Source organism: Paenibacillus marchantiophytorum, from assembly GCF_014640555.1.
GTDB classification, from domain to species: Bacteria; Bacillota; Bacilli; order Paenibacillales; family NBRC-103111; genus Paenibacillus_E; species Paenibacillus_E marchantiophytorum.
Genome location: NZ_BMHE01000001.1, coordinates 411,680 through 527,022, shown reverse-complemented (window position 1 = coordinate 527,022; position 115,343 = coordinate 411,680). Strand labels below are relative to the sequence as shown.

The window sequence follows — 115,343 nt, the reverse complement described above, 5'->3', positions numbered from 1 at the left end:
AACAAATATAATTACAGTATAAAGTTACTTACAAATAAGAAGTGGCGGTGATGATGATGAGCGTTAAAATCAGTGATTGGGTTATGGCAACGACCAATGAGGATGAATTGATTCACGGTTTTGTTCAATCGATGGATAGTCGGCATGGGGTGGCTCGCATCTATGTCATCGCATCCGATCATGATTCTGCGATTGGCAAAGTGATGGAAGTCGCTCAGCAGGATATGAAGAAATTGCCTGTAGCGACATTTGATATAGAAGATCAAGTAAAGAGCTTAATTGATATTGCTTTGACAACACGGGATGAACTGTGGTTTATGGAGCTTACAGACACGTTGTTCACCCTTCAACAGAACGGTTCGAATCGTAGTGAACGTGAATTTATGCCAACGGGTTACACGAACCGTTTGGGTGTTGACCAGTTTTGATCTTTATGAGAAAAAGCCAATTCCGTTGACTTGTCCGCAAGGAGGTCATCTGGATTGGCTTTTTTAATGCTAGCCGCAGGCTAGGTTTGACTTATTATTGTGTAGGCGTTTGAATAGGGATGGTCTTCGCCTTAGCCATCTCGGCGGCAAAAAGCGTCTGCAGCTCATCAATTTTCCTTGGATCGGTAAGGGTCATTTTATCTGTAAAATAATGCTCCATCAATAGCTCCCAGGTAGGTACTACCTTCTGCGAGGTGATAGCTTTGATCGCCGTCTTCACAAGCCGGCGCTCTTTGGCATTGGCATACACGTCAATGTACTGCTGCTTGCGGTCGAAGTCTAGGTGGCCATAAATCGCCCGAAATACTTCCGCGGTCATCCGCGCATCGTCCAAGGCTCGGTGTGCCGAACCTTCGGCTTCAATATTCAGGTCAAGCAATGCGCCTTCAACGCTCACATCATTGTTCACATTCTTGTAGCGGATGTATCCCTTCAGAAGATCAAAATAATTCGCTGCCATCCAGTAAGCATCATCCAGCTTATGCATGCGTGTATCGAATACAATGCGTTTCAAATCCTCGCCGCCCCAAGTGATAAGGAGCAGTTGTTCACTGCGGTTTAACCAAGCAATAAAATCCCCGATGACTTTGCGGAAACCGTCCGCTTGATCGATTTCTTCTTGCGGGATGCCGGTTTTTTTCTTAATAAAGCTGTTTAGTTTGGAGAAATATACCGGTTTGATCAAGAAAGAAAACTCATCCACTGCTTCTAAGGAAGCATTCAGCCTTACGGCACCAATCTCGATTACTTCCATCGGTAAGTCACTTGCAAATTTGCGGCCGTTAAATTCGATATCCAGAATAATGTAGTCCATGTTGTTTGCCCCCGTTCGATCTCTGTGCTTTCCATTTTAACAGAAAAAACTTAGGATACCATCTTCCTTTTTCCATAAATGGCGCTGAGAATAAGGCTAAACAGCAGGCCGATAAAGGACATCCCTGAAATCCATAGGTATAAAGGCTTTCCGCCAAAGCTTTCATAGAACCATCCGCCGATATACGAGGCGACGATTCCGGATACGCCGAAGAAGAGCAAAGCCAGGACGGTCTGTCCTGTGGCACGCCATTCCTCAGGCACAATTCGGTACAGATATTGAATTGCTGCCGAATAGAAGATGGGGAAAGTGAAGGTTTGAAATAGCTGCAAATAAACGAGCACATGCGGGTCTGTTACCCAGGCGGACAAGAAGAAGCGGATAAAGTAAAAGACAGCCGAGAAGGCGATGATCGCCAATTCTTTGCCTTTGCGAAGCCACCAGAAGCTTAGGGCAAATACGAGAATTTCGCTGCCCGCGGCAAGAAACCAGGCTAAGCCGACTAAATCCGGGCTGCCGCCTAATTTGCGAATATAGACACCCAGAAACGTATCGTTGATACGCTGAGGGACTGCAATAATGAAGATCAACACTAAGAACCAAATGGTCTCTTTATTGCTTAGGAATTTTTTCAAGCTGCTTAGAGTGATCGGTTTGCCAGTTACAGGCGCATCAGGCAGGGAAAAACAGATGAGGACGCTGATGATACCAAATGCAGCGAATAAAAGAGCCAAGCTATTGAGGCCTAGATATTGGATCGTGTAGCCCACAGCCAGCGACATGACGGCATAGCCGACAGCGCCAAAAGTCCGGATGGAGCCATAGCTAACACCGTTGGCTTCAGCCGTTTGGAAATTAAGACTCTCCGTCAAAGGATCAAGCGGCATGAGGAAGAAGTACATCAACATCGTAAAAATAAGCAGAACTAGAAAGCTATTGGAAGCATACAGCAGATAACCAATGATCGTGGAGCAGCCTAAGAGGAGCAGCATAATTTTCTTAATGGTTTTGGTTCGATCGCTGATCATGCCCCATAGAGGCTGTGAGAATATCGTGATGATACCGCCTGTTCCGATAATCAAGCCAATCTTCGTTGCAGGCAGACCCTGCGCATCCAGATAAACAGGAAGAAATGAAATGAACATGGCGAGTAAGGCAAAATACAAAAAGTTGAAAGTACGCAATCGATTTGAAAAATTCATGAATGACCTTTACCTTCCTAGTGAATTAGCATAAAGCTGTTGAAAACTCCATTCTATCACGCGGCGTGTAAGATGCCAAAGAAAAAGTAGGAAAAGATGGCTGGTAGACAATGAGAACCATTATCACTTAGAATGAGGAGAATCGATTTATTTGATCAGGTGGTGAGAAGATGGCAGCGGAACAATCAAGCTTGTTTAAAACGGGCTATGAAACGCTCGATGAGATATGGATCAAACTGCGCGCAGTGGAATGCGTAGAGCACAAAGGCTGGCATCTGAGCCTTGAATTCAGGCAGTCGCATACGTTGTTCGTGGCGATTAACAGTCAAGTCAAAATCGTTGTTGATGGACTCATCTCGTTCTTGAATCCAGGGAGTGCCCATATTAGCTTGCCAGGTCAGCTTGTTCAAGCCACGGTAGTGGGTGGGAATGGAAAAGGGCTATTCGTTTTCCAATTTGATGTGATACAGGAAGCGGAGGTTGCTGAGCGCGGACTTGAAATAAGCAGAGCCAACAGCAGCTTTCCCAAACAGGGAGCCGTTCTGCTGAGAGATCAGGCAGGCATCGCTGTTCTTTGCACATCCATTATCGGCTATTGGCTTATGGTCAGTGCGCTGAATCGGATGCGAGGACAGGCAGCGTTTCAGGATTTGCTTTGTCGACTGCTGCAAGATGCGCTGTCCGACGTTATTGATCTAGATAGTGAAGCGCCGATCACCCGTACCAAAATCTACATGGAGCAGCATTTTGCTAAAAATATTACGATCGATGAGCTGGCCAATATGGCCGGTGTCAGCCGGTATTATTATATGCGCACATTCAAACAGATGAATGGCCGAAGCGTGATGGATTATTTATCTGAACTTAGAATCAATCAAGCGAAGATCTTGATGGAGAAGACCAAGATCCGCATGCGCGATATTGCCAGGCAGGTAGGCTACAATGATGAGTATTATTTCATTCGAAAATTCAAACAGCAGGTAGGCATTCCACCAGCCACTTACATCAAAAACCGGCAGCGGAAGGTAGCGGCCTACAGCTTTCCTAACATTGGGCAGCTGCTTGCGCTGAAAATTGTGCCCTATGCTGCCCCGATGGATCATGCATGGACCGATATGTATCGCAGAAAGTATCAATCTGACGTCGTTACTAAACTAAGCCATGATTATGCGTTTAATCATGAGGCGCTGCGAACGGCCAAGCCGGACTATATTATCGGTATTGATCATTTCGTCCCCAAGGAGGAACAGGAGAAATTGCAGCAGCTTGCGCCTGCTTACTTCGTGCCTTGGCTAGGCCACGATTGGCGTGAACATTTGCGCATGACATCCGATTTCTTGGGGGTTGGCGCAGATGCTGAACATTGGCTTGAAGAGTACGATCGCAAGGCTAAGCTGCTCAGAGGTCAGGTGCAGCGTGTCCTGAACGATGATACGGTGATGATTGTCCAAGTCGCTGATGAAGCTTGCTATGTGTATGGTGAAAGATCAATAGGAAGCGTCCTGTATCAGGATTTGGGTCTCAATTGCCCGGACCCGGTAAGAGCCATTGGTTCTCATGCGCCAGTAACATGCAAGATGATGTCCGAGTATGATGCTGATCGCATTTTCGTCATGTTCACGAATGGTCGAAACGTTCAGGAGAATTGGGACATGCTTCAGCATAATGAAGACTGGAGGGGGCTGCGGGCAGTAAGGAATCAAGCGGTGTCTTTAATTTCACCTTGGTTGTGGTTTGAGTACTCCGCCTTTACGCAAGATCGCTTCCTGAGCGAAGTATCCTCGCTGTTTAAAGCATAATTGTGCATGAAAAATAAGCACCATTGTCTATTTTCGGATGCAGATCAGATCGGTTATACTCCAATAAGTGATAATGAGAATCATTATTATACAAAAGCGAACTCAAGGAATCGCGACAATAGGAGGCTTTACCGATGCTATATAAGAAAATCAGTTTGACCGTTTTAGGGGTTATCTTACTGCTTACCGTTGTTCTCACGGCTTGCGGTACGAAATCCAAGGAAGAAGCAGGAAAGGCTGCTACGCCGACGACTGCCAGTACAAGCACTGCCGCGCCAACAGCAGCAGTACCTGCAACACGTGTATACAAAGATTTATTGGGGCACGAAGTAACCATACCTACCAGTCCTAAACGTGTTATTGTAGACCAGTTCATGGGACATTTACTAGCCTTGGGTGTCAAACCAGTAGGGGCTGCTTCGTATCAGTTTGATGCGGCTTTCTTGAAAGAGGCTGCGGTGGGCGTTGAAAATTTAGGAAGCCCGATCTCCAAAGAAAAAATGCTGGCGCTGAATCCAGATCTCATCATCTTGCAGGATGGCGGCGTTGCAGCGAAGAGCTATGATGATTTGGCCAAAATCGCGCCAACTATCGTCTTATCGTACGGTGGAACGGATTCTAAAAATGTGCTCGACCAGCTTCGCGATATTGGCGATATCTTAGGTAAAAAACAGGAAGCCGAACAATGGATTACAAAGTATGAAGCGAAAGCGAAGCAGTATCGCGAGCAGCTCGCTAAGGTCATCGGACCGGAGAAGACATTCTCGATCGTCGAGCTATGGGCGAAACAGACGGTTGTTTATGGTAAAAACTTCGGAAGAGGCGGTTACAATTTGTACGAAGGGCTTAAATTATCTCCGCCAAAAGCCGTTAAAACCGAAATGTTTGACCAGAATAAGAACTGGCTGGAAGTCTCCATGGAAACACTGCCTAATTATACAGGTGATTACATATTCTTGACCTCGAATGCGGGTGATAACAGCGCGGCAAGACTGCAAGAACTGATGGATAATCCGGTATGGAAAAGCTTGCCTGCCGTTAAAAATAAACATGTCTATCAAATGAATACGAGTGAAATCTTCCCAGGGGATCCGATCTCCGTAGACAAGCAATTGGATATTCAGGCCAAATTATTGCTGACTCTCGATACGAAGTAACACCCGATATTCGGATTTGTGAGGAAGTGATTCTAATGCTGCGGAAGTTTTTCGCTTACTATAAACCTTATCGGACTTTATTTATGGTCGATTTCTGCTGCGCCGTCTTCTCGGCGCTGCTGGAACTCGGCTTTCCTTTGATCGTCAACCGCTTTGTCGATGATCTGCTCCCCAGCGGCAAATGGGAGATTATCATGTCGCTTCTTTGACAACAATAAGACCGGCCATCTCATGGCTCGTATGACCAGCAATCTGATGGAGATTGGCGAAATGGCGCATCATGGGCCAGAGGATTTGTTTATTGCCGTGATGACCTTAATCGGCGCATTTGTTCTGATGCTGTTCATCAATTGGAAGCTCGCTTTGCTGACGGTCATCGTAATTCCGGGGCTCATCTATTTGGCACTTCATTTTAACCGTAAAATGATGCAGGCCTTCCGCCGGATGTTCAAAGATATCGCAGAGTTTAATGCGCGGGTGGAAGACAGCATCGGAGGTGTACGTGTCGTTCAGGCGTTTACCAATGAGGAGCACGAAGCGGGGCAGTTTGCCCAAAACAACGAGCAGTATCGTCAAACGAAGTTCCACTCCTACAAAATTCAAGCGCAAAACGCCTCGATAAGCTATTTGCTGATGCGCCTGATTATCTTGTTCGTTCTGGTTTGCGGCACTTGGTTCGTCGTCACTGGTGAGATGACTTCCGGGGAATTCGTTGGGTTCCTGCTGTTGTCCAATGTTTTCCTGGGTCCTATTAATAAGATTAATTCTGTGATTGAAAGCTATCCCAAAGGCATTGCCGGATTCAAAAGCTATCTGGAGCTGCTGGAAACGGCCCCCGATATCGCAGATGCGCCGGGAGCCCTGGACATTCCTAACCTGCGCGGCGATATCCGGTATCAAGGGGTTACATTCGGCTATGAGAATGAAGCGAAGGTGCTGCAAGGTATTGATCTGAGCATACGTGCCGGAGAAACAATCGCTTTCGTCGGTCCTTCGGGAGCGGGCAAAACAACGCTATGCAGCTTGCTGCCGCGTTTCTACGAAGTAGATGAAGGCAGCATCACGCTGGATGGGATCGATATTCGCAATCTCAAGCTGAGGTCTTTGCGCAGCCAGATCGGCATTGTTCAACAGGATGTCTTCCTCTTCTCAGGCACGATTCGTGAGAACATTGCCTACGGAGATTTGCGTGCAAGTGATGCGGCTATCTGGGAGGCCGCACGGCGAGCTCGTCTGGAGGATTTCATCCTTGCCCAGAAGGAGGGGCTGCAAGCGATTATCGGCGAGCGAGGTGTGAAGCTGTCGGGCGGACAGAAGCAGCGGCTGGCCATCGCGCGGATGTTTCTCAAGAATCCGCCCATTCTGATCTTGGATGAAGCGACATCGGCGCTGGATACGGAAACAGAGCGAGCGATTCAACAATCGCTTGCCGAATTGTCGCAAGGGCGAACCACGCTGATCATCGCTCACCGACTAGCCACGATCAAGAATGCTGATCGGATCGTAGTCGTGACGCAAGATGGCATTAGCGAGCAGGGCAGTCACCAGCACCTAATTGCGGCGGGCGGCATCTACAGCCAGCTGCATGAAGCCCAATTTGGCAGTTGATCGTTGTAAATAATCCATGTTCAAACAAATCGTTCTTTCGCAGGTGGGGGAGTACCTCCGTTTAGCGAAGAACGATTTTTTTGTTGTGAAAGTTAGAGTGGAATAAACGGCGGGGAAGCAGAAGTATTCTTTTATTTATATATAAGAGTTTATATGTTTTGGAGTGAACACGGAATTACTCCAGCTGCCTCGAGCGGACGTAAGGGAACTATGGTGCGCTATTCTAGCCAAAAGTGTCATTTTCGGTAAGGTGAGGGAACTACAGTACGCTATTTTGCCGTTTCATGGGAATTTTCTTGTGTTTTCGAGGATATAAGACCCTGTAGTTCCGCTATTACGCACGCATCCCTACTTTTTGCCTAATTAGCGTCCTCTAGTTCCCTTACAAGGTTTTGCCGCTAAGAAGAGACTTATCTATCAGGGCGGCGAAGCCGTTTTTCTTAGGCAGAAGTTGGAAGTTGTATGCGTTTTCTTAGAGGAATTTGCCTCATTCGCTGCGAATGTATCTTGTATACAGATGGGAAAAGAGGGGTTGCTCATGTTCGAATGGCTATGGACGTTTATTGATATTATGACCAAAGTAGTGATATTAGCGCTGCCAGTAGGTATTGCGGGTGTGTATGTATGGGATCGATACATTCAGAAGCAGCATTCCATTCTCAAAACACATCCGGTCATCGGTCGACTGCGTTATGTATTCGAGATGCTTGGGCCCGAGCTGCGGCAATATTTTATTTGGGGAGATAAGGAGGGCAAGCCGATTGATCGCGATACGCAAGGCTATATTGCCAAAGCAGGCAAATATGGCTCAACGGTTATTGGCTTTGGTTCGCGCAAAGACTTTTCCCAAGAAGGCTTTTTCTTGAATAATTCGATGTTTCCCAAAAATATGAATGAGCTTGCCGTCGATCAATCCAAGCCAATTACAACTACCTACAAATATCAAATCATGAGTGAGGGAATGATCTCCAGAAAGGAGAAAAGGTTCCAAACCTCCTCGAATCCATGGCTGCTGCAGGATCAGCACGCGGTCGTTATCGGCGAATACAATCAAGTGCCGGAGCCTTACATAACCAAAGGGTTCATTGGTATTTCGGCCATGAGTTTCGGGTCGTTATCTGATCATGCGGTCATGGCGCTGGCGCAAGGTGCTGCTATTGCAACAGGAACGTGGATGAACACGGGCGAAGGGGGATTAGCGCCCTATCATTTATCTAAAGTGTATGAAATGCTTGAACATTCGCACCAAATGCCTGTGCAACCGGATGAACTTATTGTTTATGACTTCATTAAGAAGCGCAAGCTCGTCTCCAATTTTGAAATTCTTAAGGAATTAGCGCATATCGAATACGATTCCATGGATGTTTTTGCAATGGAGGATCATCCTTACATTCTGGCTGTAAACCGGCTGGCAGCCAGCGGCTATTTGCTTAAAAAAGAAACGGATCTCATCTATCAAATTGGATCGGCGAAGAATGGTTCGCGCTCCGATGCCATCGGTACCTTCGATGAAGCTGAATTTCTGCGCACTGCTGGGAGAGCGGAAGTAAAGCTTATCGAGCTGAAACTGGCGCAAGGCGCCAAAGTGCGGGGCGGCAAGCTGCCGAAGAGCAAGCTGACCCCGATGATCCGCAAAATCCGCGGCATACCGATGGATTGGAACTATGATGTGGAATCGCCGAATCGCTTTACCGATTTCAACGATATCCCCAGCTTGTTTGACTTTATTGCCAAATTGCGGCGGATTTCGGGCAAGCCGGTTGGGATTAAAGTCGTAGCAGGCAGTGAACATGCCATTGAAGAGATGGCCGCATACATGCAGGAAACCGGCCAGGCGCCGGATTTCATCACTGTTGACGGCGGGGAAGGGGGCACGGGCGCCACTTACATGGAGATGGCGGACTCGCTAGGGCTGCCGCTTTACTCGGCGATCCTCATCATTGATAATACACTGCGTCAATATGGCGTTAGGGATCGCGTCAAAGTATTCGCCAGTGGTATGCTGGCAACAGCAGATAAAATGGCGATTGCCTTCTCGTTCGGCGCTGATCTCGTGAATGTAGCGAGAGCAGCGATGAATACAATCGGCTGTATCAACGCGCTCAAATGCAATACCAATGAATGCCCGACAGGCGTCACAAGTCACAAGCCGGAACTCAAGCAAGGGCTTGTCGTGGAAGAGAAGCGTTTTCGCACAGCGAACTATTTGGCTACTTTGCGTGAAGGTGTCTTCATGTTAGGCGCATCGTGCGGGCTTGAGTCTCCCGTGCTTTTCGAGCGAAGCCATGTTACTTTCAAGGATAAAAATGCGCTGGCTACACGGATGGATAAATTATCTCCACTTCCGGTTGAGATTTCGTTTCCTCCTATTCATGCCGTGAAATCATCCTAATCATCCTAAGCGTTAACAAAGAGAGGAGTTTGGAAAATGAGTATTCAGAACGTGGAGCTAGTCCTGGATGCCAAGGCAACCCTGGCTGAAGGGCCAAGTTGGTATGCCAAGGAAGAAAAGCTGTATTGGGTTGATATTATAGGGCAAAAGTTCGGGCGGTTCGATCCAGCTACAGGGGAAAATGAAGATTATTCAATCGGCGAACATGTTGGAGCCGTTGTGCCAGCAGGGGATAACAAGGTGATGCTAGCTACCCAATCGGGTTTTCAATGGTATGATCTATTGGATCGTAAGCTAACTGCCTTGATAGATCCCGAAGCGCATATCCCTGGCAATCGCTTTAATGATGGGAAGTGCGATGCCCAAGGAAGATTCTGGGCGGGTACCATGGACAACGCAGAACAATCCGAAAGCGGCGCATTGTATGTGCTGGACACGGATTGCAGCTATCGCAAAGTGTTTGATGGGGTCGGCGTGTCCAACGGCATTGCCTGGAGCCTGGATGAGAAAGAAATGTACTACGTAGATTCGATGAAGAAGTTGGTGTACAGCTTTGATTTTGATGCGGAGCGAGGGCAGATTAGCAATCCGCAGGTCTTGATCGATTTTCGGGATGAGCAAGGATTTCCTGACGGCATGACCATCGATGAAGAGGGGATGCTCTGGATTGCGCATTGGGATGGTTGGCAGGTGTCCCGCTGGAATCCTCGCACCAAGCAAAAGCTATCGTCCATTGCAGTTCCCGCAGCCAAAGCCTCATCTTGTATGTTTGGCGGCAAGGATTTAGATGTTTTGTATATTACGACGGCGCGCAAGGGGCTTCAGCCGGAACAGGCAGCGGATCAACCGCATGCCGGTGGCCTATTCGCTGTCAAGCCCGGTGTGAAGGGGACGAAAACATATTCGTTCGGTCAAGCCTAGATGGAGGAGTAATTGGGCAAGGGGTGTCGGCACGCACAAACCAGCCGGCATCTACCCCAAATACGTCAAAACCTCACCAGCCGCAGCCCCAAGCAGCACGATGATCCAAGGGGGCAATTTCCAAACGACTAGTAAACCAAAAAGGAGAAGGGCAAGGGCGAAATCAGTGGAATGGACAATAGCTGTTGTCCAAAGCGGATTGTACAAGGCTGCCAGCAGGATGCCAACAACGGCGGCATTAATGGCGATGAGTGCGCCCTGGACTTTGAGATTAGCGCGTAAGGATTTCCAAAAGGGCAAAGCCCCAACAATGAGTAAATAGGCAGGCAGAAAAATCGCCAGAGTGCTGACAACAGCCCCTTTGAAACCAAGGAACATAGCACCCAAATAAGTGGCAAATGTAAAAAGTGGACCTGGGACAGCTTGGGCAGCGCCATATCCAGCCAGAAACACTTCTTTGCTGATCCAGCCTGGCGGTACGACCTCACGTTCCAAGAGTGGAAGAATGACATGCCCGCCTCCAAAAACTAAGGAACCGACACGATAAAAAGAATCGAAAAGAGCAAGTGATTGAGAGTGTCCCAGACTACTTATCGTTGGGAGAACTACCAATAGCAATACGTACAGAATTAGACAAAGAATCGCTGCTGAGCGAGGAACTCTGATCTCTATGAGACTGTTGTTCTCCTGTTGGGACACCGTTTTGAAGGCAAACATGCCAATAAGTCCGGCTAGGAAGATAATCAGGAGTTGGCTGTAAACTTCTTGCCACAGCAATGTGATAGAAGCGGCAACAAATGCAATGGAGGCGGTGCTCTTCGTTGCAGCGAGTTTTTTGCCCATGCTGAGGACAGCTTGTGCGACAATCGCGACAGCTACGATTTTGAGTCCGTGAATCCATCCGGCACTGCTGATGTCCATCGTTTGCATGAGGAGTGCGAAGAACAGAAGGATGAGAATGGAAGGCAGCGTGAAACCAAGCCAAGCTAAAGCTCCTCCGAGCAGTCCAGCACGAATCGTTCCGATTCCAATTCCGACCTGACTGCTCGCAGGACCAGGGAGAAATTGACAGAGAGCTACGAGATCAGCATAGCTTTTCTCGTCCATCCATTTTCTTTTTTGAATATATTCATGATGAAAATAGCCCAAATGCGCGATCGGTCCTCCGAAGGAGGTCAGTCCCAATTTGGTTGATACCCATAATACTTCGAGATAAGGACTTCGTTTAACTGATTGCAGGATTGAAGCAGGCTTCAATGCGATTCCTCCCCATGTGCCCCCTGAGCGAGCTCATCTGTTACTCCAATCCAAACTCTCTCATTTTATTGTACAAAGTGCCGCGGGATATGCCGAGCAGCTTAGCGGCAGCGCTTTTGTTTCTTCCTGTTTTGACCAGCGCTTCTTCAATGAAAATCATTTCTTCATCCTCGGAAATTTTCGCCCTTATGCTGGTCTGGTTGTCAGACTCCGCGAGAGCAAGACTTGGCTGCAGCTGCTGCAAAGCTGTGGGCAGGTGCTCAAGCTGGATCGTATCTTCGTCGCTGAGAATGAGGCAGCGTTCGATTACGTTTTTTAATTCCTGGATATTGCCCGGCCAATCGTGGTTGGTGAAGGCCAGAAGAACTTCCGGTGAGAGCGTCGGAACCGGCTTCTGGTACTGTAAGGAAAACTGCTTGAGATACATTTGCACCATGGCAGGGATATCTTCGGTTCGATCTCGCAGGGGCGGAATCCGAATGGATATCACGTTGAGCGCATAGTACAAATCAGGACGGAATTCCTGCTTCGCTAGTTTGCCGGCCAAGTCCGCCGTTGTTGCAATGATAATTCGTGTCCGCACGCCGATTGGCAGCGTGCCGCCGGAACGGATGATCGTTTGCTGTGTCAGGGAATGATAAAGCTTGGCCTGTAGATCCAGAGGCAGCTTCTCGATTTCATTGATAAACAAGGTGCCGTCTTTGGCTTGCTCTAATTTCCCGGCTTGCCCGCTTTCGCTTCCGCTGAAGGCACCTCCTTGGTAACCGAAAAGTTCAGCTTCAAGCAATCCCGAAGGTACAATCCCGCAATTCAAGGTCAAGAATGGTTCTTGGGCTCTTGAACTGGATTGGTGAATGATATGAGCCAACTGTTCTTTGCCGACACCCGATTCTCCGATGAGGAGGACGGGTGTTTCTGTCGCGGCGACCTTCTTGGCCCATTGGATGACTTTACCGATGGCGGGGCCTTTGCCGGAAATCAAGCTGAATAAATCATTCGCTTGCTCGACTTGGGCAATACCATATGAATCAGCGGTTGTTAGTTGTTCATTCAGTCGCACCAACTGTGTAATATCTTGTTCCGTTGCGATACCGCCAATAATCTGACCATGTCCGTCGCGGATCGGCGAAGCATTAATCAGGACATGCGTGTCAGGTCTTGGGCGATGGTACGTATTGCGAATTACGCGGCCTTCGTCCAAAATTTTCAGGACCATCAGCGTTTCCACATCAAAATGTTCACCGATACGTTTCCCCAGCACATCGGCACTTGGCAGATGATACAGTTCTTCGGCGACATGATTCCAACAGATAACGGCTCCATCTCGATCGACGACGGTCACAGCATCTGTGACGGTATCGGCAAGCACAGCGAAATAGGAGGCCCATTTGTGTTGTTCAAGAACAGAAGCCTGATAAAGGTCTAATAACGCGGCGTATCCCCGAACAGTGCCTTTTTTATCCTTGATAAGCAGCGGTCGATTCGTTGTCTGAATGAGCTCGGGAAGGAGTGAACTGGTAGGTAATGAGATGGCTTGCGTTGTAAAATAACTGGTTTCTTCTACTAGTTCATGAAGCGTGCTGGCTTTAAAACAAGACAGCAGAGAGGCTTCTTCTGGTGTGAATAAGCTTATGACATCGTTCAATTCGGTGAAGACCGCTTTTCCTTGCTGCAAATAGGCAGCAATCTCTAGAAGGGAAATGTCTAATGGGAGTTGGACAATGGTAGTGTTCAACGGGATGTGTTCATTTTTGAACATAATGACCTCATTTTGTGTAGCTGCATTTGCTATAAATTTACCATGAAAAGGGGGGCGATTCAACACGTTAGGTGGTTGCTCTGAGTATGATGAAGAAATGAGAGATAAAAGTTTTTGGTAAACACTTATGATTATATTGAACAAATTGTGTTCAAATATAAAGTTATGTTGTACAATAAAATTAACAATTAAACAATATTGTACAATTCCCTTTGGGAGGGATCACACAGATGGAACTTATGATGCGTAATATGTTTCAATCGTTGGGCAAAAGTCGCGCGGCAAACCGCTTAGCCAAAAAATACGGATTGCGCTTTGGAGCGGCTCGCTTTGTGGCCGGAGAAACGATCGCCCAATCCATCGCAGCTGTACATGCGCTGAATCAGGATGGGCGCGTAGCGACTTTGGATCATTTGGGCGAGTTCGTTTTTAGCGAAGAGGAAGCGTTGGAATCTGCCGCTATGTGCATGCAGACTTTGGATGCGATTGCGGAGTCAGGGGTTACCTCCAATCTTTCTTTAAAAATGACATCGCTGGGTCTGGACATCAGCAGGGACCTATGCATCAGCAATATGAAACGAATTCTGGATCGCGCGCGGTTGTATGATAACTTCGTACGCATTGATATGGAGGATTTCGCGCATTGCCAAATCTCCTTAGATATTTACAGAGAACTTCGCCAAGACTATGACAATGTAGGGATCGTCATCCAAGCTTATTTGTTCCGCACCATGCAGGATATAGATGATTTAGATGGGCTAGCAGCTAATCTGCGACTTGTGAAGGGGGCCTATAAGGAATCCCCGCAAGTAGCATTTCCAGAAAAAAGCGATGTTGATGAGAATTATAAAAAAATCATTCAGAAACATCTGCTAAATGGTCACTATACGGCGATTGCCAGTCATGATGAAGCGATTATTCAGTTCACCAAACAATTCGTCCATGACCAGCAAATTCCTAATCAGCAATTTGAATTTCAAATGCTCTATGGCATTTGCGAAGAGTTGCAAAAACAGCTAGTCAAAGAAGGCTATCGAGTCCGCGTTTATGTGCCTTATGGTGTGGATTGGTTCGGCTATTTCATGAGAAGGCTGGCTGAACGTCCAGCGAATGTCTGGTTTGTGCTTAAAAATATGTTCAAATAGAGAGGAGATTTATCATGCCCACTTATAAAACGGTTAGTACTTACGCGAATGAGCCTTTTACAGATTTTAATCTTGAGGTGAATCAGAAGTCGCTGCAAGCAGCTATCTCCAAAGTGAAAAGCGAGCTGGGTCGCGAATATCCGCTTCATATCGGTGCTGAAAAAGTAGTGACTGAGGCAAAAATTACGTCGATTAACCCTGGAAATGTCGATGAAATCATTGGTTATGTGAGCAAAGCAGATCAAGTGCTTGCTGAGAAAGCGATGAACGTGGCTTTGGAGACGTTTGAACTTTGGAAAAAAGTTCCGGCCCGCGAACGCGCGGAGTATTTGCTGAAAGCTGCTGCGCTGATGCGTGAGCGCAAGCATGAATTTTCCGCATTAATGATTCTTGAATCCGGTAAAAACTATGTGGAAGCCGATGTAGATACGGCAGAAGCCATTGACTTTATAGAGTTCTATGCGCGTGAAATGATCCGTCTTAGCGAGATTAATGAAACCCAGCCGCTTGTGCGAATTCCAGGTGAGAACAACCGCATTTCCTATATCCCACTTGGGGTAGGTGTTGTTATTCCTCCTTGGAATTTCCCGCTTGCCATCTGTGTAGGGATGACGACAGCTGCGGTTGTTTCCGGAAATACGGTGCTGCTGAAGCCAGCTTCTACGACACCGGTAATTGCTCACAAATTTATTGCCTTGATGGAGGAAGTCGGGCTTCCAGCTGGCGTTATTAACTTCATTCCCGGCAGTGGAGCGGAAGTGGGCGATTATTTGACGACGCATCCTAAGACACGTTTTATTAGCTTCACTGGGTCCAAGGAAGTCGGCTTGCGTATTAACAGACTTGCTGCGGACACGGCGCCAGGCCAAATCTGGATCAAACGAGTAGTCGCTGAAATGGGCGGAAAAGACGGGATCGTCGTCGACGAAACAGCCGATCTTGATGCCGCAGCCGCAGCGATTGTGGCTTCCGCTTTTGGTTTCCAAGGCCAGAAATGTTCAGCTGGCTCCCGTGCCATCATCGTGGAATCCGTCTACGAGGAAGTGGTAGCCAAGGTGGTTGCATTGACAGGCAAGCTGCAAAGCGGTTTGCCAGAGCTTAACTTCGCGGCAGGTCCTGTCATCGATAAAGCTTCGTATGAGCGTATCCTGGATTACATCGAGATTGGCAAACAAGAAGGAACACTGCTTGCAGGCGGCAGCAAAGCAGAAGGCAACGGCTATTACCTTCAGCCAACGGTCTTCGGTGATGTTAGCGGCAAAGCACGTTTGATGCAGGAGGAGATTTTCGGACCTGTGCTTGCGATTGCCAAAGCCAAAGACTGGCAGGAAGCTATCGCGATGTACAACGATACGGAGTTCGGTTTGACCGGTTCGTATTTCTCGGCGGATGAGCAGCGCATTGCAGAGGCACTGGACACGGTACGTTGCGGCAACTTGTATATTAACCGCAAATGCACAGGCGCCTTGGTTGGGGTGCATCCGTTCGGCGGTTTCAACATGTCGGGAACCGACTCCAAAGCAGGCGGCTACGACTACCTGCTGCTGTTCACACAAGCGAAGCTGACTTCGCGCAAGGTTTAAATGGTTGAATTAGAGAAGGCGGACGCGAGTCCAGCCTTCTTATTTTTTGATTGCTGCCGCGGCGGGGCTGATTCAGTTGGGTGTAAGTGTGGGAACTGAGAGTGACAAGTAGCAGAGAGTAACGATGATAGCTGCAAGTAACGATGATAGCTGCAAGTAACTAATAGTAGCTAAAAGTAACTAATAGTAAGGTGAGTGGCAAGGAGTAGCTGGTGTATCAGTGAATAGTTAAGAGACTGGAAGTAGCAGAGAGTAACTAGAAGCGGTAAAGAGTAAGTAAGAGTAGCCGGAAGCATCAGAGAGTAACTAGGAGTGGTAAAGAGTAGGTAAGAGTAGCTGGAAGCAGCAGAGAGTAACTAGGAGCGGTAAAGAGTAGGTAAGAGTAGCTGGAAGTAGCAGAGAGTAACTAGAAGCGGTAAAGAGTAAGTAAGAGTAGCCGGAAGCATCAGAGAGTAACTAGGAGCGGTAAAGAGTAAGTAAGAGTAGCTGGAACGTAACTGAGTCAACTGGCCAAGTTGGATATAGCTGATACCAAGCCTTGTCCTTTGCCAGGCCTCGTCCTTTCGCCAAGCCCTACCCTACCGCCCACTCAGCCCTTTCGCCTCGCCGCTCTTCCCTTCCTGAGGGAACTATGTTCCCTTATTTATCAACAAAGCAGCCATTCAGCTAGTCAGAGGGAACTATGATACGCTATTTTATCTAATTGGCTGGAAGTTCACCCCTTAGAAGTGGAATAAGTGATCATAGTTCCCTTTCAACTGCAATTTGCTGTTTTTGAGCTATTTAGCGGATCATAGTTCCGTTTCGAAAGGATTGTTGCTTACTTCCTGCTTAAATGGCTAGATTCAACTGGTACATACGGGCTCGTTCCTGCCCTTTCGTAACAACTAGTAGTTGCATGTCGCATAAACGATGCAGAATTATCCTTGCGTATTTTGTACTGACTTTGAGATGTGCTGAAAGTTCAGATGGTGGGAAGGGGCGGAGCAAGCCTCGTGCGAATCTGATGGTTTCGTTTTCAACCCAAGACAGAGATACGGGCACGTGCGTTGAAATAAATTTTCCGATAAAAGAAAGCATAAGCTGCTGGCATTGCTTGGGTGACTCTGTAATCGAAGGAAAGGCAAGCGGCATGACGACCCATCCGTCCAAAGCCAGGTAACAGTGCCGAATACACAGGTCTTTGAATCTCCAGATTTCCATATCTCTGGCGTGGGAGCTATAACCTTGAATCTCGATCGCGCCTTTTACTTGACCTGGCATATAGGCAAAGTCTAAATAACGATAGTTGTTGGAGAAATCTTTTACCTCCCATTCAGGGTATAAGTGATTGAAATTTCCTGCTGCTGGATACCAAACGCTTCGTAGAAATTCTATTTCTGCATAGCCAAGCCCACGCTCTAACCGTTCTCGCCTGCGATTGTTCGTCTCCGCAATAATTTGTGAAGACATGAATGCCTCGAACGCTTGTTCAAATTTCATTCCTCTCATCCCACCTTCATTAAGATTTGCCGGATAATAAAACAAAACGCCGCTTTCCACTATGCTCGACCAGAAATGAATCCGGACTAACATCATGGAAAGCGGCGTGTGCTTCACGACCAGCTTGATTTAGATACCTAAAGTATACCGGATTATGAAACGGGGTGCCAGCTCAACTCGAAAAAGATGCCAAGCTAGCTAGCTGCAGTTTAGGCGGGCATAACCGCCGGCGCACGCCAGCGCCAAACCGCCGGAGCATGCCGGCGCCAAACCGTCGCGCAGCCCAGCGGCTGAGCCCACCGGTCCAATCCCGCAGATCTCCTGCCGAACGCTTGCTCCTTTCATGCGGATTTGAGATAATGCATCTAGAAAATGAGAGATGAATAGGAGTGGCATGGGGAAATGACGAAAAAGACATTTGCTTTCATAGGATCTTACGCTGACGCGGCTAATCCAGGTGTATACACCTGTCAATACGATACGGAGGATGGCAGCTTGGAGCTCACGCATCAAGTAGATGGTTTGCAGAATCCAACCTTTCTAACTGTCGATGCGACAAATTGGAGACTGTATGCTTTAACGGAAGGCTTGGATGCCAATCAGCAGCGCTGCGGAGCGGCTAGCGCGTACGCGGTTAATCCTGCCAATGGGGATTTAACATTCCTGAATAATGAGGTAACCTTGCCAGCAACGACATGTCATATTCAGCTAGATCATGACAACCAAGTCGTGATGGTCTCCAGCTATCATGGCGGAATGGTTGGTTTATCTCCAATATTAGACGATGGCCGCATAGGGACTACAGCGGATATTCAGCAGCATCATGGAGCAAGCGTCCTCACCGTGCAGGATAGACCTCGTGCACATTCTGTTTTCTTGGATCGCACCAGCCGATACGTAGGGGTTTGCGACTTAGGCTTGGACAAGATAAAGCTGTATAAACTTGACCTAGCGGAGAAGAAACTGTTTCCTCATAGCGAAGTACAAGTCAATCCGGGATCAGGTCCACGGCATTTTGTTTTCCACCCGTCCTATGCGTTCGGGTACGTGATCAATGAACTAGGTTCGACGGTTACGGCGTTCCGTTACGACGAAGAGCGCGGCGAATTAACGGAAATTCAAACGATTTCTACCTTGCCTGATACGTTCGAAGGTGAGAATGCTTGCGCGGATGTTCATGTATCTCCAGATGGTCGCTTTCTATATGGCTCAAATCGCGGACATGAAAGCATTGTGGTGTATGCGATTGATGCCGCGACAGGGTTATTATCCATCGTGGAATATGCGCCTGCACTTGGCAAACATCCGCGTAATTTCGCCATTTCGCCTGATGGGAAGCATGTGCTCGTAGCCAATAAGGATACGGACAATATCGTTTCCTTCTCCAGAGATGCGGTAACCGGCAAACTAAAGCCAACTGGAAGCGAGCTTAAGCTGTCTAAACCAGTTTGCATTAAATTCGCCGGTACACAATGACACCGTTCACGGAGCGTGTTATTCAGATCATCCGATCCATCCCTGAGGGCAAAGTCATGACGTATGGACAGATTGCGCGACTTGCCGGTAGTCCGAGGGGAGCTAGGCAGGTTGTGCGTATTTTACATGCGATGAGCACCAAACATCGCCTACCTTGGCATAGAGTGATTAATGCCAAAGGTGAAATTGCGATACAGGGTGATGATGGATCTCATATGCAGAGCTTTCTTCTGCAAGCGGAAGGGGTAACCGTCACAGACCAACGATTCGTTTCGTTGGCTCATTTTCAGCATCAAGACGAAGAATTCATATAGCAAGAGCAATGCTGTCAAGCAGAGAAATCGACTTGACGGCATTTTTTTAGCCCAAAAATCATTGAAAATAGTTACAAAGTCTAGGAGACAGGAATAGACTGTCTGTATCAGTAGGCCATACGGACAGGAGGCATGTTATGAGTGACAGAACCTTGTATCTTTTCGATGGCATAAATAAAAGCTCTGTGAAAGCAATCATCGAGCAAATCATGAAAGTAAATCAATTTGATGATGACAAAGATAAGAAAGAAAAGGATTTCAAGCGCGTTCCTATTGACCTGATCATCAATAGCAACGGGGGCAGCGTGTACGATGGCTTGGCGCTAATCAATGTAATTGATAATAGCAAGACGCCAGTGCATACCTACGTGTATGGACTTGCTGCAAGCATGAGCTTACTGATAGCTGTTAGTGGACATAAGCGGCACGCGGGCAGACTGAGCACGTTTATGTATCATTCCGTATCCACCCATATAGATGGACATTTGGAGCATCTGAAAAATCGTGTGGATGAAACACAGCGCCTGCAAAACATTTATGATCAATATATTTTATCGAAAACGACGCTGAGCATAGAAGAGCTGCTTCGCGTTCAGGAGAACCAGCGTAATTGGTATATGAGCCCTGATGAAGCCTTGTCGCTAGGGATCATTGATGAAATTGTATAGCAAGCCGTGGAGAGAAGCCGAGTGGATTCTCTTTTTCTTTGTTTTTTATTGCTTTTTGGTGTTTAATGAGAGAAAGAGAGTTGGCTGGCAACGCTCGTTGCTGCCTAGGGAGAGGAAGAATCACACCGTGTATAAAATTGTCTTTTTTGATATCGATGGCACCTTAGTCAATGAAGAAAAACAAGTCCCAGCTAGTACTGTACAAGCCATACATCAGCTCAAAGAGCAAGGAATTGAACCCGTAATTGCTACGGGGAGAGCGCCGTATTTTATTAAACCGCTAGCTGAACAGCTCGGCATTGATTCCTATGTTTGCTTGAATGGCGGCTATGCCGTATATCGCGGAGAACCGCTCTACAAACGCATTATTGCCAAAAGCAGCATTGAAGCTCTGGTTGAGCTAGCTGCCAAACATAAGCATTCCCTAGTCTTTGAAGGGGAGCATTCCTACTTCACAGATACCGAGGATCATCCCTTTGTTATTGGATCTGTGTCCTCATTGAAGGTTGATTTGCCTGGCTACGACCCTCACTTTTGGAAAACGAATGATATTTATCAAATTTTTCTGCACTGTGAAGACGGAGACGAACATTTGTATGAAGAATTGCAAAAGGAATTTAAGCTTATTCGCTGGCATCAACATGCGATTGATGTGCTGCCTGCAGGCGGTTCCAAAGCGCAAGGCATTGCCGCGCTGCTGGAGCTTGTTGGTTTGAAGCCGGAAGAAGCCGTTGCATTCGGCGATGGATTGAATGATATGGAGATGCTGTCCTATGTCGGATTCGGCATTGCGATGGGCAATTCTCACAAAGATTTGCTGCCTTATGCGGACCATGTCACCACACATGTGGATGAAGAGGGGATTCGCAACGGTCTGGTTACCGCAGGACTGCTATAAGTAAGCGAGAATACATACAGGGTGAATACGATGAGAATAGCTTTTTTTGATTCAGGAATAGGCGGAATATCGGTCTTGCACGAAGCCATGAAGCAGTTGCCTCAGGAAGATTTTTTATATTTTGCTGATACGCTGCACGTCCCCTACGGGACGAAATCCAAGGATGAGGTTCTTGCTTTTGTCAAAGCTTGCGTGGAAACCATTCATCATGAAGAGGTCAAAGCGCTCGTCATTGCTTGCAATACGGCAACCAGCATTGCGATTGCAGAGCTTAGAAAGCTTTATGATATGCCTATCATTGGGATGGAGCCGGCGGTGAAACCTGCGCTTGAGATGAACCGTTCATCGGGTAAAAGGGTGCTAGTATTCGCGACGCCGCTAACGCTGAAGGAATCCAAATATCGCGAACTGGTTTCTCGCATTGATGATACAGGCATGGTAGATTCGCTGCCTTTGCCTGAGTTGGTTGAATTCTGCGAGCAGCTTCAAGTGGAAGGTCCGCGGATCAACGATTATTTTCATGCTCAGCTGGCGCCTTACGATCTAGACTCATTCGGCACCGTCGTTCTGGGCTGCACACATTATCCTTTCTACAGACGGGCCTTGCGCAACCTGCTGCCGTCACATATCCAGATTGTGGATGGCAGCTCAGGAACCGTGAAACGACTGATCCAGCTTCTGGAGCATCGCGGCCAATTGCAAGGAGAAGGACATGGGGATCTTAAATTCATGTGCTCAAGCAACGATGCTGTACACATTCTTAAGATGGAAAAGGCGCTGAATGTATTCCGCGACGTTGGGGTCTAAGGATACATATGATCTTATTCCCGCCGGCCTCGCGAAAGGGAACTGCAGTACGCTATTCTAGCAAAAAGTGGCATGATAGCGAGGGTGAGGGAACTACAGTGCGCTATTAGGCTGATTGCTGCGAAGTTCAGCGCTTTTCGTTGAAATAAGACCCTGTAGTTCCGCTATTGACCCAGCATCGCTGCTATTTGCCTAAATAACGTACCAGAGTTCCTTTTGCAGGTTGCCCCTAACTTGAGTAGATATATTAAAAGGCTGTCCCTTGACGGACAGCCTTTTTCACCGCATATTTTTGCCTATTAGGCACAAAGAGATCAGCTATTTAAAGTTTAATTTCCAACAGTTCGTACGTGATGACGCCCATCGGCGCATTAACTGAAATCGTGTCGCCAACTTTTTTATTCATTAAGGAGATCCCGAGTGGACTCTCGTAGGAAATTTTGTTTTCATTGACATCGGCTTCCGATGTGCCTACAATTTTGTATTCGATTTTCTCAGCAAATTCGACATCATTCAAGACAACGATAGAGCCGACTTGAACTTTGGACGAATCGGTGTTCTTCACGACGCGAGCTTTTTTCAACATTCGTTCAATGGTCAGAATTCTGGTTTCCATAAACGATTGATCATTTTTGGCGGAATGATACTCGCTGTTCTCCTTCAAATCTCCGTAGCTAATCGCCAATTTGATCCGGGCAGCCAACTCTTTGCGTTTAACAGTTTTTAAATCTTCAAGCTCCAGTTCTAAACTACGTAACCCGTCCGGGGTTAAAATGATCTCGTCATTGGACATTTTTACAGCTCCTCATGTGTGCGATACTAGTTATACTACTAAAGTAACCGAGGCAAGTAAAGCAAGTTGATCAACTAAACCTACTTTGTATTTCCGCTTTTGTTGAATCGTCATCTATTGACGCAGAGCTGTCCCGCATACTTGAACGATGGATATTAATTGATAGACATCGCTTTCTTATCCAACTATACTACTGAAAGAGATGCATTATTAGGAAAGTGTGAAACTTCATGAGAATCAACGCCAAAGTCCTCTTTATCACATTTATTATTGTTATTTTGCTGCTAGTTACGAACAATACCTCCTATTATTGGTTTACGAAATCGCTGCTTACACAAGCTTTATCCGAACGTATGGAATCTACGGCAGTTCAAATTCGTACCTCGATTGAGCAATCAGAGGTTGGTTCTTTCTTTGTGGAAGATTTGATCGGAGAAAATCTTCGTTCAGTTGCCCTGTATGTCAATGATCAGTTGGACCCCGACATCGCCAAGGTAACCAACGAGCAATTAGTTGAACTGGCGAAGCGGGCAGGCATTGATGGCATCACATTAATGATGCGCAGTGGTGACGACATTATGGTCGGGAAATCTTCCGAGCCCAAGGAACTTAAACTTATGAGCACCAAATCGTTCGGATATTGGTTCACGGCTTTTAGTCAATTGCTAGATAATAAGCAAGTGACGATACAGGAAGGGCAAAAGCTGCCCAATTTCTGGTCAGGCATCTATGAGGTTCCAGCCTCTGGCTCAAGTGATGTTAGCAAATTCGGTTATTTTCATGATGGGACTACGAATTATTTGACATGTGTATTTGTGAACGCAGATAAAATTAAGCGCTTCAAAGAAAATGTTGGCGCAGACACAATTGTCAGAAAAACGTTATCATCCAACCCGGATATCTTGGAGATAGCAGGTTTGAATGGCGTTACCTTTGGTACACAACCAATCGAATATAAAGATAATAACGGCATTCCTTTCATTTCTGTCTATGACCGTCCTCTCTTATTCGGCACTTACGAGATTATGAATGAGCAGGATGCAACGTATTACAGGAAAGCGATTGAGACGAACAAACCCATTAGTGTAGTAGAGAAATGGCAGGGGAAGCCTGTCCTCAAAACCTTCGTTTTTGTACCTGTCAAGAAAAAAATGACCGAAGTTCAAAGTGAGATTCCTTATGTCATTGCTATTGTTTCAGATTATCAATCGATTCAGGATACGCTGAATAATCAGCTTGTTCGCTTGCTCCTTGTCATCGTGTTGTTTACGGTATTCAGCTGTGTATTTTTGTATGTTGTGTTTCGTATTATTACCAAAAGCCGTGAAACGGCTGTGAAATCCACCCAAGAGCTGTATATCCAAAACGTAGATCTCATGTTTGCGACGATTCGCAGCCAGCGGCATGATTTCCTTAATCATGTACAAACCATGTATGCCCTGCTTGCAAATGGTAAAAAAGAAGACCAAATGAAATATATGAAAGAGTTAATTGAAGAAATTAACGATGTCAATGACATTATACGAATTGGTCATCCAGCGATTGCCGCATTAATTCAAGCGAAGATTGCACTGGCGATGCGGACTAAAATTAATTTCAGTTATGAATTTACAGGTCTGGAAGGTTTAGCATTAGGTGTGAAATCCGTTGACATTGTGAAAATTATGGGGAACTTAATTGATAATGCCTTCGATGAAGTCAATAAATTTCCCCTTGGGGAACGCGATGTTATGGTGAGTGGATGGTCGGAGTCGGGTCAGTTGACGATATCGGTATCCAACCCGGTACAGCCTGATTTTCAACTCGATGATTTTAATCAAATGTTCTCCATAGGCTACAGCACCAAAGGCCAGGGAGAGCATCAAGGGCTTGGATTATCCGTGGTGAAGGAGCGCATTGAGTACTATAAAGGTACGATTGAAGTGTCTGTCGCAGACGGGTGTATCTGTTTTCAAATCTCAATTCCTATGCAGCGAAGCTAAGAACGGACCGATTCATTCGGTTGGTTCTTTTTTTTGTTTCAATTTCATGTTCAGCGGGTAGAAAAATGGTAAAGGCATGAATAGGGCCGTGACGCTATAAAAGAATGAGGGGAGGCTATCAGAATGGATATGCACTCACGAAGGTACAAGCTGGAATTCAAAAGAAGTTTACTGCGCTTGTTTCCGCTTTTTGTTCTGTGCTCGTTTGTCTCGCCGGAGAAGACTTTTCTGGATGTGCCGGGCTATCCGTTAAATCCCAACTATGTGGCAGGAACCGTGCAGCAGGTAGTGCGTGGTGAATCAGAGACGGTGCTGCTTGTTTCTGTTCCAGAAGACTTGGCAGTGCCCAAAGATCTCTTGAGACATTATGAGTTATCCAGCAATACGAGGAATGTTAGACTAAGCCAGCCTGTAGTATCGCCTGCTAACAAAGGCAGGAATGTTGAATTGCGTTTTCATGCGGGGATGAATCAGGAATTAACGGATTTCCTCGGCATACCTGCGGTCGGTGAGCATGTTCAGAGTGTAGCGGTTCCAGATCGAAAGGGTGTCTATCAGGCACGGTTTTTGGTCAAGGATACAGGCGATTATATTGTAGCAATCAAATAACAAATAAAGGCTGTCCCCCAATGGCCAATGGACCATGAGGGAAGCCTTTGCGAATGCCGGCAGTATGCAGTTCCTTAACTACGATAAATACTGTCCCACATGAAGCAGCTGTGGAAAGAGATGGAGAATCGGGACAAGCAAACTAACGACCAGAAGCAGCCAACGAAAACCGGTCTCACTGGCGGAGCCTGTGTCAATCGCGATAAACTTAGGAAGTATCCGAATTTTGAACGAAATCGGCCAGAAGAGTTCAACGCCACGCTCATTCAATAAATCGATCAGTGGATGAGAAGCATAACTGATGAGAAATGCCCAGAAAAATAAAGGCGGCAAAGGCATCGCGATCATCCCTAACAAAAGCATGAACAGAAGAGAGTGCGTAAGCGTACGATGCTTGATCTTGAGTAGTCGAAGCAGGGCTGACAAGGGGAAAAGCACTTTGGCCATCGTGGATCCCGGTTTATCGACATCCGCTAGTGTGCCCGCCAAACAGCCAAGCAGCAGAACGCCGGCAGCATCCCAGGAGAAAAAAGAGATATCCTGGCTAATAAGAACGATTTCCGCGGAAATAAATCCGGCAATACTGTGTGTTTTTTGTAACATGATAAACTCCTGATTCACATAAATTGGTCATAACTGTATATCATTCGTCGCGGGACCTTCATTTGAGGGGGGAAATGTGAAAAAAGCTACCTTCTTAATAATAGCTATCACGATGTTGCGTTTAAGCTTTCTCGTCTTTTTGAAAAAGCGTTTATGCGGTATAATAGCTTATATTGGACGAAGTGAAGGAGCAACTTGGATGGCAGTCTTCAATGCGATGGAAACTATAGTGATTAATATGTATGATGAGTTTACGAAAAGTTATGAACTTAAATGCGATTGTACGAAATGCAAAGAAGATATCCTTGCCTTGGTTTTAAATAAAATACCACCCCGCTACACCTCCAGTGAAAAAGGGCAGTTGTTCATAAAAGGGATGTATATCAACTCCCAACTGCAATCCGATGTGATGCGAGAATTGATGGATGCGGCAACGATTGTTGCCGATCAACATCATCATGTAGAAGAGTAGTCATGACAAAGGAGCTAAGCGGCTTGTACGCGCTTAGCTCCTTCTTGCGTGCTTGGTTCTGTCTTATTTAAAATCGTCACCCTGCAAATAATGGAAGAAAGGCTCATCAACCCAGAAGTTGTAGGATTCAATCGTTAGACTAGGATTGATTTTTTTGATGCCGGATGCAACATCAGCTGCTTTCTCGCTCAGGGTGAAAGACTGCGCATAGTAATGACCTTTACTGATTTTGTTATTCGCAATCACTTTATAATCCTTGATGTCCGTCAGCGAGTAGTAAAGCGGCTGCCACCATGAAGAGTAGATGAGGCCGGTTTGATCTTTACTGTTCTTTTTGGCATATTCAAGAATCACCTTTTGGAAATTATCCTTTTGCTGCGCATTGTCGAACTCGAATTCAATGTCATACTCTTTGGCGTAGGCGATATAGTTTCCGTTCTCGATTTGGACAACTTGGTAGTCGTCGGTTTGTTGTGGCTCGCCCCATTCTTTTAAATAGATGAATGCGGACGTTTTCGGTTCAAGTTGAACTTTGGCTTGAATATTCTCGCTGCGCAGCAGGCCAATTAACTGGATGGCATGTTGGATGTCGGAATGACCGTAAGTAAGCGCGAGTTTCGGATCGAAATGGGCGTCGAAGCGAGCATCCTTCAAATTGTAGCCTGTGACCAAATTTTGCTTCAAAGCGGTATCGAAAACGGAACGCAAATCACTTGCTGTGATTAGATCTTCTGTTTTCCAGGCTTGATTGATTTTGCTGAAAATATCCGCATCGGTTGTTGTTCCGATATAGTTCTTGTCGAGGCCTTGGAAGGCAATCACTTTGCCCAGTACGTCTTCAACAAAGCTGCTGCTTGCGGGTGCGTTTGTCTGAAAACGTGAGAACCATTCGGTTGGAAGCAGATTGGTGTCGATGGCAGCGGCCAGTTCCTGAGCAGCTTGCAGAGAGAACGAATGATCTCCGTCGTAATCAATATGTACTTTCGCTAGCGCGGCTTTGATCTTTTCTTCCTTATATGTGTAAGCAAGTTCTTTCAGTCCGGCAGCTTTTACAGCAATAAAAATAGCTTGTTGTTCCGTCAGCGACGAATCACCTTGCAGCGTAGTGCTGGTAAGAATTCCTTTTTCAAATAGCGCTTGTGCAGCTTGGTAATAAGCGCTGTCCTTTTGCAGATCGGTGAATTTATTATCTTGTGTGCTGGCTTTCAATTTGAGAATGCTGTTAACGGCATTGATGAAGTCGCCTTTGGTTAAACTGGAAGATAGACTAACATTGAAATGATCGTTCAAATATTGTTTGTACGTGGACGTAGTTGCAGTGGAATCTGCGGCCCAAGCAGCTGGGCTGAAGGCGGAAAGGGAAGAGACAAGTACGGCTGACAAAGCAACAGCGCGTACTAATTGTAATGTGCGTAATGGTTTCATGATGATAACCTCCAATAAATTCTGATAGGAATAGTATGATTTAGAGAAATATATCAATTTAAATCGGCAATGTCAATGCAATTTCTTCCTGTATCCAGGGTCTTTGTCTATTTTCACAGATTTGTTGGTTTTTGTCGAAAAAATAAATAAAACCTTTGACTGTGTCCGAGTTATTTAGTAGGATCGTTAACAGAGTCTTCACAAATACAGATAGAAAATTACAAAGGAGCTAACCATATGAAAAAAGCATTAATTTCCCTTTTTGCTGTAACCGTACTAATGACTGGCTGTGCAACTGCAAAAACGGACACAGCAACTCCTAAAGCTTCGACTGCACCGGCTGCTAGCGCGGATGCCACGAAAGCGCCAACAGCTAAATCGGATAAGAAAGTTATTCTGATTACACCAGAGAAAATCGGTGTCAATCCATTTTTTGCCCAAGAAGACGAAGGTGTCAAAAAAGCCGGTAAAGAATTTGGCGTTGTGGTTAAAACAGTTGAATCCACTGATGCAAGCGCTATTGAGCAAAATTTACGCGCAGCTGTAGCGGATAATTATGATCTAATCATTACTAGTTCCTTCGAATCCGAAGATGCTCTCAAAAAAGTTGCAGCTGAAAATCCGAAGAAATCATTCGCGATTATCGATACTGTTGTTGATCTGCCGAACGTACGCAGCGTTGTTTTCCGTGAACATGAAGCTTCCTATTTGTTAGGAGCAGCAGCTGGTCTTGCAACGAAGAAAAACATAGTTGGGATGGTTGCAGCCGTTGATATCCCTTTAATTAAGAAATTTACAGTGGGCTTTCAAGAAGGTCTGAAAGCGACTAACCCGAATGCCAAGTTCATCGTGAACTATGTGGGCAGCTTCACGGATCCAGCTAAAGCCAAAGAATTGGCATTGACGCAATTCGCTCAAGGCGCAGACTTCATTGCTGGCGCATCTGCTGTAGGAGATTTGGGCGTATTCGAAGCAGCGAAGGAAAAAGGCTTCTATACGTCCGGTCAAGATATTGACCGTACGGTTACAGATCCGGAGCATATCGTTCTTTCCCAATTGAAAGGAACAGATGCGGTTGCTTACCAAACGGTGAAAGATTTCGTTAACGGCACATTCAAATTCGGCGCGGTCGATTACGGCTTGAAAGAAGATGGCGTTGGTCTTACTTTCGTAACGAAAGAAAGCAAATCTAAGCTAAGCCCGTTCGTTGGACAGGATGTTATTACGAAAGTAAAAGCTATACGTGATGATATCGTTTCTGGTAAAGTGAAAGTAGAAAACCCGGTCAAATAATAAGCAAATAATCGCATATTGCCCATGGAGACTGTTTACGGTGACGTAAACAGTTTCCTCATGTCTAGGTAGAGGAGCGAATAACCGTCATGCTGCTTCAAATGCGTCAAATTACGAAAACATATGGCACTTTAAACGCGAATTCAAACGTTGATTTCTCGCTGCGTCAAGGTGAAATTCATGCATTAGTCGGAGAAAACGGCGCCGGTAAAACAACCTTAATGCGCATCTTGTACGGCATGGAGCAGCCGACGGAAGGTCTTATTCAGTTAAATGGCAAAGAGGTCCAGTTCATGAATCCAACAGATGCCATTGCTCATCGAATCGGCATGGTGCATCAGCACTTCATGCTGTTTCCTTCTTTTACGGTGGCCGAAAACATTGTGATTGGCAATGAGCCGAAGGCAGGCCTCACCTTTGACCGCAAAACGGCGGTTAAGCAAGTTGAAGCCTTATGCGCCACCTACCGCTTGCCGATAGATCCCAACAAGAAAGTGGCAGACATTCCGCTTGGGATGCAGCAGCGAGTAGAAATTCTTAAAGTGCTGTATCAAGGCGCTGATATCATTATATTGGACGAGCCAACGGGGGTTCTTACACCGCTTGAGGCGAAGGAATTGCTTGTGATCATGAGAAGTTTGGCCAATCAGGGCAAAAGCTTCATCATCATTACCCACAAACTCCATGAAGTGATGGAGATTGCGGATCGGGTTACGGTGCTGCGTGACGGCAAAGTAACCGGTACGCTTGAAGCATCGGCGACGAATGTGGAAGAACTGTCCAAGCTGATGGTAGGCCGAGATTTGCTGGAGTCTGCCAGACGAGATGTACAGGTCGGCAAGACTGTTCTGCAAGTGAAGGACCTTAGCCTTCATGGAGACAAAGGCAAGCCGGTACTGGATCGGGTGAATTTGCACATTAAGGCCGGAGAAATTGTCGGCATCGCCGGTATTTCCGGCAATGGTCAGTCTGAATTGATTCAGGCGATTACAGGCTTGCTCCCGATCGAGCAAGGTGTCATACAGCTATTAGGCGAGAATATCACAGGCCGCTCTGTTCGTGAGATTAGAGAGATCGGTTTATCGCATGTGCCCGAAGATCGGTATCAATGGGGAGCGGCGAAGGAAGGCACCGTGCTGGATAACGGAACGATGGGCCATCATCAAACGAGAAGCCGTTCTGGATTGCTGCAAGGGAAAGAGCTTCGACAAATGGTCGATCGCTTTATTCAGCAATTTCAGATTAAAGCCGGTTCCCAGGAGACCCAGGTCAAGTATCTGTCCGGCGGTAATTTACAGAAGCTCATTGTCGCCAGGGAAATTGCTCAGAATCAGCCATTTCTGATTGCAGCAGAACCGACGCGCGGCGTTGATATTGGGGCGATGGAGCTGATTCATGAAGAACTGCTGAGAAAGCGGGATGAACAGGGAGCCATTTTATTAGTCTCTTCAGAGTTAACGGAAATTCTCAAATTGTCGGATCGAATTCTGGTCATGTACGAAGGACGTATTGCCGGAGAATTATCTGCTGAACAGGCAACGGAAGAGCAAATCAGCTTATGGATGGCAGGAGGAGTTTCAGATGCTTAAACGTAAATGGCCACTAAGCGCCTGGATTCAGCCGCTGCTCGCTGTTTTGATTGGTTTGACAGGCGGCGCTATCGCCATTGTCTTGATTGGTGGCTCTGTTGCTGACACGTACGCGCAGATGTGGAAAGGCGCATTTGGCAATTTCTACTTTTTTACCAACACGCTAACACGAGCTACCCCGCTTATTCTAGTGGGGTTAGGCGTCTCGATCGCTTTCCGCGCCGGATTTTTTAACATGGGCTCGGAAGGGCAAATGATTCTAGGCGCACTATCCAGCGCATTGCTTGCTCTCTATTTGCCCGGTCCACCGCTATTGAAATTGCTCGTTGCCATCATCGGCGGCATTGTGGCAGGCGGCATTTGGTCAGCCTTCGCAGGATGGCTGGACGCCAAATTTCGCATGAATTTGATTATTACGACCCTTCTGCTCAATTATATTGCAGCGTTATTCGCCGGATATATGGTGGCTTATCCATTGAAGGACAAGACGGGTTCCGCTGCGCTTGCCCAAACCATGATGGTCGATAAAGCGGTTTGGCTGCCCAAATTATTTCAAGGGATGAGCATTCATGCGGGTTTTATCATTGCGATCGGGCTGGCGATTCTTTTGTATTTATTTATCAAATATACGGTAGCGGGTTATGAAATCCGGATGCTGGGCTATAATCCTTTGTTCGCTGCATATGGCGGGGTGAATCGGCGAAAAATGATGCTGACGAGTATGTTTGTCAGCGGAGGGTTCGCGGGCCTTGCCGGAGCCGTCGAGGTGCTGGGTATGCAGTACAGGTACACGGATGGGATGATTTCCAATCCAGGTTATGCCTGGTCCGGTATTATGGCGACCTTGCTGTCAGGCGCGCATCCGCTTGGCACGGCTGTAGCCGCAGTTCTTCTAGCTGCGCTGCAAACCGGCGGCATGGGTGTTGAACGAAATACGAATATTCCGCTGGAGATTTCCAGTGTTATTCAGTCCCTATTGATCTTGTTCGTCACGGCAAAATTCAGCTATACCCTATGGAAACGACGGAAAGGAGGCAAGAGCGATGCAGCATCTTCTTGATGTATCTTTATTCAATTCGATGATTCGAATGGTTGCGCCCATTCTGCTTGCGGCACTGGGCGGGGCGATCTGTTCGCGAGTCGGTTTGTTCAATGTAGGTTTGGAAGGTTTCGTGTTGGTCGGTGCCTTCTCCGCCATCGTAGGTAATTTCTATACAGGAAATGTCTATGTGGCAGTTCTAATTGCCATTGCGGTGACCATGCTTTTTTCACTCATTTTTGCGTATATGAGCATTCATTTGCAGGCCAACGTCATCGTCGTCGGGATCTCTTTTAACTTTTTGGCCCTAGGATTAACGGCTTTTTGTCTAAAAGCTATTTTTCATGTCAAAGGTGCTTTCTATGATAAAAATATGATTGGTCTGCCCAAATTAAACATCCCCTTTATTGAGGATATTCCTGTCATTGGCGGAATTATCTCCGGGCATTCTCCGCTAGTCTATCTAGCGTTTGTGCTCGTGTTTGGACTTCAGTTCTTCCTTTTCAAATCGGTCTTGGGCTTCCGCTTGATCGCTGTGGGAGAAAATCCCGTCGCTGCCAAAAGTATCGGTATCAAGGTGAATCGGATGCAGTACTTGGCTGTTCTGCTATGCGGTCTGCTATGCGGATTGGCTGGTGCGCAGCTTTCACTCGGACAGGTCACCATGTTTACAGAAGGCATGACCGCTGGAAGAGGCTTTATCGCTCTTGTGGCTACGATGCTGGGACAAGCCAATCCGATTGGTGTCATGGCGTCCAGCTTGCTGTTCGGTTTAATGGATGCCTTCAGCATTCGGCTTCAAGGCTTTTCACTTCCAACCCATTTCACCCAGATGCTGCCTTATGTCGTAACGCTGCTTGCGATGCTGTTTTTCCGGAAAAGCAATTACTTGGCAGATGCGCAGAAAGCGAATGGCAGTTCCAGATAGTAGGAGGATGACAGAATGGCAAAAGACAGCAAAGCGGATCGCATCAAGCGTATGCAGATTCCGAATGTAGAGATTCCGCCTGAGCTTGCGGACAGAATTCCACCGGGGCAGGTTGTGACAGATCGCTTTCCGATCTTACATGAAGGTGAAGTGCCGCAGTACGATATGACGGCTTGGTCCTTGCGTGTGTTCGGTTTGGTGAAGGAAGAGAAATCATTCAGCTACGAGCAGTTGATGGCTTTGCCGCGGACACAAGTCGTATGTGATATTCACTGTGTGACGCGCTGGTCCAAACTGGATACCGTGTGGGGAGGCATCTTGTTTCGCGATTTTCTCAGGCTGCTGGATGTGCAGCCGGAAGGCAAGTATGTCATGATTCATGCTGACAATGATTATGAAACGAATGTGCCATTGGAAGATTTAATGGGGGATGATATTTTGCTCGCCATGACGTTTGATGGCAAACCGCTCACCCAGAAGCATGGCTGGCCGCTGCGCCTCGTTGTTCCCCATCGCTATTTCTGGAAAAGCGCCAAATGGATTCAAGGTATTGAATTCATGGCGGAGGACCGCGAAGGGTTCTGGGAGCGCAATGGATTCCATAATGTTGCTGACCCCTTCGAGGAGCAGCGATTCTCAGGCGAAGCGATTCCAATACCCGAGGATGAATGGGTAAGAAAGGATTTTGATTAATATGCGTTTATCCATTTTACAAGTGAATTCGGAGGAGCTTACGCCTTATGCGATCGTCTGCGGAGATCCATTCAGAGCGCAAGCTATTGCGGCCAAATTAGACAACACCCGCGAACTGTCTTTCAGCCGGGAATATCGGACGTTCGTCGGTGAATCTGCCGGTGTTCCGATTACGGTGGTCAGTCACGGCGTAGGTTCGCCAGGCGCAGCGGTATGCTTTGAGGAATTAATTAAAGGCGGCGTGAAGACGCTGATTCGCGTAGGGACAGCAGGCTCCTACTCGGCTGATGTGCCACCAGGCAGTCTGGTTGTCAGCACTGCCGCGGTGCGTGAAGAAGGCTTAACGCGCCAGTTGGTGCCGATTGGCTTTCCTGCTGTCGCGGATCATGAAGTGACTCGAGCTCTGTATGAAGCGGCAAGTGAGACAGAGGGTCTGGTTAAACAAGGGATTACCGTGACGTTGGACGCTTTCTTCCAAGGCGTTGAAGAATTTCCGCATCAGAAATACAAAAAAGCGGGCGCCCTGGCTGTTGAGATGGAGATTGCAGCGCTGTTTGTCATTGCTTCGCTTCGCGGCGTACAAGCTGGAGCAATTGTTGCCTTGGACGGCTATGCAGATGCTGATTTGCGCGAAGTATACGATCCGCATACCGACGTTGTTTCCGGTGCTGTTGAGCGGGAAATAGACGCTGCGATTCGCGCTGTTGTCAAATTGCATAATTGCAAGTAGTTCAAGGAGTTCAAGGAGTTCAAGGAGTTCAAGGGATTCAAGTAATTCAAGGGAATTCATCGCGGAGCAATAGCTCCAAAGTTATTCTAAAGAAGCTTTCAAAACCACTTTATTGTGGAATTGAAGGCTTCTTTATTTGCATACTCATGTAAAAGTAGGTGAAAAATTGCATCTTTTTGCATGAGTGTGTAAGAAATATGTAAAAGAACGAATTTATTTTTGCGCAGACATTCTTGGCGCTTCGCGTTATGATAAGATTGTGCAAATTTCCTATATAATGTTAAAAAAGGAGGGGATTCATCATGAACTTGAAGAATGACCATTTTGATGGAATTTTCGATTCCGTATTGACAGATGTTGTCAAACAAACCTATAGCAGTTTTTCTATGCCCTCCTCGGAACAAATTCAATTATCCATCAAGAAAATGATGGAAATCATCGAGGCGAGATCAGACTCAACTTTGAGAAAAAAGAATTAAGCTTATTGGCACGCTGATTTCTCGTTGTTTATGTTGATATAGTTTAAGGAAACAGCCAATTTCCCTTTTGGGGAAATTGGCTGTTTTTGGGTTTGGAGTGTGACTCGGCTTATCCCTGATTTATTGACGTCCACCGCAGGTTTCTTTGCTACGGCGGTTTCCGGTCTCAAAGGGCATCTAAGGAACTGTATGATGCTTATAGACCGGAAAATGGCTACTTTGGAGATTTAATGAACGGAGTCGGCGCTACCCGGCACTATATTGGCCGAATGGTGATGATTTACTTGAAATAGCGCATCAGGAATTCGTTAGATTTTTAGAATGAGCGATTTTGGCCGAATAAAGGGTATTGAGTTCGTTAGGGGGCTTGGGTTGGCCTCAAGGTTCATTGACTGGGTAACCTAGCCGCAGGCTGGGTGCGTCCACCGCAGGGTTTTTTGCTACGGCGGTTTCCGGTCTCCGGTCTAAAAGGGCATCTAAGGAACTGCATGATGCTTATAGACTGGAAAATGGCTACTTTGGAGGTTGTTCGGTCTCAAGGGGCATCTAATGAACTGTATGATGCTTATAGACTGGAAAATTGCTACTTTGGAGATTTAATGAACGGAGTAGGCGCTACCCGGCACTTTATTGGCTTAATTGTGATCATTTGCTTGCAATAGCGCATCAGGAATTCATTAGATTTTCAGAATGAGCGATTTTGGCCGAATAAAGGGTATTGAGTTCGTTATGGGGCTTGGGTTTGCCTCAAGGTTCATTGACTGGGTAACCTACCCGCAGGCTGGGTGCGTCCACCGAGACTTCTTTACTTTGGAGGTTGTTCGGTCTCAAGGGGCATCTAATGAACTGTATGATGCTTATAGACCGGAAAATGGCTACTTTGGAGATTTAATGAACGGAGTTGGCGCTACCCGGCACTTTATTGGCTGAATGGTGATCATTTACTTGAAATAGCGCATCAGGAATTCGTTAGATTTTCAAAATGAGCGATTTTGGCCGAATAAAGGGTATTGAGTTCGTTAAGGGGCTTGGGTTTGCCTCAAGGTTCATTGACTGGGTAACCTATCCGCAGGCTGGGTGCGTCCACCGAGACTTCTTTACTTTGGAGGTTGTTCGGTCTCAAGGGGCATCTAATGAACTGTATGATGCTTATAGACCGGAAAATGGCTACTTTGGAGATTTAATGAACGGAGTTGGCGCTACCCGGCACTTTATTGGCGGAAGGGTGATCATTTATTTGAAATAGTGCATCAGGAATTCGTTAGATTTTCAGAATGAGCGATTTTAGCCGAATAAAGGGTATTGAGTTCGTTAGGGGGCTTGGGTTTGCCTCAAGGTTCATTGACTTGGTGACCTAGCCGCAGGCTATGTGCGTCCACCGCAGGCTTTTTTGCTACGGCGGTTTCCGGTCTCCGGTCTCAAAGGGCATCTAAGGAACTGCATGATGCTTATAGACCGGAAAATGGCTACTTTGGAGGTTGTTCGGTCTCAAGGGGCATCTAATGAACTGTATGATGCTTATAGACCGGAAAATGACTACTTTGGAGTTTTAATGAACGGAGTTGGCGCTATCGAGTATTTTATTGACCGAATGGTGATCATTTACTCGAAATAGCAGATATGGAATTAATTGGATTTTCAGAATGAGCGATTTTGGCGGAATAAAGGGTATTGAGTTCGTTAGGGGGCTTGGGTTGGCCTCAAGGTTCATTGACTGGGTAACCTAGCCGCAGGCTGGGTGCGTCCACCGCAGGTTTCTTTGCTACGGCGGTTTCCGGTCTCAAAGGGCATCTAAGGAACTGTATGATGCTTATAGACCGGAAAATGGCTACTTTGGAGATTTAATGAACGGAATCGGCGCTTCCCGGCACTTTATTGGCCGAATGGTGATCATTTGCTTGAAATAGCGCATCAGGAATTCGTTAGATTTTCAGAATGAGCGATTTTGGCCGAATAAAGGGTATTGAGTTCGTTAGGGGGCTTTGGTTTGCCTCAAGGTTCATTGACATGGTGACCTAGTCGAAGGCTAGGTTATTCTGATTGGTGTCCACCGCAGGCTAGGTTTTTCTTAATATAGTACAATAACCCAGCTGCCTCGCGCGGAGATAAAGGAACTACAGGGTGCTATTCTAGAAAAAAGTGGAATTATCGCAAGTAAGAGGGAACTACAGGACGCTATTCTGCTGTTTGCAGGGAAATTCCGCCCTTTTCTTGAATATAAGGCCCTGTAGTTCCGCAATTACGCTAGTATCCCCGATATTTGCCTAAATAGCGTCCTGTAGTTCCCTCCCAAGGATGTGTCGCTTGGAAGTGGCTCATTTCCGAGGTTAGCAGGTATCAGATCATGCAGTTGGCCTATTATTCTCAGGCTAGTTTATTTTATAAGATTTGTCCGCTATACTATTGTAAACGCTATCATGGAATGAGTGGACGAGATGAAAATACGTTTAATGGCGCTAGCGATGGCGATCACCATGCTGATAACGGCTTGCCAATCGCAACAAGTGACAACTGTGCCTAAGAAGCAGCCCAAGGAGCAGACTTTGACATGGATCCATCATTTTGACGAAGAAGGAGCTCGCAGATGGCTGGAGTTAGGTACACAGCTTTATACGAAACAGCATCCAATCTATACCTTCGCGCTTACAGGTGTGGATGGCGGGAATTATATGAGCCTGCTGCGCACGCGGGCGATCTCGAACAACATGCCGGATATGTATATGATAGATAATCTGGAATCTGCGCAGGACTTAATTCGCTCCGGCTATGCCATGGATTTAAGCGAGCAGCCATTTCTAGCACAAATCGATGAGCGATTTCTGAATGGGGTGAAGTCGGCCGATGGGCGAATCTGGGCTTTGCCGATTGATGTTAATGGGGCGGGCGTAATTTACAACAAAGATGCTTTCGCCAAAGCAGGTATTGACAGCCCGCCAACCACATGGGCGCAGTTTCTTGAGGCTTGCGAAGCGCTTGAGAATGTCGGAATCATTCCGATTGCCGCAGGTTATAAGGATAGCTGGACGATTATTTGGGATATCGCCGCTGATCTTTTAGCGAATCAATATGCGTCTGCTCGGAACTGGATGGCTGATATTGAAGCAGGCCGCACTACGTTTGCGGAGGATCGCATACATTTCAAAGACATTCTGAAACGATACGGGGAGCGGTTGAATTATGTCAACTTGAAGCCGTTTGAAACCGATTGGAATCAGGCGCAGCTGCTGCTTGCCGAAGGAAGGGCGGCTATGATCATTAACGGGACTTGGACCGTGGATGGGGTGAAGTCCAAAAATCCGGCGAGTAATTTGGGGTTGTTTGCTTTCCCATACACGAATAATCCTAAGGATGCCAAATTTGGTTTGAAATCAACGGGAGGAATTGTGGTCAATCCCCATTCGCCGCATAAGGAAGCCGCCTTGCAAACACTCGAATTGTTTGCTTCGAAGGAAGTCGGGGCGATTTTTCAATCGAACAAGAAGGCCTTGTCTGTCATTAAGGGGCTTCCAAGCGATTTCGATCCTACCTATATTGAGCTGAATAAGACTTATATCCAAACGGGTCAAACCTATGATTGGACCCGCTTGTCAACGGATTTCGTGAATCAGGATCTGCAGAAAGTTTTCGTCAATGCGCTGACCAAGTTTGTTCTCGATCGGAATCACAATGTCGAAGCCAGTATAGAGGAGCTTGACCAAGCCTTCGACCGAATCCGCAAACCAATTCAATGAGAGTAGTCGACAAGGGGTGTTGACGTGTGTCTGGTAAAGGATGGAGTCTGCATCATATCAAGGATTTTCGCATTCGCACCAAACTATTTCTATCCAATATGATTCTCATTTTATTTATCTCAACGGCAATAGGCGGTGCTGCTATCTATGCTTCTACCAAGTTCATTGAGTCCAATACAAGAGATCTCTCGATGCAAGTTATTCATCAGGTATCGGACAACATTGAGAATAGAGCCAAGGAGGTATTCACCTCTTCGGTGTATATTTTGAGCGATAGCAGCATCCGCCAGATTGTATCCGAACAAGGAGAGCAGGTAAACACCGATAATTATCCGGCTTTTCGCAGTCGTATGGAATTCTTGTTAGCGCAATACGGCATCGGCAATCCCTATATGAATGCGATTATGATTCAGACGGGCAAAGGGCAAGTCTATTGGTGGGAAAATAAAAAAGGACTCGATCATGCGTTAAATCAAAAAGATACCGCAGAAATAACGAAGAATGGAGCGGCTTATTTAACGAATCATGGACTCGATATGGGATGGTCCCCTTCACTTAGAAAGCGGAACGAACTGTTGCTCGTCAGAAATTTTGTGGATATAAGTCAAATTGATCGCAGTTTGGGGACGATTGTATTCAGTATCGACTCCGCTTATTTCCTTTCCCTCGGAAGTGGAAGCTCGATCATCAAGCAAAACAATGTTGCCATTCTCAATCCGTACAATGAATTGCTGGCTGGCGGCGGAGATCCGGTAACGGACAATTTGATTTTGCTAAGTTCCAAGGATGATCTTGCTGAAGAAGATGCTTCGATGGCAACCGTGGAAAATGCAGGAGTAGGCAGTCATCTATTCGTCCAGGAACGAACTCCAACTCTGAAATGGCGGGTTCTCTGCTTTATCCCCATGTCTGTCTTGCTTTCGGATACGCGGGTGCTGGTGTTAGTTATTTTGTTGGTTTCTGTGCTGGCTGTTATGATTTCAACGGGAATTGCTGCACAGCTTTCCAAATCATCGACGCGCAATATCAAAATCTTGGAGCAGACGATGCGAAGAGTGGAAGATGGCAATTTTGATGTGCGCATTGCTCCGTTAGGGAAAGATGAAATTGGAAGTTTAGCGGTCCGTTTTAATTTCATGCTGGTGCGTATTAATGAATTAATTACCACAGTGTACAAGGAACAAATCGCGAAGCAGCAAGCGGAGTTCACGGTGTTGATGAGTCAGATCAATCCACATTTCCTGTATAACACGTTAGGCACGGTGAAATGGTATGCGCGGATGAATCAACAGTTGGAAATAGAACGCATGGTCACCTCGGTAATTGACCTGTTGAAGTCTTCGGTTCGCCGTGTAGGCGAATTTCATCCATTAGAGCAAGAAATCGTGCAGCTAAATAATTATATTTATATTCAGAAGATCGGTTACGGGGATGCTTTTCAGGTGGAATATGAAGTAGAGGAGCTTTACTTGGGGTGTGAGGTGCCTTATTTCATTTTGCAGCCGTTGGTCGAGAATGCCATCCTTCATGGAATCGAGATGTCCAAAGGCAATGGTTGCATTCGGGTATGCGCGAAGGTTCAGGAGAATCAGCTTATTCTGATTGTAGCTGACAACGGCATCGGAATGTCGGACGAACAGGCAGCTAATTTATTGAATACGGTCACCCGCAAAGAGTCTGTACCAGGCGTAACTGGGATTGGCATTCACAATGTGAATGAGCGCATTCAACTTTATTATGGGAAAAATTATGGACTGAGCTACGAAAGCGCGCTTGGCGCAGGCACGAAAGCCATTGTGCGTATGCCATATCGACCGTATCGTCAAAGGAGGAATGAGCATGTTGAACGCCATGATCGTTGAGGATAATGCGATTTACCGATATGCGATTAAAACGATTATTCGCTGGGAGGATTATGGCTTCCAAATTGTGAGCGAAGCGCTCAATGGCGTTCATGCGCTGGATCTATTGCAGCAGCAGCATGTGGATTTAATTGTTACAGACATCTCGATGCCAGAGATGAATGGCATTGATTTAATTCAGCAGGTTAAGCATAAGGATGCTTCGATCAAAATCGTAGCGCTCAGTTCCTACGATGATTTCCGGTTCGTGAAGGAAGCTTTGAAATTAGGTGCTGAAGATTACTTGTTGAAGCATGATCTTGAACCGGAAACGCTGCAGCAGTTATTGCAGCTTATGAATAGCAAAATTCTGGAGGATCAAGAGCAGCGCAAGCAAGCGCAAATCCGGGAAACCAATTTGCATGAAATGCGCTGTTTATTGGGACGCAAGCTGCTGCTTGGGGAGCTGGAATCAGCGGAAGAAATAGCAAGCCAAGCGTGTGCGGTGCGGTTTCCGTTCAAGCAGGGTCCGACAGCCGCGATTGTCATCGACGGGGCATTCCCACGCTCCGGTGACCACTCCGCGTCAGAAGAAACGCAAGCGATGATCTCGCTGGCCATTCCGATTACGAACCAGAAGACGGTTGTGATGATTTCTTCTGCACAAGAAAGAAGTGAACGCAAATGCAGGGAGGATGCGTTGCATCAAGCATCGCTCCTCCTTAACCGCTTGCAAGACGCAAGCAAAGCAACGGTTGGAATCAGTACAATCGGATATGGTCTCAAGGACTGGGCGTTGCTCTATCAACAAGCAGAGACAGCGCTTACGCAATCCGTATATGGAGGCGCTGGGCAAATTTATACCTACACATGCTCGCCGCTTCAAGAGGGGGAATCCGCCAAAAGCAAGCTCTCCGTTCATTTCGTTGCAGCCGCGATGCGAAGTGGGAATGCAGCAGAAGCAGAAACCCAAGTGGACCTCTTCTTCCATCAATTACTGGAAGTGAAACCGCCCCTTGGCGAACTAAAGAATGTGCTCACGGAGATTATCCTTCTGGTGAAGACATCGGCTTTAGAAAGGCATAGGTTTTCTGAGCACGTTGAACAATTATATAAGCAGATGTTGACATTGCTAGAAGCACTGCCCCAATTAAACGAGATCAAGCGATTGATGCTGGAGGCAAACAGACGAATATTCGGACCCTATCCCTATGAAAATACGAGTATGCGCAAAGAAATTCAAGTCGCAATGGCCTATATAGAAGAGCATTATGCAGAAGATATCACGGTGGTCAGATTGGCGGAAGTGCTGCACCTGAGCAGCAATTATTTATCTAATTTATTTAAAAGCGAGACGGGGATGCGCATCGTGGAGTATATGAACCGCTGTCGGATTCGCAGGGCGAAGCTGCTTTTGCAGGATGCTTCGATGAAAGTGTACGAAGTCGCAGAGAAAACAGGATTTCAAGAGGCTTCCTATTTCTGCAAGGTGTTTAAGGAGCTGGAAGGCAAAACCGTGAAGGAATATCGCTGCGAACGTTAGAAGAAGCTTATTAAAGCCAACAGTTCTGTGATTTGTATAAGAATTCAGTGAAAAATAGAAGGAAAAAAGCGGTGAATTCCAGTAGAATTCACCGCTTTTTTGCTATGTAAACCAACCGGAATCTTCATCGTTTTGTTATATATTTTAAAGTTTCCTGCAATGTAAGCGCTTTTAATTCAATTTATACTAGCCTTAAGACAACAACAATCACACAACTGACGAATGAAACGGGTTTCATAAACGACGGCGGATACGAAACATACGAAACATAGGGGGTACTCCATTGCAATTGTCCAAAAGCACAGAAGCTGCCATCCAATTAACGCAGGATGCGCTGCGAATAAACGGTCAATCCGAGATCATTCTTTGCGCTTCTTTATTTTATTTCCGGTTGCCCCGAGCGTTATGGAAAGAGCGATTGCTCAAAGTGAAGACGTATGGCTATAACGCCATTGATGTATATTTTCCCTGGAATCACCATGAAGCCGAGGAGGGGATTTGGGATTTCAGCGGGGAAAAGGATGTTGCCCAGTTCTTGCAGGATGCGGCTGAGGCAGGCTTATGGGTGATCGCGAGGCCAGGGCCATACATCTGTTCCGAGTGGGATGGGGGGGCGCTTCCTGCCTATTTATTGGTCAAAGAGAACCTGCATTTGCGTGATAATGATCCCCACTTCTTGCAGCATGTGGCCAGATGGTATGCGCAGATTTTACCGAAAATACAGAAGTCTGAACTGGGACAAGGTGGAACCGTTATCGCCGTGCAGCTTGATAATGAACTTGATTTCTATCCTTGCTCGGATCCCAAAGGATACATCTCGGCCTTGCGGGATATGGCTATAGCTCATGGAATCAGCGTTCCATTAATCGCTTGTGCGGGTCAAGGCGGCTTGTATGAAGCCTGTGGTTTCGCAGAGGAAGTCGTGCCGACCTGCAACTTCTATCCGAATGATCGAGATCCTGTATTTGAAGCGAAAGTGCTCTTCTACAGAGGGGAACTAGCTAAACGCGGATATCCGCTGCTCGTCACGGAAACGAATCGCTCGCACTTCCTGCTTCGCCGGTTATTATCAGCAGGGGCCAAGTTGCTGGGACCCTATCTGCAAGCATCGGGAACGAATTTTGGTTTTACGAATGCGGCTAATAATTGGGGAAATCCCCTGTCTTTCTTGACATCGGATTACGATTTCCATGGCATGATTACCCCGGAAGGACACATTCGCGAAGAAGCGTACGAAGGTAGATTATTGCATCATATCCTTCAGACGTATGGTCGTTCCTTGGCAGAAGCCTTCCCGGCGGCAATCGGTACAACGGGCCAGAGTTCGCTTCCTTATCGGTTAGCGCTGCAACATGGCGGTGAGCTCCTCTTCTTAGCCAATGTCAAAGAGCAAGAGGAAAGCGTTCTCCTACAAATCGCCGAAGAGCAGATTCCGCGATATACGGAACTTGTCGCCATAGCTGGGCATTGTCCGATCTTGCCCTTGCAGGTTCCGCTCGGTGCTTGGGGCGTTGCAGGAGGCACGCTTCATTATGCGACTGGAGAACTCCTGCTAGTGAAGCAGCTGCCAGATCGAACGTTGTTCCTGTTTCACACGGAGGGCGAAGGTGAAATCTGCTTTACTTTTGACACGGAGATTCAGCTAATTGAAGGCACGATGACGCAGCAAGAAGTGGCCGAATATCGTGTAACCTTGTCATTTTCATCCGTAGAAAAGGAAGCAAGAAGCTCAATTTCATTGGCAGATGGTCAAGTCTTGGAAATCGTCGGAATCAGCCGTGCTAGCGCACTGCTTCTAGAAGGAATAGATGAAGAAGGCAACCTGCACCACGAAACATATCCTGAAAGGTCTTCTGCAAGTCGTGAAGTGGAGATATACTGGACGCAAAGTGAAGTGAATCCTGTGATTCCTTTCGCAGAAAAGTTGGTTTCCATCGGGGATTCCGCCGATTATTTGGAGAAGCATGCGATTTACCGCGGGTTTGCGTGGTATCAAGCCCACTTGCCGATCCCGCTGACTGGGGATTACCAAGGTTTTATTATCCAACGGGCAAGTGATGTTGTTACCCTCAACCTGGGTGAAACATATCTAGGTACGGCCACGCCAGGAGGATCGAGTCATTATATGCCGCTTCCATCGTCTATGCAGGCTAATTCTGAGCTAACGGCGCGTGTGGAGATTTGGGGACACACCAACTTTCATGATACGAATTTGCCAGCCCTGCATCTGAACAGTCTGAAAGGCTTAACTGGCATTATGGGTGTTACAGCAATGAGAGATTTGAATGCCAATTGGCGATTCAAGCGGATTCAGCAAGAGGATGATAAGGCTGAGTATGCCCGAATCGACTTGGATGATCGGCATTGGCCCATGGTTAATATTGGCGGCTGGTTATCCGCAGATCAACCGGCACATCACTGCTATCGTAACCAGGTGCAACTATCTGACCAAGCGGATAGCTGGATTCTGCATACGCCAGGCAATTTCAGCTATGCCTACGCTTATGTCAACGGACATTCCCTTGGGCAAGTGAATCCGCTTGATCCCTATCTGGATGTCACGCCATACGTTAAAGCGGGCGAAACAGCAGCACTGACATTTTTTCTGGATAAAACGTATGGGGCACTAAGTGGACATATCAACCTCTATGAAGGGAGGTCCGCGAAATCATGGTCATTGGCGGCAGGTCAAGAGAGGGAATTGCTGCACCATGCCCAAATAAGCAAATCCGCAGATCAGCCTGTTGAGGGCGCGGTAACGCTGAAACCTGGAGCTGTTTCGTGGTTGTATGGACAGCTTGATGACAGCAATCAAGGTTTGGGCTGGCGAGTTTATGTTCAGGGGCGCGATATGAAACTCACGGTGTTCTTTAATGGTCATCTGGTTGGCCGATTATGGACGCAAGGCGGAGCGAATAGGCCGATATTCCGAGGAGGCAGCGACGAATCCTTTTACTTGCCAGGACCTTGGTTCCACGATCACGAAGCAGGCAATGAAGTTGTCATTCTGTTGGAATCCGTGGGAACAAGTGCGGATGCAAGCTTGGAACCGCTGCGTTTCGTACCCGTCACTGCTACATAATAGGAAAGGAGCGTACACATGGATACTGCCACCACATCCCGATCACTAGAGGGAACATCGCTTGTCATCCCAAAGCGTGCAACGCCGTTTCGCAGGTTCTGGACCCATCGCACCTTGCTGCTCATGTGTGTGCCAGCGATTTTATTTTTCTTGTTGATGTCCTATCTGCCCATGCCAGGATTGTATCTCGCTTTTATCAATTACAACTATACATCGGGCATCTTCGGCAGCCAGTTTGTTGGCTTCGATAATTTCAAGTTTCTCGTCACCTCCGGGGCGTTATGGAAGCTGACTTTTAACACGATCGCCTACAATCTTGCGTTTATTCTGATCGGCAACACGTTGCAAATCAGCATTGCGATTTTGCTCAATGAGCTGCGCAAAAAGTGGTTCAAGAAAATCACGCAGTCCTTGATGTTCCTACCCTTTTTTATCTCCTTCGTGCTTGTCGGTTTGATTGCTTACAACATTCTCAGCTACGACTACGGTTTACTGAACAGCATGCTCAAATCAATCGGTTGGGATCCCGTTAAAACCTACTCAAACCCTGGTATCTGGCCATTTATTATCGTAATCACCTACCTATGGCAATCGACAGGATATGGATCTATCGTCTATTTTGCAGCCATTATGGGCCTTGACTCCGAGATCGTAGAAGCCGCTGAAATCGACGGTGCTAACGCATTGCAGCGCATTCGTTATATCGTGCTGCCTTGGCTGAAACCGACGTTCATTATTTTACTGCTGTTCTCCTTGGGGGGAATACTTCGTGGTAATTTTGGCTTGTTTTACAATTTGGTCGGTGCGAACAACACGGCGCTATTCGATGCGACAGATATTATTGAAACTTTCGTTTTCCGCTCCTTAATGAACAACTTTAACTTCTCTTTGGGAAGCGCTGTCAGTCTGTATCAGTCTGTCTTCGGTTTTTTCATCGTCATTACAGCAAACTGGCTAGTTAAAAAGGCTTCGCCAGAAAACACGCTTTTCTAGAACAATTAACGCACTAGGTTCATGATGGATCGTTAAGGAGGGATATCCTGTGGAACAAGTCATCGCACGTCAAAGAGGAACGGATTTTTCCTCGGTAGCTATCAGGGCGTTCGGCTATCTGTTTATTGGTCTATTTGCACTTTGTTGTTTGCTGCCGTTCCTGCTCGTTCTTGGAACTTCGTTAACGGCAGAGAAATCAATTACGCTGCACGGTTACAATTTATGGCCCAAAGAATTCAGTACATTTGCTTACAAAATTGTTTTTGAGAATCCGGCTGTGATCATTGGCTCTTATGGAGTAACGCTGGGGATTACGATAGTGGGAACCACGGTTGGACTCTTCATAGTTGCCATGACAGGTTATTCCTTGCAGCGGCCGGACTTTCCTTATCGCAATCGGATCTCCTTTTTCATCTATTTTACAACCTTGTTTCAAGGTGGGGTTGTCCCTTTTTATCTGATCATGACGCAGTGGCTGCACCTGAAAGACAGCTATATGGCGGTGCTGCTGCCAGGATTAATGAGTCCCTTTCTCATCATTATGATGAAAAGTTTCGTGACCTCAATCCCTCATGCGATTACCGAGTCAGCGAAGATGGATGGAGCGGGGGATTTCAAAATCTTCACCAAGCTGATTCTACCGATGACCACGCCGGCGCTGGCTACAATTGGGTTGTTTATCGCACTTGGTTATTGGAATGAATGGTACAATGCCATGCTGTTCCTCTCACCCGATATGAAATATAGACCGCTGCAATTGTTTCTCTACAATGTCGTTACTAGCGCTGATTTTATCAAAAATTCATCCGTTTCTTCTAACGTTCAGCCTAGGGATATGCCTCTGGAGTCGATGAAAATGGCGACAGCGGTCGTCGCTACGGGGCCCGTCATTCTGTTCTATCCGATGGTCCAGAAATATTTTATCAAAGGTATTACCGTTGGCGCTGTGAAAGGCTGACGCAACACATAGCCTAGTTGCAAAATGAAAATGGGGAGGCAGTTTCCGATGATGAAAAAAAAGAAAAAAGTGTTTGGTGTAGCGTTGGCTGCAACGCTCGCCGTGAGTTTGACAGCCTGTACGACGCCTAGCAGCACGGATAAAGGCTCAACGGATAAGGCCACAACGACAGCAGCAGCCACAGCAGCAGGAGGGGCAACAGCGAAAATCGATACCTCTGAATTTCAAACGATTTCCTACGTAATGCTGGGCGATAAGCCGAAAAATGGCCAGTTCGAAAAAGTGATGGAAAAGCTCAATGCTATTCTGAAGCAAAAAGCGAATGCTAAACTGGAAATTAAATGGGTGGAATGGGCAGATTGGCAAACCAAGTACAATCTGCTGCTTGCTTCCGGGGAGCCCGTTGATTTGATCACGGTGGCAACAGATTGGCTGGATACGTGGCAAAATGCGCAAAAAGGCGCTTTCCAACCGCTGGATAAACTGCTGCCTGTGTACGCACCGTTAACATGGAAGGAAGTCCCGCCTGAGAACTGGGCTGAGACCAAATATAAGAATCAGATTATGCTGATCCCGGAAGACCACTACACGCAGTGGGTGAATCACGGCTTCTTGTATCGGGGAGATTGGGCCAAGGAATTCGGTATCACGTCGCCGATTAAAGATTGGAAGACGTTGGAAACTTACTTCCAGGGTGTCAAAGACAAGAAGCCGGGCGTTGTGCCTTGGGATGCGAACGGTACGGCGGCAGGCAATATTGCCGGCTACATCAATTCGTACACGGATGCCATCGAGCTTCCAATCAGTACAGGGTTATTCGGTCTTGTTTACGGCAAATCGTATGATGAAAAGTATAAAGCCTACAGTCCAATTCTCGATGATACTTTCGTGAATTTCGCGAAAATGATGAAGGATTGGGGAGACAAGGGCTTCTGGCGTGAGGATGTGCTCAACTATAAAGGCGACAATCGCTCGGAGCTGGAAGCTGGCAAATCATCTGTAGACCAGCATCATACGCAAACATTCCTCGGGGAACGAATCAAAATGGATAAGCTGCAGCCAGGGTCAGATCTGCAATTCTTCCCTTTCTCGGCGACGCGCAATAACCTCGTGTCCATGTCGATCACGCATGGCGGAACTTCGATCGGTGCCAAAAGCAAGCATCCGGAACGCGCTTTGATGGTCTACGACTTGATTCGCCAAGACCCTGAAGTGTACCGTCTGATGAACTATGGGCTTGAAGGCGTGCAATATGTTGTGAAAGATGGCAAACGGTATCGTCCAGATGGCTATGATGTGCAAAGAGACGACTTCTACACCGACTTCTGGGGTGGACGTATCGATAAGAATGAAATTCCAGACGGCAATGACTGGGTAGGCAAAGGAGATCTGTACGCCTCGTATGACAAAGTCAAAAAAGCGTATCCTTACGGTCGATTTGTGTTCGATAAAGCGCCGGTCACGAATGAATTAACGGCGATTACCCAGATTGTTGGTCAAATGGGACCTGCCATCCTGTACGGCAAAGCAGGCGACCCTGTGAAAGCGGTGGACGATTTCCGCGCAAAATTGAAAACGGCCGGCTTTGATAAGCTGATGACCGAAATTCAGAAGCAGTTGGATGCTTTTAAAGCAACGGTAGAAAGCAGCAAATAGGAATTAGGCTATCGAAGGTCTGTTGCAGAGCAGGCCTTCGATCTTTCACTTGCTAATTCGACGTAACGGAGAGTGTGTGCTCCTGGAATCTATTACAGTCTACGATATTGCTAGGGAAGCGAACGTTTCCGTCGCGACAGTTTCCCGTGTTCTCAATGATACAGCTCCTGTGCGAACGTCAACCCGGCAGAAGATTATGGCGATTATCGAAAAGCATAACTTTCAGCCGAATGTCTTGGCGCGCAGTCTGGTGAATAAGAAGACGGGCATGATTGGTGTATTATTTCCCGATAGCAGCAACATGTTTTTCCCAGAGGTGTTCGGAGGGGCAGAGAGAGCTGCGCAAAAGTTGGGGTATACCCTGTTTCTATGCAACACCTTCAGCGATTGCAGCAGAGAATCCGAATATTTAAATTCGCTTTGCGAAAGGCAGGTGGAAGGACTCTTATTCATGGGCGGACGTATTAATTCACGTCATTGTCCGGATGCTCTTGTGCAGGAAGTCGTTCATATTCAGAAGAAAATTCCGATTGTGTTGATTAACGGCTCTTTGCCGGGACACCCTTGCCATCGCGTGAAAACGGACGAATACTTGGGTGCGCAATTGCTCATGCAGCATCTGATTGATCACGGACACCGCCGCATCGGCTTCATAGGCGGAACCGCAGAAACGACGACAACGTTTGAAAAACTGCAAGCTTACAAGCGCTCATTGCTTGCGAATTCTCTCTCTTATCGCCAAGATTGGGTGCGTTTGGGGGATTTCTCGATGGCCTGCGGGCGTAAACAGATGGATCAGTTTATGATGATGCCAGAACGGCCAACGGCTTTCTTATGCATGAATGATTACGTGGCCATTGGCGCGATGAAAGCGGCGATTTCACGTGGGCTGCGAATCCCGGAAGATGTCGCGATTGCGGGATTTGACGACACGCAGTTGGCATCAGCGATGAATCCGGAGCTCACAACCGTTTCTCAGCATAGCGAGCAGCTTGGCAGGCAAGCGATGCTGATCCTATCCAAATTGATTCAGAAAGAAAAGGTGAAGAAACTGACAGTTCTGGAACCTACACTCCTGATTAGGCAGAGTACACAATGAATAGGAGGTAATGAAAGAATGAAATTTCCGAGAAAAGCGAAGGCGGCTTTGACATCCATGATGCTCATTTCCAGTTTATGTGCGACGATTAGTGTGCCTATGGCTAGTGCCGGAACGTATACGGCGGCAGTGGATCCCAATACGCAGTACCAGACGTGGGAAGGATGGGGAACCTCCCTGGCGTGGTTTGCCAATCGCATCGGGGGAGCCCCGGATGCTGTTCGCACTACTTATGCTGACCAGCTCTTCAGCTCAAGCGGACTGAATATGAATATCGTCCGTTATAATATTGGCGGTGGCGAGAATCCAGCTTATCCCAACAATATGGAGCTTCGCGCACGCGTCCCCGGTTTCCAGCCAACGCAGGGGACCTATGATTGGACGCAGGATGCGAACCAGCGCTGGTTTCTCCAAGCAGCCAAATCACGCATTGCGTCAAGTGAATTCATTGCTGAAGCTTTCTCCAATTCACCGCCATGGTGGATGACGCAAAGCGGCAGCGTGACTGGCAATTATGGCGCTGCGAACAATCTAAGAACGGATATGTATGATGCTTTCGCGGATTATTTGGTCACGGTGAACAAACATTTTAAAGATTATTGGGGCGTCACGTTCCGGACTTTAACGGCGCTGAATGAACCGATGGCTTCCTGGTGGACGTTCGGCAACCGTCAGGAAGGAGCCCACTTTGACCGACCGAATCAGGAGCAGATCATTCAGAAAGTAGCAGCAGCACTAACGCTGCAAGGCTCTACAACGACCGTTAGCGCTTCTGACGAAACGAGCATTGACGTGGGGCGGGATACGATCAACAGCTTCTCAGCAGCGACCAAAGCGGTCGTTTCTCAGTACAATGTTCATACGTACGGCGGAAATGACCGGGTAGGCTTTAATCAAGCGGCTGCGGGCAAGAAAATCTGGATGTCCGAGCATGGTGACGGTGATGCTTCCGGCATGCAAATGGCCAGATCCATCGTCTACGATATGCGCTATATGAAAAACTCAGCCTGGATGTATTGGCAAGCGGTTGACGGCGGCGGCTGGGGCATGCTTGATGTCAATGATTTGAACGATGCCAATTCCACCTTCACTGCTGTCCAAAACAAGAAATATTGGGCCATGGCGCAGTGGAGCAAATACATTCGTCCGGGATATAAAATCATTGATATTCAAGATGGCAATTCCATCGCAGCTTATGATCCAGTCTCGAACAAAATCGTTATCGTCACGATCAATGACAGCAGTTCAGCCAACACAGTAACGTACGACTTGTCGGCGTTCAGTTCGATTACAGGCGCTGTCACGGGAACAAGAACGGTAACGAGCACCAGTGAGAATGTGGCTCCGATAACTGGGCTCACGCTCAGTAACAAAACCTTCCAGCATACACTTCCTGCGGGAGCGATCGCAACCTTCGTCATCACTGGGGCGCAATACACACCGACGACTTCGCCGGCCATTGATACGGCTGCCTATTATAAAATTGTGGACCGCAATAGTGGGAAATTAATTGATGTAAGCGGCGCGTCCACGGCCAATGGCGGAGCGATTATCCAATACACGGATAATGCCGGGACGAATCAGCAGTGGCAGTTCGTAGATGCTGGTAGCGGCTATTACAAGCTGAAAAACCGCAATAGCGGCAAGGTTCTGGATGTGACCAACGCCTCCCAAAGCGACGGCATCGCAGTCATCCAATATACCGATAATGGCGGAAACAATCAGCAGTGGAAGCCGCTGAACGCAGGCGGCGGGTATGTCAAATTGCAGAACCGCAACAGCAACAAGCTGCTGGATGTGAGCGCATCCTCCACAACGAACGGCGCGACGATCGTGCAGTTTACGGATAATGGCGCAACCAGTCAGCAGTGGCAGTTGGTTAAGCAGTAGGGATTGAGGGGTGGCACGGGCTTAATTTGGATAAATAAGGAAATTAAAGGTACTTGTTCGCTCGAATGTCTCCTGTTTTGGATGGATAAGCAAGCCTAGCGTGCTTATTCATCCTTAATGGGCTCTCCTCGTGCTGTTCCCCTATCGCTAGATGAGCCGCCGCATCATCCAACAAGTCAGCTATTTTCCCCTCAAGCTACTCTACACGTTCTCCCAACCCTCTATATAATGCAACCACCAGTATGTGCATGCTCTAGGTATTGTTAATGATCGCCAGCATGATGACATCCAGGAATGTGCGTGTCACTTCATGCATCAAATATTGATGCATCACACCTTCTTGTTTGAATCCAAGCTTCTCGAGCACCTTCAAGGAGGCTTTATTGTCCGGGAACACTTCGGCTTGAATGCGATGCGCGCCGATATGTTCCTTGCTAAAGGAAAGTACGGCTTCAAGGGCTTCAGACATGATGCCTTTGTTCCAATATTGGGGATTTAATTCAAATCCAACGTTCAGGGGCAGCAGCGGTTTCTGCTCGAACGTGTTTCGAATGGGCATGAACATGACCGTACCAATCAGCGTTGGATCCGTTTTCATCGTAATGCCCCAGGGGAATAGTCGTTTATCTTGAAAATGTTGATTCCAGGAAACAATGAGATCTTGGGAATCTTGCACAGAGGAGGGGCCGTGCCAGTCAAGAAATTGGGTTACTTTTGAGTTTGAATAAAAGTGATAGAGGTCTTCGGCATCCCCCGTGTTCATTTGGCGCAAACATAAACGGCTTGTTGTCAGCACGGGAAAAGAATCAAATAGGCCAATTCGCATCATCGGGTCACCTGGCTTTTCATCAGTATCGGGTGTAGTTCTTTTAACCTACCACAAATAGCTGAAAATTAGCTTAAAATGATAACAACAGGCTTGATACAGGCAGGTATTCTGGAGTTTTCGTCGAAATCAATCGAATACTGTTGGGTTAAAGGAGAGTTTCGATGTTAAATGGGGTTGCATGGCTAAGAGAGCGGTTGGTTGTTCGCATAGTTTCGGCCGTTATGATCGTTGTTATGGCATTGTCGGCAGGCTACATCTGGATGGAACTTCGCAATGCTAAATCTGCGGGAATGGAAACGATATCTAGCTATGGTATTCGGTTAGCTGAAAGCTACAGCAAGGGGATGGATGCAGGCAAACTGGAACAATTTCTGAAGGAACCCAAAGAAAATGACCTGTATTGGACGATCAGGCAGCAGTTAGATACATATCGCAAACAGATTGGCGCTCTATACGTGTATATTGTGCGGATTGATGACAAAAGCCAACCGCTCATTATGATCGACGGCCAGCCCAAAGATTCGGACTCCGCTTCGCCGATCAACGAGGTAACCGATATTTCCAAAGCGGCGGTACAAAAGCTGTTAAAAAGTGAATCCACGAGCTCGGATCTTATCGAAAATCCCAAATACGGGAAATACATTTCAACCTATTCAGCGGTGAAAAATGCCGATGGCAAGATGATCGCGATTCTGGGGATTGATACGGAAGCGGGAGAATTGGAACGGATGACAAGCAGTTTGATGAAGAGCAACGTTCCCATATACATTCTTATGTTAGTTCTAACTTTATTGGGACTCGCTTTGGTTATGTTGTTTGTTTCTCGCTCGTTGCGACCATTGAAGTGGATTGGTGCAGGTGCTCAAAGCATAGCCAAGGGTGATCTTTTGCATGCCCAACAGCTGCTGACCGCTAATCCGGTAAAATCGGTTGATGAAATCGGCACCGTGTACAAAGCCATGCTGCAAATGTCCAATGAGGTCAATGATATGCTCAAAAACATCGTGTCGAATGTGTCCATTACTTCGGACCAGTTCGTTCTGACGACACAGCACTTCAATCAGCAAGCACACTATTTGCTGGATATGAATACGAGAGTAAGTGCATCGATTGAAGAGGTAGCGGAAGGAGCGAACACGGTTCAAATTAGCACGAAAGATAGCGCTCGTTCGATGGAAGAAATGGCAACAGCTATTCAGCGTATTTCTGAAGCCTCCTTCACGGTATCGGATGCTTCCACGAATGCGCTCGGAAGCGCAGAATCCGGCCAGGCCATCGTCCACAACATGAATGGCCAGTTTGTGACAATCACGTCTGCAACGGAAGAAGCGCTGCGTCGAGCAGGTTTGCTGCGCGGGCACTCGCAGGATATCGGCGTTGCCTTGTCTTCGATAACGGAGATTGCGGAACAGACGAAATTATTGGCACTGAATGCTTCGATTGAGGCTGCCAGAGCTGGAGAACATGGCGCCGGATTCGCAGTTGTCGCGGGTGAAGTGCGCAAGCTGGCTGACCATGCGGCGAGCTCGGCGAGTCAGATTGCTTCCTTGCTGCAAAATATTCACAACGAAGTTGAGCGCATGGGCGAAGCGATGGAAAACGGGATGAAGGAAGTACAGACGGGCGCCACTTTATCCAAAAAAGCGGAAGCTTTTTTCACACATATCGTGGAGCAATTCCGTTTCGTATCCGAGCAAATTCAAGATATCTCAACGGTAACAGAGCAGATGTCCGCAGGAGCAGAAGAAGTGACCGCGTCGGTAGTGGATATTGCCCATATTGCTAAGGTCTCTTCAGACGGCACCTCGAATATTCATAAGCTGACCCATGATCAGCTCCGAATTGCCAAGGAAATTGCAGATTCAGCCGATGCCTTGAGCGGATTAACCGATGAGATGAGAAAGTCGATTGAACAAATAAACGTATAAGCCTCTTGACTAGAAGAACGAATTCACCTAGAATAAGGAACAATCTTATTGATTTTCCAGTTTGAACCAATATAGTCAAACAGACATCTGTAGACACGTGGCATACGCTTCGTGTCTATTTTGTTCAATAAGCCAATAATCGAGGAAAGCAGGGATCATGATGGATTTATTGCAGCTAAAATATTTTCAAACGGTAGCCAGACGTGAACATATTACCCAGGCAGCGAGAGAATTGAACATCGCCCAACCTTCCCTTAGCCAGACGATTGCTCGATTAGAAGAGGATCTCGGTGTTTCATTATTTTATAGACATGGGCGGAATATTCGCTTGAATGAATCCGGGAAGGCTTTTTTGGAGCATGTAGATCGTGTGTTTATGGAACTGGAGAAAGGGAAGGAAGAAGCGCGAAAGTTAGCTGGAAAACATCAGGAAGTGCTGTCTATTGCAGCAATTCATCTGCCCTTTCTGCCGCAAGTCATCGCTAACTTCGTGACCAAACAACCCGGTGTTCACTTTCGCTTTCATCAAGGATGTTACCCCTCCATGAAAAAGCTGCTTGAAGCGAGGGAAATTGATTTGTGCATTTCAGCACCCCCTATTGATCTACCTTCGGTTTCCAGTACGGTCCTCCTGACGGAAGAAATCAGGCTGCTTGTGCCCAAAGGGCATCGCTTGGCAGGACGAGGGCAAGTGAAGCTTGCTGAATTAGCGAATGAACCTTTTATTAGTTTGAAAGCAGGATTCGGGTTGCGTGAATCTACGGATGAATTTTGCCAACGTGCCGGCTTTGCGCCTAACATTGTATTTGAGGTAGAAGAGCCAAGGTTAATGCAGACGCTAGTTCGTTCAGGAGTCGGCATAGCTTTCATTCCCGAATTATTTGGCCTTAATGAAATAGATCCAGAGACGGAGTCCTTGACGATTATGGACCCCGAGTGCACGCGGACATTAGCCCTTTCCTGGTTGAATCGAACAGAGCAGTCGCCTGCTTTCGAGCGGTTCCGTTTGTTTATTATCAATTACTTTCATCATTTGCAGCATCAGAAGCCTAAGCCGCGAAACTTGTCCAAGGTCATTCATAGTTATTAAACAATAAGAGATATAAGGATTTTCATATTGGAAATTAAGTAGAAGCACATCTATAATTTTTTTTGTAGCTAATTCCTACAAAACTCATAAGAATAATGAGTTAACGATGGGGCATACAAAGAAATTTAAAGGAGATGTGCAGCAAATGGTTGATTCGAAGGGGTTGCAGTTTGGGAAGAGAGCGGGTATCCTGCTTGCTGCGGGTTTACTTGCCATTAGTTTGACGGCATGTTCGAAGAAATCTGTTGGAGCTGCAGGAGCGAACAAGGTGCTGAGTATAGGTACAACAGCGGGATTCTATCCCTATGTTTTCCAAAACAGCGAGACGAATAAGCTGGAAGGCTACGAAGTTGATGTGTGGACGGAAATCGGCAAGAAGATTAAGTATGAAATCAAGTGGCAAACGTCGGAATTCAGTGGACTTTTCGGACTGCTGGATACTGGCAAAATCAATACGATTGCCAATTCTATTTCCGTAACGGATGAACGCAAAAAGAAGTACTTATTCGATGATCCGTATGTATACTCCGGTGCGCAACTGGTTGTGAAGAAGGGGAACGATGGCATTCAGTCGCTGGAAAATTTGAAAGGCAAGAAAGTAGCGATTCAATCTGGAACGAATTTTATTAATTTCGTCAAAGATTTTGATAAGAAAGGAGAAATTACGGTCGTCAACTATGAAACAGCGGAGGCTGGCTTCAATGATGTCGCGCTAAGTCGAGTGGATGCCACATTCTCAACGAAAGCTTCCGCATTAGCAACAATCAAGAAGACGGGGCTGCCACTGCAGTTGGCTGGTCAACAATTCAATGTGCTGCCGGCTGCGAATCCGTTTGTGACCAATGATGAGAATAAGCAATTAGTCGAACAAGTGAACAAAGCGTTTCAGGAGCTTCGCAAGGACGGCACGCTAGGCAATCTATCGAAGAAGTGGTTTACCGAAGACTTAACCAATCCGTAGAGCTTGCGTCCCTAAGGAGGAAGGGAGGCCATCCAGATGCAGTTCGATTTGACTTACCTGCTGTTAGCAATCCCTAGATTGCTTCAATACATGTACTTGACGATTAGCATTGCAGTCATTTCCATGATTTTGGGACTTATTCTCGGACTCATTCTTGAACATGTGATCCGCAAGAAGATCAAGGTACTGGCTTGGGCGGCAAAAGTGTACATTTCATTTTTTCGCGCAACGCCATTGCTGGTTCAATTATTTATTCTCTACTATGGCATACCGCAAATCATTCCGATTTTTAGTGAAATGAACGCTTTTACGGCCACCATTATCGGCATCAGCCTCAATAGTGCCGCTTATATGGCAGAGATTATCCGCGCTGCCGTTCGCTCCGTCGATCATGGCCAGTGGGAAGCAGGGCTTTCCATTGGCATGACGAGGTGGCAAAGTATGAAGCGCATCATATTGCCGCAAGCTTTTCGCATTGCACTTCCCTCGTTAGGGAATACCTTCGTTACGATTCTCAAAGAAACTTCGCTCGGTTTCACGCTTGGCCTTACGGAAATGCTGGCTAAAGCGAAGCTGCTTGCAGCAGACACTTACAAGTTCCTGGAATGTTTCTTAGCCGCCGCGATTCTGTATTGGGTGACAGCGATCTTATTTGGCTACATCCAAATGCGTCTGGAACGCAAAGCAAATGAGCCTTATGGCAATGAAGTTGGATTATAAACCTTATTTTAGAGGAGGATTTTCAAATGAGTGGACTCGTAGAATACCTGGTACAGAAAAAGAATGCGATTCTCACACGCAAAAAACGTTTGGAACAAGAAGAACGGATTGCTTCTCAGCAATTGAAAGCCAAAGTTCAAGTCGCAGGCAGAAGCGGGATACGTGAAATTCGTATTCGCGATTTTCAAATTCTCAGTGATAGCGGCGAGGACTTTGCCGGGTACAATCTGGGGCCAGGCTCACCTGAATTGCAGCTTGGTGTTTTAGGCAGCTGTCTCTCGCATATAACGTTGATTCAAGCCGCTGATCGAGGTGTAGAACTTCATGCGATCGAGGTGGAAGTAACTGGCGAAATGCACCCCTTCGCAGGGCGCCCCGGTTATGAGGAGATTCCCGTTTACTTACATAATATTGGTTACACGCTCCATCTGATCTCACCGGCAACAAAGCAAGAGATTGAGGCGCTGCACCAAGCTGTGGAGTTGGCTTGCCCCATCTTGAACTTGCTGCAGCATCCCCAGGTTGTGAATGGCCAGGTTGTTCATGATCATCCTGCTGAGCAACTTGAACCTAGTGTGAATGTCGGTTAGAAAAAGCGGAAGCTGCCTCAAAAGGTTGATAACCTCGAGAGCAGCTTCTTTTTGAATGAATTGAAACAATCGCTTATAGTTACCGCGCTGATTTTGCTAATTCTCGGTCAATGGCGTCCAAGAATTGATGTTTGAAGGCCATGCCGCGTATAACCGTGTCTCCGATGACGAATGTAGGGGCTGAAGTAATATTAGCTTCGTAGTTGGCGTGATGAAGCGCTTGACCATGCTTCTCTTTGTAAGTCCTTTGTTCCAGTGCATGTCGATAGGCAGCAGGATCAAGACCAACCTCACCAGCCAACTCCGTCAATACGTCGATGCTGCCAATATCCTTGCTTTCTAGGAAAAAAGCTTGATAGATCCGCGAATTGTATGCCTTGGCTTGGCCATGCTCCTTGGCAAACTGGTAGCCTTCGAAGGCTAAATGCGTGTAGGGCTGCGGTGAAAAAGGCGGCTTCACAATGGGGATACCTAGCTCGGCAGCAATCGGAAATACACGTTCTCGCCAATCCTTGGTAATATACTCGCCTTCTGGCCGCAAGGTAGGTGTGGGGTAAGGTCGAAGCTCATAAGGCAAATAGTCAACCTCAATGCCTCGTTCCGCTGCTGCGGCTTCGAGTTCGCCCTCAGCCAGAATACAGTAGGGACAGACGTAATCGGAATATACTTTCAGGGTTAGTGCCATCGTTCAAGCTCCTCTCGCCAATCTTGTAATTTTTAGTAACAGCCGTCTGCTTGGCAGCTTAATCCTTCCGACCAACGTTCGAGCCTTTGACGTTTGGCTAGCTCAGCATCAATGGCTTCCAGAAACTGCTCTTTATAAATAAGCCATTTGACTGCTGTATCACCGATGACAAAGGTTGGGGCAGCCGTTATCTTAGCTTCCTCGTAGGCATGATGGAGCGCCTTGCGGTGATGCTCTCGGTAAGTTCGCTGTTCCAAGGCATGGCGGAAGGCTTGGCCTTCAAGACCCAGCTCTTCCGCGAGCTGGGTCAGAACGTCGGTGCTGCCAATGTCGAGGCTATCTTGGAAAAAAGCGCTGTACATCCTTGAATTGTAGGCTTTGCCCCTGCCATGCTCTTGGGCAAATTGGAAGCCTTCAAAGGCCAAGTGCGTGTAGGGTTGCGGGGAAAATGGAGGCATCACCATCTTAACGCCAAGCTGTTCAGCCAGCGGATAAACCTTCTCGGCCCAATTGGTCTGCATATACGCATCCTCTGGCCGCAGAGTAGGCTTAGGATATGGTCGAAGCTCGAATGGCCTATATTCGATGATGACATCGCGCTCAGCAGCGGCTTGTTCTAGCTGATCCTCGGCTAAGAGACAGAACGGACAGACATAATCAGAGTACACTTTGATCGTTAACGCCATGTTTAGAGTTCCTTTCGCGGAAAGTTTGCTGTTGATTGCTGCGGGTTTGCAGCCAAGAAACGAAAGTATCTTTCCCTCGAATACCCTGCTCAAACAAGATAGAAGTAAGCACGCCAACGATAAGTCCATTGTTCAAAATCGGCTTCATAACATCGGGTGTATGAGCAAGACTTGCGGCTGGAATGAACATGCTGCCCACGCCTGCGAAGAGGGCGACACCGATAACAAGCAGCTTCTTCTCCTCATGGAGAATGGGTTCATATTCGCGCAGTCCGGCGGTTAGGAGATGTGTAAAGGAATAGAAGATAACCGCAAAGGCAACGGGCACGGGAATAGAGGCTAAAGCTATCGTGAAGAAAGGGAAGAAGCTCGTTGCGATGATGATTAGGCAGCCTAGGATGAAAGGCAGTCGTTTGGTCATTTGTGTGGAAGCGATGAATCCAGCGGTATGCGAATTGGATACACATCCAACGGCAGAGAACAGTCCGGACAATAACTGGTTAATGCCCATCACGACACCTGCACGGCGGTACACATTCTGTGCTGCTCTGCCGGCTGCCTTCTCTACGATTACAATAGCAGCAATCATGTTAATCAGCAGCGGCAGGGCAATGACGAGAGTCGTTAGCAGAATGCCTCCATTGAATTCAGGTTTCCCCCATGCGAACAAGGAAGGAAGTGTAAGACTCATCTGCCGAACAGTGAATGCAGGGATCAAACCGAGCAATCCAAAAAGGGCATAGCCAAACATAACGCCAAGCAAAACAGAGAAATTGCGAAAAAAGACATTTTTCAAACGTCCGCAAATGAAAGTGAAAACGAGAGTTGCCAGGGCAGGCAAAGCAATTTGCGCATGGATATAGGAGTCTGAGTAGCCTACACCAAGAATTCCTTTGACGATTGAAGAACTGAATTGGAAAATAAGCAAAAGCAGATAAGTGCCTATAACGACAGGCGTGAAGAGCTTTTTTACATGTGCAATAACACGAAAGACACTTAACAGCAGGATGAGAACCCCACTGATCAGCAGGCCCATTTCCATTTGCTGCAAAAGGGTAACTGAGGCAGGCCCAGCCGCAACACTGCTGGCTAATAAAATGAATACGCCCCACCAAACACCAGCGGGCCCTTCCAGAATCGGCAGTTTATGGCCGAATAGCACCTGCAATAAGGATGAAACGCCGATTACAGCTAATGTTCGTTGGAGGAGTCCGACCGTTTCCGGACCCGTGAGATGAAAGGCGGCGGCGACGACGATGGGTGCTACCAATCCGCCGGTTAGGATGAAGAAAGCCCACTGAACAGAAGCGAGAGCAAGTCGAATGCTCGTCTTTCCGCGTGTCAGTTGACTTGACTTCATACGTTTGCAATTAAGTCATGCACGAGGGCATTCAGCGACTTCACGCCAGCCTCGTCTGTAAATGTGCCATGCTCATCGATTTGACTGGGGTCAGCCGCGAATTGATCAGTCAATACGTTCGCGGAAACGCCGCGCAAGACAAGGCGCAAATTGTTCAGCGCATTAATGCCATTCTTGCCGCCGCCGGATGCTGCTGCTATAGCCACCGGTTTGTTATGGAAATGCTCGGAACTCAGGAAATCAAGCGCATTTTTCAGAGCGCCGCTAATGCCGTTATGGTATTCCGGCGTAACGATGAAGAAGCCGCCTGCTTGGGCTGCTGATTCGCGCAGCTCCTGGACGGAAGCATACTCATTTTGGGCAGGATCGCCATTAAAAAGGGGCAGTTCATGCAAATGAAGATCAATGAGCTGGGCATGCCCGCGTTGATCTCTTAACAGCCGATAGACGACGTTAGTCACCGCTCTGGTTCTTGAATTTGCTCGTGGACTTCCGCTAATGAATAGAACAGTTTTACTCATGTTTGCACACTCCATTTTCTTAGTATCCCTATAGGTTTCATACAAAATTATAGTCAAATCTTCTTCGGAACTTCCAATACCAAATTCGATATAGGATATATAGGATCTAATCTATGCGTTGACAAATCTTGGTTATTTCAATAAGATGCCGTTACAAAAACCTATTTTATAAGAGAAGAGGAATGTAAATGTCCAGTATTTATGAGAGAGTTACACGTCAGTATGTCGCTCAAGATCAAATTGCCGCTTATTTGCACAGGGAAGGTATTCACTTCGAAAAGTGGGACGCAGATTTCACGCCAGCGTTTGTAAATGAGAAAATAGCTTTTAGTGAAGTTGAAAAGCAGCAGCTGCTTGCTATTTATGAGGACCAAATTGTCGAATTTGCTCAAAAAAGGGGTTACACGAAGTGGGATATCGCCGTACTCTCTGTAGAGACACCGGATATGCTGCAAAAATTTGGAGACGTCCATTACCACAAGGAAGATGAAGTCCGAATTGTTGTTGGGGGCAAAGGTGTTTTCATCATTAAGAGCCTTCATGGAGATCATTATTTTGAATTGGGCGTGTCCATAGGGGATGTGGTTGTTGTGCCGCAGGAGCGCTATCATGCTTTTAAGTTGGCGAATGAACGCAAATTTGCGGTTGTTCGATTATTTTCTGGAGAAGTTGGATCGGTTACTTATCCCGTCACAGATTTGTCATTTCATGTCAAATAGTGGGGTTTCCATAGTTCTGTGACAATGTAACCGATATGTGAACTGATATTGGACGTGATTTTAAGAGGCATGGTACATTTGCAGTAGTAAAACCAAGTAAATAAGTATGAATACTATGTAAACGAAATTACTTGGTTTTTCAGAAAGAAGGAGGGAACTAAAAGAGGGTAACTGTTCACAATCGGAGGAGAGAAAGAGAGGCGTTTAAGATCATGTGCCGTATATTTGGTTATCTTGGTTATGATTTTGTAGATGCAAAGCGTTTGAAGGCGGTATCTGATCTGCAATTCAAAGGTGGACCTGACCAGCAGTCCGTCTTATCGGAAAGCAACTGGGCGATAGGCAACAATCGGTTGTCGATTGTCGGTTTGGATGGCGGCGAACAGCCGTATGTAGGTGGAGAGCATATTCGCATTGTATTTAACGGTGAAATTTATAATCATCATGCATTAAGAAAAAAGCTGGAATTGAAGGGCTACCAATTTACGGATACGTGTGATGGCACTATCCTTCCGGCCTTGTATGCCGAATATGGGACTGAATTTGTACGTTATTTGGATGGGATGTTCGCCATTGCGATTATCGATCTTCGGGACACGGTAACATTGACACTGGTTACGGACCCGTCAGGGATGAAGTCGCTTTATTATTATTGGGATGAACAGAAGCAGACGATTTATTTCTCATCGGAGCTGCCATCCTTGCTTGCTTTCGAGCGTATCCCGAAACAACTGTGGTTATCCGGAGTTGACTTCTACTTAACGACGAAAGTGGTGTTCGGAGAGCGAACGATGTTCGATGGCGTATACGCACTTCCGCCTTCTTCTTTGCTTCATGCCCGGTTAGGCGAAAAGCCGAAATTGCAGCGCTGGTCAACGCATTTATATGCGAACATTCCAACAGATAACCTGGAGGAGACAGCAGCCCATCTGCGCAAGCATTTGGGGGAAGAAGTCAATTCCTTGCTGCTTGCCGATGTTCCCGTCAGTACGGTGAATAGTGGTGGACTGGATTCCAGCTTAATTACAGCTTTGGCCAGCGGCAGCAATGATGGCATCCACTCTTTTAACCTTTCATATGTAGGTGACTGGCCACTTGATGAGAAGGCCTACGCCCGCGAAGTTGCGCAGCGTTTCGGTACAACGCATCATGAAGTGCTGATGGACCCTAGGAATTTTCAAAAGCTGCTGCCTTCCGTTGTAACTCATCTGGGCCAACCGAATGCCGATCCCATTACACTCAGTAGTTATGCGCTTTTCGAGGCTATTCAGCAAGCTGGCTTTAAGGTCACTATTTCCGGTGATGGAGCCGATGAAATGTTCGGCGGTTACGATCGTTTCGCAGAAGCGGTGCATACGCTGGGTGATTGGGTGAAGCCCTATATTGGCTCACTCGGTGTAGCCGATGCGCATCAACGCTGGGAGCTTTATAGTGATGACTATCGCAGTTTTGTGAAGGAAAATGGTTCCATCGAGGACCATATTGAACACACGCTCAGGCAATCGAATCGCGGAAGACTGGACACCATTTTATCGTTCGAACGCGAGTATCGGCTGCCTTCGTATCACCTTCGTCGTGTCGATCATCTAAGTATGGCTCATTCCGTGGAAGTTAGGGTCCCCTATTGCCAGCCACGCATCCTGGATTTAGCCAATCGCTTGCCAGACAGCTGGAGAGTGGACGGCGGCAAAGTGAAAAAGCTGCTCTATCGCACATCGGAAGGCTTGCTGCCTGACTCGATATTAACGCGCAAAAAGCAGCCGTTCACCTTACCGATTGATGCCATGATGCGCAAAGGACTTCCGCTGTTTACAGCGATCGAACAAGCGTTGGATCGTGAAACCATTCGCAGGCAAAATGTGTTTAATCCAAAAGCAGTAGAGAAGCTGCTTCAGCTGCAAGCCACTGCACCGAGCGGAAAAACAGCCTTGACGCTGTGGTCCTTAGCCATTTTCCAACTTTGGCTGGATCAGTTCCAGGTTTCGATTTCATCGTCTAAACAATATCAATTTGAGGGGTGACGCACATGTTGACCTATCTGGCTCACGCTGAAGGAAGCGTTTCTTCCTCCATTATTATTGATGGATCCGAGATCGGTACGAACCCGCAGGATGTCATTCCTGTGCTTCACCGTATTCATGCCGATTTGGATGATAGTCAGCATCCGCACGGTTTGATCTCCAAATTTGTGGTGATTCGTCCCTCCTCTCATCCGATGTACGATTTGAGCTATTGGTTTTTCCAGCTTGTTCCGGGAAATCCGGTTTCCTTTGACTATGAAGGCAGCTGTGGGCATTCTATTCTGGCAGCGATCCAAGTCGCGATGAAATGGGGCTGGGTGGCAACGGCAAGTCCAGGATTAAGGGTGCGTGTTTACATAGAAAATGTAGGGGACAGTCTTGTTTGCGAAGTAGATCACGCTGTTCGATCCGGGATGAATTGCACAGCTCACTTTATTGAAAATCAAGGTACAAGCCTCGGTAGTTTGCTTCCTACAGGTCAAGTGACGAATCAACTGACAACGTCCTTTGGCGAGGTTGAGGTGTCTATTGTTTCATCTGGTAATTCCTATGTATTCGTACATGCAGATTCTTTAGGCATCCGATCGGAAGAGGCGTTATTCGGAGCCGGAGATGGTGCGCTCGCTCAGCTGCAAGAGATTCGCCGAGCCGCAGCGCTGTTGATCGGATTAAATCCGGATGGTGTCTTTCCCAAGATTGCGGTGGTTGGCAGTTATCAACAGGGATCACTATCGTTCAGAGCGATTTCTGTTCCTTCGTGGCACCCAACAATTGCGCTTACAGGCGCAGCCTGCGTGGGGGCAGCCGCTTCCATCAAAGGCTCTGTTGTGTACCGAATTGTGCAAGCATCGAAGTCATCGACGTATCGGTTACCTGTTAGAACCAAAGGTGGAAGTACGTTAATTTCAACCTCAACAACGGGTTCTGAACTGAACGATTATTTATTGTACAACAGCATTTCGGATAAAAATGTTCGGTTAATCGGCTCATTGCCATTAAAGAAAGGGGCGGCGCGAGAATGGGAACTGCAGTCCAAAGTGTTCGCCTAGAATTAGCTGCTTTACTTGAACAATTGGAACAATTCGCCGGTACGGCAGATGAGCAAGGGGCGCCACAGAAAGAGGCGCTTGCTGCATTGCGGCAATCCGGTCTGCTGGGCAGTCTGGTCCCCGTTGACTATGGCGGGCTGGGAGAAACTTCGTTGTTTGCCAGTCGGTTTATTGAATCTGTTGCAAGTGTAGATCCATCTATTGCCATTATTGCTTTTCAACACTTATCTGTCGTTTCACGGATTTTGGAATGGGGCACTGAAGCTCAGCGTCAGCAATATTTGCCTAAGCTTGCGGATGGCCGGTGGCTTGCAGCATCTGCCTGGTCGGAGACAGGGGCAGGAGCGAATAAACAGAACCTGTCTACCAAAGCCGTGCAATTAGATGAAGGTCATTGGTTGATTGAAGGGACCAAGTCCTTTACGACAGGGGCAGGTTTGGCAGATATCTATCTGGTACTCGTACAAACAGGGGCCAATGATGAGAAATCTACCTATGGGAATTCAAGTCAAACGTTCTTCCTTATCGAAACTTCCCAAGGTATTACGGCTAATGCGGATACGAATTTGGCTGGCATGAGAGGTTCGTCTACGGGATTTATCCATCTGAATAAATGTCTTGTTTCCTCTGAGCAATTTATCGGTTCGTTAGGTGGAGCTCCAGATGTGATCAACGGCATTCGGCAATGCGGGCTAACGTTAGGAGCCGTTTCCCTTGGTATTAGCCAAGCAGCTTACGAGCTTGCGTTGAATCACGTTTGCAGCAAAGGCTTGAAAAGCAGCCCGCTGCTTCAATCTGCCTTGTCCGATTTGCATTTAAACTTGGAAGCTGTCAGGGCATTGGTTGATAAAGTTGCCGCTAAAGAAGGTGGCGAGCATCTGGCCAAAATCGCCTACCAATCCAAAATATTCGCTTCTGAAGCAAGCGAAAAAATATGTCGGGAAGCACAGCAAATCATTGGCGGCTCCAGCTATGTGCGGGGACGTAAATTAGAAAGGCTGCTCCGTGACGCTCGCGCTGTTTCGCTGATGGGACCCGTGAACCGGCTTGCTAAGGAAATTATTGGAAAAGAGTTGGTGTCATGAGCGAGATTTATGATCTTGTGATTTATAATGGTCGTCTTGTTTATAAAGATGCAGTCAGATCGGGAGGCATTGCCGTTCAGGATGGGAAAATAGCACTTGTCTTTGATGATCAGGAGCGTCCTCGAGGGAACCAGGAATTGGATGCAGGAGGACATTATGTCCTCCCTGGTCTGATCGATTCCCATGTTCATTTCCGCACGCCAGGGCTTGAACACAAGGAGAATTGGGAATCAGCCAGCAAGGCAGCGGTCGCAGGTGGCATTACGACAGTGCTGGATATGCCTAATACACACCCTTATACCGATTCAGTGGATCGAATCAGAGAGAAGGAAACACTGATTCAAGGACATTCCTTAGTTGACTATGGCTTTCACATTGGCGTTGTTCCAGGCAAGCTGCTGCCTTTGGAAGTGCTTAGGCAGGAGCATGCGGCGAGCATCAAGCTTTTCTTAACAGGTCACCGCACAGCTCGTAATGTGATTGATCAAGATGCCGATCTCGAAACGATATTTCGGCTTGCCGCCCACCGCCAAATCCCGTTAACGCTGCATGCGGAAGATGATGCGGTTCTGCACCTGTATCGCCAGGTGCATAAATTACCGGATAATCTGGCTTCCTATGAAGCAATAGCGCCCCGGAGTGGAGCTATTGCAGCCATTGCCAGAGTACTTCGTCTCGTACGGAAGTACGGGACTTCCATCCATGTTCTCCACGTTTCCTCCGAGGAGGAAGTGGATCTCTTGGAAACAGCTGCTAGCGCCGGTTATCCTGTGACGTTCGAGACAACAGCGCATCAGCTGTGGTTCGATCTGGACAGTGCGTCTGCACTTGGGACGAAGACCAAGCTGAGCCCGGCCATTCGCAGCAGCAGGGATCGGACAAGGCTGTGGGCCGCCGTAAAGAATGGCGCGCTAACTTCAGTGGGAAGCGACCATGCGCCGCATTCTCAAGAAGAGAAAGCGGCAGATTTCGGGGAAGCCCCGCCAGGCTTGCCAGGGGTACAGGAATTACTGCCTGTTCTGCTTACAGGCCTAGAGCGCTTTCTCCCTGAGCTTAGTCGGGATGAACGACTGAGCAAAGTGGTGAGCTTGCTGGCAGAGGGACCTGCCAATCGGTTTCGCTTGAATCATCGTAAAGGAAGTCTTCGCCCAGGGCTTGATGCGGACCTGGTCATTGTGGATGATCAACAGACCTGGCAAGTTGAGGCTAAGGATTTACATTCATTTAGCGGATGGTCGCCTTATGAAGGGCTGACATTGTCTGGTGTTCCGCTCGTGACGATTCGCAGTGGTCAGATCGTATTTGATCGCGGGATATTTGGCAAGCCGGAAGGGCATTCAGTGAATTATGCGCCGGCTCCAATTGCAACATTTGAACAAGTATCAGGAAGTCCTTTTCACTAAATAGGGTAAAAGTTGAAGGAGGAATTACGATGACAACAGCCGTTAAACCATTATTATCAGGTGCGGTAATTAAAGCTTCGGAGCTCGAATGGGAAGATCGAGGAACGTATCAACTTGCGAAACCTGTCACAGAGGACAAGGGCGCAGTGCATGTTACTGGTTTAGTTGTGCGCCTATTGCCAGGCGGAACATGGGCTAGCTGCGAGAAAGGGACTGCGCAAGAGATCGTCGCCATTATCCACAGTGGAGCTGGCAGCGCGCGTGTGGGAACGGAAACTCAGGGCGTATCGGCAACTTCTGCGCTGCATGCTCCCTCTGGCGTCGACTATGCCGTACATGCGGATCAGGGAGAGACGGTTACGCTCTATATCTGGCAAAGCCCGCTGCCTGAAGGAGCCCCTAGGGCAACGCATCCGCGATTGTTTAATGAGCTATACAACGAGGAAACGCAGTTGAAAGCCTATAAAGGAAATGATCCAACACAGCAGGTTGAGAACCCTGCGAACATGAATTTCCTCTTCTGGCCTGGCACCGGAAGTGCACAGCTGTCGCTCCATTGCGGCATTCAGGAGCCTGGGCAAAGCTTTGCTGTGCACCAGCACCCGTCATCCAGTGAGTTATTTATTGGCATCGAAGGGAAGGGTGAGGTGTATTTGAACGGAGAATGGCAAACATTCGAGGCAGGTGATCTGATCTATGTGCCGCAGGGCATTTTCCACGGCACCCGTAATCTCTATACGGGAGAGGGAGCCAAGCGGTTTGTAACCTCCGGAGGGCCAGTGCCGTTCGATGAAAGCTTTTACCGCTTTGCGGGAGTCTCAGCGGAAGTAAGGAATCCGTAGTACTTGGGGAGTTAAGCAGATTGTTTGTGCTTAGCTCCTTTTGTTTACATATAAGAGTTTATATGTTTTGGAGTGAGCGCGGAGTTACTCCAGCCGCCTTGTGCGAACAGAGGGAGGGAACTACAGTCCGCTATTCTAGCCAAAAGTACCATCGCGGTGGTGAGGGAACTACAATCCGCTATTTTGCTGTTTCAAGGCAAATTCAGCGTTTTTCGTGGAAATAAGACCCTGTAGTTCCGCTACTGCCCTCGCATCCCTGCTAGTTGCCTATATAGCGTCCTCTAGTTCCCTTAACAGGGTTTGTCGCTACTAATAGGCTGATCTCTCAGGGCCGCGAAGCCTTTTTTTCTTTAATATATAAGAATTTATATGTTTTGGGGTGAGCGAAGCTTACCCCTTATTTAATTGGCGTCCACCGCAGACTTCTTTGCTGTGGCGGTTTTCGGTTTCAGAAGGCCTAATGAACTGTACGATGTTTATACAGGAGAAATTGGCTACTTTGGAGATTTAATGAACTGAATTGGCGCTATCGAGCAGATTTTAGGCGGAAAGGTGGTCGTTTGCTTGTAATAGAGCTTCTGGGGTTCATTAGATTTTCAGAATGGGCGATTTTGAGCGAATAAAGGGTATTGAGTTCGTTAGGGGTTCGGGCTTGCCCCAAGGTTCGTTGACTTGGCTTGACTTGACTTGGCTTGACTTGACTTGATGACCTAGCCGCCAGGCTAGGTTTTTTCTTATTGCCGTCCACCGCAGACTTTTTTGCTGTGGCGGTTTTCGGTTTCAGAAGGCCTAATGAACTGTACGATGCTTATACAGGAGAAATTGGCTACTTTGGAGATTTAATGAACTGAATTGGCGCTATCGAGCAGATTTTAGGCGGAAAGGTGGTCGTTTGCTTGTAATAGAGCTTCTGGGATTCATTAGATTTTCAGAATGGGCGATTTTGAGCGAATAAAGGGTATTGAGTTCGTTAGGGGTTCGGGTTTGTCCCAAGGTTCGTTGGCTTGGCTTGGCTTGGCTTGAATTGGCTTGACTTGGCTTGGCTTGGCTTGATGACCTAGCCGCAGGCTAGGTTTTTTCTTTATGGCGGATCGTAGACTCTCGAGGGTGCGAAAATCTGGCGATTCGCCACAGATAGCGAATCGTCGTTCCTCTTGCGCTGGTCGTTCCACTAAAGCCTTCGTTCCTCCTAATCTCCTCGTTCATGCGCAACGATCCCTGAACAGATAACGTTCAATGCGTCGCCAAACATGCCAAAAACCCTCGATCCCACCAAAGTGGAATCGAGGGTTTGCGCACGTTAAGGCGTCCAAGTAACTAAGGCCGGATCGACGGCTTTCAAATAGGAAGTTTGAATGAATTCCTTCAGATCGGGCACGGCTTTTATTTTTTCGTTTTTGAGCAGAAAGTTAGAAATGCTGGCTAAGGAATCAACGACTTGAGGCGTAATGTCCAGCGCGTATTTATTTAGTTTGAAGATGCTTTTGATGGAATCGACCTCTGTGTCCAAGGTTTTGCTGACATAGGCGGCGGATTCGTCTGGATTGGATTTGATGTAGGCGGCAGCTTGGCGCAAGGCTCGGAGTAGGGCTTTGGTTGTTTCTGGATTTTTGTCCAGGAAGTCTTTGTGGCCGACAAGCAGGGAGTAAGAAGCGAACAGGGCTTGGGGGCCTTCTTCCCCTGGGACATAGGATTGAGTAGCGGTGAGAAGTGGAAGTCCGCCAGCTTCTTTGACGCCTTTAGCGGCAATGGGCTGCCAAATGACGAAGGCATCGATATCTTTTTTCTGAAAAGCAGGCAAAATTTCGGTTGGACCTACTTTATAGGCTTGAATGCTGCTGACGTCGATCCCGTATTTTTCAACAATTTTGAGGAAAAAGGCTTCCGATGCGGTGCCGGAAACATAGGCGACTTTTTTACCTTTTAAATCCGCCGGTTTTTTTATTTTATCCGGATTGACCACAAGTGTTTGTACACCTGAAATATCGGAATGCTGCGCAATGGCTTGCAGCGGCAGGCCGGAAGCTTTGGCAATAAGGGGAGGGATATCTCCCGTGGAACCATACTGAATGCTCTTGGAAGCAATGGCCGAAACAACATCAGGACCAGCGGCAAATAATTTGAGATCCACGGTTAGTCCTTCTTTTTGGAAATAACCTTGCTCTTTGGCAATAATCAGGAGTGGCGACAATTGAGGATCGCGTCCTGAACCAATGGTGAGAGCAGTCGTCTCCAGCTTGGGCGCTGCTGCAGCAGGTGAACTGGAGGGAGCAGCAGCTTGTTTGGTTTGTCCGCACGCAGCTGCAACAAACACAACCAGAATAAGGAGAAGATGAGGGATTAGACGTTTAAATGGCTGAGTAAATCTTTGAGTATAAAATTGCATAGGGTAAATGCCTCCGTTTGTGTGTGCGTTTATTTCCAACGAATCAGTTGGTTTTCTAGTGCGATTAGCAGCCGATTGATGGTTAATCCGACTAAGCCAATAGCGATCATGCCAACAATGACTTGGTCCGTTTTGTATAAAGATCTACCTTCTTGGATCAGGAAACCAAGCCCCGCATTCGCAGCGATAAGCTCGGAGCCGACAAGGCAGATGAAAGCCATGGAGATACCGGAACGCATGCCAATAACGATGTTTGGGATCGCCGCCCGCAAAGTAACGTAATAGAAAATATGAAAGCGGCTGGCGCCGAGTGATTGAGCTGCTTTGATATGGAGGACTTCCGTTTGACTGACGCCTCCGATGACATTTAGCAGAATGGGGAATAATGCTCCGAAAACGATAATAAATAGTTTGGACATCTCGCCTATACCAAACCAAAGAATGGCTAGCGGGATCACGGCAATCGGGGGGATGGGCCGGATGAGCTCGATCAGCGGGGATAAGGCATTTCTCAACCAAGTCCAAGTGCCCATGGCGATGCCAAGCGGAAGCGCGAGACTGAAAGCGAGCAGAAACCCGAGGAGCACGCGCTGAAGACTGGCAAGCGTATGCGTAAGCAATGACCCATTTGCCAGCATGCCAGCCATGGTTGAGCCAACTTCAAGCGGGCCTGGAAGTAGTGCAGGTGGGACAATATGTAGCGACGTTATGAACGCCCATAAGATAAGTACGCCTATAATGCCAAGGGATTGGATAGCTGTTTTCTTGCCGAGAATAAGGATGGAATCTCCTCCTCTCGCAGCACCGAACTGATCATTTTCTGATAATGGAAAAGACGATCATCATTCCTGTCTCGGATTCGCGGCAGTTTGAGCCTAAGATCCAGCGCTATACGACCGGGTTTAGGCAATAGGACGAGAATTCGATCCGCGAGATAAACGGCTTCCGCAATGCTGTGAGTGACGAATACACAGGTGACCCCGCTCTCATCTTGAATGCGCAGCAATTCACTCTGCATGGTTTCTCTCGTTTGTTCATCCAATGCGGCAAAAGGTTCATCCAACAGCAGGATGGACGGCTCGTTCGCTAACGCCCTTGCCAAGCTGGCCCGTTGTTTCATCCCCCCGGATAAACGGTTCGGGTAATAGGTTTCATACCCATCAAGTCCGACCATTCGAATGCATTTGCGAGCAATGCGTATGCGTTCCGTTTTTGGAAGCCCGTTGATTCGGGGGCCAAGCATCACATTCTGTTCCACAGTAAACCAGGGAAATAAGGCATATTCTTGAAAGACCACTCCGCGCTCGCGACCAGGCTTCGTTATGGGCTGTCCCTGGAGCAAGAGATTTCCTTCATAGGATTGAAAACCAGCCATGCAGTTCAGCAGTGTCGTTTTGCCGCAACCACTTGGACCTAATAAACAAACGAACTCTCCCTCATTGATCTGGATATTAAGCGGACTTAAAACCTGATGGGCTTCACCTGGATAGGTAACACTCAACTGCTGCAATTGTAAAAAGGCGTTCTCTTCGGGCATGGATTCACCTCCTTTTATAAACCTATAATTCCACTAAGGATTATCGGTATTTAATTTTATTGTATCAGCCGCTATTTTTTGTATCCAATATGAAAATCCCTATATGTCTCATTGTTCTAGACCAATAAATGATTATTAGCCAACCAGTTGATTCCACGATATTTCAATGCTAAGCTGAATTCTTTACCAAGTGTTTAGGGAATCGCAGGGGGGATAGCATGATATTTTCACAAAAAAGGTTATCGATGAATTGGTTTCGCAATCAACGCATTCGCTATAAAATCATCTTTATTTATTTTCCGCTGATCTTCATTCCGTTGTTTATTCTGGGCTTTGTCTCCAATCACGTGTACACAGATGCCATTGTCAAGAAGACAATCAAGAATGTCTCCGACAATTCATCCCTGATTATTACACGAATTACGGGCATGTTGACGAATGTGGAAAGCTGCGCGAATATGCTGACGATCAATTTAAATAAAGTAATTGTTGAAGATCCGCAAACGCAGGGGGCTCCCGAAACGAGCCTGCAATTATATACGCAGATTACGAACCAATTGAGTTTTGCCTTGCTCGTCTTTCCGGATGTGCAGTCTGCGGCCTTTATTGATACGAGCAACCGGGTTTTTGGATCAAATCTGTTGTTGGAACGTAATTTGGAACAGATTCGCAGCAGCGAAATGCTGCGTCAAATTGACAGCTCGAGCGGAAATAACATCTGGTATCCCATGCAGCGGCGAGACTATTTGACACATGATTCCGGTGAAACTGTTATGACGCTCGGGAAGCGGATCGTGAATATTTATACCGGACAGAAGCTGGGGATTCTCGTTTTGAACATCAAAGAAAGCTCGTTATCCTCGATTTATCAGAAAATCGGCTCCATACAAGATGGCAGCTACTTCATTGTCAATGAGCAAGGTGTGGTCGTCTCGTCACAACAGCCGCAGGAAGTCCTTCAGGAAGTGGCCGACCCGGCATTGAAATCGTGGATCACCTCCAGCACACATCAATCGGATTTGACTTCCTTTCAGCATGAGAAAACGCTTGTTGTCAGCTCCGATGTTCCCAGCTTCGGCTGGAAGCTGATCTCAATGGCGCCTCTGGAGTCCTTAACCGCAGATACGCGTAAGATCACGCTGCTCATCGTGCTGATTGGATTCGTTTGCTTGTTCTTTGCTTTGTTGGGGGCAGGGATGCTGTCCCAATTAATCGCAAAGCCGATTATGGGGCTGACCAAGCATATGAAGAAGGTCAAAGAAGGCACGCTGGACCAAGAATTCCAAGTTGATTCCGAGGATGAAATCGGACTTCTGGCGTCCGGCTTTAACGCGATGATTCAGCGTATACAAGAGCTCTTAACGAACGTTAATTTTGAACAAAAAAAGAAACGCGAATATGAACTCGCACTCATTCAGGCCCAAATTAAACCGCATTTTCTGTATAACACGCTGGATGTGATCTACACCTTGTCGGAGATGGGACGGGCTAGGGACGTGCAGCGTACGACCAAAGCGCTGGCCGATTTTTATCGGGTCGCGCTAAGCAAAGGGCGAGAAACGATTACGCTGGAGGAAGAAGTCCGCAATGTGAAAGACTATTTATCGATCCAGCGTATCCGCTATTCCGATGTATTTAACTATGAATTCGATATTCATAATGATGCGCTAAGCGGATTGATACCCAAGCTTACCATCCAGCCTCTTGTGGAGAATGCGATCTATCACGGGTTGAAGACCAAAGGAAGTCTCGGACTTCTTAAGGTAACGGGTGAAATCGTCGAAGGCAAGATCCGGATCAGGGTCAGTGATGATGGGGTGGGCATGCCGCCAGACCGTCTGGAGGCTTGGGCGATGAATCAGATAACACCGCAAGATGCGATTGGATTCGGCATGCGGAATGTCAATGATCGCATCCGGTTATATTTTGGCGATGAGTATGGTCTACAAATCCAAAGTCAATTGGGGCAGGGGACGGAAGTGACCCTGTGGCTCCCTTTTCAAAGTGAGGAATAAGAAGACATGCAGAAAATATTGATCGTGGATGATGAATCCATTTTCCGTGAATACTTGCGTACGGCTTTAGAATGGGAAGCTTATGGCTTTGAGATTTGTGCGGAAGCGAAGAATGGGATTGAAGCGTTGGAACAGGTGGACCGCCATCATCCGGACATTGCCTTGGTGGATATCACGATGCCATTCATGGACGGACTCAGCTTAACGGAGCAATTAAAGGAGCGTTATCCTGAGACCAGTGTGGTTTTGATTACGGGGCATAACGAATTCGATTATGCGCGCAAAGCGCTCAAACTGGGCGTTGAGGATTATATTCTCAAGCCTTTTTCCAAAGATGAGCTGATTTTGACGCTGCTCAAGCTGCAGAAGGAGCATCAGCGGGCACAAGAGGAGAAGTCGACGCTCAAGGAAAATCAGCAGTTGATGAAGGAGAGCTTTCTTAACCACCTGCTCAGCAGCGACTATAATCATTCCGACGAGGAAACGCGGCTGAAACTTGCGCAATTCGGTGAGTCTTTCGAGTCAACTTGCTTTGTTGTAGCTTGCATCGAGATTGATAATATGGATCTCAAATGGAATAAAGTGAGCGAACGCTTGCTATGGAAGTATGCGGTAACGAATATTCTCAACGAAGCATTGGAGGAAACCGAGAACCATCTGATCTTCAATGGACCGGAGGGGCGCATTATTTGTTTAGTTGAGCATCAAGGGAAAGAAAGTCTGGAAATACCGATGCTCGGTGGCTATGAGAAGCTATGTTTTCTGATCAAAAAATATTTGAAGTTCACCATCACGGTCGGCGTGGGGCGAAGTCATTCTGGCTATAAAGGCATTCGTGTTTCCTATCTGGAAGCGCTCGAGGGATTGCAAAACAAGTTTGTGCTTGGCAATGACCGTGTCATAGCTTTTGGTTCCACGGCACTCGAGACAGGGGGACAAGCTTTCTATCCTACAGAGGTGAACGAAGATATCCTGATGCAAATGCGTATGCAAAACGATGAAAAGGTTGAAGCGAAGCTGGAGGAAATCTTTCAGTCCATTCGTGAACAGCGATTGTCTCTTGACTATACGTATGTCATTAGTATGGGCTTGATTTCGGTTTGCTTGTCGTATGTGACGGAAACAGGACATCCGATTGAAGACTGCTTCGGAGAAGCCTTTTTCCCATACAGTGAAATTAAGCGCTTGGAATCCATCGAAGCTACTTCGGTGTGGATTAAGCAGTTGTTCCATCAGGCTATTGTCTATACAGGCAAGCATAGAAAGACGCGCTCGTCCAAAATTGCTCAATCGGCCAAAGAGTATATAGAACAGCACTATGGTGATCCGGAGCTGCAGCTCGACCAAATCGCTCAACAGGTTTTTATTAATTCCAGCTACTTGCGCGCTGTGTTTAAGAAGGAAATTGGGATGACCGTTACTGATTATGTGACGCATATTCGTATGCATAGAGCCAAAGATCTGCTCGGCAAAGGGAACATCCGGTTAGCGGATATTGCTGAACAGATCGGATTCAGCGATCCCAGCTATTTTAGTAAAAGTTTTAAAAAGTTTTTTGGATATTCCCCTAGTGAATATGAGAATAATCGGTTGTAGCGGTGATTTCTGAAATGTGCGGATTTTACAAGAAGCCCTCAGTTATTCCATTATCACAAGGCTCATTTCCTTTTATACTCAATCTTGTAAAGAAGAGAAACGCACACGATGCCTGGGAGGTCCAAACAAATGAAAAAGATGGCAGTCACGTTGGTAAGTTTACTTGCCGCAACAAGTCTAGCGGCTTGTGGATCCACGAACACGACCAAAGAGGGAAGCGCAACAACAACTCCTGCAACTACAGCGGCAGCAACAGCAGCGGCTAAATCGGACGCAAAGCCGGTTAAGCTCAAAATTTATGCGCAATATGCAGATGAAGATACAAAAACACCTTATGACTATGCGGTTGCGGAACTGAAGAAGGAAATGCCGAATGTTGAGCTTGAGCTTGATATTCAAGCACAAGATGATGGTCAGAAGTTGAAAACTTATGCGGCTACAGGCAACTTGCCGGACATTTTCCAAGCAGGGCTGGACATTATTGATACATTTAAAAAATCCAACAACATCTTGGTCTTGGACGATTACGTAACGAAATTAGGTTTCAAAGATAAAATGCAGCCTAGCGCGATGAACACGCTAGTTACGGATGATGGACATACGTACGCACTTCCTTATGCCGGTAACGAAGTAGCTCTTCTTTATTATAATAAAGATCTATTTACGCAAAATGGTGTGAAAGTGCCGACAACCTACGATGAAATGATGACGGCTGTTCAAGCCTTCAATGCCAAAGGGATAACGCCATTATCCATCTTCGCCAAAGAGAAATGGCCTTGCGTAGCGCTTTATGACATGTTCGTATCGCGTGCTGAGCCTGCTGGTGTAACGAAGCTGGATAAAGGATTGGCTAAAGCTGACGATCCTGCCTACAAAACAGCTGCCGAGAAAATCATTGAGCTTGTAAAAGCTGGCATGCTGCCAAAGGGTGCAACCAACTTGAACTATGACCAAGCAGCAGCCCTTTACCATGAAGGTAAAGCAGCGATGTTCATCAACGGTCAATGGGAAATAGAAGCAGCAACCAAAGCGCTTGGCGACAAAGCAGGCTACATGTACCTTCCGGCTGCAGACGCAGCTGCTTACGAAAAAGGCAAAACAGCATTCAGCGGCAGCGGTGGACCTGGTGGATATGCCGTATCCGCGAATACTAAGGACAAAGAGCTTGCAGCAAAAGTAGCATCGTTCATTTCCTTGAAATATGCCGAGTACAAATACACAAACCGCAGCAATCCTATCGTGGCAACGAAAGTTGACAAGCCGATCGTGAAGCCATTCCCGGCTATGATGGATCAACTGTCCAAAGATATTCCGAAAACAACAAGCACAACAGCTTTCTCATGGGGATTGTCCAATCCTAAATTCAAAGCAGCACTTGAAGATGCCACACAAAACTTGATGACTGGTAACTACACAGCAGATCAATTCGTTAAAGACTTGAATAAAGCCGCAGTAACCGCGAAATAAAAGAAGTTTCTATGGAAAAGGAAACTCACACTGGATCGCAAGTCCGGTGTGAGTTTTCTACTAAAAAAGGGAAGTGATGACATGCGCAAATTCATGGGAAACAGGGCGGCGATTATGTTGTTTACGCTGCCTGCGCTCCTTTTGTATACAGTAATTGTGTTTTATCCGATTCTACAAACTTTCTATCGCAGCACATTCGAATGGGATGGACTCAGCGAAGGCACTTTTATTTTTCTAGATAATTACATTCGCTTGTTTCAAGACAGCATTTTCTATACCTCTTTGTATAATGGTCTTGTTTTTGCAGGCATCTTAGCAGTCGTTCAAATTGGTATCGGCAGCGTGCTTGCTTTTGCCGTAGCCGAAGGTTTCAAGGGAAGCAAGTTTCTGCGCATCAGTTACTTTATTCCTGTTGTGCTTTCGATTACGGTTGTGTGTCAGCTTTGGCTGGCGATGTATAACGGTGAATATGGGTTGATCAATAAAGTGTTTGAAGCACTAGGCCTTTCTTATCGCCAAGATTGGTTGACGAACAGCAAAACGGCCATTTTTGCCATTGCTTTCGTGAATGCTTGGCAGTACATGGGGTATCAGTTCGCGCTGTTGCTGGCGGCAGTGAAATCCGTTCCAGAACAGTACTTGGAGGCCGCGCGTATCGATGGTGCTTCCAAGTTACGAGCGCACATCTCCATTACGATTCCCATGTTGGCTGAAACCTATAAATTCTGTTTGGTTTTGGCAATTACTGGTGGATTAAATGCATTTGCCAACATGTTTATTATGACGGGCGGGGGTCCAGGGAACTCCACTTACACGCTGACTTATCTGATGTATCGCTCGGCATTCCGTGTAGGCGAGTTCGGTTACGGCAGCGCCGCGGCAGCTTTCCTTGTCATCGAATGTTTGATTGTGACGCTTGCGATTAACCGTTTGATCGCCAGAGAACGAATTTCTTTCTAAGGAGGATGACAGATGAACGGAATACTCAAATTGCGTAAAAAGAATCCGCTCCTGGGCATCTTCTTATGGGTGTATGCAGGCTTGTCGGTCTATCCGCTGATTTGGATGGTCTTTTACTCGCTCAAAAATAATAATGAAATCTTCGTTACTAATCCATTTGGTTTTCCAACGCATTTGCGGTTTGAAAATTATGTGGATGCTTGGTCCCGATTTAATGTCCCGGTCTACTTCAGCAACAGCTTGCTGGTGGCTGCGGCAACCGTTGTGGGTACGATTGCACTTTCTGTGACGTTTTCGTATGCGGTTGCGAGAATGCAGTGGCGCTGGAAGGAAGCGGCTCGCATCTACGTTGTGATCGGCATGTTCATTCCCGTCCAAGTGATTATGATACCGCTCGCGATTCTCGTGCGCGAATTCCATTTGGCGAATACGTACTGGGCCTTAATCGTTCCCTATATTGCCTTTAACATCTCATTTTCCAGCATGGTGTTCTACGGCTTCTTTCGTAGTATTCCCGTTGAACTTGAAGAATCTGCCTGCATGGATGGAGCCAGTATTTACCGTACATTCTATTCGATTATTCTGCCTATCATCAAACCAGCGATTGCTACGATGGTAATCTTCGTCTTCTTAGCGGCATGGAATGAATTCACCATGGCCCTCATCTTGATCACCAAGGAATCCTTGAAGACGCTGCCGCTGGGTCTTTTATTTTTCCAAGGTCAGTTCACGACTAATTGGGGAGCTATGGGCGCGGCTATGACGATCGCGAGCTTGCCGACGGTCCTCGTTTATGTCCTGTTCAGCGAGCAAGTTGAAAAAGCGTTAACTGTTGGTTCAGCTGTAAAAGGGTAATGGGTACATGAAAAAGAGCCTCTTGGGGGCTCTTTTTTTTATAGTTCAACATTGAAAGCAAGAGACAGCCTGGAGATGAACTCATTTTGGGACAGCCCCTTTCACTGAAACGGACTAATTACTGCCCTTACTAACCCAAAACGTGACATTGTCACCTTGCAACCCCTTGCTACCAGACTTAGGGTCCTGCTTGGTAACAGTCCCTTTGGGCTGATCGCTTGCTTCAATGACATAGTTGTAATGCAGTCCAACAGCAAGCATCAGTTGCTCAGCTTCTTCCTGTGTCTGGCCTACCAGGTTCGGAATGACGACTTCTTCCGCTTGTTTGTTAACATCTCCGGCAGGTTTCGTCGGGACAGCGCTAGCTGTCGGTGTTGCTGTAGGAGTCGGTGCCGACTTTGTTTGGGTTGGCGTCACGGCTGCAGGATGATCTGTGTTGGAGGGCCATAAGGCCCAGACGACGATAATGACGATGACCAGAACTGCGATAGCTCCCAGACCTGCTTTGGTTAGCCAACTAACAGGCTGATCGCCTTTAGTTCGTGCGCGCGGCTCCTCGCGGATTTCATTTGCATCCTCAACAGAAGCTGTTTCTTCCGTCTCCGGTAATGGTTTCCGTTGATAAGAAGGCTGAGTAGGCGTCGAAACAGCTTCTATAGCGGTTGAAGGCAGACTCCTTAAACCGAATATGAGGGAGGAGAGGGAGGCTTGACCTTGACAAACGAGTTTGATCAGACGAATGAGTGCCATTTTCTGCTCATAGGTAGCCGTAGGAATAGAAGCGCGTTCCAAATGGGTGTGCATCACCTCGAAAGCGCCCGGAATCGTCTCCGCGCCAGTAAAGAGCTGAATCATTAAGCGGCATAGTCCCACAGCTCCTTGGGTCTGTGGATGGCCTACATCCCAGTAATTGATGACGGACAGTTTGTCATGATCAGATAACCAGAGATTATCTGCGTCCACGGAAAAGCCGGTAATCCGCTCTTCCATCGCATCGAGCAGGGAGACGCCTAAATCTGCTATTAGCGCGACGATAGCTGGATATGTCCATCCCTTCATTCGTTGTGAAAATAAGGAGCCGGGCTTTGCTTGTAAAATAATGGTTACGGAAGTTTCGTCGACAGAGGTATCCAGAATATGTTGAAAACCATCGTGGATGAAGGCAGCTTTGTGATTTAACTTGCTTATATATTCTACGCCGGATTGTCCGGGTTGTAATTTTATATGATAAAGATGAACTTTGCGTGTTAGAAAGATATCGTCACCGTAAGTCAGATTTCCCTGTGGTAAAGAGAGGATCAGAGCTCCAGGTTTATATCTTGTTCCCATTTTATTGTGCATGCGAATGACATCCTCTCCTAGGTGGCTCTTCAGGATTTCCTTCTATTATATATGATTCGTGCGCATTTAGGAATTTAGAATCAAAGTTCCCGAGATTGAAAAAGGGGATAATATGCGGGCTATTTTCTTTTTCTATTTCTATTGAACTAAACTCTATGATTCATTTGGCCTAAATGATATGATGGGTTTACAGTATTATTTACAATATGATCCAAATTGAGGGGGAAAATTGGTGAAAAAAGTCGCAATTTTGGGCGGCGGGGTAGCCGGGATGAGCGCCGCGCATGAATTGATTATCAGAGGTTATGAGGTATCGGTTTACGAGTTTAAGAGTATTCCGGGTGGGAAAGCCAGAAGCATGCCTTTTGTTGGCAGCGGTGTTGATGGCAGGAAGGATCTGCCTGGAGAGCATGGATTCCGTTTATTTCCTCGCTTTTACAGACATGTAATTGACACCTTGAAACGAATTCCTTATGAAAATGGCTTTGTATATGATAACTTGATGGAAGTAACACGGTTGGATATTGCCACTTACACAGCGCCATTACTTCCATTATTGGCCAAAATTGAATTTAGTTTGGATAATTTTCTTGTTATCATTAAAGATCTGTTTGATAATGGATTGGGACTCACGGCTGACGATATGGAGCAATACGGACGGAAGCTGTGGCAAGTGATGACGAGCTGCGATGAACGCATCCGCGAGGAATACAACCTCATTGATTGGTGGAACTTCATTGAAGCTGAACAACAATCCCCGGCGTTTCAGAAGATTTTTGCAGGCTTTACCAAGACGCTTGTCGCCTGTCAATCCCAAATTGCCAATACACAAACGGTAGGCCCTGTCGCTGTTCAGATGACATTGGATATCACAACGCCAGGTACAAGCTTCGTCCGTCTATTAAACGGTCCGACGAATGACAAATGGATTCAACCTTGGCTGAACTTTTTGCAAGGACATGGTGTTGATTATCATTTGGCTGCGAAGGTTGAGAGCATTGACTGTGTAGACGGTGTCATAAGCGGTGCGAAGATTACCGAAAATGGTCAAACATTTGAGATCGAAGCTGATTATTATATCGCCGCATTCCCTGTGGAAGTGATGGGGAAATTCGTCACCGATGCGATGGTTCAAGCGGACCCAGGTTTAGCAGGCGTGCAGAAACTGGTGGATTCGGTAGCCTGGATGAATGGTATTCAGTTCTATTTGAAGGAAGAGCTGCCTATTACGCATGGTCATGTGATTTATTTGGATGCCCCTTGGTCATTGACTTCTGTATCTCAGAAGCAATTCTGGCCGGATGTTGACCTAAGCAACTACGGAGACGGTACGGTAAAAGGCGTGTTATCCGTCGATATTTCGGATTGGGATACGCCAGGAATCTTATTTGGCAAATCGGCGACTTATTGTACAGCGGAAGAAATTAAAGCAGAAGTATGGGCGCAAATGAAGAAAAGTTTGAATGTTGACGGCGCTGTCATCCTCGAAGATGACGTTCTGCATTCCTGGTTCTTGGACACGGATATTCAATTTGAGAATCCAGACCAAGCTTGTACGAATATGGAGCCGCTGCTTATTAATCGCGTCGGCACTTGGGATTTAAGACCGGAAGCCTACACAGCAATTCCTAATCTGTTTCTTGCCGCGGATTATGTGCGTACGAATACGAACCTTGCTACTATGGAGGGAGCGAATGAAGCGGCACGCCGCGCAGTGAACGCCATTTTGACGCAAGACGGGTCAACGGAAGAACCGTGTGAAATTTGGGATATGTATACGTTTGAGCTATGGAACATTGACGTTTTGAAGCCGTATCATCACCACGACAAGCGTCGCTTTGAAAAAGGACTTCCTTGGGATGGCAAGCTTTTTTAGAGACGTACCTAGCTGCTTGATTACCTAGGAGGATTGTATGTTAATTTTGCCGGAATATGATTTGATCAGACAAATTTATCAAGGGGATCGGACCGTGCTTTTTCGCGCGATACATAAGGTAACCTTGGAAAAAGTGATCATCAAAACACTGCGTTCAGATTTCCCTATTCCCGCGGATATTGCTAGATTGAAACGAGAATTCGAGATTGGCAGCATGCTGGACATACCAGGGATTGTTAAGCCGCTTGCGCTGCCCAAACATCAGAACGGTGTCGCGCTTATCTTGGAGGACTTCGATGGGGAGACATTGTCTGCTTATTTCCCTGTGTTTCGCCAGTCGCTGCAAACCTTCTTAACCTCTGCAATTCAATTGGTCAAAATCGTCGGGGACATTCATCAACGTTATGTCATACATAAAGATATTAAACCAAGCAATATTATCATAAATCCAGAAAAACAAATTATGAAGCTGGCGGATTTCAGTATTTCATCGTTTACCAGAGAACGGCAGGAAATGCTGGATCCCCTGATGCTCGAGGGTACGCTCAGCTATATGTCTCCTGAACAAACAGGTCGGATGAACCGCATTATCGATTATCGTACTGATTATTATTCCTTAGGCGTTACGTTTTACGAAATGCTCACCGGAAGGCTTCCGTTCCAAACGGAAGATCCGGTTGAGCTGATTCACTCGCATTTCGCTGTGACCCCGATACCTCCTGATCACATTCGGATGGATATCCCTAAGCCGTTATCGGAAATCGTGATGAAACTGCTTGCCAAGAACGCGGAAGAACGGTATCAAAGCGCTTACGGCATCATTCAGGATCTTGAACATTGCTTAATGATCGTCAACTCACCTGATGATACGCAAAGCTTTGAAATCGGGCTCTATGATATGACGGATATGTTTCAGATTCCGCAAGGATTGTACGGACGAGCCAAAGAAATAGAGAAACTGCTCCATGTGTATGGACGTGCCGTTCACGGTTCGTTGGAGGCCGTTTGGGTCACCGGCGAATCCGGCTATGGCAAATCCTTTCTGATCGCCGAAACGATGAAGACGATTATGAAGGAGAATGGCTGGTTCTTGCCAGGCCGATTCGAGCCGAACAAGCAGCATGTCTCCTACCATGCGCTCGCCAAAGCGTTAAGACAGCTTGTGCGTCAGCTCTTAACCGAAAAGGATGAACAAATTGAGGAATACCGCGGAAAACTGCTCAGAGCGTTGGGCTCGAGCGGTAAAGTCCTGATTGATCTCATTCCCGAGCTTTTGGTACTTATCGGTGAACAGCCGAATGTCAAGCAGCTGCCGCCGCAAGAAACGCAGAATCGATTGCATTTCTTACTCCAGCAGTTTCTTTTTACTTTCTGTGTGAAAGATCGGCCGATTGTGTTGTTTCTCGATGATTTGCAGTGGGCGGACGCCGCCTCCTTGCAATTTATTGAGCTGCTTTTGAACGATTCGCAAATGCGGCATTTCCTTTTCATCGGTTCTTATCGCAGTGAAAGCGAGAATTTGCTGTCGACTACGCACGTTCAATTGCTGGATAAGCTGCCTGAACGGCTTGTTTCTGAGCGTATTTCGCTCCAACCACTGGAGATCGGAGCTATAGAGCTGCTAGTTGCAGAGTCACTCAAGACCGAACAGCACCATGTCGCAGAGCTTGCTCAGTTGATTCTCCAGAAAACAGGGGGAAATCCCTTCTTCGTCAAGCAATTCCTCACAGCCTTGTATGAGCAGAACTTGCTTGCTTTTAGCTATGAGGACAATCGTTGGATTTGGGATATAAAGGAGATTCAGAAGCTTAGAATTACAGATAATTTGATGTTTCTCCTGGCTGAAAAGCTGCTTAGAATGCCTGCCCGAACGCAGCATTTATTGCGCTTAGCCGCATGCTTGGGTGCTTCCTTTGATCTAGAAGCGTTGGGGATTATCGCGATGACGGGGTTCACAGAAGTTCTGCAGGTGCTGGAAATCTCCATTCAAACCGGCTTGATTATTCCGGTAGGAACCGACTACAAGTTCTATCATGACTCGCAAGGAAATTCAGCGGCACAAGATATTCGATTTATGTTCGTGCATGATTCCATTCAGGAAGCCGTCTATGGTTCTATTGAGCAGTATGAACTTCCGGACATGCATCTCATGATCGCCAATAAACTTTTGGAGCTCTTGCAAGAGGAAGAAATTGAGCAGCGCCTTTTCGATATTGTTAACCATATGAACATAGGGTCAGGACTCTTGAAGGAGCGGGAAGCGCTTATTCAATTGCTGGAATTTAATCTCCGCGCAGGGCGCAAAGCTAAGTCTTCCAATGCCTATCGCTCTGCTTTGCAGTATTACAACAAGGCTTTGGCGCTGCTTACGCTCGTAGAGGGAAAAGAACTTGCTGAACTTAGCTTCTCTATCCGACTTGAGAAGTCGGAAGTGCTTTATTTGAATGGTCAAGCAGATGAAGCGGAAGCTTCCTATGAGCTGCTGCTGTCAGACGCAGGAACGAATGAATTGAAGCTGGAAGTGTATAATCTGCAAGTTATTTTGTACACCAATGTCGGCAAACAGCACAAGAGTGTTGAAGTCGGACTCAAGGCTTTAGCTGAGCAAGGACTGCGTATTCCCAGGGAGCCGACCAGCGTGAATATCTTCTTAGCCTATATGAATTTGAAGGCGAAGATTGGACGCAAGAACACGCTGCAGCTGTATGATCTTCCGCTCATGGAAGACGCGTACATGACACGGCTCATGAATTTAATGATGAGTATCGCGGTCTCCGCGTATTTCGTCAATACGAATTTATTCGTCCTGTTCATGTTTATCATGACCAAAAATGCCTTGAAGTACGGCAATTCCTCGGTGATGGCCTATGTCTATGGTTCCTATGGCTTGATTCTCGGATCGGGCTTTGGGGATTATCAACTCGGGTATCAGTACGGACAATTGGGCGATAGAATGAATACCAGATTTCAATCCCATCAGTTCCGCAGCAAAAGCCATTTTTCATTCGGTTTATTCGTAACGCCATGGGTCAAGCCGCTTCAGATCTGTTTGGAGCATTTGAAGGAGTCATTCATAAACGGGATTGAGGATGGCGATTTGGTGTTCGCTGGGTATGCTTTGACATACCAGGTGTTAGCTAAGGATTTTCAAGGTGTCACGCTTTCCGAAGTGCAGGAAGACCTCGCTAAGCATTACCGTATCTTAGAACAAACGAATCATCATGATACGCTTCTCATGTTGGAAATGCTTCGCATGGTGATTCTGAATATGGAAGGAAAAGCTGCAAATCCTTTGATCATCGGTACGGATGAAGAGGAAGAAGATCGATTCGTGCGCAAACTGGAAATCCATCCCAATCAAGTCATTTTACATGAGTATACCGTGAAAAAAATGATGTTGTACTACTTATTCGGTCAATTTGCTGATGCGGTTAAGACGGGGAAGAATGCTGAACCGATGCAGTCGGTCTCCTTCGGTTTGTTTCATATTCCTGAGAACTTTTTCTACTACACCCTGTCGATTACGGCTGTGTATAGAGAAGCTGCGGTGGCTGATCAGCGGATGTATGCCAAATTGATCCGGAAAATGCTGCGCAAGATGGACAAATGGGCTGGCCATTGTCCGGAGAATTTCCTGCATCTTAGCCTGCTCATGCATGCGGAATGGCATCGTGTAACAGGTCATATCCAGAAAGCGGAACGAGCCTATGAACAGTCCATTCGGCAAGCGCGGGAGCAGGGTTTCATCCAACATGAAGCGATGGCCTGCGAGCTGGCAGGAAGGCATTACAAAGAGGCTGGCAGGGACAAAATCGCCAAAACTTTCCTGGTGGATGCTTACTACGGCTACTTAAGCTGGGGGGCAAAAGCGAAGGCCGATGAACTTAAAATGAGGTATCCGAATTATTTGACCTCACTCAAGGAACAACAGGATTGGAGTACAACGAATATCAGCGATTATTCGCTGCAGGCGCTCGATTTCATGACGATCATGAACACATCCAGATCCTTATCCAGTGAGGTCAACCTGGAGCAGTTAATCAAGCGTTTGATGGAAGTCGTTACGTTCTCTTCCGGCGCAGAGCGAAGCGTCCTTGTATTGAAAGAGAGAGACAGTTTGCTCGTTGAGGCCGAGATGCTGGCGATTGATGGCAAGGATTCCTGTATAGTGAATGCGATATCATTAGAAAGCAAAGATGATCTTCCGGCTTCAGTCATTCAGTTTGTGGCGCGCACCAAAGAAGGCGTCGTTCTGGATGATGCTACGAATAAAGGATTCTTTACGCACGACCCCTATATTCGCGCATCCGAAGTGAAATCCATTTTCTGTGAGCCCATCCTGCATCAAGGGAATCTTGTCGGCGTTTTTTACTTGGAAAATAACTTGATTCGCAATGCCTTTACTTCGGATCGCTTGGATATTATTAAGCTGCTGTCTGCGCAGGCTGCAATTTCGATCGAAAATGCAAGGCTTTACAATGACCTTGAATCCAAAGTGAAAGAGCGGACCAATGAATTGATTTTGATGGAAACATCGCGTCGTGACTTGCTCTCGAATATTTCCCATGACCTGGGTACACCCTTAACGAGTATTCAAGGCTATGTGGAAGCTATTCTGGACGGTGTGATTCAGGAGCCGGAAGAGCAGAGAAAGTATCTTTCAGTCGTTCATATGCGAATTGTCGGTATTCAGCGACTCATTACGGATCTCTATCAGCTTAGCCGCTTGGAGACCAAACAATTCCATTTCCAATTGGCTCCGACCTCCTGTCAATCGATGGTGTGTCAGCTATTCGCCAAATATGAATTGGATGCAGCGAATGCAGGCATTACGTACACGCTGGACATGTCACCGAGTGATGGTGGAGATGATTTGCTCTTGACCGTAGACACGGATCGTATTGAACAGGTATATGCCAATATTCTGTACAATGCAATTAAATTTACGGCTAGAGGTGGATTCATTAACGTGTTTGTGACGATTAGACCCGAACCGTTCGAACTGGTCGTTCGGGTAACCGACACGGGTGTAGGGATTAGTGAAGAGGATTTGCCGCACATTTTCGAACGCTTCTATAAAGTTTCCAAATCGCGGAGTACGTCTGGCGGAAGCGGGTTGGGTCTTGCCATTGCCAAAGAAATTGTCCAATATCATGGTGGACAAATATGGGCGGAAAGCCGCCTCGGCAAAGGCTGCAGTATCTCGTTCTCCTTGCCTGTACATCGGATTTAACTAGGAATATCTCACATATAATGTGGGATATTTTTTGTTTATATAGAATCGCTACTATGAAGCCAATAAAAGCAAGGGTGGCAAAAAGATACGTCCCGAAGTGCTGAAAGAAATCCGGAAATTTCGAGATTGTGGAAACCCGAAAAAAGGGTTTAAGCTGCTCGCATGTGAAGGGTGCCTCGATCTTAAGGTGGTGCCTTTTTGGTGCAAGGGGTGTTTCTGCACGCCGTGTTCATGCGGAGGAACGGAAGAGTGGAGCCCGTGTCTTGTCTGAGGACGTATGTCAAGTCAACCATCGACATGTTATCTTGACCATCGACGAAGGTCTAAGAGACATGTTTTTGGGTTGGGGTGAGTGAAGCTTGCCCAGAATTTAAATGTTGGAGATTGACGCCAGTCTCCAGGCTAGGGTTGTAGGCGGCCCCATCACGATGGAGGGGTTCGATGCGATGTGATGAGAACAAGGTAGCTGTGAACGTACTTATTTGTTCGAATTGCTGCTGGTTTGGAGGTATAAACAAGCTATTTGGCAGAATGAGATCCTCTTGCTTTGCAATCGCGCGGAGATAAGGGAACGTCAAGCCGCGATTGTAGGAAAATCTGTCATGATAGGGATCCAGAGGGAACTATAGTGCGCTATAATTGCGAAAACCGCCATATTCCACGCCAGAGGGAACTACGATCCGCTATTGCACCATTTCCCGATTGGAATCAGCAGGTTCCGCTTAAATAGCGGATCTCAGTTCCTTTTCATGCTACGTTTACCCCAGTTCCTGCCATTTAGCGGATCATAGTTCCTTTTCACATGATGTTTTCTGTCATTGCAAAGCCCAAAGGGAATAGGATCCGCTAGATTGCTGAAAACCGTTATGAAGATGCTCATCTCTCAGGGCAGCATAGCCGTTTTTCTTCTTACGGTCGAATGGTAACTCTAGTATGAATAGGGACAAGCACGGCAAGCTCCAAAACATCTTCGTTGTGCATTCTAATGCAGCCGTGAGACGTTTGCTTGCCAATCGAAGAAGGATCGTTCGTGCCATGTATCCCATAGTGGGGCTTGCTGAGTCCCATCCAGAGCACACCAAAAGGTCCACCTGGATTAGGTTGCTTGTTAATAATGTAATACTCGCCTGTGGGCGTTTTGGTAACCATTTTGCCAATGCCAACAGGGAAGCCCCGGACGACTCGATTGACATCCAGCAGGTATAGCTGGAAATCAGATAAGTCCACAATAATGCGGTAATTTGGCATGATAAGCTCACCTCTGTATATTCTATGTAAGAAGGCGTAAATGGAAATAAGCTTTTTCGAAATTCGAATTTACTTATGGTATACTTCGTAGGAATTCAGTCATCGAAGGAGAAACAGACATGCAATCATTTGTACAGGAGAATCCAACCCGAATTTGGTTCGGGGAAGGTCAAATTAAGCAGTTACAGCAGGAACTTGGTTCCGCGGGCAAAAGGGTTCTGCTCGTCTATGGCGGCGGGAGCATTAAGGCGAATGGTGTATATAAAGCTGTCAAGGAACAGCTTGAGCATAGGCAAGCCGAGGTCTTTGAACTTTCTGGCGTAGAGCCGAATCCGCGGCTAACCACCGTTAACAAAGGGATTGAGATTTGCCGTGATAAGCAAATTGAACTCATTTTGGCCGTAGGCGGAGGCAGTGTGATCGATTGCGTCAAAGCGATTTCCGCAGGAGCTTATTACGAAGGAGATTTCTGGGATATTGTTACACGCCAAGCGGTACCGACGCGGGCAATCCCATTTGGAACGGTATTGACGTTAGCCGCGACAGGCTCAGAGATGAATAACATTTCGGTCATCACACATTGGGAACGAAATGAAAAACGAGGATGGAGCAGCCGGCTTGCCTATCCGAAATTTTCCATTCTGGACCCGACTTATACGCATTCGGTGCCCATGGACCAGACCGTGTATGGCATCGTGGATATGATGTCTCATGTACTGGAACAGTATTTCCATAGGACTTCAAATACAACGATGATCGATCGCTTCATGGAATCCGTGTTGTTGACGGTGATCGAAGCAGCGCCGATGTTGCTTGCCGATTTGCACAATACGGATTTCCGCGCTGCGGTTATGTATGCGGGGACTACGGCATTCAATGGATTATTATCCAGCGGCACGGATGGAGGGGACTGGGCTTCTCACCAAATTGAGCATGGCTTATCGGCGATTTATGATATCCCCCATGGGGGAGGCCTCGCGATCTTATTCCCGAACTGGATGCAGCATTGTGCAGAGGACGATCCCTCACGGATGACAAAGCTGGCAGTGAATGTATTCGGTATTGATTCGGCTGGCAAGACGGATTATGAGATTGCTTCAGAAGGCATACTTGCGCTGCGTAATTTCTGGAACTCATTAGGCGCGCCGAGTAAGCTTGGCGACTATGGGATCGATGCTTCTCGATTCGATGAATTGGTGGAAAAATCATTTATGAAGGACAAAGTGGGGCAATATAAAATCATGACGCGCGAGACCGTCAAAGACATTTTGATGCGTTCGCTGTCATGAAATATTATGCTTATGTATTGGCTGGTGCTTGCAGCTTTGGTCTTTTGTCTACCTTTGTAAAAAAAGCGTATGAATCTGGCTTCCATGTAGGAGAAGTCGTTGGCAGCCAGAATGTGTTCGGCGTTCTGATGATGTGGATCTTAGTTCTGGTCGCAGCCAAATCAGCCAGAAGCAGCAGCACTTCCGCGCCTGCGAATTACCGAGTCGCGCCGCGGCAAGCTCTCATGCTGATGGCTATTGGCACAACTTCCGGCTTAACCGGTATCTGTTATTATGCAGCTTTGCAATATATTCCGGCCTCATTTGCCATTATTCTCTTGTTTCAATTCACGTGGATGGGAATTGTTCTGGAAGCCATTATAGAGCGCAAGCGACCTGGCAAAGAGAAGCTGCTTTCGCTTCTTATTTTGTTTGTTGGCATCATCATGGCCAGTGGATATTTAAAAGGCGGCCAAGAAGCTCCGTCCTGGGTTGGGATTCTGCTGGGCTTGCTGTCCGCGCTGACGTATGCGTTATTTATTGCTTTTAACGGCAAAGTATCCGCCCAAGTGGCGCCGATTACGCGCAGCGCGATCATGCAATCTGGATCTTTGGTGCTGGTGATGTGTATCTTTCCGCCACATTTTTTGTTCAATGGCTCTCTGCATGAAGAGTTGCTGCCGTGGGCGCTGCTTCTGGCCTTTTTTGGCGTCGTCATTCCGCCGCTATTTTTTGCTATCGGTGTTCCTCGTATCGGAGGAGGGATGGCGACTATTATGAGTGCGGCCGAATTGCCTACCGCGGTTATTATGTCATTTGTCGTGCTGCATGAAACCGTGAACGGACTGCAATGGCTTGGCGTGATTATCACGATGTTCGGGATCGCGCTGCCGGAGCTGCTCAAGCGAAGGAAACGGCGGGCTTTGCGGGAAAACGAAGGGAACAGCGGGCTCTGAAGGAAGCGAAGGAAACGGCGTTCACTGAAGGAATAAGTGTGCATACAGGTGTGCATCTCATCGTCAAGATGGGGTGTGCATTTTTTTTTGAAGAGTTTATATGGTTTGGAGTGAACGCGGAGTTATGCCAACAGCCTCTCGCGGAAATAAAGGAACTACGATGCGCTATTCAAGCTAAAAGTGTCATTTTCGGTAGGGTGAGAGAACTACAGTACGCTATTTTTCCGTTTAATGGGGATTTTGAACGTTTTCGTGGAAATAAGACCCTGTAGTTCCGCTACTACCCACGCATCCCTACTTTTTGCCTAATTAGCGCCCTCTAGTTCCCTTACAAGGTTTTGCCGCTAAGAAGAGGCGGATCTATCAGGGCGGCTAAACCGCCGTTTTTCTTATTTTAGTGTGACTCCCTTTCCGATGTCACAAGCAGTTTTTCACTCAAAAAGTTGTAAAAGTTCATACTTCTTCCTGAAAATGCAGTAGCTAATCTCCAACTTTCCTTTTATTGTAAATCTAAGGAGGTGAATGATAAGCTGAATTGAAAGCGCTTAATTTAAAGCGTGAGTCGAAAACGAACCCATGAGAGGAAGGATGACTGTGATGAAAAAACCAATGGTAAGCGCCTTATGTTGGATGCTGGTTGCCGTATTGGGACTACAGTTGCTTAGTGGATTCCTGTTTCCCAAAGAGACGGAGGCGGCTGCGGTGACGGTTCAAAATGGGATACAGTTTAAAGATACGAGTGGAAATATCATTCATGCGCATGGAGGAGGGATTATTAAAGTAAGCGGCTATTATTATTGGTTTGGGGAGAATCGCAACACGGATGGAACCTTCAATGCAGTGTCTTGTTATCGATCCAGCGATCTCAAAACATGGGAGTTCCGTAACAATGTCTTAACGAAAAATTCAGCAGCGGAGCTGAACGTCTCCAATATTGAAAGACCTAAGGTCATTTATAATAGTTCAACAGGTCAATTCGTTCTATGGATGCATTGGGAAAATGGCGTCGATTACGGGCAAGCGCGTACAGCGGTGGCATCTTCCAGCACGGTGGATGGCTCCTATACGTATCAAGGAAGTTTTCGCCCGCTTGGCTATGACTCCAGGGATATGACAGTGTTTAACGATAATGGAACCGCCTATTTAATTTCGGCTACACGCGTGAATGCGGATATGAACATTTACAAATTAACATCCGATTTCCTTGGTGTTGATTCATTGGTGTCGACGCTGTGGGTCGGGCAATATCGGGAAGCGCCTGCCATGTTTAAGCGAAATGGTGTATATTTTCTCGCGACCTCAGGGGCGACAGGCTGGGATCCGAATCAAGGAAAATATGCGACAGCGACAAGTATCACTGGGATATGGAGCGGACTGAGCAATTTTGGCGACGGGACAACGTATGATTCCCAAAGTGCGTACGTACTGCCGATCGATGGTTCGTCGACAACATCTTATTTGTATATGGGCGATCGTTGGGCAGGCGCTTGGAGCGGCAAAGTCATGGAATCCCGTTATGTCTGGCTGCCGCTGACGTTCCCATCGAGTACCTCGATGTCGATGAGTTGGGGCAGTAATGTCACGATTGATACGAGTACAGGGACGGTTTCTGCCGCTTCGCCAGCCATTGATACGAATGCTTACTATTATCTGGAGAATCGCAATGGAGGCAAAGCCCTTAATGTGCTTAATCAAGGCACGGCGAACGGCGATAACCTTGAGCAATATATCGATAACGGCTGGTATTCTCAGCAATGGAAATTTGTAAGCGCAGGCAGTGGATACTATAAAATATTGAATCGTGCCAGTGGTAAAATTATTGGCGTCGAGAATGGATCGACAGCAGATGGCGCGATTATTGAGCAGTGGACAGATGGTGGATGGACCAGTCAGAACTGGCAAGTTATTGATAACGGGGCAGGTAATTTCAAGCTGAAGAACAGAGCGACTTCAAAACTTATTGATATCTCTGGAGCTTCCAAAGCTAGTGGCGGAGAGGCAATTCAATGGACAGACAACGGTGGCAAGAATCAACAATGGCGGCTTTTGAAAGTTGAATAAATGATTTGACTCGGCTATCCCCGCTGGTTTGTGCGGTGGGTAGCTTTTACTATGAGGGGGAGAAATTGAGGAGGATTGGACATGCGGAAGGCTGGATTGGTAAGCTAGAAGCAGCAATGTTTGAAACCGATGAAGATTAAGCGTCGTAATACATACTAGTTATTTTTGAATAGGGGGATTATAGGCATGGCTTTTTTTAAGAAAATGTTAGCTCGCGTCGGTATTGGCAATATTGATCTGGATACACAGTTCCATACGGAAGAATTTATTCCCGGTGAAATTGTCGAAGGGGTCATTGTTGCAAAAGGTGGAAGCGTCGAGCAAAAGGTAGACCGCATTTATTTTCAAATTATGACGGAGTATGTGAAGCCAGTAGAGACGGACTCGAATCGCGATGGCCGAGTAGAAGTGAGAATGCAAAAGGAGAACGTGGTCATAGCTAATATTTTGCTGGGTGAGAGCCTTATTTTTGCGCCGGGCCAAACGATTGAAATCCCTTTTGATTTCGTCCTGCCGCATGAAACACCGATTTCAATTGGCGTCAGTCCGATCTGGGTTCGAACGGGAATGGATATTGATAATGCAGTAGATCCTTCTGATCGTGATGATATAGAAGTTTTGGCGCACCCGCATGTGGCCGTTATATTTGAAGCGCTGGAGGAACTAGGCTTTCATTTGCACAAAGCGGAGAATGAATACTATCCACAGGCCAATTATCATCTGCCATTCATACAGAACTTTGAATTTATTCCGTATCAAAATGGCGAGTATCGCAGCTCCGTGGACGAGGTTGAGCTTATTTTGTACCCGGATGAAGATGGGGTTGAAATCATTCTGGAATTCGACCGCAAAACGCGCGGTTTCAAGGGGCTAATGGCAGATATGCTGGATCTGGATGAGTCCCGTGAGCGGTACTATTTCGATGCAGAGGAGCTGGAAGAAGGAGCTGAATCTGTCGCGGATCGGTTTAGAGAGATTTTTGACGAGTTGCTGGAGGCATAGTGGAATAAGGAACGACCGTACATAGTGGTGAAAAGTAGAGGCTGTCTCGAAAGGTTAATAACCTAGCGAGCAGCCTCTTGTTTTATAAGGAGGCGTTATGTCGCCGCCGCATGGCGGCTGTTAGACCCCGAAGAGTCTAACAGGAATTCCTCCTGCTATTGATCTGTGAATTGCTATAAACGGCCATTCCACCCCGTTTACAGATGCAACCACCAGTAAACGGGAACAAACAACAGGGACGTTACGATGCCTGCGACGCCCATGGCAAAACCGCTCAGGCTGCCTTGCAGCTCCGAGTCTTTGACAATCTTGGCGGTGCCGATGCCGTGCGCGGCGGTGCCAATGGCAATGCCGATGGAGATGCCATCCTTCACGCCAAGCCAGCGCAGGATCTGTTTGCCGAACATGCTGCCAAACAGCCCCGTAAGTACCGTCAACACGGACGTGAGCTCCGGCAATGCGCCCAAGTGGCGCGAGATTTCGATCGCGATAGGGGAGCTGACGGATTTGGGCATCATGCTGAGCATGATGTCGCGGCTGCCGCCTAACAGCCCAACGAGCAGAGCAGCGCTCACAATCCCAGTAAGTGATCCGAATGTGACGGAAATCAGAATGCCAGTCATATGTTTTTTGATCAAACCGGCATTTTTGTAGAGAGGAACCCCCAGCGCGACTGTCGCTGGTCCCAGCATAAGCGTCAAGACGTCGCCACCCACTTTGTAAACGCCATAAGGGATGTGCAGCAAGAGCAATAAAATAATAATAAAGCCGGAACAGACGAATAGCGGATGAAGCCACCGCCAACGTTGGTAGATCAATTGCGCGCAGGCGTAGGCGATTACACTGAGTGCGATGCCGAACAAAGGTTGATTTAACCAAGTTTGCAGGCTCATGAGGGTTCACCATCGGTGCTTTTGCGTTGTAACTTGGAAGTGAGGTACCCTGTGACAAGCAGAACCGCAAGCGAGCTTCCAATAAGGCTAATGCCGATGGACAGCCAGTTGGATGCGATCAACGGGAAGAAGGCCATCGTGCCGACGACAAAGGGGATGAAGAATAGCATCATATGTCCCGTAAGCCAAGTGGCTGTCGATTCGACCCACTCTAGTTTAATCCATTTCGCGAATAAACATATTGTAAATAGAATGAGTCCGATAACATTGCCAGGGAGCGGCACATGCAAGCTTAACTGCAACCAGATGCCAATCAAATTAAAGCTTAGTAAAATAGCAAATCCTAACATAGATTCTCCTATCACATGATGTAATGTCTTAAGCTGGGATACGGATGATAACGGTTGTTCCTTTGCCAAGCTGGCTATAAATGTCCAGGCCATATTGCTCTCCGAAATAGAACCTAATGCGGTCATGCACATTCTTGATGCCAATATGCTCTTCGTCAAGTGTATCCGATGGCTGGAATAAGCGTAAGCGCGTTTGCTGAAGCTTCTCTTCCCCGATGCCAACGCCATTATCTTTGATGATAATGAGCATGTCTTTCTCCGATTTAACCGTAGAAACCTCAAGCAAGCCAGGTCCATTCAGACGTTCGAGGCCATGAACAATGGCATTTTCGATCAAGGGTTGCAAGGAGAAATGCATGACTTGCAGAGATTCGCTGCCTGCATCCAACCGCTCCGTATATTGAATTTTATCCCCAAAACGCAGCTGCTGTATTTTCACATAAAGCCGAATATGTTCAAGTTCTTCCCGCAAAGTAACCGTTTCTTTCCCGGTCTGAATGTGCGTGCGGAATAATCGGCCAATCATGCCAACCATGTCACTGATCTCGCGTTGTCCATTAATGACGGCTTTCATTTGAATGGATTCAAGCACATTGGCTAGAAAATGCGGGTTGATTTGGCTTTTCAGTGCACCGAACTGAGCGACTTTCTGCTGAACTTTGGCTGTGGAAGAGCGTTCGATATAGATTTGCAGGTCTTCGACCATTTTGCGAATCCCCTGATACAGGACGCCGAATTCGTCTTGCCGGTCGCTGCTCAGATCCACATCGAATTTCCCAAGACCGACCAATTTAACTTGCCTGCTCAACAAGATAATGGGCTTTGTCACACGAGCTGATAGGATAAACATGAACAATAGTGCTGTACCTAAGGATAAAAAGGCCAGGGTCAGAATAATTTTGATCAAAATATCGGCTTGTTTCGTCATTTCCTTCTCATCGATATATTGAATGACTTTCCACCCTGAATAGGGGGAAGTGACGAAGTTGATAAAGGAGTCAGCTGCGGATAAATGCGCATAAAAGCTGCCCGATTGCTCTTTTATAACGTGTTGAATGGTTGGGTCCTGCAGGTTCGTCGAAATATTGGAAATCACCTGGTTGCGGTCAGAATTGTAAATGACGCCGCCCTTGTCATCGATGATAATAAAATTGCGTTTGCTATCTTCCGATAGTTTGAGGATTTCCCGCAAGGAATCCAGGCGGATGTCAATCAGCATAGTCCCGATAGGCTGTTTACTGCCTACCTTGTTAATCACTCTTGCTATGGAAATGACGGATTCCTTCGCATTCACACGATGAAAAGGCACGTGGGCTCCGAAAAGCACGATGCCGCCATTTTTCTGCTGGGTCTGCACGTACCAATCCTCATTGGCGAAGTCTTTGACATCATAGTCGGATCGGTTGAAGTTGGTCGAGTAGAAGACACGTGAACCTGCGTAAATTTGCACGCTGTCAACATTCTTAATGGTCATTTCAATCGAGCTAATGAAGTGTTCAATGATATTGCCATAGACGATTTTTTGATCGTTCCCATTGTCTGGATCTAACGTCCAATTCTCTAACGCGCTTTGAAGTTGGCTGTCCGTCTGGGCATTGAGCGTGCCCTTTTCAATACTTTGCAGATATTGGTCAATGTTAAAGGATAAGTTCGTCAAGATTAAGTTAGAACTGCTTTGATATTCATTTTTGACGGCTTGGATCGAGAACAGATAAATAATAACCGAGATCAGCAAGAGTGGGACGGTAATAATCAAGATCATTAGAATAAAAATTTGATGATTGACATGCTTCATCCGCAGGCGCTTTCTCCAATGTTGCCATCTGGACACTTAGGACCAACCCCATTTTTTTCTGTAATCTGTTGGCGTCATCTGGGTAAGCAGACGAAAGGTTTTCACGAAATGCTTATAGCTTTTGTAGCCGCACATCATACACACATCCGTCACTAAATACTCCGGTTTTTTCAAACATTCCTGGGCATAGGCAATTCTGATTTCCGTGACAAATCGCATGTAATTCTTGTCTAACTTCCGCTTGAACAGCCTGCTCAAATAAGAAGGGTTATAGAAGAAGCGATCAGCTACCATCTGCAAAGTGACATCCTGATCGATGTTTCGTTTAATAAATGATGCGATATGTTCGAAAATTAGCACATCTTGCTGATGGGTTGGCGAGGAGCCATGTTGGTAAATCGTTCCCAAATGAAACATCCAAGCCCCCAGCCAGTCGAACAAGGCGTCAAGTGTTGGGAAATCGTCGACACAAGTAAGGTTCAAAAGCTTGTCACTGTATACGCCTTCAAAGGGAATACTGTTTTTATTGGCAAAACGGATTGCTGTGCTGATAATTTCCTGTAAGTAAGACAGCCATTTGGCAGTTGAAATATGCGGCATCTGGCTTTGAATTTCTCCTGATAATCGCTTTAGCAGCTCTTTGATTTCAGCTTCGTTGGCATGCTCAATGCTTGTGTAGATTTGCTTCTTGTCATGATCATCAAGGAGCATGACGGGAGCTTTCCCGTGGTTTTCATTGTCACCTGTAGAAGTGATAAATAAGCAAAGATCGGGCCCGGCATATCGCTTTAAAAGGGATCTATCCGTTTGATGCAGGGAAGGACGTATTTCTGATAAATCGTCTGTCGTCTTGCCGATAGCGAGAAACCAAGTCATTGAAGTCGCTTTTCCAGCCTCATGGACAAGTTGTTCTAACTGAGTAGCCAGGCGGTCATCCGCTAGCGAATCATTGGAGGCATCTGCAATGGCTATTGCATATAGTTTGGACCTGTACATATATGTTAAAATTTGTCTTGTTGCTTGGTTGGGATGTAACAAGGCTAGCACAGCATCGATCAGCTGCAAGGCTTGCTGTTTCATTGTTTTTTTGGAATGCGGGAAACTGGCAATTGTCGGTAGACCAGTCAGCACATAGGGCTGATACACGTATTGGTCACTCTCGAATTCATAGAGCTGCCGCAGACTATCCTCATGAATGACGCTTTGTTCTTCTTCGTCCAGCAGCAGTTGAATCCATTCACTGCCTTGGAACTGCTTGCTTTCTTTGGACATTTGGACGAATTCAACATGGGTTCGCAGATTTTGTTGATTCTCGGCAACTTGCTTCATACAGGCTTGAATAGTGGCTACGCTTTCTTCGTATTCTAAAGGCTTCAGTAGAAAGGCATGCACACCGCCTATGCGAATAGCCTTTTGGGCATACTCAAATTCATTAAAACCTGTCAAAATAATAAATACCGTATTCGGAAGCTTGGGACGAATCATTTCGATCATTTGGAGTCCGTCCATCTCTGGCATACGAATATCAGTTATCACGATATCAGGCTGCTCCTGAAGAGCTGTAACCATGCCGCTCATCCCGTTGTCGGCTTCAACGATATGACTGACGCCAAGCGCCTGCCAATCAAAGTAATGTTTAAGACCTGTTCGAATAAGTGGTTCATCCTCGACAATCATCAGTTTATACATGAATTCCCCCAGAAGATTAAGACCTACTCTTTTCTTTACCTAAATTATAACCTAAAATCATCTTGCATCGAGGTTGTAAATGCTAGAAAAACAAATAGGTCAGAATACGACCATGGAAGTAAAGACACAGGGATTCTACCACATTTGAAATTACACTATGCTTATGGCAAGGGATGAGAGATTCCCTTTATTGCATAAAAAATCAGGGGGTACTTAGATGAGGGCTATGAAAAAAGGTTTAATGACTGTAATAGGCGTCGCACTTGTAGGATCGCAATTGGTTGCATGTACGAATAATGCCAGTCAGAGCACGCCCGCAGCTACGCCGGACGCTTCGAAGCCGGCAGCCACGCAAGCTGCTGCCAAACCGGCAGAAATTACATGGTGGAACTTTCCGAACTTCCAAACATTAGACGGCGAAGTCGGCAAATACGAAAAACAAATCATTGCTGCATTTAACCAAAAGCATCCTGAAATCAAAGTAAACTTGGAAATGATTACGTTCGATGGCGGCCCGCAGAAATTAAATGTGGCGATTGCCTCGAATACGGCGCCTGACGTCATCTATGATGCTCCTGGTCGGATTATTGACTGGGGCAAGAAGAAATTGTTGGCTCCTCTGAATGACATTGTTACAAGTGAAGTCAAGAATGATATTGCTCAAGCTTTTTGGAAGCAATCGATGGTTGGCGATCAAATCGTCATGTATCCATTGAATACAGGCCCCTTCATGATGGCGGTCAACAAAACTGTGTTCGAGAAAATTGGCGCTCTGGATTTGCTGCCATTGAGCAGGCCGGATCGTACTTGGACCGTGGCTGAATATGAGAAAGCGCTGCAAGCTGTGAAAGAGAAAGCACCGGAGATCATCCCAACAGGCTTCTTCGCCAAAAGTACAGCAGGTGATCAAGGTACACGTGCCTACCTAGCGAACATGGGGGTTTCAAGATTCCTTTCGGAAGACAACTCCAAAGTTGCCATTAATACAGACAATGCAGGCAAGGCCTTGGACTGGGTTGTAAAGGCTACCAAAGATAAAATCAGCGTTGCTGGAGCTGCTTCGCTGGCAGCTGCCGATGTTAATGATTTGTTCCTGCAAGGGAAATTGGCTTTCACGCTGAATTACTCGCCAGTGCTGAAAGCGCAGAACGTTTCCAACAAAAAAGTGCAATTCGAAGATGTGCTGCTGCCATTCCCAACGCTGGATGGTTCCAAACCAAAGCTTGAGCCATTCCTTGGCGGTTTAGCTATTTTCAACAACGGCAATGCTGACAAAATTGCAGCATCGAAGAAATTCATTGATTTCGTTGTCAACGATCCAGCGTGGGGCAAGAAGAATGTGATCCAAACCGGCGGGTTGTCAGCACGTACGTCCGTAACAGGTTTATACAATGATCCTGAATACAAATACGCTGATCTGGCTCGTCAATTTATTACAGATCCTCCGACCATTGCTGACGGATACGCGGAAATTCGTACGTTCTGGTTCCCTGAGCTTCAACGTGCGTTGACTGGCGGAGCAACAGGCAAAGAAGCACTGGATGCTTTTGCCGCCAAAGCCAATGAAGCGATTACGAAAGCCAAAGCGCAAGTTGCAAAGTAAACGAAATTTGGAGAGAGGAGTAGCGCAAGCAAGAAGCGCTGCTCCTTTCATTAAACGAAAGAAATGGGGAGAAGGAAATGGAAGCAGCGGTTAGCAAATCAAGAAAATTTGTCATACGCGACTGGCTGATGAGCTATATCTTTTTACTTCCGGCGTTTGGATTTTTTCTGGTTTTTGTCGCATATCCGATGCTAAGAGGGATCTATATTAGTTTTTTTGATTATTCATTGCGGAATTTTGATTTTATCGGATTCGATAATTATGTTTCCTTATTTCACAACGAAACATTTCTGAAATCGATGCGGAATACGATACTGCTGGTCGTTATCGCTGTGCCGATCGTCATCGTTTTTTCCATCTTTGTGGCTGTTAATATTTACAAAATGAAAGAGTTCTCCCGCTCCTTTTTCCGTGGCGTATTTTATTTGCCCGCTGTCTCCTCCGTCGTTAGTATTACGGTGGTATGGGGCTGGATTTATCATCCCAATTATGGAATTCTTAATTATCTGACCGGTATGCTCGGCTTTGAACCGATGTCTTGGCTCGGTGACACTAGAACTGCTCTGTTAGCGATTATCGCCGTTCTAATCACAACATCCGTAGGTCAGCCTATCATCTTGTACGTAGCTTCCCTGGGCAACATTCCGACTTCGTATATCGAAGCAGCGGAAATTGACCGTGCGACGCCGTGGCAAATTTTCATCAAAATCGTATGGCCGATGCTCATGCCGACCAACCTCTATGTGATTGTCATCACGACGATCAATACGTTCCAGTGCTTTGCGCTCATTCAATTGCTGACTTCGGGCGGTCCTGTCTACAGTACCTCAACGGTTATGTACGGTGTGTATGAACAAGCATTCCTTCTCGGGCATTTTGGGCTCGCTTCCGCCATGGGCATTCTTCTGGCGATTGTTATCGGAATTATTTCAACGATTCAATTCAAATATTTTGGCAGCGATGTAGAGTACTAGGAGGCCAACATGACATCAAATGCACATTTGCAAAGACAGCCGACAATCATTCGGCATAAAAGTAAATCCAGTTTAAAACGAGAATGGACCCCGATGAAGGTGCTTTCCACCTTTCTTTTACTTATATCAACGCTTGTCTTTATCTTTCCGTTTTATTGGATTGTGACGGGAGCTTTCAAGATTCAAACTGTCGCTACGGCGATTCCGCCGGAATGGTTTCCGTTGAAACCGACCGTCAGCAATTGGTTGGAACTGTTCAAGAACCCGATTTGGCGCTGGACGCTGAACAGTTTCATCATCTCTATCGTTGAAATGATCGCGGTTTGCCTCGTTTCTTCAACAGCAGGGTATGTGCTTGCGAAGAAAGTATTTCCCGGCAGACAAATCATCTTCACGATGTTCATTGCGGCTATGGCGCTGCCTAAGCAAGTCATCCTGGTTCCGCTCTTTACGATGTTGGCGGATTTCGGCTGGGTCAATACGTATCACGGGCTTATCCTTCCAGCCATCGGGTGGCCATTCGGCGTATTTCTGATGAAACAATTCTCGCAAACCATTCCGGGAGAGTTGATTGAAGCGGCGAAAATGGACGGATGTTCGGAAATCCGCTTATTTTCCACCATCATTTTACCATTATTGAAGCCCGCTCTTGGGGCACTGGCTATCTTCACCTTCATCGCTTCATGGAATGATTATTTCAGTCAACTGATTATGGTTCGCTCGACGTCGATGATGACACTACCTTTGGGCGTGTCGATGATGACCACGCAAAGTGAATTCTTGACGAATTACGGGGTCCTGATGGCAGGAGCTGCCTTAGCTTCTGTGCCGATGATTGCGATTTTCCTTATTTTCCAAAAGGCATTTACACAAGGAATCACGATGGGCGCTGTTAAAGGGTAATTGCGGCGTTAAATATGAAATTGGAGGGACTATCAGATATGAACACTTATGAATTGGATAGATTCAAAGGGATCACGATTGCGATGTATTCCTGTTACAACGAGCAAGGGGAAATTGATCAAGCCGCAGCGCGAGCTTTAGCGCGTTATTACGCGAATACAGGCGTCAAAGGGCTATATGTTGGCGGGAGTTCAGGCGAAGGCATGCTGCAATCCGTAAGTGAACGTAAACAAATGCTTGAGGCCGTAATCGCTGAAGTGGGCGAAGAACTGACCATTATTGCTCATGTTGGCGCTCCTGCTACGCGTGACAGTGTTGAACTAGCCGTGCATGCTGAGCAGGTTGGCGCGCATGCCGTATCTGCGGTGCCAGCGATTTATTATCGTTTATCTCCGCAAAGTGTGGAGGCGCATTGGCAAGCCATCGTCGATAGCACATCGTTGCCTTTTATTATTTATCATATCCCACAAACGACGGGCTTTCAGTTATCCAAAAGCCTCCTGAGCACAATGGCTAAGCAAGATAAAGTCATCGGTGTCAAAATATCGGCGGAGAGCACGTTTGAACTGCAGCAGTTCAAAGCTGCCGGAGGCAAGGATTTCCTCGTGCTGAACGGTCCGGATGAACAGTACTTAGCTGGACGAAGTATTGGCGCAGACGGCGGAATCGGTGGGACGTATGGCGTTATGCCGGAACTTTTCCTGAAGATTGAAAGCTGTTATGTGCAAGGCGACATGGCAGAGGCACAGAAATGGCAGTTTATTGTCAATGAACTCATTGTGGAATTATTATCCTTCCCATCCTTATACGGAGCTTGCAAAGCAATATTAAAACTGCGTGGCTATGACAACGGCGAGCCAAGGCTGCCGCTATTGCCTATCGCAAGCAGCGATTTGGAACGCATTCAGGCATTGAATAACAAAATATTATCCGCTATTTCGCAAGCCAAAGGGATGAAGTAACCATGACCAGTTATCGTGAAATCTTTCCGGCCAAAGGCCTGATTGTATCCTGCCAGGCACTGCCGCATGAGCCGCTTCACGGCGGAGACACGATGGCCAAAATGGCCAGAGCAGCCGTAGGTGTCGGCGCGATCGGGATTCGCACCAATGGTGTTGCTGATATCCTTATGATCAAACAAGAGGTGAACGTGCCTGTCATCGGCCTGATTAAACGAGATATCGAAGGTTCTGAAATTTTTATTACGCCGACCTTGGATGAAGTGAAGGCAATTGTGATGGCTGGCGCAGATATCGTGGCCTTGGACATAACGAATCGGGAAGGCCGCTTGGCAGCGGTCAAGCCCTTGATTGCTTGGGCGCATGAGATGGGTGCCGCTGTTATGGCCGATATTTCGACCTTCGAAGAGGGTGTGGCAGCGGAGGCATTAGGCGTTGATTATATCGGCACGACATTATCTGGTTATACCTCTTATAGTCGGCAAGCGGAAGAGCCTGACTTTGAGCTGATTCGGCAATTAGCCGAAACCGTAAAAGTGCCTGTTGTTGCTGAGGGGCGCATTTGGACGCCGGAGGATGCCGTCAAAGCGATGAACTGCGGGGCAACTTATGTGGTTGTTGGCAGTGCGATCTCTCGGCCCCAGCTAATTACCGAGCGCTATATACAAGCGTTGAACAAGCTTGAGGGATAGGAAGGGGATAGCGATGGAGTCAACCATATATGATCCCACTTCCGATTATGCCATTGGCGTAGATATTGGAGGCACCAAAATCAATGCTGGCGTGGTGAACGCCAAAGGTGAAGTGCTCTATACTGTGAGCATGCCTACGGACGCAGGTCTAGTGAAAACGGTGGATCGTGTTCAGATGACGCTGCAACAATTGTTGACTGAAGTTGAAATTAAGCAGCCCGGTTTGCGCTATAAGGGCATTGGCGTTGGAAGCGCTGGGCAAATAGATTGGCAGGAAGGGCAAGTTCGATCAGCCTCTGACATTATTCCTGGATATGCTGGAACCCCATTAAGAAACTTGCTCCGCCAGCAGTTTGGTCTTCCTACTCTCGTGGATAACGATGTGAATGTACTTGCGATAACAGAGAAGCACTTAGGATCGGGCCGTGGTGCCCAGCATTTCATTTGTCTGGCGCTCGGCACTGGAGTAGGCGGCGCTATCGTTGTTGGCGGGCAGCTCATACATGGCAGTTGGGGCGCTGGCGGCGAGCTTGGCCACGTAAGTGTAGACTTCAATGGCGAACCTTGTTTATGCGGAGGGATCGGCTGCCTCGAGCAGTATGCTTCAGGTACGAATATTGCCCGGCGTATGCGCGAGCTGCTGGCTGAGCAGGGAAGTCCGGATGAGCAGGTGGATTCCCGCGAGGTGTTTAAGCGCTGGCATGCGGGGGATGAGCTCGCAACGAAGGTCATGGAGGAAACAATCGCAGCACTTGGGGCAGCCGTGGCTTCATTCATACATATCTTTAATCCCGATTTGATTGTGATCGGCGGCGGAGTTGCAGAAGCAGGAGAGCGTCTAATGAATGGCGTCCGAAGCGAAGCTGCTCGCAGAACAATGCCATCCATGCGCGAGGGTGTTCGTATGGAGCTGGCTTATCATGGCAATTGGAGCGGCATGATCGGTGCTGCTCTGCAGGTGTGGGAATATCCATCCCCAGCCTGATAACAACGAAGGCTATCCCTTTCTTTCACAAGGAAAGACGGGGATAGCCTTTTTATCTCCATAAATCGCTATACGAGAGCGAGTTGTTTGACTTCCAATTTAACAGTCGTTAAATACGTCAGTTCGGGCGTGGAGAAGACAACGGCTAATCGACGAAGCCGCATGTAGATGGTTCTTAACCGAACAGAATCCATTTCGGTTATCAGGCTGCGGTTAGCCACGAAATCACGAATGCCAACCTTGATGAGATCATCGCTTTCACGCAAATCGGTCGTCATATGTTTGGCAGGATGCTCGTCATAGTTCACGATATACTTGGTTTGATTCAAGGCAAGCTGGAACAATTCCACACATCTTTTTGATATCTGTATTTGCTTTTTGGCCCCCAAAGAGTCGGTCACAGTCAATAACTGCTTAGCTGCATCCAAAGCGCTTCTTTTCAAATAAACGATGTCATGCGCTTCAATTCCTTCAACAAGCAATCGAATAATAATAGCATCTTGCGGATTCAGGCATTGTGCCTCAATTGAATGAATTTTTTCTAATGTAAGAATACGAAATCAACTTCCCTTCACGTGGTCATATGGATGTTTCCTGCAAAACTTTCATCCCGCTTTCAGCAATAAGCAACTATAGAAGATATGCGGGTTGGGAAGGCGTTATGTCACATTATTGGAAAAACACAGATGACCCTTGGATTTCTACAATTATTTCATGCCTTCCTATGATATTGTTTTCCAAACAATTCCATGTCTGGAGGGATAGCTAATGAAGTTAAGCACAAACGTAGATGTCAGGAAAGAGCCCTTTCACTTGAACCATCATAAAGCAAGCCCAAAGCCGATATGGGAAATTCATCATGCTCATTCATGCATGGAGTTCCTCTATGTGTATGAAGGGAGTGGCCAGGTGGAAGTGAATAAGCAGCTCCTTGATATCCAACCAGGCACGTTGCTTGTATTTCAACCCTTTCAGATGCATCGTATTGTCATTCAGGGACCTTTCGTCCGTTCCGTGCTGATGTTTGATCCCTATTTGCTGGATGCTGGACTGACGCCTTTTAACGGATTGCGCAAATGGCTGCACATTCTATGGAAGCAGCCCTTGCGGAGCCAAGTTGTGCAGCAAATGCTCGGCATAGTTGGACCGCTAGAGCGATTGCATCAGAAGCTGACTCAATTACCTGTATCGAGACATCAGGAGGCGTTTATTTTGTGTTTGTTAGCGATTCTGCAACTGCTGGAGCCTTACGAAAACGAACTGTACAACAGGACGCTAAGCAAGCCGAGTCCACGCTATTCACATACAGCTATGCAGATGATTGATTGGATTGAGCTTCACTATAAGGAGAAGTTTGATTTGACTCAAATGTCGGAGGATTTGCACTTGTCTACCTTCTATTTGTCACATGCATTTCGGGAATCCACGGGAAGCACGATTACGGAATTTATTAATTCCCGGAGACTTAAGGAAGCTTGTTTGCTTCTCGAAACTACGACCAAAACAGCGGGCTTCATCGCACAGGAGGTTGGTTTCCTGAATGCTTCTTATTTCTGTCGTGTTTTTAAATCTATTGTCGGGATGACGCCCAAAGCCTATCGACTTCAGGTGTGAAAGACCGCAACACAATGCAAGTTCTGAACAATAGGCTGGTACATGGAAGCAAATGGATCCCATATACTTATCATTGTAAGCGCAATCAAAAAAGACGAGAGGATGATAATTATGTTTAAACCTAGTAAACGTCTGAGAAGCAAAGTGTGGACGATAGGGTTGATTTCAACGTTAATGGTGACGGCTTTGCCGGGTCTTGCAGGAGCTGCTGCGACCACGACGCTGAGTCCTTCGGACGATACCTATGTCTATCAGAGCAATCCATCAACAAATTTTGGAACAGGCACATCGCTTTTTGTGAAAAATGATGCCTCCGCCAGCCGATATGCCTTTCTCAAATTTGATCTAGCGGGCATAAGCGGTGTGACAAGCGCAAAATTACGCGTGTATGGAAGTGCCTCCTCGACGACGGTCCTTTCCGCCTATCAGACGACGGATAGCTGGACGCAGTCCGGACTGATCTGGACGAATAAACCAGCGGTTGGCAGCTCGGCAGGAAGTGTCTCGATCAATACGACCAACATGTATAATGAAATCGATGTCACCTCTTACGTGGCCGCTGAAGCTGGAGGTGATCATACGGTATCATTCGCCCTGCAGGAAAGTGTTGGGAAGTACACGACGCTAAACAGCAAGGAGAACGCGGCCAATAAACCGCAATTGGTTGTTGTCAGCGAAGGAGGAAGTCCGGGAGATACGCAGTCGCCAACAGCGCCGACAGGTGTAACCGGAACAGCCGCATCGAGCAGTCAAATTACTATAAGCTGGAACGCTTCCACGGACAATGTAGGTGTGACAGGGTATGAGGTGTACCGGAACGGCACGTTGATTACAAATGTTTCCAGTACTTCCGCCATGGATACAGGTTTAGCAGCTTCCACCACATATAGTTACTATATCAAAGCCAAAGATGCCGCAGGCAATGCTTCGCCACAGAGCAGCACCATCACGGCTACAACGTTGGCGGGGTCAACACCAAATGGCTGCACGAATGCACTGAATACCACCACGGCCATTCAAAATGCAATGAAAAATGCTTCCGCCGGAACAGTCATTTCGATTGCTCCAGGTACTTATTACGGGGATCGCGCAACAAGCGGGGATCCAGGTGGACAGGGGCTGTTTTTCTCCGATAAAAATGGTACTGCTGCCAGTCCGATCATTCTGAAAAGCTGTGATGCTGCCAATCCTGCTGTACTCAAAGGTGCTGGTGTCAACGATGGTTCCTATGGCATTCATCTCACGGGAGATTATTGGCAACTGCGTGATATTGACGTGAATACAGCTCAAAAAGGAATTATTATCGATAATGGCAACAGGAATCTGCTGAATAACGTAAAAGTCCACAATGTGGGGGACGAAGGTGTTCATTTCCGTGATGGAAGTTCCTATAATACGTTGGAGTACTCCTTTATTTATGACACGGGAAAATATCAAGCAGGCTACGGCGAAGGCGCTTATGTCGGGTCGGATTCTAGCTCCAATTATGAACATGTCGTCACGGGAAATGTGATTAGCCATACGAATTTTAATGGCGGTATAACAGCTGAGCATATTGATGTCAAAGAAGGCGCAAGTGGTACGATCATCGAGTATTGTACATTTAACGGAACTGGCATCAGTGGCGCGAACAGCGCAGACAGTTTCGTTGATGTAAAAGGTGTGAATACGATAGTTCGCTATAATCAAGGCTATCGCAACGGGAATACGAATGTCGTAGATGCGTTTCAAGTTAGGACACACGGGACGGATTACGTAACGGGCACAAACAACTCCTTTGATCATAATACAGTTAACTTGGATAACTCCGCGGGGTATGTTGTTTATGCCACAAGCGCTGCAACAGGTACGACTGCCCAGAATGATACCCGAACAGGCGGCGGGAATCTATACAACTCAAATGTGAATAAATAAGGAATGAATAGGAGGAGCCCTTCGCTGGGCTTCTTTTCTTTCTGTATAAACGTTCTTTCTATATCGACATTCCGTAATGAATATGGGATTATGAAGGAAAGCGCGAGGAATTAGGGGGCAATTATGCATAAAAATACAAAGCCAACTGCCTTGGTCACAGGAGCTTCAAGTGGGTTTGGGCTGCTTACTGCTATCACATTAGCGCAGAAAGGGTTCCAGGTAATCGCCTCTATGCGTGATCTGGGCAAAAAAGATCAGTTGCTTGAACGAGCTAAGCAGGCAGGTGTTCAAAGTGAATTAGATGTGGTGGCGCTGGATGTCACGAATCATGACTCGATTGAACAAGCGGTTTCTGCTATCATAAGTAAGTATGGAAGAATCGATGTGCTTATTAACAATGCAGGCTTCGCTGTTGGCGGTTATGTGGAAGATGTGCCGATGGATGCTTGGAGAGCTCAGCTGGAGACGAATGTATTCGGCAGTATAGCCGCATCGCAGGCTGTACTTCCCCATATGCGCAAGCAGCAATCTGGTTGTATCGTCAATGTGAGCAGTGTAAGCGGGCTGTCCGCTTTTCCGGGCTATGCGCCATACAGCACATCGAAATTTGCGATCGAGGGCTTTAGTGAGTCGCTTCGCTTGGAGATGAAGCCTTATGGCGTAAGGGTCGTGCTTGTCGAACCTGGAGCTTATAAGACGGATATATGGCGAAAAGGGTTCGAGTCCATTCACACGACAGAGGAATCCCCTTACTGGCTAAGGCTAAGCAAGATGCTGGACTACTCGCATAAAGTCTCGGCCTCAGCGCCTGATCCCCAAGAAGTAGCTGACAAAATCGCCTGGATCGTGGACAATCCACGTCCTAAGCTGCGCTATGCCATAGGTCGCGGAGTCAAGGCGGGGCTTTGGGCAAGGCATCTTTTGCCATGGAAGTGGTATGAAGGCGTGCTCACTCGATTATTGAAATGAAGGCAAGCAAAAGTGTTATTAACCTGAGGAGTGAAATGGATGTCTCGCAAGTGGGAACGAATGGTCAGCAAAAATGCTAAAAAAATTAATAAAGATCGATCCAAAAAAGGGATAGCTCCGATTTCAACAGACCCTGATCGACCTGAAGTATTCAAGGGGAGAAGTATTATCTTGGCCGCATTTTTCGTCTTGGTTTCGCTCTTTCTGTTAGCAACCTTAACGAAAACAGACGGTGACAAAATGTATTGGTACACGACATGCAGCTACTTAATCGTTGGTTTGTTTATTTATTTCGTGCGTCGCCCTTATTTGAAAGTAAGTAAGACAAGCCTTTCCAAGCGCGGGCTGGCGAGAGAACTCATCTTGACACCCGAGAATATTAAAGAAATCGTTTATTCCAAGGGACAAGTTATCATTGACCTGAACGGTAAATCACCGCGCTGGGTATATACGCAAATGCTGAATCGTTTTGATGTAGCGGCGATGGCACTAAGGTTGAAGAAGTTTGCTGAGCAGAATCAGGTTGCTTTTGTAGACAAAACGGTTTAATAATGACGGGCCAATAAAGGAGATTCGCTGTGAAGGTTAAACGCATCGTGACCAATGTGCATACGCATGATATTGCGGCTGCCAAACGTTTCTATCAAGATATTCTTGGGCTTGATATCCAGATGGATCATGGCTGGATTGCGACCTACAGCTCTTCGGAGGAAATGAATATCCAGATTAGTTTTGCTTCACAGGGGGGCTCCGATACGGCGACACCGGATCTTTCTATTGAAGTGGATGATGTAGATACCGCCTTAGAGCGCATGGCAGATGCGGGGTTCTCGATTGAATATGGACCCGTTGATGAAGCCTGGGGCGTTCGGCGATTCTATGTGTTGGATCCATTTGGGCAACTTGTTAACATTTTGGCTCATGTGACAGCGGAGTAAGTTCTGGAAACAGATAGGAGTCTTTCGGGGCTTCTATTTGCTTCAAAAGTAATGATTGAATGCTGATAAAAGTCTCTAGAGACTCTTAAACAAGAAATCATAGAAGAAAATGTCCTTCCCTGAGCGAATAAGGGTCTCCAGAAGCTTCTATTCACGTAAAATGAGGCGCTGAAAGGCAAATAAGAGCCTTTGGAGCCTTCTATTTATGGGTGAGCAACAACAAGGCTGTCCAATCAAGGTAGTAACCTTGGGTGGACAGCCTTTTGGCGTTTCCTATCGGCAAATATTTAGCGGTTAATCATACTTGTCATCATCTGTTCGCTCAACATCATCGATGATCAATTCAGCCTCAGTTTCGAAATTCAAATGCAGCGGAGCTGGAAGCAGGTCGAGGATTTCTTGCACCATTTCCAAGCCCATCAAGGCTTCAAAGGTTTCGGGTTTCGTATCTAGTCGGAGTACCCATGCGCGGAAAACATCGATAAATACATAAAACGAGGATTGGAATTGATCGGCAACCGCTTCTTGCTCATCACTTTGGTAAGCGGTCATCGCTTGCCAATTGGCTAGCGTTGTTTGCAGGGCTTGTTTTACGTTTGGATCCATGGCTCCTCCTTGAGTGGTTGTGTCGATGTCCGAATTAGCAATTCGGAGGGTAGGATCATTTTGCGAAGCTCTTGCGACGGGTCCCCTTCGATCCGATCGATCAGCAGCTGCATGCCAAGCAAACCGAATTGGTAAGCCGGCTGCGACGCCACGGTTAAGAATGGATTGATGGCGCCAGCGGGGCCGAAATCGTCAAAGCAGACGACCGATAAATCGCCTGGCACTTGAAGCCCGCGCTGGCGCAGCGATTGAATAATGCCAACTGCGAGCATATTATTGGCCGCGAAGATAGCTGTTGGCGGATTTTCGTGAGACAGCAGCGCATCCAAGGCCGATTCATCGTGGAAATCGCGATAATTCAGATGCACGACTAAGGAATCCTCGATCGGGATGCCGCTCAGCAAATGAGCTTCGCGATAGCCTGTGTAACGCAGCCTTGCTGTGGATACATCCGGTGAACCATTGATTAGAGCGATCCGGCGGTGACCTAGGGCGATCAAATGGTCAACGAGCTTTCTTGCGCCTTCTTTGCTGTCTCCGAGAACGAGATCAGCTTCGATACCGGGAATTTCCCGATCCAGCACGACGAAAGGAATCTGATGTTTCTGCAACTGCTGCAGATTCTCAAGGGACTGATCTCCGGTCGGAGCGAAGAGGACTCCGTCGACACGCGTGGATAGGATCATATCCACATAGCCTTTTTCTTTCGTGTAATCCTCGTCACTATTGGCAAAAAGCAGGCGGTAGCCGGCACGAAGCGCTGCATCCTCGGCGCCGCGCGCAAGCGTTGTATAGAACGGATTCGTAATATCCGTAATAAGCAGGGAGAGAATATTCGTCTTCTGCAGGACTAGACTGCGCGCCATAGAGTTCGGGATATAGTGAAGGTCTTCCATCACTTTGCGCACTCGTTTGCGGGTGGCTTCGCTGATGCGACCTGTGTTATTGATAACTCGTGAGACCGTCATGGCGGACACGCCGGCTTTCGCAGCTATATCATAAATTGTAATCATGATCTGTTCACCTTTTCATCTCTTCCTATTTGTCTATTGTATAGAAAATAAGGATTGACAGCAAGGCTTAAAGTTGTTATTTTTGAGTTATCGATAACACAACATATAACAAGGAGGTTTTGAATATGCTTAAAGGGATACCGTCCATCTTGTCGCCGGAGTTATTGAAGGTGCTGATGGAAATGGGACACGGGGATGAGCTGATTATTGCTGATGGCAATTTCCCTGCTGCAAGCCATGCGAATCGTTTGCTGCGCTGCGATGGGCATGGAGTACCAGAATTATTGGAAGCGGTTTTATCCTTATATCCACTGGATACCTATAGTGAACAGCCAGTTGCTTTAATGGCTGTCGTTCCTGGAGATCCGGTTGAAACTCCGATTTGGAAGACGTATGAAGATCTGATTAGCAAGCACACCGTGCCTGCGATTGAATATGTGGAACGGTTTGCCTTTTATGAACGTGCCAAGAAAGCCTATGCAATTGTAGCTACGAGCGAGAAGGCGCTATATGCCAATGTTATTTTAAGAAAAGGTGTAATTTAGTCTTAATTGAATTATCGATAACTCTACTAATTTGACTAAGCAAGCGGTTTTTTACTGTTAGAACAGGAAAATCCCTAATTTAAGGAGGATGAAACAAGATGGCGAACAATGATTACAGATGGAAGCAAGAGTTTCCGAAGATTGGGATCAGACCTACCATTGATGGCAGAGAAAAGCATAGCTCTAACGCTAGTTGATGACGAGCTTCCAATGCTGTTCCCGGATCAAGCCGCACTGGTCGGTGATGTAGCTTTTGTACCGTATGTGGTTCCAACCACAGACAAACTTGCTAACCTCGTTGCTGAAAAAGCAGCTCGATACAGCTCGATTTTGCTCAAAAATCACGGACTTGTGACATCGGGTAAAAATTTATGAGAAGCTTATTACCGGACAGAAGTCATGGAAGAAAGCGCCAAAATTTACTTGATCGCCAAATCTGTTGGTCAACCTAGAAGGCTGACGGAAGAAGAGTACAAAGAGATTCAAGGTTTGGAAAGCGAAGCTTATCGTGTCAATTTATTGCAGCAAATGAAATAATCATTCCTGTACCAGCTCTCATCGGCGACGATGGGAGCTTTTTTGTGTTTGAACCGATAAAGCGGGACGGGTATCCACTAGTGCGCTGGTCAGGGAGAGGGGGCGTGATCTTTGCTGTTCAGCGCACCGTGCCGCACTGCCTCTGCGGTCCCCGCGCCGCAGTCTGCCGCGCGCGCACTCAGACGCTTATTGTTCATTAATTGTTCAGTTTAATTAAGTAGAGTGAATTTGAGGGAAAAAATGTCATTTGTCTAATCGAACGGCATATACTATTTCCTGTTCATGTTCAAGTAGTGGAAACAACAAAATTAGAGGAGGTTTACTTTGAATTCATCATTAAAGAAGTACACAGCAGAATTTTTGGGAACGTTTATTCTCGTTCTATTCGGGTGCGGCTCAGCTGCTACAGCTGGAGGGAATCTTGGTTACTTGGGGATTGCGTTTGCCTTCGGGTTATCGATTGTGGCTTTAGCTTATGTGATTGGCCCGATTTCGGGGTGTCACATTAATCCAGCCGTCTCCTTCGCTATGCTGCTTACCCGGAAGCTGTCTGGGAAGGATTTTATTGGTTATGTCATCTCGCAGCTTATCGGTGGTTTTGCAGGGGCCGGGCTTCTGTACGGGATTATTCATTCAACAGGCAAATCTGTGACTAATCTGGGGCAAAATGGTTTTGGCGCTGGATACGGAATCGGAATTACCGATTTGATGGCCATCGTGGTGGAAATTGTGTTAACGTTTGTATTTATTTATACGATTCTAGGCGTTACTTCTTCCGCTAGCACTAGCGCGATTGCAGGACTTGTGATTGGTTTGACGCTTACTTTTGTACATATTCTCGGCATTGGCTTAACAGGAACATCGGTTAATCCAGCGAGAAGTCTTGGACCTGCAATCATCTTGGGCGGCACGGCATTTACTCAGGTGTGGGTATTCATTCTTGCGCCATTAATCGGGGCGGCGCTTGCTGCCGGGGCCTATAAATGGTTAAACAGTGGTGTGAAAAACAGTTGAGTTAATATGGAGCGAAGAAGAGGGGCTGCCTCAAACCATGAGGCAAGCCCCCCCCCCCTAACGAACTCCACAACCTTTATTTGATTGAAATCGCTCCTTCTGAAAATCTAACGAATCCCCGAAGTGTTATTCCATCCAAATGATCTCCATTCCGCCTAAATTCTACTCGATAACGTTAAATGAGTTCATTATTTCTTCAAAGTAGCCATTTTCCCCTGTATAAGCATCATACAGTTCATTAGAATTGCAGATGAGTTGGCGACGACTCATCAGATTAATTGTGCGGGGAGGCGGCGCTTGGCGGCATGGAGGTTTGGTGTTGTCTTGGCGCGAGTGCTTCTCGGCGACCCGGAGTTTCGGCGGTGCCCAGCGCCCGGAAGGCCCGATTGTACTCGGAGATCGGTAGGCCAAGCACTGCCCAGATCTGCCTGTTAACGCTGTTATCCAACTTGCGGTTACCTCTCTAACCACAGATACTGAGGCCGTCGAATAAGTCAATGAACCATGAGGCAAGCCGCCCCCCTAACGAACTCCACAACCGTTATTTGATCAAAATAACTCCTTCTGAAAATCTAACGAATTCCCGAAGTGTTATTCCATCCAAATGATCTCCATTCCGCCTATAATCTACTCGATAACGCCAATTCAGTTCATTAGATTTTCAAAGTAGCCATTTTCCCCTGTATAAGCATCATACAGTTCATTAAAATTGCAGATGAGTTGGCGACGACTGAGCAGATTAATTGTGCGGGGAAGCGGGGCTCGGCGGCATGGAGGTTTGGTGTGTTGTGTGGTGAGGGCTGTGCTCGGAGGCAAGGCAGATTAATTGTGCGGGGAAGCCGTGCTTGGCAGCATGGAGGTTCGGTGTGTAGTTCTGACTCGAGCAATTCTCGGCGACCCGGAATTTCGGCGGTGCCTAGTGCCCAGAAGGCCGGATTGGTCTCAGAGGTGTCGTGCTGCGGGTGGGACCGTGGTAGAGGTTCTCTCCGGAGACCAGTCAGGCTTAGCACAATCCAGCACTGCCCGCAACACAGTCTTCCAAAACCGCAGCCTCTCTAACCTCTTTTGGTTGTGCCATCGTAGAGAAAGCAGTAAAGTTGAACATCATTTCCATAATATTACACATCGTCCTGGTGCAAGCGCCTCCATATACTGGAAGATAGCAACTCATTTTATCTATCCATTGGAGGTATGAAAGGGTTATGTTGAAGTTGAAACGTTTGCTTCTCATTTGGATGGCGATATTGCTCATGCTGCCTTTCCAGAGTCATGCTCACGCGGCGGAAGGGCCTGTTCGGAATGAAACAGGGGCTCTTGGTTCATCAGGTGGGGCGACAACTTATGTGAAAATAAAAAATAAATGGCAGAGCAATTATTTGTATGAAGACCGCGAAGGCGTGATTCGTTACGGGGTGACGAGTTTAGCGGATCAAAGCGCTCATTGGGTTATTGAAGATGTGCCTGGTAACAGCGGTTACAAACGGATTCAAAATCGTTCGACAGGTCATTACATGATGATGGGAAATTCGCCTGTCAGAAGAGATGCGCTTCGCAGCGCAGCCGTATCCGTGAGCACAGCAGCTGATCAGTGGCAGTTCCGTAACGGGACTAGCGATCGATTTATCACGATGCGGAGTGTAACAGATCTTACGCAGGATTTTTTTATTCATGAAGAAGATCAGCTCGGATTTGCGCAAGTCAGCAGCGATATTAACGCGGCATTCGATAGTCCCCAGTGGCAGCTTGAACCGGTTACGGACGAGGTGCCTGTAAGAATTTCCAACTTGTACAGAGAAGGGAAATACCTGCTTGAGGATCAGGAAGGTATTATTAAATTTGCCAAGCTGCCTATGGAAGAC

At 47.0% G+C, this 115,343-nt stretch carries 93 protein-coding genes and 4 pseudogenes (1 of these 97 cut by a window edge); 71 read left to right on the top strand and 26 right to left on the bottom strand.

Going from position 1 to position 115,343, the window contains the following annotated elements:
- The first annotated feature begins 50 nt into the window (after nucleotides 1-50).
- On the top strand, nucleotides 51-428 hold the full coding sequence (locus IEY34_RS02320; protein ID WP_189006943.1) for a hypothetical protein: 378 nt from the start codon (nucleotides 51-53) through the stop codon (nucleotides 426-428).
- 94 nt (nucleotides 429-522) lie between these two features.
- Here IEY34_RS02320 and IEY34_RS02315 read toward each other — a convergent pair whose 3' ends face one another.
- Nucleotides 523-1,302 carry a 3'-5' exonuclease gene (locus IEY34_RS02315; protein WP_189006940.1) on the bottom strand — a complete coding sequence of 260 codons (780 nt, stop codon included), beginning with the start codon at nucleotides 1,300-1,302 and terminating at the stop codon, nucleotides 523-525.
- 50 nt (nucleotides 1,303-1,352) lie between these two features.
- Nucleotides 1,353-2,504: an MFS transporter gene (locus IEY34_RS02310; protein ID WP_189006938.1), complete on the bottom strand. Its 1,152-nt coding sequence runs from the start codon at nucleotides 2,502-2,504 to the stop codon at nucleotides 1,353-1,355.
- A gap of 170 nt (nucleotides 2,505-2,674) precedes the next feature.
- Between IEY34_RS02310 and IEY34_RS02305 the strand changes: the two genes are divergently transcribed.
- The 5 genes and pseudogenes from IEY34_RS02305 to IEY34_RS02285 all read left to right on the top strand — a co-directional run bounded on the left by IEY34_RS02305 (nucleotide 2,675) and on the right by IEY34_RS02285 (nucleotide 10,381).
- Nucleotides 2,675-4,303 (top strand): AraC family transcriptional regulator, encoded by a 1,629-nt coding sequence (locus tag IEY34_RS02305; protein WP_189006935.1) that lies wholly within the window; start codon nucleotides 2,675-2,677, stop codon nucleotides 4,301-4,303.
- Nucleotides 4,304-4,437: 134 nt separating this feature from the next.
- Nucleotides 4,438-5,460: an ABC transporter substrate-binding protein gene (locus tag IEY34_RS02300; RefSeq protein WP_189006930.1), complete on the top strand. Its 1,023-nt coding sequence runs from the start codon at nucleotides 4,438-4,440 to the stop codon at nucleotides 5,458-5,460.
- Nucleotides 5,461-5,495: 35 nt separating this feature from the next.
- A pseudogene (locus tag IEY34_RS02295) lies at nucleotides 5,496-7,068 on the top strand (ABC transporter ATP-binding protein).
- A 538-nt stretch (nucleotides 7,069-7,606) separates the two neighbouring features.
- The gene (locus IEY34_RS02290) at nucleotides 7,607-9,460 is read left to right on the top strand and encodes an FMN-binding glutamate synthase family protein (protein WP_189006927.1); all 1,854 of its coding nucleotides are present in this window, start codon (nucleotides 7,607-7,609) and stop codon (nucleotides 9,458-9,460) included.
- 36 nt (nucleotides 9,461-9,496) lie between these two features.
- A complete protein-coding gene (locus IEY34_RS02285) occupies nucleotides 9,497-10,381 on the top strand; it encodes an SMP-30/gluconolactonase/LRE family protein (protein WP_189006924.1) in 885 nt (294 codons plus the stop codon).
- 51 nt (nucleotides 10,382-10,432) lie between these two features.
- Here IEY34_RS02285 and chrA read toward each other — a convergent pair whose 3' ends face one another.
- Nucleotides 10,433-11,638 carry a chromate efflux transporter gene (gene chrA / locus IEY34_RS02280; protein ID WP_229757420.1) on the bottom strand — a complete coding sequence of 402 codons (1,206 nt, stop codon included), beginning with the start codon at nucleotides 11,636-11,638 and terminating at the stop codon, nucleotides 10,433-10,435.
- A 40-nt stretch (nucleotides 11,639-11,678) separates the two neighbouring features.
- Nucleotides 11,679-13,397: a sigma-54 interaction domain-containing protein gene (locus tag IEY34_RS02275; protein ID WP_189006921.1), complete on the bottom strand. Its 1,719-nt coding sequence runs from the start codon at nucleotides 13,395-13,397 to the stop codon at nucleotides 11,679-11,681.
- Nucleotides 13,398-13,627: 230 nt separating this feature from the next.
- Here IEY34_RS02275 and IEY34_RS02270 point away from each other — a divergent pair, with 230 nt between their 5' ends.
- On the top strand, nucleotides 13,628-14,542 hold the full coding sequence (locus tag IEY34_RS02270) for a proline dehydrogenase family protein (RefSeq protein WP_189006918.1): 915 nt from the start codon (nucleotides 13,628-13,630) through the stop codon (nucleotides 14,540-14,542).
- Nucleotides 14,543-14,556: 14 nt separating this feature from the next.
- Complete coding sequence (gene pruA / locus IEY34_RS02265; RefSeq protein ID WP_189006915.1) at nucleotides 14,557-16,125, top strand: L-glutamate gamma-semialdehyde dehydrogenase; 1,569 nt, start codon at nucleotides 14,557-14,559, stop codon at nucleotides 16,123-16,125.
- 831 nt (nucleotides 16,126-16,956) lie between these two features.
- On the opposite strand, the gene IEY34_RS02260 is transcribed toward pruA, so the two are convergent.
- Nucleotides 16,957-17,607, bottom strand: coding sequence for a transcriptional regulator (locus IEY34_RS02260; protein WP_189006913.1), 651 nt, complete (start codon nucleotides 17,605-17,607; stop codon nucleotides 16,957-16,959).
- Between the two features lie 402 nt (nucleotides 17,608-18,009).
- On the opposite strand from IEY34_RS02260, the gene IEY34_RS02255 reads away from it, so the two are divergent.
- The 5 genes from IEY34_RS02255 to murI all read left to right on the top strand — a co-directional run bounded on the left by IEY34_RS02255 (nucleotide 18,010) and on the right by murI (nucleotide 21,770).
- Nucleotides 18,010-19,083, top strand: a complete 1,074-nt coding sequence (locus tag IEY34_RS02255) for a lactonase family protein (protein WP_189006910.1) — start codon at nucleotides 18,010-18,012, stop codon at nucleotides 19,081-19,083.
- The gene (locus IEY34_RS02250; protein WP_189006908.1) at nucleotides 19,080-19,397 is read left to right on the top strand and encodes an MGMT family protein; all 318 of its coding nucleotides are present in this window, start codon (nucleotides 19,080-19,082) and stop codon (nucleotides 19,395-19,397) included. Before IEY34_RS02255 ends, IEY34_RS02250 begins: the two co-directional genes overlap by 4 nt.
- A gap of 137 nt (nucleotides 19,398-19,534) precedes the next feature.
- Nucleotides 19,535-20,065 (top strand): ATP-dependent Clp protease proteolytic subunit, encoded by a 531-nt coding sequence (locus IEY34_RS02245; protein ID WP_189006906.1) that lies wholly within the window; start codon nucleotides 19,535-19,537, stop codon nucleotides 20,063-20,065.
- Between the two features lie 127 nt (nucleotides 20,066-20,192).
- Nucleotides 20,193-20,963, top strand: a complete 771-nt coding sequence (locus tag IEY34_RS02240; protein ID WP_229757419.1) for a Cof-type HAD-IIB family hydrolase — start codon at nucleotides 20,193-20,195, stop codon at nucleotides 20,961-20,963.
- Nucleotides 20,964-20,993: 30 nt separating this feature from the next.
- Nucleotides 20,994-21,770 (top strand): glutamate racemase, encoded by a 777-nt coding sequence (murI, locus tag IEY34_RS02235; protein WP_189006902.1) that lies wholly within the window; start codon nucleotides 20,994-20,996, stop codon nucleotides 21,768-21,770.
- A 322-nt stretch (nucleotides 21,771-22,092) separates the two neighbouring features.
- Here the strand turns inward: murI and greA are convergent, their stop codons facing one another.
- Nucleotides 22,093-22,563, bottom strand: coding sequence for a transcription elongation factor GreA (gene greA / locus IEY34_RS02230; protein ID WP_189006900.1), 471 nt, complete (start codon nucleotides 22,561-22,563; stop codon nucleotides 22,093-22,095).
- Nucleotides 22,564-22,793: 230 nt separating this feature from the next.
- Between greA and IEY34_RS02225 the strand changes: the two genes are divergently transcribed.
- Together IEY34_RS02225 and IEY34_RS02220 are read left to right on the top strand one after the other, a co-directional pair.
- Nucleotides 22,794-24,545 (top strand): sensor histidine kinase, encoded by a 1,752-nt coding sequence (locus IEY34_RS02225; RefSeq protein WP_189006898.1) that lies wholly within the window; start codon nucleotides 22,794-22,796, stop codon nucleotides 24,543-24,545.
- Between the two features lie 123 nt (nucleotides 24,546-24,668).
- Nucleotides 24,669-25,154 (top strand): hypothetical protein, encoded by a 486-nt coding sequence (locus IEY34_RS02220; protein ID WP_189006896.1) that lies wholly within the window; start codon nucleotides 24,669-24,671, stop codon nucleotides 25,152-25,154.
- Nucleotides 25,155-25,232: 78 nt separating this feature from the next.
- On the opposite strand, the gene IEY34_RS02215 is transcribed toward IEY34_RS02220, so the two are convergent.
- Nucleotides 25,233-25,757 carry a metal-dependent hydrolase gene (locus IEY34_RS02215; RefSeq protein WP_189006893.1) on the bottom strand — a complete coding sequence of 175 codons (525 nt, stop codon included), beginning with the start codon at nucleotides 25,755-25,757 and terminating at the stop codon, nucleotides 25,233-25,235.
- 76 nt (nucleotides 25,758-25,833) lie between these two features.
- Between IEY34_RS02215 and IEY34_RS02210 the strand changes: the two genes are divergently transcribed.
- A complete protein-coding gene (locus IEY34_RS02210; RefSeq protein WP_189006890.1) occupies nucleotides 25,834-26,229 on the top strand; it encodes a late competence development ComFB family protein in 396 nt (131 codons plus the stop codon).
- A gap of 63 nt (nucleotides 26,230-26,292) precedes the next feature.
- On the opposite strand, the gene IEY34_RS02205 is transcribed toward IEY34_RS02210, so the two are convergent.
- Nucleotides 26,293-27,654 (bottom strand): hypothetical protein, encoded by a 1,362-nt coding sequence (locus IEY34_RS02205; protein WP_189006888.1) that lies wholly within the window; start codon nucleotides 27,652-27,654, stop codon nucleotides 26,293-26,295.
- A gap of 237 nt (nucleotides 27,655-27,891) precedes the next feature.
- Here IEY34_RS02205 and IEY34_RS02200 point away from each other — a divergent pair, with 237 nt between their 5' ends.
- The 16 genes from IEY34_RS02200 (at nucleotide 27,892) to IEY34_RS02125 (ending at nucleotide 51,198) form a co-directional block, all read left to right on the top strand.
- Nucleotides 27,892-28,947, top strand: a complete 1,056-nt coding sequence (locus tag IEY34_RS02200; RefSeq protein ID WP_189006887.1) for a BMP family lipoprotein — start codon at nucleotides 27,892-27,894, stop codon at nucleotides 28,945-28,947.
- Nucleotides 28,948-29,036: 89 nt separating this feature from the next.
- A complete protein-coding gene (locus IEY34_RS02195) occupies nucleotides 29,037-30,536 on the top strand; it encodes an ABC transporter ATP-binding protein (RefSeq protein ID WP_189006885.1) in 1,500 nt (499 codons plus the stop codon).
- Nucleotides 30,529-31,596, top strand: coding sequence for an ABC transporter permease (locus IEY34_RS02190; protein ID WP_189006883.1), 1,068 nt, complete (start codon nucleotides 30,529-30,531; stop codon nucleotides 31,594-31,596). The genes IEY34_RS02195 and IEY34_RS02190 overlap by 8 nt, the downstream gene beginning before the upstream one ends.
- Nucleotides 31,580-32,503, top strand: coding sequence for an ABC transporter permease (locus IEY34_RS02185; RefSeq protein ID WP_189006881.1), 924 nt, complete (start codon nucleotides 31,580-31,582; stop codon nucleotides 32,501-32,503). Before IEY34_RS02190 ends, IEY34_RS02185 begins: the two co-directional genes overlap by 17 nt.
- 15 nt (nucleotides 32,504-32,518) lie before the next feature.
- Nucleotides 32,519-33,196, top strand: coding sequence for a sulfite oxidase-like oxidoreductase (locus IEY34_RS02180; protein ID WP_189006879.1), 678 nt, complete (start codon nucleotides 32,519-32,521; stop codon nucleotides 33,194-33,196).
- 1 nt (nucleotide 33,197) lies between these two features.
- The gene (locus tag IEY34_RS02175; RefSeq protein ID WP_189006877.1) at nucleotides 33,198-33,926 is read left to right on the top strand and encodes a nucleoside phosphorylase; all 729 of its coding nucleotides are present in this window, start codon (nucleotides 33,198-33,200) and stop codon (nucleotides 33,924-33,926) included.
- Nucleotides 33,927-34,228: 302 nt separating this feature from the next.
- A complete protein-coding gene (locus IEY34_RS02170) occupies nucleotides 34,229-34,405 on the top strand; it encodes a hypothetical protein (RefSeq protein ID WP_189006874.1) in 177 nt (58 codons plus the stop codon).
- 2,435 nt (nucleotides 34,406-36,840) lie between these two features.
- The gene (locus IEY34_RS02165; RefSeq protein WP_189006871.1) at nucleotides 36,841-38,136 is read left to right on the top strand and encodes an ABC transporter substrate-binding protein; all 1,296 of its coding nucleotides are present in this window, start codon (nucleotides 36,841-36,843) and stop codon (nucleotides 38,134-38,136) included.
- A 26-nt stretch (nucleotides 38,137-38,162) separates the two neighbouring features.
- Entirely contained in the window at nucleotides 38,163-39,998 is a 1,836-nt protein-coding gene (locus IEY34_RS02160) for a sensor histidine kinase (protein ID WP_189006868.1), read from the top strand.
- Entirely contained in the window at nucleotides 39,976-41,520 is a 1,545-nt protein-coding gene (locus IEY34_RS02155) for a response regulator (RefSeq protein ID WP_189006865.1), read from the top strand. Before IEY34_RS02160 ends, IEY34_RS02155 begins: the two co-directional genes overlap by 23 nt.
- Nucleotides 41,521-41,803: 283 nt before the next feature.
- A complete protein-coding gene (locus IEY34_RS02150) occupies nucleotides 41,804-44,602 on the top strand; it encodes a beta-galactosidase (RefSeq protein WP_189006862.1) in 2,799 nt (932 codons plus the stop codon).
- 123 nt (nucleotides 44,603-44,725) lie between these two features.
- On the top strand, nucleotides 44,726-45,595 hold the full coding sequence (locus tag IEY34_RS02145) for an ABC transporter permease (RefSeq protein WP_373291140.1): 870 nt from the start codon (nucleotides 44,726-44,728) through the stop codon (nucleotides 45,593-45,595).
- A 49-nt stretch (nucleotides 45,596-45,644) separates the two neighbouring features.
- A complete protein-coding gene (locus tag IEY34_RS02140) occupies nucleotides 45,645-46,553 on the top strand; it encodes a carbohydrate ABC transporter permease (protein WP_189006856.1) in 909 nt (302 codons plus the stop codon).
- Between the two features lie 48 nt (nucleotides 46,554-46,601).
- Nucleotides 46,602-48,209: an ABC transporter substrate-binding protein gene (locus tag IEY34_RS02135; RefSeq protein ID WP_229757418.1), complete on the top strand. Its 1,608-nt coding sequence runs from the start codon at nucleotides 46,602-46,604 to the stop codon at nucleotides 48,207-48,209.
- A 76-nt stretch (nucleotides 48,210-48,285) separates the two neighbouring features.
- On the top strand, nucleotides 48,286-49,308 hold the full coding sequence (locus tag IEY34_RS02130) for a LacI family DNA-binding transcriptional regulator (protein ID WP_308422973.1): 1,023 nt from the start codon (nucleotides 48,286-48,288) through the stop codon (nucleotides 49,306-49,308).
- An 18-nt stretch (nucleotides 49,309-49,326) separates the two neighbouring features.
- Nucleotides 49,327-51,198, top strand: a complete 1,872-nt coding sequence (locus IEY34_RS02125; RefSeq protein ID WP_189006853.1) for an RICIN domain-containing protein — start codon at nucleotides 49,327-49,329, stop codon at nucleotides 51,196-51,198.
- Nucleotides 51,199-51,451: 253 nt separating this feature from the next.
- Here IEY34_RS02125 and IEY34_RS02120 read toward each other — a convergent pair whose 3' ends face one another.
- Nucleotides 51,452-52,027 carry a GNAT family N-acetyltransferase gene (locus IEY34_RS02120; RefSeq protein WP_189006850.1) on the bottom strand — a complete coding sequence of 192 codons (576 nt, stop codon included), beginning with the start codon at nucleotides 52,025-52,027 and terminating at the stop codon, nucleotides 51,452-51,454.
- A gap of 161 nt (nucleotides 52,028-52,188) precedes the next feature.
- On the opposite strand from IEY34_RS02120, the gene IEY34_RS02115 reads away from it, so the two are divergent.
- From IEY34_RS02115 to IEY34_RS02095, 5 genes are all read left to right on the top strand, one after another.
- Nucleotides 52,189-53,955 (top strand): methyl-accepting chemotaxis protein, encoded by a 1,767-nt coding sequence (locus IEY34_RS02115; protein ID WP_189006848.1) that lies wholly within the window; start codon nucleotides 52,189-52,191, stop codon nucleotides 53,953-53,955.
- 157 nt (nucleotides 53,956-54,112) lie between these two features.
- A complete protein-coding gene (locus IEY34_RS02110) occupies nucleotides 54,113-55,045 on the top strand; it encodes a LysR substrate-binding domain-containing protein (RefSeq protein ID WP_189006845.1) in 933 nt (310 codons plus the stop codon).
- A gap of 145 nt (nucleotides 55,046-55,190) precedes the next feature.
- Nucleotides 55,191-56,006, top strand: coding sequence for an amino acid ABC transporter substrate-binding protein (locus IEY34_RS02105; protein ID WP_189006842.1), 816 nt, complete (start codon nucleotides 55,191-55,193; stop codon nucleotides 56,004-56,006).
- 36 nt (nucleotides 56,007-56,042) lie between these two features.
- Nucleotides 56,043-56,726 (top strand): amino acid ABC transporter permease, encoded by a 684-nt coding sequence (locus tag IEY34_RS02100; RefSeq protein WP_189006839.1) that lies wholly within the window; start codon nucleotides 56,043-56,045, stop codon nucleotides 56,724-56,726.
- Nucleotides 56,727-56,752: 26 nt separating this feature from the next.
- Complete coding sequence (locus IEY34_RS02095) at nucleotides 56,753-57,316, top strand: OsmC family protein (protein ID WP_189006836.1); 564 nt, start codon at nucleotides 56,753-56,755, stop codon at nucleotides 57,314-57,316.
- Nucleotides 57,317-57,395: 79 nt separating this feature from the next.
- On the opposite strand, the gene IEY34_RS02090 is transcribed toward IEY34_RS02095, so the two are convergent.
- Genes IEY34_RS02090 through IEY34_RS02075 form a run of 4 tightly spaced genes read right to left on the bottom strand, consistent with a single transcriptional unit; the run spans nucleotide 57,396 to nucleotide 60,568 of the window.
- Nucleotides 57,396-58,001, bottom strand: coding sequence for a DsbA family oxidoreductase (locus IEY34_RS02090; RefSeq protein WP_189006833.1), 606 nt, complete (start codon nucleotides 57,999-58,001; stop codon nucleotides 57,396-57,398).
- A 32-nt stretch (nucleotides 58,002-58,033) separates the two neighbouring features.
- Nucleotides 58,034-58,687, bottom strand: a complete 654-nt coding sequence (locus tag IEY34_RS02085; protein ID WP_189006830.1) for a DsbA family oxidoreductase — start codon at nucleotides 58,685-58,687, stop codon at nucleotides 58,034-58,036.
- On the bottom strand, nucleotides 58,659-60,047 hold the full coding sequence (locus IEY34_RS02080; protein WP_189006827.1) for a purine/pyrimidine permease: 1,389 nt from the start codon (nucleotides 60,045-60,047) through the stop codon (nucleotides 58,659-58,661). Before IEY34_RS02080 ends, IEY34_RS02085 begins: the two co-directional genes overlap by 29 nt.
- Nucleotides 60,044-60,568 carry an NADPH-dependent FMN reductase gene (locus IEY34_RS02075; RefSeq protein WP_189006824.1) on the bottom strand — a complete coding sequence of 175 codons (525 nt, stop codon included), beginning with the start codon at nucleotides 60,566-60,568 and terminating at the stop codon, nucleotides 60,044-60,046. Before IEY34_RS02075 ends, IEY34_RS02080 begins: the two co-directional genes overlap by 4 nt.
- Before the next feature lie 188 nt (nucleotides 60,569-60,756).
- On the opposite strand from IEY34_RS02075, the gene IEY34_RS02070 reads away from it, so the two are divergent.
- The 6 genes from IEY34_RS02070 (at nucleotide 60,757) to IEY34_RS02045 (ending at nucleotide 67,687) form a co-directional block, all read left to right on the top strand.
- Entirely contained in the window at nucleotides 60,757-61,287 is a 531-nt protein-coding gene (locus tag IEY34_RS02070; RefSeq protein ID WP_189006822.1) for a cupin domain-containing protein, read from the top strand.
- A 212-nt stretch (nucleotides 61,288-61,499) separates the two neighbouring features.
- A complete protein-coding gene (gene asnB / locus IEY34_RS02065) occupies nucleotides 61,500-63,308 on the top strand; it encodes an asparagine synthase (glutamine-hydrolyzing) (protein ID WP_189006819.1) in 1,809 nt (602 codons plus the stop codon).
- A gap of 5 nt (nucleotides 63,309-63,313) precedes the next feature.
- A complete protein-coding gene (locus tag IEY34_RS02060) occupies nucleotides 63,314-64,357 on the top strand; it encodes a PrpF domain-containing protein (RefSeq protein ID WP_189006815.1) in 1,044 nt (347 codons plus the stop codon).
- Nucleotides 64,327-65,442, top strand: coding sequence for an acyl-CoA dehydrogenase family protein (locus tag IEY34_RS02055; RefSeq protein WP_189006812.1), 1,116 nt, complete (start codon nucleotides 64,327-64,329; stop codon nucleotides 65,440-65,442). The genes IEY34_RS02060 and IEY34_RS02055 overlap by 31 nt, the downstream gene beginning before the upstream one ends.
- Entirely contained in the window at nucleotides 65,439-66,845 is a 1,407-nt protein-coding gene (locus IEY34_RS02050; protein ID WP_189006810.1) for a dihydroorotase, read from the top strand. Before IEY34_RS02055 ends, IEY34_RS02050 begins: the two co-directional genes overlap by 4 nt.
- Before the next feature lie 29 nt (nucleotides 66,846-66,874).
- A complete protein-coding gene (locus tag IEY34_RS02045; protein ID WP_189006808.1) occupies nucleotides 66,875-67,687 on the top strand; it encodes a cupin domain-containing protein in 813 nt (270 codons plus the stop codon).
- A gap of 1,300 nt (nucleotides 67,688-68,987) precedes the next feature.
- On the opposite strand, the gene IEY34_RS02040 is transcribed toward IEY34_RS02045, so the two are convergent.
- From IEY34_RS02040 to IEY34_RS02030, 3 genes are all read right to left on the bottom strand, one after another.
- The gene (locus tag IEY34_RS02040; protein WP_189006806.1) at nucleotides 68,988-70,073 is read right to left on the bottom strand and encodes an ABC transporter substrate-binding protein; all 1,086 of its coding nucleotides are present in this window, start codon (nucleotides 70,071-70,073) and stop codon (nucleotides 68,988-68,990) included.
- A 29-nt stretch (nucleotides 70,074-70,102) separates the two neighbouring features.
- The gene (locus tag IEY34_RS02035; RefSeq protein ID WP_189006804.1) at nucleotides 70,103-70,720 is read right to left on the bottom strand and encodes an ABC transporter permease; all 618 of its coding nucleotides are present in this window, start codon (nucleotides 70,718-70,720) and stop codon (nucleotides 70,103-70,105) included.
- Nucleotides 70,721-70,806: 86 nt separating this feature from the next.
- Nucleotides 70,807-71,610 carry an ABC transporter ATP-binding protein gene (locus tag IEY34_RS02030; protein ID WP_189006803.1) on the bottom strand — a complete coding sequence of 268 codons (804 nt, stop codon included), beginning with the start codon at nucleotides 71,608-71,610 and terminating at the stop codon, nucleotides 70,807-70,809.
- Nucleotides 71,611-71,828: 218 nt separating this feature from the next.
- On the opposite strand from IEY34_RS02030, the gene IEY34_RS02025 reads away from it, so the two are divergent.
- From IEY34_RS02025 to IEY34_RS02005, 5 genes are all read left to right on the top strand, one after another.
- Nucleotides 71,829-73,625 (top strand): sensor histidine kinase, encoded by a 1,797-nt coding sequence (locus tag IEY34_RS02025; protein WP_189006801.1) that lies wholly within the window; start codon nucleotides 71,829-71,831, stop codon nucleotides 73,623-73,625.
- Between the two features lie 6 nt (nucleotides 73,626-73,631).
- On the top strand, nucleotides 73,632-75,221 hold the full coding sequence (locus IEY34_RS02020) for a response regulator (protein WP_189006798.1): 1,590 nt from the start codon (nucleotides 73,632-73,634) through the stop codon (nucleotides 75,219-75,221).
- Nucleotides 75,222-75,350: 129 nt separating this feature from the next.
- On the top strand, nucleotides 75,351-76,688 hold the full coding sequence (locus tag IEY34_RS02015) for an ABC transporter substrate-binding protein (RefSeq protein ID WP_189006795.1): 1,338 nt from the start codon (nucleotides 75,351-75,353) through the stop codon (nucleotides 76,686-76,688).
- Nucleotides 76,689-76,769: 81 nt separating this feature from the next.
- The gene (locus tag IEY34_RS02010; RefSeq protein WP_189006792.1) at nucleotides 76,770-77,648 is read left to right on the top strand and encodes a carbohydrate ABC transporter permease; all 879 of its coding nucleotides are present in this window, start codon (nucleotides 76,770-76,772) and stop codon (nucleotides 77,646-77,648) included.
- A 12-nt stretch (nucleotides 77,649-77,660) separates the two neighbouring features.
- Nucleotides 77,661-78,503: a carbohydrate ABC transporter permease gene (locus IEY34_RS02005; protein WP_189006789.1), complete on the top strand. Its 843-nt coding sequence runs from the start codon at nucleotides 77,661-77,663 to the stop codon at nucleotides 78,501-78,503.
- A 114-nt stretch (nucleotides 78,504-78,617) separates the two neighbouring features.
- Here the strand turns inward: IEY34_RS02005 and IEY34_RS02000 are convergent, their stop codons facing one another.
- Nucleotides 78,618-79,844 carry a PASTA domain-containing protein gene (locus IEY34_RS02000; RefSeq protein WP_189006786.1) on the bottom strand — a complete coding sequence of 409 codons (1,227 nt, stop codon included), beginning with the start codon at nucleotides 79,842-79,844 and terminating at the stop codon, nucleotides 78,618-78,620.
- A gap of 232 nt (nucleotides 79,845-80,076) precedes the next feature.
- Between IEY34_RS02000 and IEY34_RS01995 the strand changes: the two genes are divergently transcribed.
- The 4 genes and pseudogenes from IEY34_RS01995 to IEY34_RS38055 form a co-directional block, all read left to right on the top strand.
- On the top strand, nucleotides 80,077-81,720 hold the full coding sequence (locus tag IEY34_RS01995) for a hydroxysqualene dehydroxylase (protein ID WP_229757417.1): 1,644 nt from the start codon (nucleotides 80,077-80,079) through the stop codon (nucleotides 81,718-81,720).
- Nucleotides 81,721-81,757: 37 nt separating this feature from the next.
- Nucleotides 81,758-86,443: pseudogene (locus IEY34_RS01990) on the top strand (ATP-binding protein); the annotation flags it as partial.
- Nucleotides 86,444-86,497: 54 nt separating this feature from the next.
- Nucleotides 86,498-86,953, top strand: coding sequence for a sensor histidine kinase (locus tag IEY34_RS37645; protein ID WP_373291139.1), 456 nt, complete (start codon nucleotides 86,498-86,500; stop codon nucleotides 86,951-86,953).
- A 73-nt stretch (nucleotides 86,954-87,026) separates the two neighbouring features.
- A pseudogene (locus IEY34_RS38055) lies at nucleotides 87,027-87,297 on the top strand (transposase zinc-binding domain-containing protein); the annotation flags it as partial.
- A 568-nt stretch (nucleotides 87,298-87,865) separates the two neighbouring features.
- Here the strand turns inward: IEY34_RS38055 and IEY34_RS01980 are convergent.
- Nucleotides 87,866-88,204, bottom strand: coding sequence for a L,D-transpeptidase (locus IEY34_RS01980; RefSeq protein ID WP_189006780.1), 339 nt, complete (start codon nucleotides 88,202-88,204; stop codon nucleotides 87,866-87,868).
- Nucleotides 88,205-88,323: 119 nt separating this feature from the next.
- Here IEY34_RS01980 and IEY34_RS01975 point away from each other — a divergent pair, with 119 nt between their 5' ends.
- The 4 genes from IEY34_RS01975 (at nucleotide 88,324) to IEY34_RS01960 (ending at nucleotide 93,491) form a co-directional block, all read left to right on the top strand.
- On the top strand, nucleotides 88,324-89,493 hold the full coding sequence (locus IEY34_RS01975) for an iron-containing alcohol dehydrogenase (RefSeq protein WP_189006778.1): 1,170 nt from the start codon (nucleotides 88,324-88,326) through the stop codon (nucleotides 89,491-89,493).
- The gene (locus tag IEY34_RS01970; RefSeq protein ID WP_189006776.1) at nucleotides 89,490-90,428 is read left to right on the top strand and encodes an EamA family transporter; all 939 of its coding nucleotides are present in this window, start codon (nucleotides 89,490-89,492) and stop codon (nucleotides 90,426-90,428) included. The genes IEY34_RS01975 and IEY34_RS01970 overlap by 4 nt, the downstream gene beginning before the upstream one ends.
- Nucleotides 90,429-91,025: 597 nt before the next feature.
- On the top strand, nucleotides 91,026-92,489 hold the full coding sequence (locus tag IEY34_RS01965; RefSeq protein ID WP_229757415.1) for an RICIN domain-containing protein: 1,464 nt from the start codon (nucleotides 91,026-91,028) through the stop codon (nucleotides 92,487-92,489).
- Nucleotides 92,490-92,675: 186 nt separating this feature from the next.
- Complete coding sequence (locus IEY34_RS01960) at nucleotides 92,676-93,491, top strand: sporulation protein (RefSeq protein ID WP_189006774.1); 816 nt, start codon at nucleotides 92,676-92,678, stop codon at nucleotides 93,489-93,491.
- A gap of 197 nt (nucleotides 93,492-93,688) precedes the next feature.
- Here IEY34_RS01960 and IEY34_RS01955 read toward each other — a convergent pair whose 3' ends face one another.
- Genes IEY34_RS01955 through IEY34_RS01940 form a run of 4 tightly spaced genes read right to left on the bottom strand, consistent with a single transcriptional unit; the run spans nucleotide 93,689 to nucleotide 98,218 of the window.
- Nucleotides 93,689-94,384 (bottom strand): LrgB family protein, encoded by a 696-nt coding sequence (locus IEY34_RS01955; protein WP_189006772.1) that lies wholly within the window; start codon nucleotides 94,382-94,384, stop codon nucleotides 93,689-93,691.
- The gene (locus IEY34_RS01950) at nucleotides 94,381-94,734 is read right to left on the bottom strand and encodes a CidA/LrgA family protein (RefSeq protein ID WP_189006770.1); all 354 of its coding nucleotides are present in this window, start codon (nucleotides 94,732-94,734) and stop codon (nucleotides 94,381-94,383) included. Before IEY34_RS01950 ends, IEY34_RS01955 begins: the two co-directional genes overlap by 4 nt.
- Before the next feature lie 28 nt (nucleotides 94,735-94,762).
- Entirely contained in the window at nucleotides 94,763-96,565 is a 1,803-nt protein-coding gene (locus IEY34_RS01945; protein ID WP_189006767.1) for a cache domain-containing sensor histidine kinase, read from the bottom strand.
- Entirely contained in the window at nucleotides 96,566-98,218 is a 1,653-nt protein-coding gene (locus tag IEY34_RS01940) for a response regulator transcription factor (protein ID WP_189006764.1), read from the bottom strand.
- Between the two features lie 217 nt (nucleotides 98,219-98,435).
- On the opposite strand from IEY34_RS01940, the gene IEY34_RS01935 reads away from it, so the two are divergent.
- The 6 genes from IEY34_RS01935 to IEY34_RS01910 all read left to right on the top strand — a co-directional run bounded on the left by IEY34_RS01935 (nucleotide 98,436) and on the right by IEY34_RS01910 (nucleotide 104,334).
- Nucleotides 98,436-99,821 carry an ABC transporter substrate-binding protein gene (locus IEY34_RS01935; protein ID WP_189006761.1) on the top strand — a complete coding sequence of 462 codons (1,386 nt, stop codon included), beginning with the start codon at nucleotides 98,436-98,438 and terminating at the stop codon, nucleotides 99,819-99,821.
- Nucleotides 99,822-99,898: 77 nt separating this feature from the next.
- Nucleotides 99,899-100,795: a carbohydrate ABC transporter permease gene (locus IEY34_RS01930; protein ID WP_189006760.1), complete on the top strand. Its 897-nt coding sequence runs from the start codon at nucleotides 99,899-99,901 to the stop codon at nucleotides 100,793-100,795.
- Nucleotides 100,796-100,804: 9 nt separating this feature from the next.
- Nucleotides 100,805-101,698 (top strand): carbohydrate ABC transporter permease, encoded by an 894-nt coding sequence (locus IEY34_RS01925; protein WP_189006758.1) that lies wholly within the window; start codon nucleotides 100,805-100,807, stop codon nucleotides 101,696-101,698.
- Nucleotides 101,699-101,736: 38 nt separating this feature from the next.
- Nucleotides 101,737-102,660 (top strand): dihydrodipicolinate synthase family protein, encoded by a 924-nt coding sequence (locus IEY34_RS01920; protein WP_189006756.1) that lies wholly within the window; start codon nucleotides 101,737-101,739, stop codon nucleotides 102,658-102,660.
- 2 nt (nucleotides 102,661-102,662) lie between these two features.
- A complete protein-coding gene (locus tag IEY34_RS01915) occupies nucleotides 102,663-103,349 on the top strand; it encodes an N-acetylmannosamine-6-phosphate 2-epimerase (protein WP_189006754.1) in 687 nt (228 codons plus the stop codon).
- Nucleotides 103,350-103,362: 13 nt separating this feature from the next.
- On the top strand, nucleotides 103,363-104,334 hold the full coding sequence (locus IEY34_RS01910) for an ROK family protein (protein WP_189006752.1): 972 nt from the start codon (nucleotides 103,363-103,365) through the stop codon (nucleotides 104,332-104,334).
- Between the two features lie 68 nt (nucleotides 104,335-104,402).
- On the opposite strand, the gene IEY34_RS01905 is transcribed toward IEY34_RS01910, so the two are convergent.
- Complete coding sequence (locus IEY34_RS01905) at nucleotides 104,403-104,888, bottom strand: phage lytic cycle repressor MrpR family protein (RefSeq protein WP_505816260.1); 486 nt, start codon at nucleotides 104,886-104,888, stop codon at nucleotides 104,403-104,405.
- A 214-nt stretch (nucleotides 104,889-105,102) separates the two neighbouring features.
- On the opposite strand from IEY34_RS01905, the gene IEY34_RS01900 reads away from it, so the two are divergent.
- The 5 genes from IEY34_RS01900 to IEY34_RS01880 all read left to right on the top strand — a co-directional run bounded on the left by IEY34_RS01900 (nucleotide 105,103) and on the right by IEY34_RS01880 (nucleotide 109,769).
- Nucleotides 105,103-105,948, top strand: a complete 846-nt coding sequence (locus IEY34_RS01900; RefSeq protein WP_189006748.1) for a helix-turn-helix transcriptional regulator — start codon at nucleotides 105,103-105,105, stop codon at nucleotides 105,946-105,948.
- A 111-nt stretch (nucleotides 105,949-106,059) separates the two neighbouring features.
- Nucleotides 106,060-107,862, top strand: a complete 1,803-nt coding sequence (locus IEY34_RS01895; RefSeq protein ID WP_229757414.1) for a CBM96 family carbohydrate-binding protein — start codon at nucleotides 106,060-106,062, stop codon at nucleotides 107,860-107,862.
- Between the two features lie 123 nt (nucleotides 107,863-107,985).
- On the top strand, nucleotides 107,986-108,831 hold the full coding sequence (locus IEY34_RS01890; protein WP_189006741.1) for an SDR family oxidoreductase: 846 nt from the start codon (nucleotides 107,986-107,988) through the stop codon (nucleotides 108,829-108,831).
- A gap of 39 nt (nucleotides 108,832-108,870) precedes the next feature.
- Entirely contained in the window at nucleotides 108,871-109,380 is a 510-nt protein-coding gene (locus IEY34_RS01885) for a hypothetical protein (protein WP_189007091.1), read from the top strand.
- Between the two features lie 29 nt (nucleotides 109,381-109,409).
- Nucleotides 109,410-109,769 carry a VOC family protein gene (locus tag IEY34_RS01880; protein WP_189006738.1) on the top strand — a complete coding sequence of 120 codons (360 nt, stop codon included), beginning with the start codon at nucleotides 109,410-109,412 and terminating at the stop codon, nucleotides 109,767-109,769.
- Nucleotides 109,770-110,063: 294 nt separating this feature from the next.
- On the opposite strand, the gene IEY34_RS01875 is transcribed toward IEY34_RS01880, so the two are convergent.
- Both IEY34_RS01875 and IEY34_RS01870 read right to left on the bottom strand, forming a co-directional pair.
- Nucleotides 110,064-110,375, bottom strand: a complete 312-nt coding sequence (locus IEY34_RS01875; protein ID WP_189006735.1) for a hypothetical protein — start codon at nucleotides 110,373-110,375, stop codon at nucleotides 110,064-110,066.
- The gene (locus IEY34_RS01870) at nucleotides 110,360-111,388 is read right to left on the bottom strand and encodes a LacI family DNA-binding transcriptional regulator (protein ID WP_189006732.1); all 1,029 of its coding nucleotides are present in this window, start codon (nucleotides 111,386-111,388) and stop codon (nucleotides 110,360-110,362) included. Before IEY34_RS01870 ends, IEY34_RS01875 begins: the two co-directional genes overlap by 16 nt.
- Before the next feature lie 125 nt (nucleotides 111,389-111,513).
- Here IEY34_RS01870 and fucU point away from each other — a divergent pair, with 125 nt between their 5' ends.
- From fucU to IEY34_RS01855, 3 genes and pseudogenes are all read left to right on the top strand, one after another.
- Nucleotides 111,514-111,933 (top strand): L-fucose mutarotase, encoded by a 420-nt coding sequence (gene fucU / locus IEY34_RS01865; RefSeq protein ID WP_189006730.1) that lies wholly within the window; start codon nucleotides 111,514-111,516, stop codon nucleotides 111,931-111,933.
- A gap of 177 nt (nucleotides 111,934-112,110) precedes the next feature.
- Nucleotides 112,111-112,470: pseudogene (locus IEY34_RS01860) on the top strand (class II aldolase/adducin family protein); the annotation flags it as partial.
- A 324-nt stretch (nucleotides 112,471-112,794) separates the two neighbouring features.
- Nucleotides 112,795-113,484: an MIP/aquaporin family protein gene (locus tag IEY34_RS01855; RefSeq protein ID WP_189006728.1), complete on the top strand. Its 690-nt coding sequence runs from the start codon at nucleotides 112,795-112,797 to the stop codon at nucleotides 113,482-113,484.
- Between the two features lie 162 nt (nucleotides 113,485-113,646).
- Here IEY34_RS01855 and IEY34_RS36455 read toward each other — a convergent pair whose 3' ends face one another.
- Nucleotides 113,647-113,997: a hypothetical protein gene (locus tag IEY34_RS36455; RefSeq protein ID WP_194455237.1), complete on the bottom strand. Its 351-nt coding sequence runs from the start codon at nucleotides 113,995-113,997 to the stop codon at nucleotides 113,647-113,649.
- Nucleotides 113,998-114,686: 689 nt separating this feature from the next.
- Here IEY34_RS36455 and IEY34_RS01850 point away from each other — a divergent pair.
- Nucleotides 114,687-115,343: the 5' end (the start) of an S-layer homology domain-containing protein gene (locus IEY34_RS01850; protein WP_189006726.1), read on the top strand. The gene runs 5,883 nt beyond the window's last position; 657 of the gene's 6,540 nt are visible here — the first part of the coding sequence; its start codon is at nucleotides 114,687-114,689; its stop codon lies beyond the right edge, outside the window.

Coding starts and splice junctions, on each gene's coding strand:
- IEY34_RS02320 (WP_189006943.1), top strand. CDS start 51: ATGATGATGAGCGTTAAAATCAGTGATTGGGTTATGGCAACGACCAAT.
- IEY34_RS02315 (WP_189006940.1), bottom strand. CDS start 1,302: ATGGACTACATTATTCTGGATATCGAATTTAACGGCCGCAAATTTGCA.
- IEY34_RS02310 (WP_189006938.1), bottom strand. CDS start 2,504: ATGAATTTTTCAAATCGATTGCGTACTTTCAACTTTTTGTATTTTGCC.
- IEY34_RS02305 (WP_189006935.1), top strand. CDS start 2,675: ATGGCAGCGGAACAATCAAGCTTGTTTAAAACGGGCTATGAAACGCTC.
- IEY34_RS02300 (WP_189006930.1), top strand. CDS start 4,438: ATGCTATATAAGAAAATCAGTTTGACCGTTTTAGGGGTTATCTTACTG.
- IEY34_RS02290 (WP_189006927.1), top strand. CDS start 7,607: ATGTTCGAATGGCTATGGACGTTTATTGATATTATGACCAAAGTAGTG.
- IEY34_RS02285 (WP_189006924.1), top strand. CDS start 9,497: ATGAGTATTCAGAACGTGGAGCTAGTCCTGGATGCCAAGGCAACCCTG.
- IEY34_RS02275 (WP_189006921.1), bottom strand. CDS start 13,397: ATGTTCAAAAATGAACACATCCCGTTGAACACTACCATTGTCCAACTC.
- IEY34_RS02270 (WP_189006918.1), top strand. CDS start 13,628: ATGGAACTTATGATGCGTAATATGTTTCAATCGTTGGGCAAAAGTCGC.
- pruA (WP_189006915.1), top strand. CDS start 14,557: ATGCCCACTTATAAAACGGTTAGTACTTACGCGAATGAGCCTTTTACA.
- IEY34_RS02260 (WP_189006913.1), bottom strand. CDS start 17,607: ATGAAATTTGAACAAGCGTTCGAGGCATTCATGTCTTCACAAATTATT.
- IEY34_RS02255 (WP_189006910.1), top strand. CDS start 18,010: ATGACGAAAAAGACATTTGCTTTCATAGGATCTTACGCTGACGCGGCT.
- IEY34_RS02250 (WP_189006908.1), top strand. CDS start 19,080: ATGACACCGTTCACGGAGCGTGTTATTCAGATCATCCGATCCATCCCT.
- IEY34_RS02245 (WP_189006906.1), top strand. CDS start 19,535: ATGAGTGACAGAACCTTGTATCTTTTCGATGGCATAAATAAAAGCTCT.
- murI (WP_189006902.1), top strand. CDS start 20,994: ATGAGAATAGCTTTTTTTGATTCAGGAATAGGCGGAATATCGGTCTTG.
- greA (WP_189006900.1), bottom strand. CDS start 22,563: ATGTCCAATGACGAGATCATTTTAACCCCGGACGGGTTACGTAGTTTA.
- IEY34_RS02225 (WP_189006898.1), top strand. CDS start 22,794: ATGAGAATCAACGCCAAAGTCCTCTTTATCACATTTATTATTGTTATT.
- IEY34_RS02220 (WP_189006896.1), top strand. CDS start 24,669: ATGGATATGCACTCACGAAGGTACAAGCTGGAATTCAAAAGAAGTTTA.
- IEY34_RS02215 (WP_189006893.1), bottom strand. CDS start 25,757: ATGTTACAAAAAACACACAGTATTGCCGGATTTATTTCCGCGGAAATC.
- IEY34_RS02205 (WP_189006888.1), bottom strand. CDS start 27,654: ATGAAACCATTACGCACATTACAATTAGTACGCGCTGTTGCTTTGTCA.
- IEY34_RS02200 (WP_189006887.1), top strand. CDS start 27,892: ATGAAAAAAGCATTAATTTCCCTTTTTGCTGTAACCGTACTAATGACT.
- IEY34_RS02195 (WP_189006885.1), top strand. CDS start 29,037: ATGCTGCTTCAAATGCGTCAAATTACGAAAACATATGGCACTTTAAAC.
- IEY34_RS02190 (WP_189006883.1), top strand. CDS start 30,529: ATGCTTAAACGTAAATGGCCACTAAGCGCCTGGATTCAGCCGCTGCTC.
- IEY34_RS02185 (WP_189006881.1), top strand. CDS start 31,580: ATGCAGCATCTTCTTGATGTATCTTTATTCAATTCGATGATTCGAATG.
- IEY34_RS02180 (WP_189006879.1), top strand. CDS start 32,519: ATGGCAAAAGACAGCAAAGCGGATCGCATCAAGCGTATGCAGATTCCG.
- IEY34_RS02175 (WP_189006877.1), top strand. CDS start 33,198: ATGCGTTTATCCATTTTACAAGTGAATTCGGAGGAGCTTACGCCTTAT.
- IEY34_RS02170 (WP_189006874.1), top strand. CDS start 34,229: ATGAACTTGAAGAATGACCATTTTGATGGAATTTTCGATTCCGTATTG.
- IEY34_RS02165 (WP_189006871.1), top strand. CDS start 36,841: ATGAAAATACGTTTAATGGCGCTAGCGATGGCGATCACCATGCTGATA.
- IEY34_RS02155 (WP_189006865.1), top strand. CDS start 39,976: ATGTTGAACGCCATGATCGTTGAGGATAATGCGATTTACCGATATGCG.
- IEY34_RS02145 (WP_373291140.1), top strand. CDS start 44,726: ATGTGTGTGCCAGCGATTTTATTTTTCTTGTTGATGTCCTATCTGCCC.
- IEY34_RS02135 (WP_229757418.1), top strand. CDS start 46,602: ATGATGAAAAAAAAGAAAAAAGTGTTTGGTGTAGCGTTGGCTGCAACG.
- IEY34_RS02125 (WP_189006853.1), top strand. CDS start 49,327: ATGAAATTTCCGAGAAAAGCGAAGGCGGCTTTGACATCCATGATGCTC.
- IEY34_RS02120 (WP_189006850.1), bottom strand. CDS start 52,027: ATGATGCGAATTGGCCTATTTGATTCTTTTCCCGTGCTGACAACAAGC.
- IEY34_RS02115 (WP_189006848.1), top strand. CDS start 52,189: ATGTTAAATGGGGTTGCATGGCTAAGAGAGCGGTTGGTTGTTCGCATA.
- IEY34_RS02110 (WP_189006845.1), top strand. CDS start 54,113: ATGATGGATTTATTGCAGCTAAAATATTTTCAAACGGTAGCCAGACGT.
- IEY34_RS02105 (WP_189006842.1), top strand. CDS start 55,191: ATGGTTGATTCGAAGGGGTTGCAGTTTGGGAAGAGAGCGGGTATCCTG.
- IEY34_RS02100 (WP_189006839.1), top strand. CDS start 56,043: ATGCAGTTCGATTTGACTTACCTGCTGTTAGCAATCCCTAGATTGCTT.
- IEY34_RS02095 (WP_189006836.1), top strand. CDS start 56,753: ATGAGTGGACTCGTAGAATACCTGGTACAGAAAAAGAATGCGATTCTC.
- IEY34_RS02090 (WP_189006833.1), bottom strand. CDS start 58,001: ATGGCACTAACCCTGAAAGTATATTCCGATTACGTCTGTCCCTACTGT.
- IEY34_RS02085 (WP_189006830.1), bottom strand. CDS start 58,687: ATGGCGTTAACGATCAAAGTGTACTCTGATTATGTCTGTCCGTTCTGT.
- IEY34_RS02080 (WP_189006827.1), bottom strand. CDS start 60,047: ATGAAGTCAAGTCAACTGACACGCGGAAAGACGAGCATTCGACTTGCT.
- IEY34_RS02075 (WP_189006824.1), bottom strand. CDS start 60,568: ATGAGTAAAACTGTTCTATTCATTAGCGGAAGTCCACGAGCAAATTCA.
- IEY34_RS02070 (WP_189006822.1), top strand. CDS start 60,757: ATGTCCAGTATTTATGAGAGAGTTACACGTCAGTATGTCGCTCAAGAT.
- asnB (WP_189006819.1), top strand. CDS start 61,500: ATGTGCCGTATATTTGGTTATCTTGGTTATGATTTTGTAGATGCAAAG.
- IEY34_RS02060 (WP_189006815.1), top strand. CDS start 63,314: ATGTTGACCTATCTGGCTCACGCTGAAGGAAGCGTTTCTTCCTCCATT.
- IEY34_RS02055 (WP_189006812.1), top strand. CDS start 64,327: ATGGGAACTGCAGTCCAAAGTGTTCGCCTAGAATTAGCTGCTTTACTT.
- IEY34_RS02050 (WP_189006810.1), top strand. CDS start 65,439: ATGAGCGAGATTTATGATCTTGTGATTTATAATGGTCGTCTTGTTTAT.
- IEY34_RS02045 (WP_189006808.1), top strand. CDS start 66,875: ATGACAACAGCCGTTAAACCATTATTATCAGGTGCGGTAATTAAAGCT.
- IEY34_RS02040 (WP_189006806.1), bottom strand. CDS start 70,073: ATGCAATTTTATACTCAAAGATTTACTCAGCCATTTAAACGTCTAATC.
- IEY34_RS02035 (WP_189006804.1), bottom strand. CDS start 70,720: ATGGCTGGCATGCTGGCAAATGGGTCATTGCTTACGCATACGCTTGCC.
- IEY34_RS02030 (WP_189006803.1), bottom strand. CDS start 71,610: ATGCCCGAAGAGAACGCCTTTTTACAATTGCAGCAGTTGAGTGTTACC.
- IEY34_RS02025 (WP_189006801.1), top strand. CDS start 71,829: ATGATATTTTCACAAAAAAGGTTATCGATGAATTGGTTTCGCAATCAA.
- IEY34_RS02020 (WP_189006798.1), top strand. CDS start 73,632: ATGCAGAAAATATTGATCGTGGATGATGAATCCATTTTCCGTGAATAC.
- IEY34_RS02015 (WP_189006795.1), top strand. CDS start 75,351: ATGAAAAAGATGGCAGTCACGTTGGTAAGTTTACTTGCCGCAACAAGT.
- IEY34_RS02010 (WP_189006792.1), top strand. CDS start 76,770: ATGCGCAAATTCATGGGAAACAGGGCGGCGATTATGTTGTTTACGCTG.
- IEY34_RS02005 (WP_189006789.1), top strand. CDS start 77,661: ATGAACGGAATACTCAAATTGCGTAAAAAGAATCCGCTCCTGGGCATC.
- IEY34_RS02000 (WP_189006786.1), bottom strand. CDS start 79,844: ATGCACAATAAAATGGGAACAAGATATAAACCTGGAGCTCTGATCCTC.
- IEY34_RS37645 (WP_373291139.1), top strand. CDS start 86,498: ATGGTGTGTCAGCTATTCGCCAAATATGAATTGGATGCAGCGAATGCA.
- IEY34_RS01980 (WP_189006780.1), bottom strand. CDS start 88,204: ATGCCAAATTACCGCATTATTGTGGACTTATCTGATTTCCAGCTATAC.
- IEY34_RS01975 (WP_189006778.1), top strand. CDS start 88,324: ATGCAATCATTTGTACAGGAGAATCCAACCCGAATTTGGTTCGGGGAA.
- IEY34_RS01970 (WP_189006776.1), top strand. CDS start 89,490: ATGAAATATTATGCTTATGTATTGGCTGGTGCTTGCAGCTTTGGTCTT.
- IEY34_RS01965 (WP_229757415.1), top strand. CDS start 91,026: ATGAAAAAACCAATGGTAAGCGCCTTATGTTGGATGCTGGTTGCCGTA.
- IEY34_RS01960 (WP_189006774.1), top strand. CDS start 92,676: ATGGCTTTTTTTAAGAAAATGTTAGCTCGCGTCGGTATTGGCAATATT.
- IEY34_RS01955 (WP_189006772.1), bottom strand. CDS start 94,384: ATGAGCCTGCAAACTTGGTTAAATCAACCTTTGTTCGGCATCGCACTC.
- IEY34_RS01950 (WP_189006770.1), bottom strand. CDS start 94,734: ATGTTAGGATTTGCTATTTTACTAAGCTTTAATTTGATTGGCATCTGG.
- IEY34_RS01940 (WP_189006764.1), bottom strand. CDS start 98,218: ATGTATAAACTGATGATTGTCGAGGATGAACCACTTATTCGAACAGGT.
- IEY34_RS01935 (WP_189006761.1), top strand. CDS start 98,436: ATGAGGGCTATGAAAAAAGGTTTAATGACTGTAATAGGCGTCGCACTT.
- IEY34_RS01930 (WP_189006760.1), top strand. CDS start 99,899: ATGGAAGCAGCGGTTAGCAAATCAAGAAAATTTGTCATACGCGACTGG.
- IEY34_RS01925 (WP_189006758.1), top strand. CDS start 100,805: ATGACATCAAATGCACATTTGCAAAGACAGCCGACAATCATTCGGCAT.
- IEY34_RS01920 (WP_189006756.1), top strand. CDS start 101,737: ATGAACACTTATGAATTGGATAGATTCAAAGGGATCACGATTGCGATG.
- IEY34_RS01915 (WP_189006754.1), top strand. CDS start 102,663: ATGACCAGTTATCGTGAAATCTTTCCGGCCAAAGGCCTGATTGTATCC.
- IEY34_RS01910 (WP_189006752.1), top strand. CDS start 103,363: ATGGAGTCAACCATATATGATCCCACTTCCGATTATGCCATTGGCGTA.
- IEY34_RS01900 (WP_189006748.1), top strand. CDS start 105,103: ATGAAGTTAAGCACAAACGTAGATGTCAGGAAAGAGCCCTTTCACTTG.
- IEY34_RS01895 (WP_229757414.1), top strand. CDS start 106,060: ATGTTTAAACCTAGTAAACGTCTGAGAAGCAAAGTGTGGACGATAGGG.
- IEY34_RS01890 (WP_189006741.1), top strand. CDS start 107,986: ATGCATAAAAATACAAAGCCAACTGCCTTGGTCACAGGAGCTTCAAGT.
- IEY34_RS01885 (WP_189007091.1), top strand. CDS start 108,871: ATGTCTCGCAAGTGGGAACGAATGGTCAGCAAAAATGCTAAAAAAATT.
- IEY34_RS01875 (WP_189006735.1), bottom strand. CDS start 110,375: ATGGATCCAAACGTAAAACAAGCCCTGCAAACAACGCTAGCCAATTGG.
- IEY34_RS01870 (WP_189006732.1), bottom strand. CDS start 111,388: ATGATTACAATTTATGATATAGCTGCGAAAGCCGGCGTGTCCGCCATG.
- fucU (WP_189006730.1), top strand. CDS start 111,514: ATGCTTAAAGGGATACCGTCCATCTTGTCGCCGGAGTTATTGAAGGTG.